The organism is Halomonas sabkhae (assembly GCF_030409265.1).
In the GTDB taxonomy this organism is placed as follows: Bacteria; Pseudomonadota; Gammaproteobacteria; order Pseudomonadales; family Halomonadaceae; genus Halomonas; species Halomonas halmophila.
In genome coordinates, this window is record NZ_JAUFPM010000017.1 from 398,757 (window position 1) to 493,971 (window position 95,215).

Sequence of the window (95,215 nt, forward strand, 5' to 3'; positions counted from 1 at the left end):
GCCAGTGCCCGGGAAAACCTGCAGGCCAACGGCATCGACAACGTCACGGTAGGGCGCATGTCAGCCGAGGAGTTCTCCCAGGCCCTGAAGGGCGAGAAGGGCGGCCGGCGCGTCGAGTCCTGGGCCCTGCATGAATACGACTTCTCGACGGTCCTGGTGGACCCGCCCCGGGCCGGGTTGGATGCACAGAGCTGTTATCAACTCAGCGAGTACGAGCGTATCGTCTATATTTCATGCAACCCGGATACGTTGGCGCAGAACCTGCAGATACTGGTACAGACGCATGACCTGAGCCGCGTCGCCCTGTTCGACCAGTTTCCCTGGACCGACCATTGCGAATGCGGGGTACTGCTGGAACGGCGGGCTTGACGCCGTTGGTGGTCCGGATCGCGCCGGGCGGCTGACATTGCTGCTCGGACCGACAAGGGCGAGTGCTTGTCAAGCGGGATGCGCAACCGACATGCATCATGAGCAAGCAGGCATGCGACTGGGGAGAATGCGACGTTTGGCGTAATCTCGGGGGTCCGTGGAGCGCGCTGCTCCCAGCGACTAATGTTTTTTCGGCCGCCGACGGTGGCCTCTGGCAGTCGAGGTGATTGATGCAACACGTCACACAGGAGGAGACCCGGCAGGATCTTCTCAAGCAGCTCAAGGAACGCTTGGAAGCCCGCCTGGACAAGGACAAGGCCGATGCGGTCGATGACTTTGCTCACCTCTTCTATGCGGCGGTGCCCCTGGAGGACCTGGCCGACCGGCGCATGGACGATCTCTATGGCGCGACGCTCTCGGTCTGGCACTTCATCCAGCAGTTCGATCATGATGCGCCCAAGGTCAAGGTGCTCAACCCGGACTTCGAGGAGCATGGCTGGCAGTCGACGCATACCTTCATCGCCGTGCTGCATGAAGACATGCCGTTTCTCGTCGACTCGGTGCGGGTCGAGCTGAATCGGCGTGGCATGACGATTCACGCCATCCACAATGCGGTCATGGCCGCCGGGCGGGATGACGAGCATCGCCTGACGCGGGTCGTCAACCCGGAGCAAGCCGGCGCGTCAGACAGCCGCGAATCGCTGATTGCCATCGAGGTCGATCGCCACTCGAATCCGGCCGACCTCGAGGCCATCGAGCACAGCCTGCAGGAAGTCCTGCGCGAAGTGCGCACCGCCGTCGGCGACTTCGACTCCATGCGCGATCAGGTGCGGGCAGCCATCGCCGAGCTGGAAGCGACGCGCCCGTCGCGGATCGATCCGCAGGATCATCGCGAGGCGATCGAGTTCCTCAACTGGGTGCTGGAAGACAATTTCACCTTCCTAGGCTATGACGAATACGAAGTCATCGAAGACCAGGGGCGGCAGCGTCTCGACAAGGTCGAGAACAGCGAGCTCGGGGTGTTCCGCCTCGACAATCCCCGCTATCAGGAGCGGATTCGTACCGACCTGGGGGTCGAGGACGACCAGTATGTGCCGGTACCGCAACTCATGTCCTTCGCCAAGAGTGCGCATCATTCGCGGATTCACCGGCCGACCTACCCGGATTACATCTCCATCGATCGTTACGACGAGCAGGGCCGGGTAATCGGCGAGCGACGCCTGCTGGGCATGTTCACCGCCACCGTCTACAACGAATCGCCGCGCAATGTGCCGATCCTGCGCCGCAAGCTGCAGGCGGTGATGGACATCGCCGGCTTCAGCTCCAAGGGCCACAACGGCAAGCAGCTACTGCAGATTCTGGAGGTTTATCCGCGCGACGACCTCTTCCAGATCGATACCGACGAGCTGGCCCAGACGGCCCTGGGTATTCTCGACATTCGCGAGCGTCGCCGCGTGCGGCTGTTCATCCGCGAGGACACCTTCGGCAAGTTCTATTCATGCCTGGTGTTCGTGCCGCGGGATGTTTTCTCCACCGAGTTGCGCGTGCGTCTCCAGGCGCTGCTGTGCGAAGAGCTGGATGCCAGCTTCGGCGACTTCAATACCTATCTGTCCGAGTCGGTGCTGGCACGCATCCAGTTCATCCTGCGCTTCAACGGCGACACGCCGAGCGATTACGACATCAAGCGCATCGAGGAGAAGCTGGTCAAGCTGGCGCGCAACTGGCGCGATGATCTCCACAACGCGGCCATCGAAGGCTTCGGCGAGGAAAACGCCAACCAGCTGATGGGCCGCTTCCGCGATGCCTTCCCGGCGAGTTATCGCGAGGATTTCTCGGCGCGCACCGCTGTCTATGACCTGCAGCACATCGGTGAGCTCGATGACGGCGCGCCCCTGGCCCTGTCGCTCTACCGGCTGATCGAGGAAGAGGGCAGTGGCGTCAACCTCAAGCTGTTTCATCGTGATGCAGCCATTCCGCTGTCCGATGTCCTGCCGATGATGGAGAACCTGGGGCTGCGGGTCCTCGGCGAGCGCCCCTATGAAGTCCAGGCCACCGATGGTGACTACTGGATTCATGACTTCACCCTGGAGCATCACACCAGCGTCGAGATGAACCTGCAGGAAATGCGGGCGCCCTTCATCGAGGCCTTCCAGCGTATCTGGGCCGGTGCCGCAGACAACGATCCCTTCAACCGGCTGATCATCGGGGCCAACCTCGACTGGCGCGAAGTCGCCATGCTGCGGGCCTATGCGCGCTACCTGAAGCAGATTCGCTTCGGCATGTCCCAGGCCTACATTGCCACCACCCTGGGCAACTACCCGGAAATCACCCGCGAGCTGGTCAGCCTGTTCGAACTGCGCTTCGACCCCTTCGAACGCCCCGACCAGGGTGACACGGACGACTGTGAAGCCCGTATCCAGGCGCTGCTCGATGAGGTGCCGAGCCTCAATGATGATCAACTGCTGCGTCGGTACATGGAACTGATCAAGGCCACGCTGCGCACCAACTACTATCAGCGCGATAGCGCCGGCGATTTCAAGGACTACCTGGCCTTCAAGCTGGAACCATCGCGTGTCTCGGGCATGCCCAAGCCGCGTCCGGCCTATGAGATCTTCGTCGGCTCGCCGCGGGTCGAGGGCGTTCATCTGCGTGGTGGCAAGGTCTCGCGGGGCGGCCTGCGCTGGTCGGATCGCCAGGAAGACTTCCGCACCGAAGTGCTGGGACTGGTCAAGGCTCAGCAGGTCAAGAACGCGGTCATCGTGCCAATGGGCGCCAAGGGCGGCTTCGTCTGCAAACGCATGCCGGAGGGCGCCGACCGCGAGACCACTCAGCAGGAAGGGATCGCCTGTTATCAGATCTTCATCCGCGCCCTGCTGGATGTCACCGACAACCTGGTGGACGGCGAAGTCGTGCCGCCGCGCGATGTGGTGCGCCATGATGACAACGACCCCTATCTGGTCGTGGCCGCAGACAAAGGCACCGCGACCTTCTCGGATATCGCCAACGAGATTTCCATCGAGTACGGCCATTGGCTGAGCGATGCCTTCGCCTCCGGTGGCGCCAACGGCTATGACCACAAGGGCATGGCGATCACCGCCAAGGGCGCCTGGGAGTCGGTTAAGCGCCACTTCCGTGGCCTGGGGATCAACACCCAGGAAGATGAATTCACCGTGGTGGGCGTCGGTGACATGGCCGGCGATGTCTTCGGCAACGGTATGCTGCTGTCCGACAAGATCCGTCTGCTGGGGGCCTTCAACCACCTGCACATCTTCGTCGACCCGACCCCGGATGCCGCGGCGAGCTTTGCCGAGCGCCAGCGTCTCTTCAATCAGCCGCGCTCCAGCTGGGAAGACTACAATGCCGAGCTGATCTCCGAGGGTGGCGGCATCTTCTCGCGCAGCGCCAAGTCGATCACCATCACGCCGCAGATGAAGAAGGCCTTCGGCATCTCGGCCGACAAGCTGTCGCCCAATGACCTGATCCACGCCATGCTCGTCGCCAGGGTCGACCTGTTCTGGAACGGCGGTATCGGCACCTATGTCAAGGGCTCCGAGGAGAGCGACGCCGATGTCGGCGACAAGGCCAATGATGCCCTGCGCATCAATGGCAGCGAGCTCAACTGCCGCGTCGTCGGCGAGGGCGGCAACCTCGGCCTGACGCAGCTCGGTCGCATGGAAGCCGCCGCCCGCGGCGTGCGCGTCAATACCGACTTCATCGACAATGCCGGCGGCGTGAACTGCTCGGACCATGAGGTCAACATCAAGATCCTCATCGACGAGGTGGTGACGCGGGGCGACATGACCGGCAAGCAGCGCAACCAGTTGCTGGCCGAGATGACCGATGAGGTCGGTGAGCTGGTGCTGCACAGCAACTATCGCCAGACCCAGGCGCTGGATCTGGCCGAGATTCTCTCGCGCCAGGGGCTGGGGCCTTTCCGTCGCTTCATCAGCGAGCTGGAAGCGGCCGGGCAGATCGACCGCGAGCTGGAGTTCCTGCCCTCGGACGAGGCCCTCCAGGAACGGGCCCAGAACAACCAGGGCATGACGCTGCCCGAGTTGTCGGTACTGATCTCCTATGCCAAGAGCGTGCTCAAGGGCGACCTGATCGCCTCGGATGTGCCGGATGACCCGACCATCATCCGCTTCGTCGAGCGTGCCTTTCCGAATGTGCTCAACGAGCGCTATCACGACGAGATGTACGAGCATCGCCTGAAGCGCGAGATCGTCGCCACCCAGGTGGCCAACGACCTGGTGGACTACATGGGCATCGTCTTCGTGCGTCGCCTGATGGACTCCACCGGGGCCAGCCGTGCGGACATCGCCCGGGCCTACGTCATTGCCCGTGACAGCTTCCAGCTGTCGCGTCTCTGGGAGCAGATCGAGGCGCTCGACAACCAGGTCTCGACCCAGGTGCAGTACTCGATGATGCTCGACCTGATGCGCCTGATCCGGCGTTCCACGCGCTGGTTCCTGCGGCAGCGCATGGGCATGAACACCCGCGACACCATCGACTACTTCGCACCGCGCCTGACGCAGCTGCAGGACAACATCGGCAAGCGCCTGCGCGGCGAGGAACAGGAGCACTGGTCGGCCCGCCGCAAGGAGCTGACCCAGGCCGGTGTGCCGGAGGCCCTGGCCTCCAGCGTCGCCGCCTCGGCCAGCCTGTACAGTGCCCTCGGCATCATCCTGACGGCCCGCCAGACCGACGAGAAGCCACAGCGCGTGGCCGAGGTCTTCTACGAGGTCGGTGCTCGTCTCCAGCTGCCCTGGATCATTCAGCAGGTGACGCAGCTCGAGGTGCGCGACAGCTGGCAGGCCAAGGCCCGGGATACCTTCCGCGACGACATCGATCGTCAGCAGCTGGCACTGACCGCCAGCGTGCTGGGCATGCAGGGCGGACCGCGCGACAGTGCCGAACGCGTCAGTCTGTGGCTGGGCCAGCATGAGGCCATGCATGATCGCTGGCGGCATCTGCTCGATGAGGTCGGCGGTGGCAGCCAGGGCGGCTTCCCGCTGTTTGCCGTGGCCGTCCGCGAGCTGGTGGATCTGGCCGATAGCAACAGCGAAGACTAGGCCTGGCATATATCGGCTGAAAACGACAGCAGGGGCGCCGCAATGGCGCCCCTGCTGTGTGTCGGTCGGGTTGGTGGGTCGCTAGGGTAGCGTGTCCCTGCCTTACAGCAGGAACAGCGTTGCCAGCCCCAGAAAGGACATGAAGCCCACCACGTCGGTCACCGTGGTCAGCACCACCGAGCCGGAAAGCGCCGGGTCGATCCCCATGCGCTTGAGGACCAGCGGGATGACGATGCCCGCGACCCCCGCCGCCAGCATGTTGATGACCAGGGCGGCGGCGATGATCGCGCCGATGGCCAGGTTGCCGAACCACAGCACGGCCAGCAGGGCCACCACCATGGCCCACAACACGCCGTTGAGGGCGGAGATGCCGACCTCCTTGCGCAGCAGCCAGTTACTGTTGGTACGGCTGATCTGACCCAGGGCCAGGCCGCGGATCGCCAGGGTCAGCGTCTGGCTGCCGGCGATGCCCCCCATGCTGGCGACGATCGGCATCAGCACGGCCAGGGCGACCACCTTGTCCAGCGCATCCTCGAACAGCCCGATGACCCAGGCAGCCAGGAAGGCAGTCAGCAGGTTGATGCCGAGCCACACGGCACGCCGTTTGGCACTGGGCAGCACCGGGGCGAAGAGATCCTCTTCCTCGTCGAGGCCGGCCATGTTCATCAGGGCCTGCTCGGAGTCCTCGCGGATGACGTCGACGATGTCATCGATGACGATACGGCCCAGCAGGATGCCCCGCTGGTTGACCACGGGCGCCGAGACCAGGTCGTGAGTCTGGAAGAGGGTGGCCACGTCGCGCGATTTCATGCTGCCCTGAATGCTGTCCACATCCGGGTCCATGAGGTCGGCCACGGCCATCTCCGGGTCATTGGCGACCAGGCGGGCAAGCGACAGCACCCCGACGAAGTGACCGTTACGGTCGACGACCATCAGGGCATCGGTGTTGTCGGGGATGTCTTCCTTCCAGCGCAGGAAGCGCTGCACGGTCTCCAGGCTGACGTCGGCACGCACGGCAATGGTGTCGGTACGCATCAGGCGGCCGACGCTGTCCTCCTCGAAGGCCAGGGTCTCCTTGAGTCGCGCGCGCTGCAGTTCGTCCATGGAGCGCAGCATGTCCTCGGCGACCTGACGCGGCAGGTCCTCGAAGAGTTCGGCCAGGTCGCTGGTATCCAGTCCGGCGGTGGCCGCCACGATTTCCTCGTGGTCCATGTCCTCGAGCAGGGTGGTGCGCACCTCATCATGGACATGCAGCAGCACTTCGCCGTCCACGGCCTGGGGGACGCGCTCCCAGAGGCGAATGCGCTCATTGGGCGGCAGGGACTCGAGCAGCAGGGCGACCTCGGCCGGTTCCAGGTCGGCGATGACGTCATCGACCCATTCCAGTCGTTCCTGCTCCAGCGCCAGGTGGATGCGCGACAGGCGGCTTTCCAGTGTCTCGGTCGTATCGGTCATGTCCATCTCCCTGGAGGCGCATCATCTAGAGGGCGAGTCCGGCCCGCCCGATCCTCCCAGTAGACCATAAAAGGGCGATGACGTGGCAGTCTCATGGCGTGGCTGGCCCGGCGGGTTCGTTCCGGCGGGGTGGCTGCGCTATACTGCGCGCCCGTCTCGTTCGCCCCTTGTCAGGAGTTGTCATGTACTCGCTTGCTCGCTCGTTGCTGTTCCGTCTCGAGGCGGAAAAAGCCCACGGACTGGCACTTTCCTCTTTGGACATGGCCCATCGAGCCGGGCTGGCGCGGCACCTGGGGGGCACGCCGGTGTCGGATCCCGTGGCCCTGATGGGCCTGGAATTTCCCAATCGGGTCGGGCTGGCCGCCGGGCTCGACAAGAACGCCGATCACCTGGAGGCCCTGGGGGCGCTGGGCTTCGGTTGCGTCGAGGTGGGCACGGTGACGCCCAGGGCCCAGAGCGGCAATCCGCAGCCGCGCCTGTTCCGCCTGCCGCAGCAGGGCGCCATCATCAATCGCATGGGCTTCAACAATGCCGGGGTGGACCACCTGGTGGAACGCGTCCGACGCGCGCGCTTTGCCGGTGTGCTGGGTATCAACATCGGCAAGAACCTGACCACCCCGGTCGAGCAGGCCGTGGACGACTACCTGCATTGTCTGCGCCGGGTGCATGGCCATGCCGACTACATTACGGTCAACGTGTCCTCGCCCAATACGCCGGGACTGCGCGACCTCCAGTTCGGCGAGCAGCTGGATCGCCTGCTCGGGGCCCTGCGTGATGAGGTCGTGGCACTGGATCGCGCCGCCGGCAGGCGGGTGCCCCTGGCGGTGAAGATTGCCCCCGACATGAGTGAGGCCGAGGTCGACACCCTGGCGCATTGCCTCCAGGCCAATGACATCGATGCCGTCATTGCCACCAACACCACACTGTCGAGAGAGGCCGTGGCCGGCCTGCCCGCTGCCGACGAGGCCGGTGGGCTGTCCGGACGGCCGGTATTCGAGCCCTCGAACGCCATCATCCGGGCCTTGCGTCATCGCTTGCCGGAGATGCCGATCATCGGCGTGGGGGGCATCGACTCTGGTGAGGCGGCTGTGGCCAAGCGCCGGGCGGGCGCGGATCTGGTCCAGCTTTACTCGGGTTTCATCTATCGGGGGCCGGGCCTGGTCGGCGAGTGTGCGCGGGCCCTGCAGGCAGCAAAAAGCCCATGACATTGTCATGGGCTCGACGGGTCGTCATCATGTCTGACGAGGCGATGGTCCGGTTCAGACCACCATGGGGTTCTTGTGGATGCCGGACACTCCCGTCAGGCCGGACCACTGGTCCCCGCGACCCTCACGCCAACCGCTCATCCAGTATTCGCGCAGATCGATGTCCTGGCTCGGGCAGTCATCGCGGGACCGTCCCGAGACTCCCGCCTTGTAGCCATGCACGTAAGCCCGCTGGAAGCGATCACGTTTTTGTCGTTTCATAGGTCTACCTCATGGTGAAGGTGCCGTTTGGGTGCGGTGGCTGTCCTCCGCGGGAGCGTCACCGTACCCGTGTAAAGAGCCTGAATTCGCGCCCGTGATGGATGTCGATGGGTGCGTGGCTCGGGAACAAGAACGTCAAGGTTGAAAAATCGAGCAGTTCCAATGGGGAGCTACTCATTTATTGATAGACCAAAGAGGCCGAATCTGTCGACCGAAATTTGTCATCAAGCCTACATTATCCTGACATGAACCGGCCGGATGTTCGGCCACGTCGATGGACGACCCATGACTGAAAGACAATCTGCCAAGGCCGCTTCCTTTCTGGCCACCTGTCCCAAGGGGCTCGAAGGCCTGCTGAGTGATGAACTGAGCGCTCTGGGGGCGACGCCCGTCAAGACCACGGTGGCCGGGGTGCATTTCGAGGGCGAACTGGTCGCCGCCTATCGCGCCTGCCTGTGGTCACGGCTGGCCAATCGCGTGGTGTTCTGCCTGTTGCGCGAGGAAGGGGTCGAGACCCCGGAGCAACTGCGTGACGTCAGCGCCTCGATCGACTGGGCGTCCCAGCTGAGGCCCGGTGCGACCCTGGCGGTGGACTTCCACGGCCGCAGCGATGCCATCCGGCATACCCGCTTCGGCGCCCAGACCGTCAAGGACGGCGTCGTCCAGCGCTTCGCGGCAGAAGGGCGGCCACGTCCCGTGGTCGACCCCGAAGCCCCGGACCTGCGTATCTACTCCCTGCTGCATCGCGGCCGCTTGACCATCGGTATCGACCTCTCCGGCGAGAGCCTGCATCGACGCGGCTATCGTCGCGGGGCGGGCCATGCTCCCTTGAAGGAGAACCTGGCCGCGGCGCTGTTGATACGCGCCGGCTGGCCGGACATGGCGCGTCAGGGAGCCGCGCTGGTCGATCCCTTGTGTGGTGCCGGGACCCTGCTCATCGAGGCGGCCCTGATGGCCGCCGACATGGCGCCCAACCTGCACCGGGAGCGCTTCGGCTTCGAGGGCTGGGTCGGTCACGACGCGGCCTGCTGGCGCGAGCTCAAGCGCGAGGCCGAGGCGCGTGCCAGCATCGGGCGCAAGCGCTGCCGCAATCAGCTGTTCGGCGCCGATCGCAGTCCGCCCGCGCTGGAGGCCGCCAAGGCCAACGCCATGCGCGCCGGCATCCCGGCCCTGATCGAGCTGAAAGGCGCAGCCCTCGGCGAACTGGAGCGGCCCGCCGAGCTGCCGGAAGGGCAGCATGGCCTGCTCATGACCAATCCGCCCTATGGCGAGCGGCTGGGCGAGCTGCCGGAGCTGGTCGAACTCTACGGCCAGCTCGGAGAGCGGGCGCGCCACGCATTTCCCGGCTGGCGTCTGGCCCTGTTCACGGCCAATCCGGATCTGGGGCACCGTACCGGGTTGCGGGCCCACAAGCAGTACTCGCTGAAGAACGGCCCCCTGGATGCGCGGCTGCTGCTCATGCAGGTGCCGGATGCTGCCGAGTCGTCTCCGGCCTCCGGCAAGGATGCGGCCCCTGACAAGTCCGCGGCACCGGCCCGGCCGGCGCGCAGCGAAGGGGCGCAGATGTTTGCCAATCGGCTGCACAAGAACCGCAAGCGCCTCAAGAAATGGCTGAAGCGTTCCGGCGAGAGCTGCTATCGGCTCTATGATGCCGATATGCCCGAGTATGCCCTGGCCATCGATATCTATGCCGATCGCGTGCACGTACAGGAATACGCCCCGCCGCGTTCGGTGAATGCCGACCAGGCCCAGAAGCGTCTGCACGAGGCGCTGGGGGTGATGCCCGAGGTGCTGGGGGTCGATCCCGGCCGGATCGTCATCAAGCGTCGCCAGCGCCAGTCCGGCCGGGCGCAGTACGAGAAGCAGGCGGCTAGCGGCGAACGCTTCGAGGTCCAGGAAGGCCGGGCACGCCTGTGGGTGAACCTGCGCGATTACCTGGATACCGGCCTGTTTCTCGATCATCGTCCGGTACGCCGCATGCTGGCCGAGATGGCCGAAGGCAAGCGTTTCCTCAACCTCTTCTGCTATACCGCGGCGGCCTCGGTACAGGCGGCCCTCGGCAAGGAGCAGGGACGCGGGGCCAGTGACAGTGTCAGCGTCGACCTGTCCAACACCTATCTCGACTGGGCGCGGGACAACTTCAGCCTGAACCGGCTGGATCCCGCCCGTCACCGCGTGGTGCGCGATGACTGCCTGCACTGGCTGGAAACCGCCGGTGGCATGTTCGACGTCATCTTCCTGGATCCGCCCACGTTCTCCAATTCCAAGAAGATGGCCGAGAGCCTGGACATCCAGCGCGATCACGGGCGCCTGGTCAGGCTGGCCATGGCCAGGCTGGCGTCGGGCGGAACCCTGGTCTTTTCCAACAACCAGCGGCGCTTCAAGCTGGATGCCGATCTGGCGGCGAGCTTCGATGTTCAGGATATCTCGGCGCAGACCTTTGACCCTGATTTTCAGCGCCGTCCGGACCTGCACCACTGCTTCTTGATCCGGCATCTTGAGGTGTGAGATGTGAGTGGTGAGGGGGAAGATGTGAGTGGTGAGGCGTGAGGCGGATGATCGAGCTGACCCTGTACACGACAACCGGCTGTCACCTGTGCGAGGCGCTGGAGGCCTGGCTGGCCCGACTGGCCAATGCCGAGGTACGGCTCGAACGGGTGGAGGTCGCCGACGATGACGCCCTGATGGCGTCATACGGGACGCGTCTGCCGGTGCTGGTGGATGCGTCGGGGGGTGAACTGGAGGGCGGACACGAGCCCGCGCGTCTGGCTGCCTGGCTGGCCGATCGCGGCTGGCTGGACGTCGCCGCATGGCACGAGCTCACGCTGTCCGAAGACAGCGATACAACGCCGGGGCGTGGGGCGGTCATGCGCGGCGGGCGCCGTTACCTCGGCGACAGAGAGACCGCACATGGCATGAAAAACATGGCATGAAAAAGGGCCCCGCTCGTGCGGGACCCTCGGCATGGGCCTTCAACTGCAGGTGGCGGGCATCCTACATGTTCGGATAGTTGGGGCCGCCGCCGCCCTCGGGGGCTACCCAGGTAATGTTCTGGGCGGGATCCTTGATGTCGCAGGTCTTGCAGTGAACGCAGTTCTGGAAGTTGATACGGAACTGCGGCTGGCCATCATCCCCCTCGACGACCTCGTAGACGCCGGCCGGGCAGTAGCGCTGGGCCGGCTCGTCATACTCGGGCAGGTTGTCGCGGATCGGCAACTCGGGGTCGGTCAACTTGAGATGAGTGGGCTGGTCTTCCTCATGGTTGGTGTTGGACATGAACACCGACGACGCCTTGTCGAAGGAAATCTTGCCGTCGGGCCTGGGATACTCGATCTTCTCGCACTCGGCGGCCGGCTTGAGTCGAGCATGGTCCGGCGTGGTGTCATGCACCCGGGGCAGCTTGCCGCCGGTCAACTGGTCCAGGAAGTTGAAGGCGCCACCGCCGACGGTGCCGTACTTGTGAATCGCCGGGCCGAAGCTGGCGCTCGCCTCGAGCTCCTTGTAGGCCCAGCTGGCCTGCCAGCGCTGCTCGAAGGCGGTCAGTTCGGCGCCGCCCGTGTCGTCTTCGTCCGCCGCCGCGATGGCCTCGAAGACGCTCTCGGCGGCGACCATGCCGGATTTCATGGCCGTGTGCAGCCCCTTGATCTTGGCGAAGTTCAGGGTGCCGGCATCGCAGCCGATCAGCAGGCCGCCGGGAAAGGTCATCTTGGGCAGGCAGTTGAGGCCGCCCTTGGCAATGGCTCGGGCGCCGTAGGCCACGCGCGATCCGCCTTCGAGATACGGCTTGAGCACCGGGTGATGCTTCATGCGCTGGAATTCATCGAAAGGCGAGATCCAGGGGTTCTGGTAGGCCAGGTCCATGATCAGTCCGACCACCACCTGCTGGTTCTCGGCGTGATAGAGGAACCAGCCGCCATGGGTGTGCTTGTCCAGCGGCCAGCCGGAACCGTGGAGGACCAGGCCCGGTTCGTGCTGTTCGGCCGGCACGTCCCAGAGTTCCTTGAGGCCGATGCCGTAGTGCTGTGGGTCCTTGCCGGCATCGAGCTGGTAGCGCTCGATCAGCTGCTTGCCGATATGGCCGCGCGCGCCCTCGGCGAACAGGGTATAGCGGGCGCGCAGCTCCATGCCCGGCATGTACCCGTCCTTCGGCTGGCCGTCGGCCCCGACGCCCATGTCGCCGACGACGATGCCCTTGACCACCTCGTCCTCGACGATCGCCTCCTGGGCCGCGAAACCGGGGAATATCTCGACCCCCAGCTCCTCGGCCTGCTCGGCCAGCCAGCGGCACAGATTGCCGGCGCTGATCACATAGCGCGTGGTGCCATCGCCCGTGTTGTGCATGGTCTTGGGCACCAGGGCATTGGGCAGCTTCTGGGCCTTGTCGGCATCCTTGAGCAGATAGAGTTCGTCGCGTACGGCGGGTGTGGTCAGCGGGGCGCCGCGTTCCGCCCAGTCCGGGAAGAGCTCATCCAGCGCCCGGGGCTCGAAGACCGCACCGGAGAGGATGTGTGCGCCGACTTCCGACCCCTTCTCGACCACACACACGGTCAGTTCCTGTTCGGCTTCATTGGCCTGCTGCATCAAGCGGCAGGCGGCGGCCAGGCCCGACGGCCCTGCGCCGACGATGACCACGTCGACCTCCATGCTGTCGCGCTCAAGCTGTTCTGTCATTATCCGGTCTCCTCCTGACTGATGCCCTGTACGGGGTCACCTGCAGTGGGCAACCCTGGGCGCCATGCCAATTTAAACGGTCGTTTGCTTTCGGGGTGCTCCATGCTGGGCATGATAGCGCCAAAGGGGCCTTTCTTGCGATGGTCGACGCCATTGGCTAATTGCTCGAGCTGTCGGGATTGTGGCGGTCATCCCGGCTGTGGCACATTATTCGGGTGCTGGTGGCCAGGCCTGATAAACGCTTGCCTGAAACATATAAGAGTATGTCGATCGGTTCCAGGGACCACGATACGTGACGTTCCTGGCGGGCGAGGTCCGCCTCGCCATTACCCGGTTCCGAGACTGAACCAAGCGAGGACAACATGAAAGTACTCGTCGCGGTCAAACGCGTCATCGATTATAACGTCAAGATCCGCGTCAAGCCGGATCATTCCGACGTCGATCTCTCCAACGTCAAGATGGCCATGAATCCCTTCTGCGAGATCGCCGTGGAAGAGGCGGTGCGTCTCAAGGAGGCCGGCACGGCCAGCGAGGTGGTGGCCGTCAGTGTCGGTCCCAAGGCGGCCCAGGAGCAGCTGCGCAGTGCCCTGGCGCTGGGCGCCGATCGCGCCATTCATGTCCAGACCGACGAGCGGGTCGAGTCGCTGGGGGCGGCCAGGGCGCTGGCCAAGGTAGTCGAGGAAGAGCAGCCGGACCTGATGATCCTCGGCAAGCAGGCCATCGACAGCGACAACAACCAGACCGGGCAGATGCTGGCGGCACTGACCGGGCGTCCGCAGGGCACCTTCGCCTCCGCGATCAAGGTCGAGGGCGACAGCCTGGAAGTCATCCGCGAGATCGACGGCGGCCTGCAGACCGTCTCGCTCAAGCTGCCGGCCATCGTCACCACCGATCTGCGCCTCAATGAGCCGCGCTATGCCAAGCTGCCGGACATCATGAAGGCCAAGAAGAAGCCGCTGGATACCCGCACGCCGGAAGAGCTGGGCGTCGAGGTGGCCAGCAAGCTCAAGCTGGTGAGTGTCGAGCCGCCGGCCGAGCGTCAGGGTGGCGTGACGGTCGGCTCCGTGGACGAACTGGTCGATAAACTCAAGAACGAAGCCAAGGTGATCTCATGAGCATTCTGGTACTCGCTGAACATCATGACGGCCATCTGGCCGAAGGCACGGCGCATGTGGTCGCCGCGGCCCGCCAGATCGCCGAGCACAGCGGCGCCGATATCGATGTTCTGGTGGCCGGCGAGGGCGTGGCTGCCATCGCCGAGGCGGCGGCCCGCCTGGAGGGCGTGGCCCGGGTACGCGTCGCCGACCATGCCGTCTACGCCCATCAACTGGCCGAGCCCCTGGGCGACCTGCTGGTCTCGCTGGCCGATGACTACAGCCATGTGCTGGCCGCCGGCTCGACGACCGGCAAGAACGCCCTGCCGCGCCTGGCGGCGCTGAAGGATACCCAGCAGGTCTCCGAAATCATCGCCGTGGTCAGCGCCGACACCTTCAAGCGTCCGGTCTACGCCGGCAACGCCATCGCCACCGTGCAGAGCGAGGATGCGCTGAAGGTCATCACGGTGCGTCCCACGGCCTTCGACGCCGTGGCCGAGGGCGGCAGCGCCAGTGTCGAGGCGCTGGATACCGTGGTCGACAACGCGCTGTCGTCCTTCGTCGGCGAACAGCTGGCCCAGAGCGACCGGCCGGAACTGGGCTCCGCCAAGGTGGTCGTATCCGGCGGCCGGGGCATGGGCAATGGCGAGAACTTCAAGCTGCTGGACGGCATCGCCGACAAGCTGGGCGCCGCCATCGGGGCCTCGCGTGCCGCCGTGGACGCCGGCTTCGTGCACAACGACATGCAGGTCGGCCAGACCGGCAAGATCGTCGCGCCGGATCTGTATATCGCCGTGGGCATCAGTGGCGCCATCCAGCACCTGGCGGGCATGAAGGACTCGCGCATCATCGTCGCCATCAACAAGGACGAGGAGGCGCCGATCTTCCAGGTCGCAGACTATGGTCTGGTCGGTGATCTGTTCGAGGTCGTGCCGGAGCTGGAACAGAAGCTGTAGGACGATCGGGATCTTCCAGGTGGCGCTCTCGATGATCACTGGCCTGGTCGGTGATCTGTTCGAGGTTGTCCCGGAACTGGAACAGAAGCTGTAACGACTCGGTCAAGCGCCCTTGAGGCGCGTCGACGACCCTCAAGGCCGGCCCTTCCCCCAGTGGAGGGGCCGGCCTTTTTGTGGGCCGTAATCGTTAAGGAAACACTGCTTAAATGCCTGCGCATGCAAATCGATGCGCTATAGCCGCCATCCTTGGCGGCTACCCTGCGGGCCCGTCTAAAGACGGTTCAAATTCGCTCCTGGCGAATTTGTGCGCGGTACTCGAAAGCTCGCCTAACTATTTGTTATGTCTCGCTTTCTGTGCTCCGTGCGCCTTGCGCTTCACTATGCTCGGCGATTTATTCAGCGTTTCGTTAACAGAGTATTGATAATTATTCTTGTTTGTTTTAGCGTATCGGTCGTTCAGCGCACCTTTCGGGAGACGAGCGTGCAGACCATACCACCATGGATTCGCTGGGGAGCTGCCGGGCTTGCCATGAGCCTGGCGGCCTCGGCATCAGCCCAGTCATCACTGCAGGATGAGGCGCTCGAGGCACAGCGCACCCAGGCCGAACTGCAGCAGAAGATCGATAATGCCGATGAGGCCGTTCGCGAGCAATTGCGCGAACTGCGTCAGGCGCGCCAGGAAACCCGGCGACTGCAGACCTACAACGAGGAACTGGCGCCGGTCGTGGAGCGCCTGGCGGCCAGCCTGGAAGAACGCCGCTCCGGCTTCGAGACCCTGGCCGAGACCCGTGAGGCCCTGCCCGGGGTGATGCGCGACATGGTCGAACGCTTGCGCCGCTGGGTGGAAGAGGACATGCCCTTCCTGCGCGACGAGCGACTGGCCCGAGTGGCTTCCCTCGAGTCCAGCCTGTCGGCTGCCGATGCCAGCAGTGCCGAAAAGCTGCAGCGCGTCCTCGCTGCCTGGCGCGCCGAGCTCGATTATGGTCGTGAACTGGACGCCTGGCGCGGCGTGTTGCCGGGAGACAGCCAGCGTGAAGTCGACTTTCTGCGCCTGGGCCGTGTCGGCTGGTACTACCTGACGCCGGACGGTCAGCAGGGCGGTGTCTGGAAGGCGCAACAGGGCGAGTGGCGGAGCCTTGACGAGCCGGCCCTGGCGGAAGTCCGCAAGGGGCTGCGCATCGTGCGTGAGCAGCGTGCCCCGGCGATGCTGGATCTGCCTGTGTCGCAACCGCTGGAGGATGCCTCATGAGCCGCGTCAATTTCCTCTTTGGTGTCCTGGGCCTGGCGGCCCTGAGCGTCTTGCCGACGAGTCACGTCATGGCACAGTCGAGCGAGGAGCCACTGCAGACCTTCCAGGCCGAGCGTGAGGCGGCCGAGGCCCGCGATCGTCAACGCCTCGGCGAGCTGGTGAATGACCGCGCCGCTCTCGAGGAAGCGCTGACCCAGGCCCGCGCCGAGCTTGAAGCCGCCCGTGAGCGCCGCAAGACACTCGAATCCCGGCAGCAGTCCCGCCAGAGTGAACTGCAGCAGCTCAATGAGCGTATCGAGGAGCAGGGCGGCGACCTTGGCCCGGTCTTCGATGAAGTGGCCGGTGTCAGTGGCGAGCTGCGCGATGCGCTGGGGCAGAGCTGGCTGACCGTGGGAGCCCGGGCATCCCTGCCGCCGCGCCTCGAGGACGATGGCGTGCTGCGCGCGCGTCAGGTCGAGACACTGGCCGACAGCCTGATGGGTCTGACCCGTGAGACGGCCCGCATCACGCGGCTCGAGGCGCCGGTGGCCGGGCAGGATGGTCAGCGCCAGGAGCAGCCGGTGATTCGTGCCGGCGATCTGCTGGCGTTCAGTAATGGCCAGTTGCTTGAGCGAAGCGGCGACGACGGGGCGCTGTCGGTCATCGAGCATACGCCGGAGGCGATCGGTGAACGGCTCAATGCCTTCCAGTCGGGGCAGGGCAACAGCCTCTCGGTGGATCCCGGGGATGGCCAGGTGCTCGAGGCCCTGGCGCAACAGCCGACCCTGGTCGAGCGTTTTCAGCAGGGCGGCGCCGTGGGTTATGTGGTCGTGGCCCTGGGCGGCATCGGCCTGCTGGTGGCGGTGCTGCAGTATCTGTATCTGCTGCGTGTCACGCTGACACTCAAGCGTCAGCTGAGTGACCTGCAGTCGCTGCGCGATGACAACCCGCTGGGACGAGTGCTGTCGCGTTTTCATGCGCTCGGCGCGGGACATGCCCCGGAGGCGCTGGAAGCCCGACTCGATGAGGCCATGCTCGCCGAGCAGCCGCGCATCGAGCGCGGTCAGTCACTGGTCAAGATGCTGGCGGCGGTGGCGCCGCTGCTCGGCTTGCTGGGCACGGTCACCGGCATGATCGTGACCTTCCAGTCGATCACGGTCTTCGGTACCGGTGATCCCCAGCTGATGGCGGGCGGTATCAGCCAGGCCCTGGTGACCACCGTGCTGGGCCTGATCACGGCCGTTCCGCTGCTCTTCGCGCATACCGCACTGTCGAGTCGCAGTCGCTCGCTGATCAACCTCATGGAAGGCCGTGCCAGTGCCGTGCTGGCCGACCGTCTCGAGGCCGACCAGGCCGCTCAGGCCGGTTCCGCGGGCACATCGGGTGTCAAGCGTCATGCCGATGCCCTGGCTTGAGCCCCTGTTCCGGCTGGTCGAGGCCGGTGGCCCGGTGCTGGTGGTCATCGCCGGGGTGGCGATGCTGGTGTTCTCGGTGGCGCTCGAGCGCTGGTGGTTCTTTCGCTTTCACTACCGGCCGGCGCGCCAGGTGCTGGTGCGCCACTGGGTCGAGCGCGACGATCGTGCCAGCTGGAGCGCCCTGACCCTGCGCGAGGTCTGGGTCAGGGAGCTGATCGCCTCGCTGCGCGGCCCCTTGCCGTGGCTCAAGCTGCTGGTCGTGATCTGCCCGCTGCTCGGTTTGCTGGGCACGGTCACCGGCATGATCACGGTGTTCGACTCGCTCTCGGTGAGCGACGTCAATCAGGCCCGGGCGATGGCCGATGGCGTGGCCAGGGCGACATTGCCGACCCTGAGCGGCATGGCCGTCTCGGTGGTGGGCTTGCTCATCATCACTCGTCTGGAACATATCATCCGGCGTGAGGATCAGCGGTTGCATGACCGTCTTGCCCGGGCCGCGGAGGATGCCAATGCGTAGACGTCGATTCGCCAGCATGGAGGAATCCAGCGAGGTCAACCTGACCCCCATGCTGGACGTGGTCTTCATCATGCTGATCTTTTTCATCGTCACCACCAGCTTCATCAAGGAAAGCGGGGTCGAGATCGAGCGTCCCGAATCCAGCGCAGCGTCCCCGCGGCCCGATGTCCAGGTGCTGGTGGCGATCACCCCGGAAGGGGCGGTGTGGGTCGATGGCGAGCCGGTGGACATACATCGCGTCGGGCCGACGGTGGCCGACATGGTCAGTGACGAGGGCTCGGTGGTCATTCAGGCGGATCGCAACGCCACCACCGGGGTCTTGATCGAGGTCATGGATCGCCTGCGCGAGGCGGATGTGGATCAGGTGGCCGTGGCCGCGCAACGGAGTGGTGACTGATGCTGCGTCGCCCGCTTGCTCTGGTCGTCGGCTCGGCGCTGGCACTGGGGCTCTTCATGCTGCTGGCGCTGCTGGTGGTGCCCCCCGAAGCGGAACCCGAACGCCGCCTGGACGCCATGACCCTGAGCATGGCCGAGGCCCCGGTGGAAGAGCAATCCCGGCAGGCGGCGGCCGCCAGTGCACCGCCGCCGCCCAGTGCCGCGGCGACACCGCCGCCGCAACCGGCGCCGGCGCCCAGCGTCAGCAACGAGATCGCGCTTCCCGAGCCCGAGCTGGAGCCCATGGAAGCGCCGGATGTGCCCCTGGATGAATCCCTGCCCGAGCTGCAGGAAACGCCGCCGGAACCCGAGCCACAGCCTGAACCTGAACCGGAGCCCGAGCCCGAGCCGCAGCCGGACCCCGAGCCGACTTCACAACCGTCGCCCGAGGCCACACCGGAATCCTCGGCTCAGGCCGCTTCCGGCTCGGCCGAAGCCAGTGACGCGGCCAGTGCCGCTGCCTCGTCAGCCAGCTCCAGCGAGCCGGTTGACGTCGGCAGCTCGGCGAAGGTCACCCGGCGCGGCAAGCCGACCTACCCCTCGCGCGCCCAGCGGCGTGGCATCGAGGGGCATGTGGTGGTGCAGTTCATCATCCGCCCGGATGGCAGCGTCAATCCCGGCAGTGTCGAGGTCATCGAGGCCGACCCGCCGCGCATCTTCGATCGGGCGGCGCGTCGTTCGATCACCGATTGGCAATTCGAAGCCAGCGGCCAGACGCGCCGTGCCCGACAGCGCTTCGATTTTCAGTTGAGGTAGCCGCATGCGTCATGCCGTCAATCTGACCCTGGTGCTGGGCCTGTTGGCCGGGCTGTCGGCCCCCGCCGCCGTGGCAGCACCGACACTCCCCGGGGGCATCATCAGCGACCTCGAAGCCCTCGAGTCGAGCCTGGCCGATGGCGAGCTCGCCGCTGTCGAGCGCCAGGCAAGGCGTCAGGCTGAGCGGCTGGCCGGCGGCAATGCCGCGGACCGCTGGGCGCGCGCCCTCTACCTGCAACTGGCAGCCAATGCCGAAGCCCGCCAGGGCGATGAAGGCGCGGCCGCCGACCTGCTGGCCACGGCGCGTGCCATCCGCGGTGTCGAGCCGGATCAGGCCGATCGCTGGTTGCGTCAGGAGGCCGGGCTGCGAGCACGGCTGGGCGAGCATGAGCGCGCTGCTGACCTGCTGGCCGATTGGTTGCAGCGTCATGCCGCCGATGCCGAGGCCCAGTGGCTGATGGCCCAGCTCGAGGCCGAGGGCGAAGACTGGAATAATGCCGCCGACTGGGCGCAGCGTGCCCTGGATAATAGCCGCGAGCCTTCCCGACAGCAGCTGGCGCTGGCGGCCACGGCGCTGCAGAAGGCCGACCGGCAGGCGGCCGCCCTCAAGGTGATCGAGCGTCAGCTGGCAGGCGCGCAACAGGATCCGGATGCCTGGCGGCGCGCGGCGGGCCTGGCCCAGCGCATGGGCGACCCGGGACGCGCGGCGGCGTTGTGGGAGACGGCGTGGCGCAAGGGGGTACTCAGCGGCGCCGATGATCTGCTGCAACGCATCAAGTTGCATCTGGCCGCCGGCACGCCGGCGCGTGCCGCGGAAATCCTCGAGGAGGCGCTGTCCGGGGGGACCTTGCCGGATAGCCTCGAACATCGCCGCATGCTGGCTCGGGCCTGGCATGCGGCGCGCGATCGGCAGCAGGCGCTGGCCGCCTGGCGTAGGGTCGCCGAACGCAGCGGGGCGGCACAGGACTGGCTGCGGCTGGGCCAGATCGCCACCCAGTGGGGCCATCTGGAGGTGGCCCGCGACGCACTGGGACGTGCCCGGCAGGGCGGTGCCAGTGAAGCCGCGGAGTGGCTCGCCAGCCTGCCCGAAAAGCATGACGCGGGCCGCCCATCCCGCGCCGGCTCCACTGACGAGGCGTCACCGGATACCTGAGCGCGTCAGCTCAGGTTGAATTCGGTCCACACCGGCGCGTGGTCGGAGGGCTTTTGCATGCCGCGCAGCTCGTAGTCGATGCCGGCATCCGCGACCCTTTCAGCCAGGGAATCCGTGGTCAGGATGTAATCGATGCGCAAGCCGCGCTTGGGGTCGCGGTCGAAGCCCTTGGAGCGATAATCGAACCAGCTGAAGCGGTCATCGACCTGCGGGTGGCAGCGGCGATAGCTGTCCTCCAGGCCCCAGGCTTTCAGGGTGCTCAACCACTCACGCTCTTCCGGCTGGAAGCTGGTCTTGCCTTCACGCAGCCAGCGCTTGCGATTGGACTCGCCGATGCCGATGTCGATGTCCGCCGGCGAAATATTGAAATCGCCCATGATGGCGAGCCGCTCGTCGGCGCTGTGGTGGCTGGCCAGCAGTGAATTCAGCTGTTCGTAGAAGCGCCGCTTGTGGGGAAACTTGACCGGGTGATCGATGCTCTCGCCCTGCGGGAAATAGCCGTTCCAGACGCTCAGGGCCTCGCCGTCGGCGGTGCGTAGCCGCACCCCGATCATGCGCCGCTGGGCATCCGCTTCGTCATCGGGGAAGCCGTGCATCACCGCCTCGGGCTCGGTCGGCAACTGCTCGCGGCAGCACATCAGGGCCACCCCGTAGTGCCCCTTCTGGCCGTGATAGAAGACCCGATAGCCCAGGGCCTCGACGTCCTCGACGGGAAACTCGCTGTCCTGAACCTTGGTTTCCTGAAGGCCGATCACCGCCGGGCGGTGGCTTTCGACCAGTGCCTCCAGCTGGTGAAGGCGGGCGCGGATTCCGTTGATATTGAAAGACACCAGGCGCATGGTCAGTCGTCCTCGTTCGAGCGGTCAGGCGTGCGGCGTTCGGGATGAATGGCAATCTGCTGGCCGGATTCCTGGCGTGCCTGCTTGCGCGCCGCCTGGGCCTTGCGCTGCTGACGCTTCTTGCTCACGAAGCGGCGCGACGAGCCCACTTCATCCGGGTTCTCGTGACGCCATTGCTTGTAGTCCTTGCGTCGACCGGTGCGGATCGTCACCTTGTCGGACAGTGAGCGTGTCTTCTTTCGTCGTGTCATGACGCATGACTCCTCGGTTGAAGGGCATATTCTATCAGGCCCCGGGGAAGCGTCGACAGCCAGGGACGCGCCCTACAAGCGCGAGAACTGATACAATGGTCCTTTGTGTCACGCATCCATCCACAACACGGACGAGACAGCACAGCCTATGAGCGAGTCGGAACAGACCACAGCACCGGCCCAGAACCGCAAGCCCAAGCGTCGCCGTCGCAAGCCGCGCCGCCGTCAGTCGAACTGGGACCTCCGCCAGTTCCAGGTGCCCGCGGTGGCGGGCAAGTGGCGATTTCATGACTTCGATCTGCCGCTGCCGCTGATGCGCGCCATTCACGCCCAGGGATTCGAGTACTGTACTCCGATCCAGGCCGAGGCGCTGAGCAACACCCTGCTGGGCGGCGACATGGTCGGCAAGGCGCAGACTGGCACCGGCAAGACCGCGGCCTTCCTGATTTCCATTCTGACCTACTTCCTCGAGGAGCAGGCGCCGGATGGTCAGAAAACCGGGGCACCGCGCTCACTGATCATTGCCCCGACCCGTGAACTGGCGCTGCAGATCGAGAAGGATGCCAAGGCCCTGGCGCGCTTCACCAAGCTGAATATCGCCAGCGTCGTCGGCGGCATGGACTACCAGAAGCAACGCGATGCCCTCGACAAGAAGCTGGACCTGCTGGTGGCCACGCCCGGCCGGCTGCTGGACTTCCACGAGAAGCGTGATGTCGACCTGTCACAGGTCGAGGTACTGGTGCTCGACGAAGCCGATCGCATGCTGTCCATGGGCTTCATCCCCGACGTCAAGCGCATCATTCGTCACACGCCGAAGACACCGGAGCGTCAGACCTTCCTGTTCTCGGCGACCTTCACCGACGACATCCTCAACCTGGCCGAGCAGTGGACCGAGAAGCCGGCCCACGTGGACATCGAGGTGACCGTCGACAACGCGGCCGACATCGACCAGCGCGTCTACATGGTCGGTGACGACGACAAGCAACGCCTGCTGGTCAAGCTGCTGCAGCAGGAAAGCTTCGATCGCGTCATGGTATTCGGCAACCGTCGCGACCTGGTGCGCAAGCTGAACGACCTGCTGCGCAAGGCCGACATCAGTGTGGCCATGCTCTCCGGCGACGTGCCGCAGAAGCAGCGCATCACCACCCTGGAGCAGTTCCGCGAAGGCGAGGTGCAGGTACTGGTGGCCACGGATGTGGCAGGGCGCGGCATTCACATCGAGGATGTCAGCCACGTCATCAACTACACCCTGCCCGAAGACCCCGAGGACTATGTCCACCGCATTGGTCGCACCGGCCGCGCCGGCGCCAAGGGCGTGTCGATCAGCTTCGTGGGTGAGGAAGACGCCTTCTCGCTGCCCGAGATCGAGCGTTACATCAACGACAAGCTGCCCTGCGAGCATCCGCCGGAAGGGCTTTTGTGAGCTATAAGCTGTAAGCCGGGAAGAAGGAAGACAGCGGCTACGCCGCTTGAAGAATGATGATTGGGGCTGAATGAGCCACTGGTAAGCGGCGACGGGGACAGGCCAGAGCGGAGGTCCGATTCCAGGGATGGAATCGGTAGCGCCCAGGGATGGGTTCACAGCGCCTCTGCGTCGGCCTGTCGCCGTGCAAGCCGCCCTTGTGTATGGGTGAATATGCTTGACGAGGTCCTGAAGGACGAGATCCAGACCGCTTACCGCCGTGTTCTCGAGGGCCTCGAGTTGACGCCGCGTTACGGCCAGCGGCTGATGATTGCCGAGATTGCCCGCACCCTGGCCGGTATCGAGTCCGATGGCGAGGGGCGGCGCACCAGCGACGAGCATGTCTGCGTGCTGGAAGCCGGTACCGGCACGGGCAAGACCCTGGCCTATCTGCTGGCCGCACTGCCGGTGGCCAAGGCACGCGGCAAGCGCCTGGTCATCGCCACCGCCACGGTCGCGCTGCAGGAACAGGTGCTGCACCAGGACCTGCCGGCCCTCAAGGCGCACAGCGGCCTGTCCTTCGACTATGCCCTGGCCAAGGGGCGCGGCCGCTATGTCTGTGTCTCGCGTCTCGATTCGGCCATGGAAGGGGGCGAGGACAATCCCACCCTGTCGATGTTCGAGCAGTCACTCGACAGCGGCGGCGATGACTTCCAGAAACTCGTGAAGTCCCTCGGCGAAGCCTACGGCAACGGCCGCTGGGAAGGCGATCGCGACAGCTGGCCGGAAGCCATCGACGATAGCCATTGGCGCAAGCTCACCGTGGACCACCGCCAGTGCACCAATCGCCGCTGTGGCCACTTCGGCGCCTGCGCCTTCTTCCGGGCGCGCCGGCATCTGGACAATGCCGATATCATCGTCGCCAATCACGACCTGGTACTGGCCGATCTGGCACTGGGCGGCGGGGTCGTGCTGCCGGACCCGGGCGACTGCCTGTATGTCTTCGATGAAGGGCACCACCTTCCCGACAAGGCCATCAACCACTTCACCCACCGCTTCGCCGTGGGCGGAGGCCTGCGCTGGCTCAGCACGCTTAAGAAATCCCTCTCCGAACTCAACCAGCAGCTCGGCCAGCAACAGACGCTGGCGCGCCTGCTGGCCACGCTGCCCCAGGCCATCGAGGCACTGGAGCCGCGTCTGGGCGAGGTCTTCTCGCTGGGGCATCAGCTCGCCGGACGGCCGGAAGGCCTCAATGACAGCGAAGACGGCGCCCAGCATCGCTTCGAGATGGGGCGTGTGCCCGAGGCCATGCGCGAGGCCGCCGAGGCACTGGTGACCATCTTCGGCGAACTCTCGCGCAACCTGGAATCGATGAGCGACATCCTGCGCGAAAGCCTCGATCCCGAGAAATCCACCGGATTGCCCCGCGAGCAGGCCGAGGCCTGGCTGCCACTGATGGCCCTGTTGCACGGCCGGGCACTGGAAGCCCATGCCCTGTGGCAAGCCTTTGCCGAGCCGGACCCCGCCGATGAACCCCCCAGGGCGCGCTGGCTGCTGCTCGAGCGCTTCGGCGGCGAGCCCGAACTGACCTTCTCGGCGAGCCCGGTGTCGGCGGCCCACACCCTGGCCAGGTCGCTCTGGGGGCGCTGCCACGGCGCCGTGGTGACCTCGGCGACGCTGACCGCGCTGGGGCGTTTCGAACGCCTCCAGGAGCGCGCCGGCCTGGCCAATCGCTATCGCTATCAGCGCCTGCCGAGCCCCTTCGACTATTCACGGGCGGTGCTCAGCGTGCCGCCCGAAGCCGTCGATCCGGCGGACCGCGACGGCCACGAGCGCGCCATCGTCGACTTCGTCGAGGCGCTCGGCGAGACCGAAGCCGTGCTCATGCTGTTCTCCTCGCGGGCCCAGCTGCGCGGTGTCGAGAAGGCCCTTAGTCGAGAGCGGCGCGAGCGCGTGCTGGCCCAGGATCGCCTGCCCAAGCGCGAGCTGGTGGAACGCCATCGCGAACGGGTGGACAAGGGGGAGGGGAGCATTCTCTTCGGCCTGGCAAGCTTTGCCGAAGGCATCGACCTGCCCGGCGAGTACTTGACCCATGTGGTCATCACCCGCCTGCCGTTTGCCGTGCCGGATGACCCGGTAGGGGCGACCCTGGCCGAATGGATCGAGAGCCAGGGCGGCAACCCCTTCATGCGCATCAGCGTACCGGACGCCTCGATCAAGCTGGTTCAGGCCTGCGGCCGCCTGATTCGCAAGGAAGCCGACGAGGGGCGCATCACGCTGCTCGACCGTCGCGTCCTGACCCGGCGTTATGGCCGTGCGCTGCTCGACGCCCTGCCACCCTTCACGCGGGAAATCGACGGCGTGCGCCAGTCGTCCTGACCTCGGCCCCACAACGACACTCGCCCCGGAAGGTCGGGGCGAGATCGCAATGCCATGCCGCGGAGAGTCGCTGGCGGGTCAGTCGTTGTGGCGACGTGCCGCCAGGGTCTCGGCCAGCTTGTCGTTCATGGTCTTGAAGGCGTCCACGGTGGCCTCCCAGTCGATGCAGGCATCGGTGATGGAGACCCCGTAGGTCAGCTGGCTGATGTCTGCCGGGATCTTCTGCTTGCCCCAGCCCAGGTTGGACTCGACCATCAGCCCGATGATCGAGCGATTGCCCTCGAGCAGCTGGTTGGTGACGTTCTCCAGTACCAGTGGCTGCAGGCCCGGGTCCTTGTTGGAGTTGGCGTGGGAGCAATCGATCATGATGTTGGGTTCGACCCCGGCGGCCTGCAGTTCCTGCTCGGCGAGTGCCACGCTGACGCTGTCGTAGTTGGGCTTGCCGTTGCCGCCGCGCAGCACCACATGGCCGTGGCGATTGCCCCGGGTACGGATGATGGCCACCTGGCCGCTCTGGTCGATGCCCAGGAAGTTGTGCGGGCTGGCCACCGACTGCAGGGCGTTGACGGCGACATCCAGGCTGCCGTCGGTGCCGTTCTTGAAACCGACCGGAGACGACAGGCCGGAGGCCATTTCCCGGTGGGTCTGGGATTCGGTGGTGCGCGCACCGATGGCCGACCAGCTGATGCAGTCCTGCAGGTACTGAGGGGAAATCGGGTCGAGCGCCTCGGTGGCCAGCGGCAGGCCCAGCTCGGCGAGGTCGACCAGCAGCTGGCGCGCCTTGTGCAGGCCTTCCTCGATCTCGAAGGAGCCGTTCAGATGAGGGTCGTTGATCAGGCCCTTCCAGCCCACGGTGGTGCGCGGCTTCTCGAAATAGACCCGCATGACGATATACAAGCTGTCCTTGACCTCATCGGCCAGCTGGCGCAGGCGCCGCGCATAGTCCATCGCGGCATCCACGTCATGAATCGAGCAGGGGCCGACGACCATCAGCAGCCGGGGATCACGGCCCTCGAGGATGTTCTGGATGGTCTCGCGTCCCTCGATCACCGTGCGTTCGGCTTCGCCACCCAGCGGAATGGCCTGCTTGAGTTCCGACGGGGTGATGAGGACATCCTCGGAGAGGACGTTGAGGTTGTTGACCTGTTGTTCGGACATGTTGCTACCTGTAGGTGTCAGCGCTGTTGGTGAACCGGGCTCGGTATTCGGAATGGTACCTACTATCGCCCGCGAGCCGTGTAAATTCAATCGTCTGGAACCCTTGAAGCGAAGGGTTGTCTGAGCGGCGCAAGGGCGGTTCGGGGCCACCGGCTTGATGAAAGCCCCTGAAACAGGAACACTTGTGTCCTTTTTGACAGGCTTCCTGTTCTGACAGCCCCCCGACATCGGAAAACCGGCGTTTCTGCAGGCTTTCCGATGGCGGGGGGCACATGATGATATGGTACCCAGCGGCCAGGGCTTCAGGTTGACAACTATGCACGCAACACCCATTTCAGCACTTTGCCAGCTTCTGGCGCTTCGACATTCTTCCAGCCCGGGGAGGCCTTGAATGGGCACGACTCGGGAGACCGATCAGCAGCTGGTCGAACGGGCCCAGAAAGGGGATACCCGGGCCTTCGACCTGCTGGTCAAGAAATACCAGCACAAGATCATCGGCCTGATCGGACGCTATGTCCACGATCATGCCGAGGTACAGGATGTGGCCCAGGAGGCCTTCATCAAGGCGTATCGGGCACTCGGCAAGTTTCGCGCCGATAGCGCCTTCTATACCTGGATGTATCGCATCGCCATCAATACGGCCAAGAACCATCTGGTGTCCAAGGGGCGAAGGCCGCCGGGCAGCGACATGGATATCGCCGATGCCGAGGTGGTGGATCACAGCGGCCGGCTGGCCGATATCGAGACCCCCGAGGCGTCCATCGCCAGGGACCAGCTGCAGGCCGCGGTCTTCGAGGCCATCGAAGGTCTGCCGGAAGACCTGCGCACGGCGATCACCCTGCGTGAGTTCGATGGCCTTTCCTATGAAGATATCGCCAACATCATGGAGTGCCCGGTAGGGACGGTGCGTTCGCGCATCTTTCGGGCCCGTGAGGCGGTGGATCAGCATATCCAGCCGCTGGTCACCACGGCTCGCAACCAGGAGTCCGTTACCTGATGAGGGCAAATTGCATGGTTTTTGTCGATTCACTGAACTGTCGCGGCTTTGTGACGTCATATGCGGTGACCGGCCTGTTTGCGATGGAGCAGAGGCTTCCCGGAAGTGCCGGCCCTGGCGGGCCGGAAGCCGGACGAGCGGGCTTCCAATGGATGCAAGGCAGGCCAGCCTTGAAGAGTGTGAGGGTGTGAAGAGATGAGTCAGAACGCACGGGAATCGCTTTCCGCACTGATGGACAACGAGGGTGATGAGCTCGAGTTGCGTCGTGTACTGAAATCCCTGGACGACGAACCCGATGCTGCGGATGCCTGGCGTCGCTACCATCTGATGCGCAGCATGCTGCGTCATGAGTCGGACGTCGATACCAGCACCGATCTCTCCGCGGGTGTCATGGCGCGCCTGGAGGAGGAACCGCTGCCGGCTTCCGAGCCGACCCCGGCATCGCGACGTTCCCTGCCGCTGGCACGGAGTGCCGGTGTGGCCGCGGCGGTTTCGCTGATGGTCATTACCGGTGTGCAGTTCTACAACGGTGCTTCGCCGCTGGGCGGTGAGGAAGCGGCTCCCCTGGCGAGCGGCGACAACGGCTCCTCGGCCGGCAGCACCACAGCGGCCGGGACGGCGACTCTGGCCAGCCAGGGTGGCGCATCCGGTGGCGCCTCCGTGGCCAGCCTGTCGGCGCCCTCCGCCAACAGTGGTGCGGTTCCGGCCAATCAGGGCCCCTCGCTGTCCGACCTGCCCATGTTCCAGTCCTCGTCGGCCACCAACAGCGGAATGATGACGGTCGGTGCCGAGGCATATCCGACGATGATGCCGTCGAGCCAGCGTCAGTCGCTGCGCATGGATCAGCAGCAGGCGCGCTTGCTGCAGTCCTACCTGGACCGTCATGCCGAGGGCACGGCGAGTAGTGGCGTGGACGCCTGGATGCCGATGCTGCGCTCCACCGGAAGCGAGTCTCTGGGGCAGCGCTGATGTGGCAGTGGGGCACTCGGTCACGCCGCTGGCGCCTGGTCGGCGCCATCCTGGCAGGTGTCATGGCCTGGCCGGCCATGGCGCAACAGGCGACGGACGACCCGGCATCCGCCCTGCAGTGCGCCGGCCTGGACGAGCGTGAGGCACCGGCCTCGGCCCGGGAGTGGTTCACGCGCAGTCGGCTGGCCAGCCATTGCTATATCTATCAGGCACGGGCGGTGCGCATTGGGTCTTCCGGGGTCAGAACCCTGGCGATTTCCCATGATGTTCAGCAGGGAGTGGAGCAGGAGGTGGCCCGCTTCCTGGATGGCCCGCCGGTGGTCCACGAGCGCCGGGGAGGCATTGTCCACCCGGGTGACGACACCAGCGCGGCGACCGCCCTGGCCAGTGCCGAGTCAGTGAATGCCCTCTACCGGCTGCGCATGGCCGGGGACGCCAGGATTGCCGGTCGCTCCGCGCGCATCCTCGAGATCGAGCCGCTGGATGATCAGCGCTATGGACGACGCCTGTGGCTGGATGCCGACACCATGCTGCCCCTCAAGCAGATGCTGCTGGACGAGCGGGGGCGCGCCATCGAAACCTTTCAGATGACCGAGCTGCGAGACCCCAGGCTGTATCGTGGCGATATCGAGGCCTCCTCTCCGCAAACGCCCTCGCGTGACGCCGCCTGGCAGCCGGGTTGGCTGCCCGAAGGCTTCGAGCCGCGTGCCGTCTCCGAGAAGGCGCTCGGCGTCGGGTCCGGCGATCAGCAGCTGTATGGCGATGGCCTCGCCACCCTGAGCCTGTTCGTCGAGACGGTAGCGGGGCAGCAATTGCTCAAGCCGGGACTGCATCGTCTCGGCGTATCTCATGCGGCCGTGCGTCATCGCGAAATGGGCGGCGAACCCCGCCAGGTCGTCGTGCTGGGTGAAATGCCGCCTGGCGTGCTGCAACGCGTTGCGGAATCCATCGAGTGGCAGGGCGGGCAGAGCACGGCTGCGGTCAGTCAGGACAGTCGCGCTTCGCCCTGACTGTCGCTCGTGACTTTTGTAAACACCCTCTCAGGCCGCCTGCCATCCCGCAGCGCGGAACCTTTGCCGATCACTGTTGTTCATACAGGGTGGCTCGGTGATACAGCGGGCCATTTCCCCAAGCCTTGTCATTCAATCCTGTCACAGGAGCCTTTCATGATACGCATGTCGCGCTACCTTGCCCTGTGTATGCTGCTCGGCCTGACGCTGGTGGTCAGTCAGTCGGCCATGGCCCAGAAGCTGCCGGATTTCACGCAACTGGTGGAGGATGCAGCACCGGCGGTCGTCAATATCTCGACTTCGCGGGAAATCCAGAGTCGCAGCAATCCGTTCAACCAGTTCGGTGGCCAGGAGCTGCCGGACTTTTTCGAGCACTTCCTGCGCAAGCGCTTTGGCGATCAGATGCCCATGCCACCCGGCAGTCAGGGGGGCAATCAGGGGCCCCGTGAAGAGCGCCATTCCCTCGGCTCGGGCTTCATCATCAGCCAGGACGGCTATGTGATGACCAATGCCCATGTGGTCAAGGAAGCCGACGAGATCCTCGTGCGTCTCAATGACGGGCGTGAGCTCAAGGCCGAGCTGGTCGGCGCCGATGCCAAGACCGATGTCGCCGTGCTCAAGGTCGATGCCGAAGACTTGCCCACGCTCGAGCTGGGCAATTCGGAACACCTCAAGGTGGGGCAGTGGGTGGCTGCCATCGGCTCGCCCTTCGGCCTGGACCACTCGGTGACGTCCGGCATCATCAGTGCCATGGACCGGACCCTGCCGCAGGATGTCTATGTGCCCTTCATCCAGACCGATGTGGCCATCAACCCGGGCAACTCCGGGGGGCCGCTGTTCAACCTGGACGGCGAGGTGATCGGCATCAATTCGCAGATCTTCACCCGCAGTGGTGGCTACATGGGGCTGTCGTTCGCGATTCCCATCGACGTGGCCATGGACGTGGCGGACCAGCTGCGCAATGACGGCTCCGTCAGCCGCGGCTGGCTGGGCGTGATGATCCAGCCGGTATCCCGTGATCTGGCCGACTCCTTCGGCATGGATTCGCCCAAGGGTGCCCTGGTGGCCGACCTGGACCCCGAGGGCCCGGCCACTCGTGATGGTCTCAAGGCCGGCGATGTGATTCTCGAAGTGGACGGTCAGGCGGTCGACAAGTCCAGCACCTTGCCGCGTCTCATCGGCAGTGTCACGCCGGGTGACGATGTCGAACTGAGGGTGCTGCGCAATGGCGAGCGCCAGACGGTCACGGTCACCGTCAGCGACTGGCCCGAGAGTCAGCAGGCCGGCGCCGGGGGCGGCAATGACACGGCCCCGGAACGCCTGGGCATTGCGGTTCAGCCGTTGCAGGAGGGCCAGCATGATGAAGCCGTCGACAATGGCGTTCGCGTCGTCAATGTCGAGCCCGGTAGTATCGCGTCCGCAGCCGGAATCCGCGCTGGTGATATCCTGGTCAGCATCGGCGAGCACAGCGTGGAGAGCCCTCAGCAGCTGGGCGAACTGATCGGCGAGTTGCCCGAGGATCGCTCGGTGCCGGTGCGCCTGTATCGCAATGGCCATTCCTACTATGTGGCCCTGCGCCTGACACAGGAGTGACGAGGGCCCTGATGCCGGCTCTCGCATCCTGATGTGACTCGCGACCCAACGGGTTTGTCCGTTGCAACCCAACGGTTTGTCCGTTGGGTTGCTGTATCTGTGGGGCTCATCCCGCTACAATGCCGCCATCTCACACGACGCGTCGGCCCGAGATAGTCATTCACCGGCTGTACACCGACGCGTTCATGAAACGGATAACCCTGAATGGCAGACATCGATAACCGTAAAGTAATCAACGGGATACGGAATTTCTCGATAATCGCGCACATTGACCATGGCAAGTCGACCCTGGCGGATCGCCTGATCCAGGTCTGTGGTGGTCTGACCGATCGCGAGCTCAAGGAGCAGGTGCTCGACTCGATGGATCTCGAGCGTGAGCGTGGCATCACCATCAAGGCCCAGTCGGTGACGCTGGATTATCACGCCCAGGATGGCAACGTTTATCAGCTCAACTTCATCGACACGCCCGGCCACGTCGACTTCTCCTACGAGGTGTCGCGCTCGCTGTATGCCTGTGAAGGCGCCCTGCTGGTGGTCGATGCCGCCCAGGGCGTGGAAGCCCAGTCCGTCGCCAACTGCTATACCGCCATCGAGCAGGGGCTCGAGGTACTGCCGGTACTCAACAAGATCGACCTTCCCCAGGCGGATACCGCCAAGGTGAGCGAAGAGATCGAGGAGATCATCGGCCTGGACGCCACGGATGCCTGCCAGGTATCGGCCAAGAGCGGCCTCGGCGTCGATGAACTGCTGGAACGCCTGGTGCGTGACATTCCGCCCCCCAAGGGGGATCCCGACGCGCCGCTCCAGGCCCTGATCATCGATTCCTGGTTCGATAACTACCTGGGCGTGGTTTCGCTGGTGCGCCTCTTCGACGGCACCCTGAACAAGCACGACAAGATTCGCATCACCTCGACCGGGCGCGACTGGGTAACCACCGAGGTGGGGATCTTCACCCCGCAGCGTCGCCAGACCGATGTGCTGCGGGCCGGCGAGGTCGGCTTCATCGTGGCCGGCATCAAGGACATCCAGGGTGCCCCCGTGGGTGACACCATCATCCATTCCAAAACACCGGACGTACCGCGCCTGCCGGGCTTCCAGAAGGTCAAGCCGCAGGTCTACGCCGGCATGTTCCCGGTCAGCTCCGATGACTACGAGGAGTTTCGCGACGCCCTGGAAAAGCTGGCGCTCAATGATGCCTCCCTGGACTACGAGCCCGAGAACTCCGACGCCATGGGCTTCGGCTTCCGGGTCGGCTTCCTCGGCACCCTGCACATGGAGATCATCCAGGAGCGGCTCGAGCGCGAATACAACCTTGACCTGCTGACCACGGCCCCCACCGTGGTCTATGAGCTGTCCATGAAGAGCGGCGAGCTCGAGTATGTCTCCAACCCCTCCAAGCTGCCCGACATGGCCGATGTCGAGGAAATGCGCGAGCCGGTGGTGCGGGCCAGCATCCTGGTGCCGCAGGAGTTCGTCGGCAGCGTGATCGCCGAGTGCGAACAGCGTCGCGGCACCCAGCTCGACATGCTGTTCCTGGGCAATCAGATCCAGCTGACCTATGAGCTGCCGATGTCCGAGGTGGTGATGGACTTCTTCGATCGGCTGAAGTCGCTGTCCAAGGGCTACGCCTCACTCGAGTACAACTTCGAGCGCTTCGAACCGGCCAACCTGGCGCGGCTCGATATCCTCATCAATGGCGACCGGGTCGATGCGCTGGCGGTGATCATACACCGTGACCATTCCCATCCACGGGGACGGGCGCTGGTCGAGAAGATGAAAGAGCTGATCCCGCGCCAGATGTTCGACGTGGCCATCCAGGCCGCCATCGGCGGACACGTCGTGGCGCGTTCCACCGTCAAGGCACTGCGCAAGAATGTCACGGCCAAGTGTTACGGCGGTGACACGACCCGCAAGAAGAAGCTTCTCGAGAAGCAGAAGGCAGGCAAGAAGCGCATGAAACAGGTCGGCCGAGTGGAGATTCCCCAGGACGCCTTCCTTGCTGTACTCAAGGTGAACGACGACTAAGGAAGGACGCGGACAATGGATTTTGCTCTTCTGCTGGTCATTGCGGTGGCCGTGAGCGGTGTGATCTGGCTTCTGGATGTGCTCTTCTGGCGTCCGGCACGGCGTCAGCGCCTGGCCGACAGCGCCGAGTCGGGCGAACTCGAGGAGATGTCGCACAAGGCACGTGAGAAGGCGCTCAAGGACCCCTGGCCGGTGGATTACGCGCGTTCGTTCTTCCCGGTACTGCTGGTGGTGCTGCTGCTGCGCAGCTTTCTGGTCGAGCCCTTCCAGATTCCTTCCGGCTCCATGCGGCCCACCCTGACCGTGGGCGATTTCATCCTCGTCAACAAGTTCACCTATGGTCTGCGGCTGCCGGTGGTGAATACCAAGGTCGTCGAGCTGGGCGAACCCGAGCGCGGTGATGTCATGGTGTTCCGCTTTCCCAAGGACCCCGGGGTTAATTTCATCAAGCGCGTCGTGGGACTGCCGGGTGACGAGATTCGTTACCAGGACAAGCAGCTCTACGTGAACGGCGAGGCCGTGCCCAAGGAGTTGCTGGAAACCGGTCCGCAACGTGCCCCGGAGGAACTGCTGCTGAAAGAGCAACTGGGCGAGTTGACCCATGAAATCTACAATAATCCCCGTGACCCGGGGCCGCAGATGCGCAGCGTCGAGGTGCCCGAGGATCACTATTTCGTGATGGGAGACAACCGCGACCACTCCAATGACAGTCGTTACTGGGGCTTTGTCCCCGAGGAGAACGTCGTGGGCAAGGCCTTTGCCGTGTGGATGCACTGGGATGGCGGTCTACCGAGTTTCACCGAAGTGCGGGGTATCCATTGAGATACCGACAACAGCACCGCTGTCAGAATAAAGCAGGAGTTCCGTGAGTAATTCCCTCGATATCTTCAGTCGACGCATCGGGCATCAATTTGCCCAGCGCGAACTGCTGGAACTGGCCATGACACACCGCAGTTACGGTGGCCGCAACAACGAACGCCTGGAGTTCCTGGGCGACTCCATCGTCAATTTCGTCATCGCCGAGGATCTTTTCCAGCGTTTTCCGAAAGCCCGGGAAGGCCAGCTGTCGCGCCTGCGCGCGCGCCTGGTCAAGGGGCAGACGCTGGCCGAGCTGGCCCGCGAGATGGAGTTCGGCGAGTGTCTGCGGCTGGGCTCCGGCGAGATGAAGAGTGGTGGCCATCGCCGCGACTCGATACTCGCCGATGCCGTGGAAGCCGTGATCGGTGCCATCTATCTCGATGCCGGCATGGAAACGGCCCGCACCCGGGTCCTGTCCTGGTTTGCCGAACGCCTGGAAATGATCAACCTCCAGGACACCCAGAAGGACCCCAAGACCCGACTCCAGGAATTCCTGCAGTCCCGCCAGGTCGCCTTGCCGCGTTACGATGTGATCTCCGTGGAAGGTGAAGCGCATGCACAGACCTTCACGGTGGAGTGTCATGTCGAGGTGCTCGACGAGCATACTCAGGGCATCGGCTCCAGCCGTCGCCATGCCGAACAGCAAGCCGCCGAACAAGCCTTGACGCAGCTCGAGAAGAGAGGAACCTGAGCATGTCCCAGACCTGTGGCTTCGTCGCCATCATGGGCCGCCCCAACGTCGGCAAGTCGACGTTGATGAACCATATACTCGGCCAGAAGATCTCGATCACCTCGCGCCGTCCACAGACCACGCGCCATCAGGTCATGGGGATCAAGACAGAGGGTGACGCCCAGTTCATCTATGTCGACACGCCCGGCATTCATACCCTCGAGAAGGACCGCGACAAGGCCATCAACCGCTTCATGAACCAGGCGGCCACCCAGGCCCTGCGCGATGTCGACTGCGTCGTCTTCATCATCGATCGCACCCGCTGGACGCCGGAAGACCAGGTCGTCCTGGAGCGTCTGGCGACCGTCAAGGCGCCGGTGATCCTGGCCGTCAACAAGGTCGATCGGATCAACGACAAGTCGACCCTGCTGCCCTGGCTCGAAGAGGTCAGCGGGCGCCGCGAATTCGCCGCCATCGTGCCGGTCGCCGCCAAGCACGGCACCAATGTCGCCGAGCTGGAAGCCGAAGTGGCCAAGCACCTCCCCGAGAGCGTGCATTTCTTCCCGGACGACCAGATCACCGACCGCAGCCTGCGCTTCATGGCCGCCGAGCTGGTCCGCGAGAAGATCATGCGCCAACTCGGCGATGAACTGCCGTACCAGATGACGGTGGAGATCGAGGAGTTCCGCGAGGAAAGCGAGATCACGCATATCAGCGCGCTGATCATGGTCGAACGGCAGGGCCAGAAGAAGATCCTGATCGGGGATCGCGGCGAGCGCATCAAGAACATCGGTCGCGACGCGCGGTTGGAGATGGAGCGCGTGGTCGGCACCAAGGTCATGCTCAACCTCTGGGTGAAGGTGAAGCGGGGCTGGTCCGATGACGACCGGGCCCTGAAGAGCCTCGGCTATGATTTAGACTGACACCGAGCTTCGAGCTGCGGGTTCCGAGCCTCGAGAATCGAGCAGGGCGTCGCAGGCTTGAAACTGCAAAGCCTGGGGCGGTGTCGGGGTTCGCATCTCGCCGCTCGTCTGCTTCGGGGGTGGGGGTCGCATCTCGCCGCTCGCCTGCTTCGGGGGTGGGGTTCGCATCTCGTATCCCGCCGCTCGTCTGTTCCGGGGCTCGCAGCGCGCATTTCCGGCTCGGCCCGAGCGATACTTCTTCTGAACGGCGTCCCATGACACCAGAACCGGCGTATCTGCTGCACAAGCGTGCTTACCGCGAAACCAGCGCCCTGATCGAGCTGCTGACCTTTCGCCATGGACGCGTGCGTGCCGTGGCGCGAGGCGTCCAGCGTCCGGGCAGTCGCTTGCGCGGCGTCCTGCAGCCGTTCGCGCCCCTGCACGTGACCTGGAGCGGCAGTGGCGATCTCAAGCGCATGAGCCTGATGGAAAGCCGTGGCTCGGCCGCCATGTTGGTGGGCGAGGGCCTGCTCTGCGGCCTCTACGCCAACGAGCTGCTGGCGCGCTTGTTGCCGGTTGAACTGCCGGTGGACGATGTCTTCGCCTTCTATGGCGCGACTCTGGAGGCCCTGCCCAAGCCGGATGCCCGGGCGAGTGCCCTGCGCCAACTGGAACGGTCCCTGCTCGAAGCGCTGGACGCCGAACCGCGTTTCTGCGGGCCCGAGGGCGAGGCACTGGACCCCCAGAGCCGCTACGTCTTCGACCCCAGCTCGCGCGGCTTCGTCCCCGGCCAGCCCGGCATCGACGGCCGCACCCTGAAACTGCTGGCCAGCGGTGACTGGCGCTCCCCCGGACTCGCCGGCCCCGCCAAGGGCGTGATGCGCGCCGCCCTGGCACCGTTGCTCGGCACCCGACCCCTGCGCTCGCGGGAACTGATGCGGCAACTCGCCGAACGGAGGAGGGCTGAGTAGCTAGAAGCCGGAAGCCGGAAGCTTGAAGCTGGAAGTAACATCTTGACCCCGGTAGGGGAGCAGTTACGCTTGGCTTCGAGCTTCGAGCTTCGAGCTTCGAGCTTCGAGCTTCGAGCTTCGAGCTTCGAGCTTCGAGCTTCCAGCCGTGCCGCTCGTGTCTCGCCGCTCGCTGCTCGCTGCTCGCCTCCCGCAGCTCGAAACGAACTTTAGGAGATTCTATGCATCCCCCCCGTATTCTGCTTGGTGTGAACATCGATCATGTCGCGACGCTGCGTCAGGCGCGTGGTACCCGTTATCCCGATCCGGTGCAGGCGGCGTTGCTGGCCGAGGAGGCCGGGGCGGATGGCATCACCGTGCATCCGCGCGAGGATGGTCGCCATATTCAGGTGCGTGATGTGCGCCTGCTGGCCGAGGTCCTCAACACGCGCATGAATCTGGAGATGGCGGCCACCGAGGCGATGATCGCGCTGGCCGAGGAGGTGCGGCCGGCGCATGTCTGCCTGGTACCGGAGAAGCGCGACGAGTTGACCACCGAGGGCGGCCTGGATGTGGCGGGCAGCCTGGAATCGGTCAGCCAGGCCTGTCAGCGCCTGGCGGCCGCGGGCTGCGATGTCTCGCTGTTCATCGACCCCTGCGTGGAGCAGGTCGAGGCCGCGGCTCGGGCCGGCGCGCCGACCATCGAGCTGCATACCGGAGCCTATGCCGAGGCTCGGGGGCAGGCTGCGCGCGATGAACATGCCCGCCTGGTGGCGGCGGCCGAGATGGCCGTCGAACTGGGGCTGGTGGTCAACGCCGGGCACGGCCTGAATTATCACAACGTCGAGGCCGTGGCGGCGATTTCCGGCCTTCACGAGCTCAATATCGGCCATGCGATCATCGGCCGGGCGCTGTTCGTCGGACTCAAGGAAGCCGTGGCCGAGATGAAGCGTCTGGCGATTGCCGGTCAGGAAGCCGGCCTGCTGGCCGCGGTGGAAGACCATGAGCACGATCATGACCATGAAGCGGACGGGAGCTGCTGCAGCGCATGATCATCGGCATCGGCACCGATATCGCCCGGGTGGCGCGTTTCGAGCGCGCCCTGGAGCGTCACGGCGATCGGTTCATCGAGCGGCTGCTGGGCGAGGCCGAGCGCGCCGGCTTTGAGGCCCGAGGCCGCTCGGTCAACTATCTGGCGAAACGCTTCGCCGCCAAGGAGGCCTTCGTCAAGGCGCTGGGCACCGGGCTGCGGCATGGCATGAGCTGGACCGACATCCAGGTGGTCAATGATTCACTCGGCCGCCCGCTGCTGCAACTGAGCGGCCGGGCCCAAGCGCTGGCGACGGCCGCCGGCGTGCAGCGCCATCATCTTTCGCTGTCCGACGAGGCCGAGTTGGCCGTGGCCTTCGTGGTGCTCGAAGCCTGAGACCGCTGCCAGTGGCGCAGGCCCTGCATGGCCGTATACAGATCCGGCAGCAAGGGCTGGATGGCGTCTCGGCCGCGCGAACGCAGCCGGGTCTCGAGTGTCTCCACCAGCAGCGCCAGGCGCGGCACACCGCAATAGCGGCAGGCGCCGTTGAGGGCGTGCACGGCATCCAGCAGGGTCTCGTCATCGCCCTCGGCGTTGGCGCGCCGAATGTCGGCTTCGCTCTCGTCCAGCGAGTCGATGAGATGATCCAGCAGTTGACGCGCCAGGCCTTCGCGTCCCCCGGCGAGACTGGCACCCAGCGCCAGGTCGACTTCGGGCAGCTCGTCGTCGGCGTCGCGCTCGGGGGCGGCCTGGGGCGCCGGGGCGCTGGCCGCTGTCTCGATACTTGTCCCCAGATGGTGACGAAAGAGCTGATCGAGCTTGTGGGTGTCGATGGGTTTTTCCAGCATGTCGTCGAGACCGTTGTCCAGCAGATGCTGGCGCTGATTGTCCTGCACATGGGCGGTCACGGCGATGATCGGCAGCTTCTGCCAGCGGCCTCCCATACGGCGCAGAGCACGCGTCGCCTCCACGCCGTCCATGCCTTCCATGCGAATGTCCATCAGGACCATGTCGAAGCGTTGCTGCTCGGCCATCGCCAGCGCCTCTTCGCCACTGGTCGCCGTCGTCACCTCGCTGCCTGCATCCTCAATCAGCTCGCTCAGCAGTACCCGGTTGGATTCGGTGTCATCGACGCACAGGATATGCCGGGCCCTGGCCGGCTCCGGGGCCGGCAGTGACGGCGCCGCTTCGCCCGCGGGCAGGCTGGTGCCGCCGCGCGCCTGGCGATGAACCTCCTGGATGGCTTCGGCCATCGCATGCCGTGATACCGGCTTGCTGATTACCTTGCCGCCATGCGGGAAAGTGACGCCTTCGGGCAGTTCCGGTGGGGTGGCATTGACCATCAGGATGACCGGGCAGCCCAGCGTCGGCAGCCGTTCACGCCAGCCATTCAGGTTGGGCTGTGCGGCTTCTTCGGCCGTCAGGCCGATGAGCGCCACCTGAACCTCCTCGGACAGGGCCTCGTCCAGGGTGTAGGGCCGGGCGCCCCAGCGTCTGATGAGGTGGCGCAGGGCGCGCCGGGTCGTCTGGTGCGCCTCGCTGATGACGACCCGCAGGCCGTTGAGCTCCACCTCGGGAGGGCGTTCGCTGGTGTCGCTGCCGTTCAGCGGCAGGGTGAAGGCGAACTCCGAGCCCTGTTCGGGGGCACTTTCGACACTGATTTCGCCGCCCATCTGCTCCACCAGCTGGCGACAGATGGCGAGACCCAGGCCGGTGCCGCCGAAGCGCCGTTGATGGCTGCTTTCGCCCTGACTGAAGGCCTCGAAGAGCTGCTGCTGGAAGGCGCCCGAGAGTCCGATACCGGTATCGCTGACCGAGATGCGCAGTGTCGTCTGGTGCTGGGCCTGCTCCTGCACGGCGACCCGCACGACGACCTCGCCCTGCTGGGTGAACTTGACGGCATTGTGCACCAGGTTGGTCAGTACCTGCTGGATGCGCAGCGGGTCACCGGTCAGTTCGAGGGGCACATCGTCATAGACCAGGCCCAGCAGTTGCAGATCCTTCTGCTGGGCCTGGGGCGCCTGCAGCGCGAGGACCTCGTTGACCAGCACCACCATGTCCAGCGGTCGGTGCTCGAGTTCGAGGCGGCCGGCCTCGATCTTGGAGAAATCGAGGACGTCGTTGACCAGCATCAGGAGGTTGTCGCAGGCACGCTGCACGTGCTCCAGCCACTCGCGCTGGCGGGCCGTCAGTTCGGAGCGCTGCAGCAACCGGCAAAAGCCGATGATGCCGTTGAGCGGGGTGCGAATCTCGTGGCTCATGTTGGCCAGGAATTCCGACTTGGCCCGGTTGGCCTCCAGGGCACGCCGATGCGCCAGGTCGAGCTCGACATTCTGCACCTCGATGGTTTCCATGGACTCCTGCAGCTCCTTGGTGGCCTGTTCCACCCGGGTCTGCATGTCGGAGTGCGTGACCGCCAGCTGGTCGCGCAGCATGTTCAGGCCCCGGGTGAGCCGAGCCAGTTCGGCGGCGGCGGGCAGGTCCAGCGGGGCGGGCGACATGCCTGCGGTCAGGCGCGACAGGCTTTCACTGGCCTCCTCCAGCGGATGACTGATGCGACGCAGGGTCGAATAGGCGACGATGAACAGCAGCAGGCCACAGACGAGCAGCATCAGGCCGCCGCTGGCCAGCTTGCGGTAATGGTTCAGGGCCAGCGCCGAGGCATCGATGTCGATCAACAGACGCGCATCCGCCGACGACAATGGCCAGCGCAGCCGCCATTTGGCATCGTGCTCGACCAGCCTGTCGGGCCGCTCGAGCGTTGCCTCGGGCAGGCTGCGCAGGCGCCCCTGCTCGACCAGCGCCCGGCCGGACGGGGCCTCGATGGTCAGGGCGCGAACCTCATCGAGGTCCATCAAGCGAGCGGCGATGGCCTCGAGACGCTGCGGGTCCCCGGCGCTCAGGGCCTGTTCCAGGCTCGGCACCAGCATCCGGGTGGTCTGCTCCATGCGCTCGGCGAGTTGCCGATGATTCTCTCTGTATTCCATCTGGCTGACGGCAAAGACCAGCAGGGCCAGCAGCGTCAGGGGCAGTACGAGAATGCACAGCATCAGGCGTGTCTTCAGGGACATGGGCGCGCCTCGCAGGAAAATGTCGTGGTGCAGTATGCCATAGCCGCGGTCGATGCCTGTCCAGCTCGGGCGGGCGAAGATATAATGTTTTACAGACTTTTCCATAAGGAAGGCTGAATGCAATTCCCCACCCTGGAAGACACCATCGGCCACACGCCGCTGGTACGCCTCAAGCGCATTACCGCCGGCCGCAACAATACTCTGCTGGCGAAACTCGAGGGCAACAACCCGGCGGGTTCGGTCAAGGACCGTCCGGCGCTGTCGATGCTCGAGCAGGCCGAGAAACGCGGCCACATTGCCCCGGGTGACACCCTGATCGAGGCCACCTCCGGCAATACCGGCATTGCACTGGCCATGGCCGCGGCCATCAAGGGCTACGAGATGGTACTGATCATGCCCGAGAATGCGTCCAGCGAGCGCAAGCAGGCCATGGCGGCGTTCGGGGCGCGTCTCATCCAGGTCAGCCAGGAAGGGGGCATGGAAGAGGCCCGCGATCTGTCCGAGGCGATGATCGCGCGCGGCGAGGGCAAGCCCCTCGATCAGTTCGCCAATCCGGACAACCCGCTGGCGCATTACGAGACCACGGCACCGGAGCTCTGGGAACAGACCGCTGGCAGCCTGACGCATTTCATCAGTTCCATGGGCACCACCGGTACCATCATGGGCGCGTCCCGGCGCCTCAAGGAATACAACCCCGACATCCAGATCATCGGCCTGCAGCCCGAGGATGGCGCCAGCATTGCCGGTATCCGCCGCTGGCCGGCAGCCTACCTGCCCGGCATCTTCGATGCCTCGCGGGTGGACCAGGTGCTGGATATCGGCCAGCGTGAGGCGGAAGACGGCATGCGGCGACTGGCACGCGAGGAAGGCATTCTGGCCGGTGTCTCTTCCGGCGGGGCCCTGGCCGGTGCACTGCGCCTGGCGGAAAACCTGGAGAACGCGGTGATCGTCTTCATCGTCTGCGATCGGGGCGATCGCTACCTGTCCACCGGTCTCTTCGCCGCGGAGAGCTGAGGTGGCGGGTCTCGGCAAGCGGCGGCCGGCCCGCGCACGCTCGGGTGTTTCGGGCCTCGACCAGCCACGCCACGCATCGCATGCTACCTCCGGGGCGGACTCGAGTCAGGGCACCAGCGAGCTGACGATCCACGGGCTGGCCCATGACGGCCGTGGTGTCGGTCGCCATGCGGATGGCAAGACCGTCTTCGTCGACGGCGCGCTGGATGGCGAGCGGGTGCGCGCCAGCGTGCATGTCTCGCGCAAGCGCTTCGATGAAGCCCATGTCAGCGAGGTGGTGGAGGCTTCCCCGGCGCGGGCGACGCCGCCCTGTCCCCACTATGGACGCTGTGGCGGCTGTGATCTGCAGCACCTGGCGGTGGCGTCGCAGCGCGAGCACAAGGTCGGGGTGCTGCGCGAGCTGATGGCCCGCCAGGGCGTCGAGCTGCCCGGAGAGATCCAGGTGCTGGCGGGGGACGCCGAAGGCTATCGACGTCGCGCCAGGCTCGGCGTGCGTGTCGACAGCAACGGCCGGGTCCGGATGGGCTTTCGCGCCCGTCACAGCCATCGCCTGATCGATCTCGAGACCTGCTCGGTGATGCGTCCGGAACTCGCCGAGCTGCTCGCCCCCCTGCGCCAACACCTGGAATCCCTCGAGGCCCCGCGCCACGTCGGTCATCTGGAACTGCTGGCCACGGATAACGCCGTGACCCTGGTACTGCGCCAGTTGCGCCAGCATGACAGCGACCTGGAGCGCTGGCGTGTCTTCGCCGGCCAGCATGGGCTCAACATCGGCGTCTGGCTGGGGCGCGACAACCCGCGTTTCGAGTGGCTGAGTGTGCCCGGGCGGCTGAGCTGCCGGCTCAGGGTCGATCGGCAGGTCCTGCACCTGGCGCTCGAGCCCGGCGATTTTCTCCAGGCCAACGAGGCCGTCAACCAGAGTATGGTGGATAGCGTCGTCGAGTGGCTGGCCGCGCTGCCCGCGGATACCCCGGTGCTGGACCTGTTCGCCGGCATCGGCAACTTCAGCCTGCCGCTGGCATCCCGCGGCGCCCGGGTCATGGCGGCCGAGGGCAATGCCGCCATGGTCGAGCGCCTGGCCGCCAATGCCGCGCTCAATGAGCTGACGGTCGAGGCCCGTCAGGCGGATCTCGGCGATGCCACGGCCGTCGAGCGACTGCTGAGCGAGCTGGCGCCGGAGGTGCTGGTGCTCGATCCGCCGCGCAGCGGCGCCGATACCCTGTGTCGGCAGCTGGCATTTCGGCCGGTTCCCCGGGTGCTGTACATTTCCTGTGATCCGGCCACCCTGGCCAGGGATGTGGCCCGCCTGGTGGAAGCCGGCTATGTGATCCGGCGCAGCGCGGTGGCCGACATGTTCAGTCACACGTCACATCTCGAATCCATGCTGCTGCTCGAGCATCCTGACTCGATGCGGCAGCGGCAAGGAGCATCAGCCCATGGTTAAAGTGCGTGAAAACCAGCCGCTGGACCCGGAGGGTAGGGTCGATATCGGGCGCTGGGTCGAACGCCTCGAGGACGATGTCAGGTTGCGCTCGGCCGAAGAGATGCGCGCGGCCTGCGAGCTGGCCCAGCAGCTCGAGCTGGCCTCGGAACGCCCGCACAAGGCCTGGTTGAAGGATGGCTCGAGCTTTCGCATGGGGCTCGAGATGGCCGATATCCTGGGCGAGCTGCGTCTCGACCAGTCGGCCCTGGAGGCCGCCGTTCTGTATCGCGCCGTGCGCGAGCAGTTGATCAGCCTGCAGGACGTCGAGAAGCGCTTCGGTGACGAGGTGGCCGGCCTGATCAATGGCGTACTGCAGATGGCCGCCATCAGTTCGGCGCAGACGCCGACCCAGGACTTCGAACAGCATGATCAGCAGGACAACCTGCGCAAGATGCTGGTCAACATGATCGACGATGTGCGCGTCGCCCTGATCAAGATCAGTGAGCGTACCTGCGCCCTGCGCCAGGTCCGCGATGCCCCGCGCGACAAGCGCCTCCAGGTGGCCCGCGAGGTTTTCGATATCTATGCCCCCCTGGCGCATCGCCTGGGCATCGGCCACCTCAAGTGGGAACTCGAGGACCTGTCGTTCCGCTATCTGCACGAGAATGACTACAAGGCCATCGCCACCCAGCTCGCCGAAAAGCGCCTGGACCGCAATCGCTACATCAGCGATGTCGTCGACACCCTCAAGTCGCTGATGGATGCCCAGGGCATCGAACACCAGATCGATGGCCGCGCCAAGCACATCTATTCGATCTGGCGCAAGATGCAGCGCAAGCGCATCGACTTCTCCCAGGTGCATGACATCCGCGCGGTGCGCATCCTGGTGCCCCGCATCAGCGACTGCTATGCCGTGCTGGGCATCGTGCACTCGCGCTGGCATCACGTGCCCAACGAGTTCGATGACTACATCGCCAATCCCAAGCAGAACGGCTACCAGTCGCTGCATACCGCGGTCTTCGGCCCGGAGAACAAGATTCTGGAAATCCAGATTCGCACCTTCGCCATGCACGAAGAGGCCGAGCTCGGCGTCTGTGCGCACTGGCGCTACAAGGGCCACGACACCAATGCCCGCAGCGCCAGTTACGAAGAGAAGATCGCCTGGTTGCGCCAGGTGCTGGAATGGCAGGAGGAGGTCGGCGACTTCGGCGACCTGCGCGAAGGCCTCTCCAGTGACGTGGCCCCGGACCGCATCTACGTCTTCACCCCGGATGGCCACGTGATCGACCTGCCCAGGCTGGCCACGCCCATCGATTTCGCCTACCGCGTGCATACCGAGGTGGGCCATCGCTGCCGGGGCGCCAAGGTCAACGGCCGCATCGTGCCCCTGACCTACAAGCTCAACACCGGCCAGCAGGTGGAGATCCTCACCGCCAGCAAGGGCGGGCCGAGCCGCGACTGGCTCAACCCCAGCCTGGGCTATGTGTGCACCTCGCGGGCCCGCGCCAAGATTCAGTCCTGGTTCAAGCACCAGGCGCGCGACCAGAACCTGGAAGAAGGGCGGGCACTCTTCGAGCGTGAAATGAAGCGCCTCGACGTGGAAGGCATGGACCTGACCCGGCTGGCCAACCGCGTCAACTATCTCGGCCCCGATGACATGTACGCCGCCCTGGGCGCCGGGGATCTGCGCATCGGCCAGGTGCTCAACCAGGCACAGCAACTGTTCGGCGAGAACGACGAACACCAGGAGCTCGACAAGCTGCTGGCCAAGCCCCGGCGCGCCTCCGGCAAGGGCGATGACGACGACATCACCGTGCTCGGCGTGGGCAACCTCAAGACCAACATGGCCAACTGCTGCCATCCGGTTCCCGGGGAGGCCATCGTCGGCTTCATCACCCAGGGGCGTGGCGTCACCGTGCATCGCCAGGACTGCCCGAACATCCTGCAGCTGCGGCTGGACGAACCCCAGCGGATCATCGAAGTGGAGTGGGGCGAGCGGGCCAACACCCAGTATCCGGTCGATATCGAGGTCCAGGCCTGGGACCGCTCCGGCCTGCTGCGCGACGTGACGGCGGTGCTGAGCAACGACAAGGTCAATGTGCTCTCGGTGAACACCCTCACCGACACCGATGACGGCATCGCGCGGATGATGATCACCGTCGAGGTGGACGGACTGGAAACCCTGGGCCGGCTGTTTTCGCGCATTCAGCAGCTGTCCAACGTCATCGAGGTGCACCGTCTGCGCTCGGGTGGCAAGCAGGCCGACCCGGAACCGGCCGCCGGCAAGCACCAGGGCGGCGCCGGGGCGGACAAGAAGGCAGCGCAGAACAAGAGTGCGCAGAAGCCCCGCTCGGACAAGGCCAGGGGCAGCGGCAAACGGGGGAACAAGCGCTGATGAGCCAGCCACGCCATGACATCGAGGACCTGCTGACGCTGATGGCCGTGTTGCGGGATACGCAGCAGGGCTGTCCCTGGGACGTCAAGCAGGACTGGGACAGCATCGTGCCGCATACCCTCGAGGAAGCCTACGAAGTGGCCGATGCTATCGAGCGTCGCGCCTTCGATGAACTTCCCGGCGAGCTCGGTGATCTGCTCTTCCAGGTCATCTACTACAGCCAGTTCGCCGCCGAGGAGCAGCGCTTCGACTTCCATGAGGTCGTGGATGTGCTGACCCGCAAGATGCTGGCGCGTCACCCCCATGTCTTTCCGGACGGCACCCTGGCCTCGCGTCGTCAGGGCGTGCCCGCCGCCGAGGTACAGACGAAGGACGTCAAGTCGCGTTGGGAGTCGCTCAAGGCCGACGAGCGCGAGGCGCGTCAAGCGCACTCGGTGCTCGACGATGTGCCGCGCACGCTGCCGGCGCTGTCGCGGGCGGCCAAGCTCTCCAAGCGTGCCGCCGGCGTCGGTTTCGACTGGCCCGACCGCCGCGGGGTGATCGACAAGCTGCGCGAGGAGCTCGACGAGGTGGCCGAGGCCCTGGAGGCCGAGGATCACGAGCATGCCGCCCAGGAGGTCGGCGACCTGCTGTTCGCCACCGTCAATCTGGCGCGCACCCTGGGGGCCGACCCGGAACGCTGCCTGCGCGATACCAATGCCCGGTTCGAGCGACGCTTCCGGTATGTGGAGGATGCCCTGGCCGCACAACAGGTGCCGCTCAGCGAGGCTGGGCTGGCGCGCATGGAGGAGTGCTGGCAGGAAGCCAAGCAACGAGAAACCAACCCCCTGTCATCGTCGGAAGGAGAAACTCGATCATGAGTCATGACCTGCACGAATCGCTACGCGACAATGTCCGGATACTGGGCGACAGCCTGGGGCGCACCATCGCCGATGATCTGGGGGAAGGTTTCGTTGATCGCATCGAGACGATTCGCAGCCTCGCCAAGCGTGGCCGACAGGGCGAAGCCGATGACCAGCGTGAACTGATCGAGTACCTGCGCCAGTTGCCGGAAAGCGAGCTGCTGCCGGTGACCCGGGCCTTCAACCAGTTCCTGAATCTGGCGAACATCGCCGAGCAGCATTACCGGGCGCGTTTCCGCCGCGTCGAGGACTACAAGCCCGGCAGTCAGCCGGTGCTCGGCGAGTTGCTCGACCGGGCACGCCGCGAGGGGCATTCAGCGCGCAAGCTGGTCGAAAGCCTGGCCGACATGCGCGTCGAGCTGGTGCTGACCGCGCATCCCACCGAGGTCATCCGCCGCACCCTGATCCAGAAATACGACGCCATCGATGACTGCCTGACCGCCATCGAGTCCTCCGCCGACTATCCCGAGCGCGGCGCCCGCGCCAAGGGTCGTCTCGAGGAACTGATCGGCCAGGCCTGGCACACCGACGAGATCCGTCACGAACGGCCCACCCCGGTGGACGAAGCCAAGTGGGGCTTCGCGGTCATCGAGAACTCGCTGTGGCAGGCCGTGCCCGACTTTCATCGCGACCTCGACAACCTGCTGCTGGACACCGCCGGCGAGCGCCTGCCGCTGGATGCGGCGCCGATTCGCTTCGCTTCCTGGATGGGCGGCGACCGGGACGGCAACCCGAACGTGACCTCGAAGGTCACCCGCGAGGTACTGCTGCTGGGCCGCTGGATGGCCGCCGACCTCTATCTGCGCGACCTCGAGCAGCTCAAGACCGAGCTCTCCATGTGGAAGGCCAACAGCGCGCTCAAGGCCGAAGTCGGTGACGTCGCCGAACCCTATCGCGAGCTGCTCAAGCGGCTGCTGGCGCGGGTCGAGGCCACGCGCGACTGGGCCAAGGCCGAGCTGGAAGGGCGCCCCCATGAAGGGGGGCCGATCATCGAGACCCGTGACCAGCTGTTCGCTCCGCTGCTGACCTGCTACCGCTCGCTGTGCGACGTGGGGCTGGATACCATCGCCAACGGCGTACTGCTCGACACTCTGCGCCGCGTGGCGGTGTTCGGCGTGACCCTGACCAAGCTCGACCTGCGCCAGGAAGCGAGCCGTCACGAACAGGTCATGGAAGAACTCACCGACTCGTTGGGGCTCGGCCACTACAGCGACTGGGACGAAGCCCAGCGCCAGGATTTCCTGCTGACCGAGCTTGGCTCGCGGCGTCCGCTGATCCCGCGTCACTGGGACTGCTCGGAAGAGACCCGCGAGGTGCTCGATACCTTCCGGGTGGCGGCCGGCGAGCATGCCGAGGCGCTGGGCACCTACATCATTTCCATGGCCGGGCAGCCCTCCGACGTGCTGGCCGTGGCGCTGCTCATGAAGGAAGTCGGCGGCGATGCCAAGCTGCCCATCTCGCCGCTGTTCGAGACCCTGGATGACCTGAATCGGGCCGGGGATGTCATCGACCGCCTGCTGGCCCTGCCCGGATACCGCGAGCTCGTCGGTGACCGCCAGGAAGTCATGATCGGCTACTCGGATTCGGCCAAGGACGCCGGTCAGCTGGCCGCCGCCTGGGCCCAGTACCGCGCCCAGGAGACCCTGGTCGAGGTGTGTCGTCGTCACGGCGTCGACCTGACCCTGTTCCATGGTCGTGGCGGCACCGTGGGGCGTGGTGGTGGCCCGGCCCATGCCGCGATCCTGTCGCAGCCCCCGGGTTCGGTGAACGGCAGTCTGCGGGTGACCGAGCAGGGCGAGATGATTCGCTTCAAGTTCGGTCAGCCGGAGATCGCCCTGCGCTCCATGGAAATCTATACCTGCGCGGTGCTCGAAGCCTCGCTGCTGCCGCCGCCGACCCCCGAGCCGGCCTGGCGCGAGGAGATGGACAAGCTGGCGGAAGTGGCCCACAGCGCCTATGTCGGGGTCGTGCGCGAGGATCCTGACTTCGTGCCGTACTTCCGCTCGGTGACCCCGGAGAGTGCCCTGGGCCGCCTGCCGCTCGGCTCGCGTCCCGCCAAGCGGCGCCAGGACGGCGGCGTGGAGACGCTGCGCGCCATTCCCTGGATCTTCGCCTGGACCCAGACACGCCTGATGCTGCCGGCCTGGCTGGGCAGTGGCGAAGCCTTCGCCAAGCGCCTGGAAGACGAAGGCGGCCTGGAAGTGCTGCGCGACATGCGCGACCGCTGGCCGTTCTTCGCCACCTACCTGGAAATGCTGGAGATGCTGCTGGCCAAGGCGGACGTCAGCATCGCCGCCTACTATGAGCACCGGCTGGTCGATGAACCGCCGCTGAAAGCCCTGGGGCAACGGCTGCGCGACCGCTTCGGCAACCTGCATCAGGTAGTGCTGGAAATCCTCGACCAGCAGGAACTGCTGGAAAACACCCCCTTGATCCGCCAGGCCGTCGAGGTGCGCAACCCCTACATCGACCCGCTGCACGGCCTGCAGGCCGAACTGCTGCAGCGTAACCGCGACGCCGACGGCGCCATCAGCGCCGACCTCTCCCGCGCCCTGATGGTCACCATGGCCGGCATCGCCGCCGGGTTGAGGAATACGGGGTAGGCCCGGCGCAGCCGGGCCCCGGCTGCGCCGGAAGCCGGAAGATCGTCCGCTTCGCGGCCGTAAGCTTGAAGCTCGAAGTAACCCCTTGACTCAGGATCTGCGGGGTTCATGCTGTCTTCCAGCTTCCAGCTTCCAGCTTCCAGCTTCCAGCTTCCAGCTTCCAGCTTCCAGCTTCCAGCTTCCAGCTTCCAGCTTCCAGCTTCCAGCTTCCAGCTTCCAGCTTCCAGCTTCCAGCTTCCAGCTTTCTAGAACGGCACCCTCACCGTGGCGTTGATGCGGTTGAGGTGGGAGAGCGTCGTGTCGTCGAAGTGTTCGTATTCGAGCTGGCTGATGACGCCGTTGTTATGCCAGCGGGCGCCGAAGCCTTCGACGCGGGCGGTGCCGTTTTCCTCGAGCCCGGTACTGCCCGTGGCGCCGTCGGTGTCCCAGTTGGCCAGGCCCGACTTGGCGTAGAGGCCGAAGCCGTCTTGCAGGCGGATGCCGGCGATCAGGCTGCCGCCGAGGCTGGTGGTGTCGACCAGGCGTTGACCCGACACGGGGACGGCGTCGCTGTCGCGGTAGCTGAACTCGGCGCCCAGATCCAGTGCCGGCATGGTGGTGGGATTGATGCCGGCCGTCAGGCTGAAGCCGGACGTGAAACGGTCGCCCGACTCGACATCCTGGCCCTCGATGATCAGGCCGTTGTCGAGCTGGGTGATGCGCGTGGACTGCTGTGAAAAGACCGGCTCGTCGTCGGCAACCGCCACGCACGCAGAAAACCCGGTGACCACCATCACCAGGCCGGTTGCGATCCACTTGTCTGCTCGAGAATTCATGTCCCCTGACCTCAATGTGGCGCAGGGCAGGCCGCTTGCCACTTCATTATCATGCAGTTCATGAAAGCTAGCACTCGACTTTCGACTTATCCAGTCGCCGAGCGTTGGCTGAAATAACGGTGAAAGGCCGCGAGGCAGGGTGTCGCTCGGTGGTGCTCCCGCGCCAGGCGCAACAGGGGCAGCAGGATGGCGTCATGTTCGGTGGGGCGGCCGGCCAGTACGTCCTGCAACATGGAGGCGCGGTTGTGAGCCGTGTCCTCGATCACCTGCCAGACCAGCCCGCTCAGCCCCCGGGCCGGCAACGCAATCCCGGCGCTGTGCATGATGTCCGCCACTTCGGCGATGATGGCGTTGGTAATGGGCGCGAAGCGCGGTTCTGCAAGCCGTCCGTTACGTATGCGGTAGCGGGCGACCACCGGGTTGATGGCGGCATTGACGGCCAGCTTGTGCCACAGACGCTGGTGGATGTCGTCCACCGCCTGGCTGGCCAGGCCCGCCCGGGTCAGGGTGTCGGCCAGCTCGGCAGCCAGGATCGCATGCTCGCCTTCCAGGTGACCGATCCAGGTGTGGCCTTGCCCGGCGTGCACGATGTGCGTATCGCTCTGGCGGTAAGCGCCTTCGGTGGTGCTGGCGCACAGGGTGGGGCCCGGCCAGTCGCGGGTCAGCCGGGGCTGAACTTCGAGCCCGTTCTGCCACAGTACCAGTGGCGTTGCCGCCGGCAGGCGCGTGGCCACCTCGGCCAGGGCAGACTCGGCGGCATAGGCCTTGGTCAGCAGGTGCACGGTGGAGACGGTCGAGAGGTCGCGCTCGGTCAATGCCGCTGCAAGCCGGCCGTCCACGGCATGTTGAGTTGTGCTGCCTTGTGGGCTGGTCAGTGACTGTGGCGACGGCAGTGGCCGCCTGCCGGCGAGCATCACCGCCTGCTGCGAGGCCAGTTTGATGCCGAGCAGGCCGCCCATGGCGCCGGGGCCGATGATCAGCTGGGTCATGACGACTTGCCACCACTGCCGCGCCGCGAGCTGCCTGAGGACTTGCCGCGGCTTGATGTGCTGCGGGTCGTGCCCTTCTGGTTGGAAGTCTTCCCGCCTGACGCGCTGCCCTGAGTGCGCTTGCCCCGCGACTGGGTGCGACGGCCGCCTTTTTTGCCGCCGGCCTTGCCGCCGCTCCGGGGCTCGGGCCCCTGGGCCTGCTGGAGGGCATTGCGGACACGGCCGGCATCGGCGTGTTGCAACAGTTGACGCAGATCCGCCACCAGCCCGTCCAGAAAGGGCGCCGCTGGATCATCGTTTTCGGCAATATTGGCCAAACGCTGCTCCCATTGTGCCGTGCGTTCCGGTCGCCCGACGGCTTCCGGCAGCGAGGCGATCAGGGCGCTGCCCAGCCGACTGGCCCTGAGGCTCTTGCCTTCGCGCACCAGGTAGCCGCGCTCCAGCAGCGTCTCGATGATGCCGGCCCGCGTCGCTTCGGTGCCCAGCCCGTCGGAGTCGCGCAGGGTGCGCCGAATCGAGGCGTCGTCGACATAGCGGGCGATGTTCATCATCGCCTTGATCAGGCTGGCATCGGTGAAGTGTTCGGGAGGGCGGGTCTCGCGATCCTCCACGCCGGCGTCATCGACGCGACACGCCTCGCCCTCGCTGAGCGGTGGCAGCGGCGGCGCCTCGTCACGGGTGGTGAACAAGGGCTTCCAGCCCGGCTCGAGGACCTCCTGGCCGCGGGCGCGGAAGCGTTCCTCGAGGATGGTGAACTCGGCCTTCACCTCGCGGGTCTGCAGGGCGGGATAGAACTGGGCCAGCACATTGCGGGTGATCAGGCGAAAGATGTCGGCTTCCTGGCGCGACAGCTTTTCCAGGTCGGCCGGCTTGCCGGTGGGCGAGAGGGCGTGGTGGGCGCCCACCTGCTTGTCGTTCCAGGCCTTGGAGCGTCGCGAAAAATCGGCGCCGGCCAGCCAGCGGCCCAGCGTCTCGTCATGCCGGCAGGCCCCCTGCAGGGTGCGCTGCGCGCCCTGGAAGTGCTCCTCGGGCAGGTAGCGGCAGTCCGAACGCGGATAGGTGATCAACTGGTGGCGCTCGTAGAGGCGCTGGCAGATGTCGAGCACCGCCTTGGCCGAGAGGCCGTGACGACGCGCGGCATCGACCTGCAGCGCCGAGAGCGAGTAGGGCAGCGGGGCGGCCTGGCGCTTGTCGCGGCTCTCCAGGCTGGTCAGCCGGCCCTCGGCCCCCGGCAGGCGCGGTGCCAGGGCATCGGCGGCCCGGCGATCGAGCAGCCGGCCCTGGTCATCCAGCCGGTGTGATTCGCCGGGCACCCACCAGGCGCGCAGTGTGCCGCGGGCCACCGCCAGGTCGGCCCACAGCACGAAGAAGGGCACCGGCGTGAAGTCGCGGATCTCGGCATCACGGCGCACCACCAGGCCGAGCACCGGGGTCTGCACCCGACCCACCGAGAGCACCCCGTCATGCCCGGCCTGGCGGCCCACCAGGGTCCAGGCACGGGTCAGGTTGATGCCGTACAGCCAATCGGCCCGGGCGCGCGCCTGGGCGGCCTGATACAGGGATGCGTAGCGGCGATTGTCCTCCAGTCGCGCCAGGGCACGCTTGACCGCCGGCGGGTTGAGGTCGCTGACCAGCAGGCGGGCCACGTCGCGCTTCCAGCCCAGGTACTCGATGACCTCCTGGACCAGCAACTGGCCCTCGCGGTCCGGGTCGCCGGCATGCACCACCTGGGTGGCGCTCTTCAGCAGGCGGCGAATCACGCCAAGCTGCCCCTTGGCCTTGGGGCGCGGCATCAGTCGCCACTCGTCCGGCAGGATGGGCAGGCTGTCGAGTCGCCAGGTCTTCAGGGCCGGGTCATAGGCATCGGGTGGCGCCTGTTCCAGCAGGTGGCCCAGACACCAGGTCACGGTGGTGTCGCCCGCCACCAGGGCGCCATCCTCCTGACGCGGCGAGTTCGGCAGGGCATTGGCGATGGCTCGGGCCAGGCTGGGTTTCTCGGCAATGATCAGACGCATGGCATCTCGCGGGGCAATGAGCGAACATGGGGATTCTTACAGTATTTACTGGTATCCGCCAGAGGGCCCGGCCGCACACCGACCGGTAACCCGTGCGCTGAGCGGACGGGAGGCAGCAGTGAGAGAACAGGGTCGACGACGGCGTCTTTTCGGCCTGGGGTCGCGAGCCGGCGGCGCCGTGCTCAAGCAGCGCCTGGGCGGGCAGGCCGATTGGCAGGGCCTCGGGCAGGCGCTGTTCGACGGGCTCTCCGAGCTCAAGGGCCCGGCCATGAAACTGGCCCAGATCGTGTCCCAGTGGGATGACGTCCTGCCACCCGAGCTGGCCGATGAGCTGGCGCGCCTGCAGCGCCAGGCCGAGCCCATGCCCTGGGAGGACATTCGGCGCACCCTGGTCGCCTGCTACGGCGACCTCGAAACCCCCTTCGCGTCCATCGAGACTCGGCCCTTTGCCAGTGCCTCCATGGGGCAGGTGCATCGGGCCGTTACGCATGACGGCGAGAGCGTGGTGCTCAAGGTGCAGTATCCCGGGCTGGCTCAGGTGCTGGAGGATGACCTGCGCCAGGTGCGTCGCCTGATGCGTCTCGGCCGCTGGCTGCGCATGCCCCAGGCGCGGCTGGATGCCATGTTCGAGGAGCTGGCCGCCAGCCTGCGTGGCGAGCTGGACTACCGGGCCGAGGCCGATGCCCTGTCGCGCTATCGCCAACGCTACGCCGAGCGCGATGAACTGGTGATCCCCGAACCGCTGCCGGACCTCTGCGGGGAGGGCGTGCTGGCCATGCGTTATGTCGAGGGGACGCCGTTGCGCGAGCTGGAGTCCGCCGAGGACGGATTGCGTCAGCGCCTCAGCGCGACCCTGGCCGACTGGCTGACGGAAGAACTCTTTACCCATGGCGAGCTGCATGCCGATCCCCACGCCGGCAACTTCGCCGCCGATGCCGAGGGGCGGCTGGTGATCTATGACCTGGGCGCCGTCATCGAGGTTCCGGCGGCACGGCTGCGCACGCTGATGCACCTGCTGGATGCCACCCTCGAGAAGGACCCCATGGCCATGGATGAGGCCGTCATGGCACTCGGCGGCCGCCAGGGGCAGGGCGCGCCGCTGGCCCTGTATCGCGAGACCGCCGATGCCATCGAGCCGCTGTTCGCGCCGGGTCCCCAGGATTTCGGTGACATCCGCGTGCATCAGCGCGTGCGCGAGCTCAGCCCGAAGATCTGGGCGGCGCTGGACCGGCTGCAGCCGCCGGCCGATACCCTCTTGCTGTCGCGCACCCTCAATGGCCACTACTGGAACCTGGTGCGGCTGCAGGCCCGCCTCGACATGGCCGCACGTACTGCCCCGCTGCGGCAGTGGGCCTCGGAGTGAGCGGCTGCCAGGCCGGCACGCAGCTGTTAGACTGTGGCGTTTTCCGAACGTGTTGGAGACAGCGATGCTGGCGGTATGGGTAGAGCAGTTGCTGGGGTTCGCGTCCGGAGCATTGGGAGCCATACGCGAAGATGAGCGCTATCCCACCCTGATGGCCTGGGCACGGGAAGAGGGCCCAGCGCACTTCGAGGGCGATCTGGCCACGGCCCAGGCCCTGGCACCGGAACTCTGGTCCCAGGCGCCGCTGGAGCGGCTGGACTTCGAGTGCGAGCCGCTGGCCCGGCCGGGCGACAACGAGCCCTGCTGGTGCGACTCCGGACTCAGGATGCGACAGTGCTGCGGCGCCGTGTCGCTGCCCGGGCATGTGCCCGGCCACCTGATGTGGATGCTGTCTCTGCGCGAATGGAAAGGCCCGACGCTCAAGGCGGCGCTGGCCAGCGGGCTGGCGCCATCACAGGCGCTGCTCGAGGCCGGCCTGATTGCCGGCGAATCCGGCCAGCGCGGGCGTGCCCAGCAGATCCTCGAGTCGGTCTTCGACAACCCCGACTGGGACAACCTGCCCGACCAGGCCGAGCCCGCCTTCGAGATCCTCGTCGACCTCTACCAGGAGCGCGGCTTCAACCGCAAGCGCCAGGCCCTGCTGGATGCCGTCTTCGAGCATGGCCCCCTGTCCCTGCGCGGCGTTGCCCTGGAACGGCTGTGCCTGCTGCATCTCGACAACGACGATCTGGACAGTGCCCGGGCGGCCTTCGTGCGCGCCCAGCAGGCACTGCCCGACTCGCCGACGCTTGCCTACATCGAAGCCATGCTGCTGCTGCACGAGGGCAACGAGGAGGAAGCCGCCGAGCGTTCACGCTTCTGGTATCGGCGTCTGGCCCGGCAGGGCGACCTGGAGCCCGAGCAGCTGGAGTTTCTGGCCGAGTTGGCGGCGAATCCGGGGGCCACCCTGGCCGAACAGTTGCTCAACGCCGAAGCCGACCTGGCCGAGCCCCTGGTATCCCTGCAGTCCCTGATGCAGGAACTGCCCGAGGCACCCACGCTCGAATTCCAGCGCGGCGAAGACGGCCTGACCTATCACGCCAGTGCCCGGGACATGACGCATTACGCGGCCTTCCAGGCGGTGTTCGTCGCCCAGGTGGACCCGGAAGCCCTGCTGGGCTTCGACAGCGACCCCTGGCTGCAGGCCGAGGAATGGCTGCCGGCCCTGTGTGCCAATCCGGAATGGCTGGACTCGCCCGCCGTGGTGGAATCCCTGGCGCTGGCCCTGACCAGTCGCTTCGGCAGCCTGCCGTGGATGGCGCCCAGCCTCTTCGAGCCCCTGGCACGGCGACTGCAGGGCTGGCTGGCCCAAGCCCACGCGCTGCAGGGCCCGGCCCTGGTATGGGAAAACGCCGACAACGCCGTACTCCTGCGCACCGGTCTGGCGCTGGTGGTCGGCATGGAGCGTGGTGCGCGACAACATTCCCGCCAGCTCGCCGAGCGACTGCTGGCGCTGGATGATCAGGACAGCCTGGGGCTGCGCGAGCTGGTGCTCGACCAGCTGCTGCGCGAAGGGCGCAACGACGAGGCCCTGACCCTCAGTGGCGAGGCCATGGCCGATGATCAGGTGGAGCCTGGTGCCATGCTGGGCATGATGATGGGCCGCCTGCTGGCACTCTATCGGCTGGGGCGCTATGACGAGGCCAACGAGCAGTTGCAGCGAGTCTACCAGCATAATCGCCATGCCCTGGTACTGCTCTACAGCGACTCGCCCCGCGAGCCATCGGGCAGCAGCACCGAGGCCGCGCCCGGTTCACCCGCCGAGGCCTGGCAGTATCGCACCCTGATGCGTGATCAATGGCGCAGTACCCCGGGGGCCCTGGAATGGCTGAGCACCCAGGACCCGGGCTGATCCTCGCCACGGCAGGCCCGGTGCAGGGCACCGGGAGCTTCAGGATTTACTGGGCGACGGCGCCCTTGAGCAGGGTGCCACGGCGAATCCAGATGGCCAGCAGAATGGCCGGCACACCCAGTGCCGAGGCCAGCAGGAAAAAGCTGGCGTAGCCCTGAAAATCGACCACCAGACCGCCGAAGCCGCTCAGGAACTTGCCCGGCAACGTCATCAGCGAGGAAAAGAGCGCGTACTGGGTCGCCGTATAGGCCCGCGAGGTCAGACTCGACAGGAAGGCGATGAAGACCGCACTGGCCAGGCCGTTGGACAGGTTGTCGCCGATGATGGTGACGACCAGCATCACCAGGTTGTCGCCGGTGGAGGCCAGCAGCACGAACAGCAGGTTGGTTAGCGCCGTGGCCGTGGCCCCGAAGACCAGCATGGTGCCGATGCCGTAGCGTGCCACCAGAACCCCGCCGAGCAGACCGCCGAGGATGCTCATGACGATGCCGAAGATGTTGGTCACGCTGGCGATGGTGTCCAGCGAGAAGCCCAGATCGATATACAGCGGATGCGCCATGGAGGCCATGGCCAGGTCGCTGATGCGGAACACCGCCACGAACACCAGCAGCCACAGCGCCTGACGCCGATAGCGCACGAAAAAGTCGGTGAACGGGCAGACGATGGCCCCGATGACCCAGGCACCCAGGCGTCTCATCCAGGCCGGCTTGCCGCGGCTGGCGCGCAGGAAGGCGCGTACCCGGGGCTCGTGAATCAGCTGCGTGGTCAGCGAGAGCCGCGCCGGCTCCGGGCGGATCAGCACGGTGAGGGTGCCGACCAGCACCAGTGCCGCCATGCACAGATAGGCCGCCTCCCAGGACACCGCCGAGGCCACGTAGAGGGCGCCGGCCCCGGCGGCAATCAAGCCGCCGCGATAGCCGACGATATAGGTCGAGGCCATGGCCGCCTGCATGTCATCAGGCGCCGACTCGATGCGAAAGGCATCGATGGCAATGTCCTGGGTCGCCGAGCCGAAGGCCACCAGCAGCGAGAAGATCGCCACCTGGGTGAGATGCCCCACCGGATCGGTGAACGCCAGACCCATCAGGCCCAGGGCGATCATCGATTGAGCCAGCAGCATCCAGCCACGCCGCTGGCCGAACCAGCGGGTCAGGCCGGGCAGGGCCAGCCGGTCGACCACCGGCGCCCAGAAGAACTTGATCGAATACAGCATGCCGATCCAGGCGAAGAAGCCGATGGCGGCGACCTCGACGCCATCACTGCGTAGCCAGGCGGTGAGGGTGGAAAACACCAGCAGAAAGGGCAGTCCGGCCGAAAAACCCAGGAACAGCATGGTCAGCACGGGCGCCCTGAGATAGATCGCCAGGGCATCGGACCAGCTGCGGTGGACGGAAGGTGTCGGCATGGCGCGGGCTCTCCTTGCGGCGTGCCTGAGCGACCCTCGCGGGGCCGATCAACAATGTTAGAATAGGCACCTATCCCGGGGGCAGGAAGGATCCCCCACCAGGTGCGTGCCCGATTGTTGCAGAGCACCGCAGGTGATACCAGCCGCGACGACCAGGAGCGACATGACAGACCACAGCCCATGCTCGAGCGAGGAAGACGATGCCGTGCCGCGCTGGTATGTGATTCAGTGCAAGGGCGGTGAATCCTTTCGTGCCGTGGAACACCTCGACAACCAGGGCTACGAGCTGTTCCACCCGGTGCTGGAAGTCCAGAAAAAGCGCCGCGGCAAACTCACCTGGGTCGTCGAGCCGCTGTTCCCCAATTACCTCTTCATCCGGCTGGACAAGCTGGCCAGCAACTGGCGACCCATCCGCTCCACCCGGGGCGTGCTGAAGATCGTCACCTTCGGCCTGCAATCACCGGTTCCGGTACACGACGACCTGGTGGAAGCCCTGCGCGCCAACGCCGGCCCCCAGGACGACAGCTCCGCCAACGTCTACTTCCGGGCCGGCGAAGCCGTCGAGATCACCTCCGGCCCCTTCAAGGACCTCCAGGCCGTGTTCGAGACCCACAAGGGCGAAGACCGCGCCATCGTGCTGCTCGGCATGCTGCACAAGCAGCAGCATCTGGAAATGCCCGTCAGCCAGCTACGTCGATGCGACTGACCGATACCCAACCAGGAGAAAACCATGCTTGTCGCGCCGCAACGAGTCGTCACCTTTCACTATGTACTCAGTGACGCCCAAGGCCAGACGCTGGATGACTCCCGGGCCCGCGACAAACCGCTGGAATACCTGCACGGCCACGGCAACATCATGGCCGGGCTCGAGGAAGCCATGCTCGACAAGGCGCAGGGCGAGGAGCTCAGCGTGACCCTGGCCCCCGAGCAGGCCTACGGCGTACGTGACGAAAGCCTGGTGCGCGAGGTCGGCCGTGACGCCTTCCCCAACAACGACCTCCAGGCCGGCATGCGCTTCCAGACACCCGGCGACGACGGCCCGGAAATCGTCACCGTGCTCGAAGCCCGCCCCGACAGCGTGCTCATCGACACCAACCACCCCTTGGCCGGCCACTCGCTCACCTACCGGGTCACGCTCCTCGACATCCGCGACGCCACCCGCGCCGAACTCGCCAAGGGCCACCCGCTGCCCCCCGGCACCACACCGGAAGAAGTCGAAGACAAGAAAATGGTCTGACACTCGGCGGCCAACTCCAGCTCATTAAAATGGCGGCATGCACCAACGCATGCCGCCATTTTTTGTTACGACGCTTTACAGTCAAAAGCCGGGATGATTAGTCTTGAAATCGAAGGCACCGAAGAGTGCCGGATAAATGACAACACCATGACGCAAGGGACTACCGCACAGAAAGCAGGGCGCTTTCCCCACATGCAGGTAGATGGCGGTAGCGTGCCTGAAACCTCGAGTGACCCAGCCCAGAAGACTGCGAACACTCCCGAACTCGCTGCCCAATTTATAGTGATAAAGAAAGGCCAAGGCATTCAGTGCCTGGTTCCGAGTGGCCGCAGCTACCTTTCGCTGAATCGCCAGATGCTCCAGAAAAGCGTGGATCTCTGTGGTTCCCATGCCAACAGGGTGACGCACACCGTGGAAGCGTATGAAGAAACGTATCCAATAGCAGTACGTCTTCACAGTGCGAGGACTGTATCGCCTCACTTGCATGGTCGCCTTTACCCGGTCCATCAGCTTTGGTGGCTTGCCGTGCGTAGCCATACTTATACGGTTATGGATGTATATACAGTTTATTGTGAAAAGCAAAACGCGCAAGCACGCGAATCCGGCTTAGGCTGCCCGAATGAAACCGTTGTTTTTTTAAAATCAGCTAGTTAATTAATTCAGATAAGAATATTGAACGTGCGTGATCGTTAAAGTGAATAAACGAGCGCGCTATCTAATACCTGTTAGATTCACAGGAGGAAAAGATGGTCCTGGACGAACCCGACAACATTAAAGTATTCAAGAGCTGCGCCGCCGTAATCCTCGACATACTTTATCAGTCCTTTCCGAACCCGGTGGACTTGGACATCCTGTACCTCGAGCCGGAGCGCCGGACGCGCCAGCTCAAGAATTTTGATGATGAGATGAAGTCGTGGGATGCAGGGCACACTGTAGATGAAAACCCCGTTAAGCCGCACCTGGAGATTTACCGCAACAGTATCTACTACATGATTGCGGAAGAAATCATTACGTGCAACGAGACGAAACATGGTGAATCTCAACGAACCTTCTATGCGTGCAGGCTAACCTCGAAGGGGCTTCGCGTGCTGGGGAGATCCTATCTGAAGGAAAAAGAAAGCATTGGCACAAAGCTCCACGCCGCGTTGAAGGATGGAAAATATAAGGTGGTACAAGATCTGGTTAAGCAGCTCATATTCTGATCAGAAAATCTAACAATGAGTTGGAGTCCGACCGTTTGGAAGCCGCGTCGCGGCTCCCAAACGGCGGCTCAACTCAAGCGTTATGTTTTCGGGAGATATCATGCGTAAGGAAGACATTAACAACGAGTTGAAGGATCTCACATTCGACTTCTTTTACTGGTTTTCGCGGTTTGAGTTTGCCCTGAAAGAGAACAAATTCCTAAAGCGGGATGGTGTCGGAGATAACGCTGAGCCAGGGTGGTGTACGTTTGTTTATCATAACAAGCAGGCCTTTCAGCATACGGATGAGACGAGAAATCTGCTGGCGCTTAACCCAAATAGGCAAAAAGTGGGTAAAGGCGCAGATCTTGAATGGAAAGACGTCGGTTTAGATGATTGTGATTCCGAATTGTGTAAAGTTTTTCGCCTGCTAAAAATTACTCGAAATAACCTATTCCATGGTGGGAAGCACGGTGCTGAAGGCTGGGATGACCCTGAAAGAACTAGAGAGTTATTAGTGGTTGGGAAAACTATATTGGATCAACTAGCCGGGCTCGCAGGTTTTGAAGAAGATTATACGCAGTACTACTAAAAACATAACAATGCCATACACGCGACAAGCGCGTGATGGCGGGCGTTAGGAGTCAGTTTGAATGCGAGCCACTGCAATTTTCTTATTAGCAATTTTGCTTGACAGTCCTGTGTTTGCATGGGATGCGCACTGTTCAATTTCAGGGAAACATATTGAGGTCGAATGGCCGCAAGTGCCTCATCTAGTTACCAAAAACAGTAATCACGAAATTCAGTACCGATTTAAGGGCGAGAACAAGCTTAGGTTGGGAGAAGTAACGGGTTGGCTATCTAAGTGTCACGGTAGGTATTGCCCATCCGGTAGAACAAAAACATTCGAGCTAAACACATTTTCTGATCATGGATTGCTGTACTGCTTTCCTCTCGAACGGTAGGCGAGAATGGCTCCTAACAAAAACATTAACTTCATGCCTTCGGCTTCGTACGCTCGTATCTCGCGCCGGTTATGTTGGCGTTAAGCCGGTTGAGGGGTTACGCAATGGTTGAATACAACTCGCTTACTGTATCAGCAGTAGCTCTAGGGATATCAGTAATTTCTCTGGGTCTTGCAGGTTGGAGTGCCTATAGCTCACACCGCTCCCGTAAAGCTGCAGAACGATCATCCGAAATTGTTCGCCAAAGGCGAGAGGAGGAGGTCGCGCCCAAGTTTGATGCGTGGTTAGAGTTTAGGAACGGAGAACACCACATGCATCTCAAGAACGTCGGAATTGTCACATATAGATCCGTGATTTTTAATTTTATACCCGCTGATGGCCTTGCTGGGCTGCCCATTACGGGCCTTCTAATGGGTGGATGGGGAGGGGTCCGTGAAACTGGAGATTTCGGACTTTTTGAGGCTGGCAGTACAAAGATTCTCATCGCTAATCTACAACAGGACCATCCAGGCTCGAACTTCCGTATGCAGCTAACCTGTAAAGACGAAAATGGTCAGGCATCGAATACCACAGTAACGGGCGAGCTAGTGGCCGGAAAGAGAGATTGATGTGCCTAACAAGGCAAACCACCGGACGCATTAAGGTTGTCGCAGTTTTTGCGAAAACAACAAGCCAGCAAAAACAGCGCCAACCTATGCGCCAGCGTTTGCGGCGTTAGCGAGTTAATTAATGGGTTTCTGCATGGTGGAAGCGGTCTCAATTGCCAAGGAGGTGCTGGTGTCGATTGCGGCAGCAACAACTGCGATCGTAGCAGTCCTTGGGCTCAGAAGCTGGAGTAGAGAACTCCGCGGTAGGACTCAGTTCGAGGTTGCGAGGCAACTCATCCGGGCAACCTACCGTGTGCGGGACGAGCTCCGATACTGCAGGGCTCCGTTCATCCAAGGTGCCGAGTTTCCCGGGGATTATCCCGGCGTCGAAAGTGCAACATCCGAGCAGGAGGCGAAAGCATGGGCGCATGTCTACCAGAATCGCTGGGAGCCAGTACGTGATGCTCTTCGGGAGCTGGATGCGCAGCTGTTGGAAGTGGAAGCCCTATGGGGGAGTGATATTCGTAAGGCGGGCGACGCGCTACTGCAATGCGCGCGTGAGCTTCAGGTAGCGATGGAAGCGGTTATTGATGACAAGGCGGTTGGCGGTAAGAACTTTCAGAGTGACCGGGACTTCACCAAGCAAATGCGCAGCACCGCGCACGCCTCAGCGACGAGCCAAGACAATGAACTCACTAAAAGATTCAAGAGGCGGTCTCCTCTATTGAGAAGCACGTCAGACCGCATCTCCATCCCCGCTAACAATCCGCTCAACCGGACGCTCGTACCTCGCGTCGGTTAGCGGTCCGTTATGCGCTTGGTCACCGTCAAGCCCAGGCCGCAGATATGGAAGTAAAGAAGAAGGATCATTAGATGATTACCGCTATATACGCAGCTCCTCTGGCGTTGTTGGTTGTCTGGTTGTCCCTGCGGGTCGTCAAGCTGCGCCGGGCAAAGAAAGTGCGCCTAGGAGATGCAGGGGATAGCGAGCTCCAGGGAGCGATTCGGGCCCAGGCCAACGCAATAGAGTACATCCCCCTGTCCCTGATTCTGTTGGCCTTGCTGGAGATGAGCGGTGGGCATCCTGTGCTGTTGCACGCTGGAGGCGTCGCAGTTGTAGCCGGCCGCACTTTGCACGCGAGGGGTCTGCTGACTGACGCTCTCGGTGCCCGAGTGCTGGGTATGCAGCTCACGCTGTTCGCAATCATTGGGCTTGCACTCGCCTGCCTCGCTTACGCCGGGTACAGTTTCCTTGAGCAAGGGTAGGTGCGCGCAGGGTGCTTCTTATCGAGCAAGGCGGGCGCGCATAACAAGTCACTGGAGCCAACACATCTAAAGCCGCGCGGCTCAGCTTCGGCGTTATGTCCCGTAAGGAGTCATATAGATGGGAAGTACTAAAGACTACTGGTTTGATCGAATTGAAGAACAAAAGAAAATTCGTTTGGCTAATCTTCTTGAGATTACCGAAGATGAGTTAGAGAAGATCGCTTACGACATTGAAGCTGATTACAGCAAAGATGGATTGCTTTATGGCTATGTTGTTCGGTTCGGCGATGATAACGATCCGTCTATCATGGCAAAAATAGATGGCCTTACTTCAGGCTCGTATGTGAGCTTATCTCAGTGGGATTTGGAAGACCCTGAAGAAGATGAGCTTCAGTGGGAACTGGTTAATTCAGAGCAACTGGAAATGTTTAATAAGCAGTTGGCTGAAATCCCTGCAATGCTTCAAGTAGAAACAAATCAAAGCGCTCGATTTAGTTTATTGGTAATGCTGCATGCTCATGTTGTTTCTACGCTGGAGCACTTCCTGTCTGCTACATTTATTCATTGCGTCACTAGTTCCGACAAATTAACGAGAAAACTGATCGAAACTGATCCTGAATTTGGGAAGCGCAAGTTTACAGTAAACGAGGTTTACGCTCAGCACAGCAATATCAAATCAACTGTTGCTGCATATTTAAAAGGTATTATCTTTCATGATATGCGCAAGGTAAAACCAATGTATGCTGAAGTGCTTGGGTGTGATTTTGGGGATGTATCATGGCTATTTAGAGCCGTTAGAGTGAGGCACGATTGTGTGCATCGCGCTGGCTATGATAAGGAAGGAAAGTCTGTTGCCGTGTCGGTAGAAAGTATTGTAGAGTTGGTAAAAAATTGCCGTGAGTTTGCTGAAAGAATAGATGCTCATGTACAGAAATTAGAAAGTGAATGACACAACAAGCGCATGTTGTCGGACTGGTTTTTCCGCTACGCTCCAAGCCAGCCACAAATGCGGGCGTTATGTGCGAGGTAGAACGGACTAAGGTAAAAAGCTGGAAGTTATCGCAGTCATCATATCCACTTTCACGATGATCATCACTGCAGTTGCCTTGGGGTTCACCGTCACGAGCTTTAAAAAACAGCTGCAATTGAACTTTTTCGCTGACTACACAAAGCGTTGTCAAGAGGTCATCTTGAATTTTCCTGAATCTGTTAATGATCAAAATTTTGACTTAGAGAAGTTGTCTGAAGATCAGAGGGATCGAGCGCTGAGGAATACGCGTGCATATTTTGATTTGTGTAGCGAAGAGTGCTTCCTTTGGCGAGAAGGCAATATAGACGATAAAACGTGGGCCGAATGGGAATCGGGAATCAAATTTGCGTTTTCCAAGCCCGCATTCTAGCAGGCATGGCAGAGGTTACGGCTCGACACAATCTACAATGGTAAGTTTGCGGAGCTTGTTAACAATACCATCTACCAATAAAGCACATAACCAGGGGTTCAAGCCGACCGTTACTACGCTGCGCTCCGTATCGGCGGCTTAGCCCAGGCGTTAGCTTTATCACCAAAGTGGGAAAGAGAATGACTCGATATCAACGCTCCAGCCAAATATGGACCTTGCTGATTTGCGCGGCAAGAGAGCGAAAGTCCTTTACATATGGCGACCTCGCCGCGATCCTTGGGTTTGGCGGGGCGGGCACAATGGCTCAATTTCTTGGGCCAATCATGTGGCTTTGTCAAGATTACGAATGGCCTCCGCTGACAGTTCTAGTGGTGAATTCAGAGTCGGGTCTGCCGGGCGAGGGACTGTCAACGGTCGAAGAGGTGAACGAAGACAGAGAAGCAGTGCTCAATTTTGACTGGTTTAGTATCGAGCCGCCACAGATTAGCGACTTTTCCGAGGCAGATCGAAGCTAACAAATCGCTCAGCTTCGGCGTTAGCGCTACGAGGAGTTTAGAGAAATATGGCAGAAACGAAAGAAAATCCAGATGAAACCAAAGATCAGACGCGCAGCGGGCCTAAGAAGGGTTCACAGCGAATATCAACAAGCAAGCTACCGCGCCGTACTTTGGAAGACTGCCTAGCTGTGCCAAAGGTAATCCACGAGGTTTATGCGGGCGGGCCCGCAAGCTGGGACGAGATAGCCGGAGGGATGGGTGCTGGAACCAAGTCAGGTAATACGAAGTATTTAATTTGGGGCGCAATAGCATATGAACTAATCCTACAAGAAGGAGATAAATATTCCCTTTCTGAAACTGCTAGGAAAATCCTTGCACCAAATTACCCAGAGGAAAAAGATGAAGGGAAGCTAAAGGCCATTAGGATACCGACTATTTTGAGTCGGTTCTATTCTGACTATGATGGCCAAATGATCCCCGATGATGAGTTTCTGGCCAACGTGCTGGAAAGCCGATATGAGATCCCGCGGGGCAGAGTGGATGAAGCTAAGAATATCATTTTAGAGAATGCAGCCTTTTCCGGAATACTTCTAGAGCACTCTAACCAAAAACGTACAATTCGCCTTGACCGACTTCCAGCTGATGGGTCTGAGACATCGAAAGCTGCGGAGACTGAACTGGAAGAGCAAGAGGTCTCCACTGTTGATAAAACGGATATAAATGAAGAGTTAACAGAAGTAACGCCGAGCGATTCAGTATGTTTTTACATCACTCCGATCGGCGACGAGGGATCAGATATTAGAAAACACTCTGACATGATGCTCAGACATCTTATAGAGCCAGCTTTTAGGGAGTTCGGTGTCACCGTAGTTAGAGCCGATAAGATTGGGAAGTCCGGGCTTATTTCTCAACAAATATTCGAGCAAGTAGTATCAAGTAAGTTCTGCGTAGCGGATATGTCATTCGGTAACCCAAATGCGTTTTATGAACTCGGTGTCCGACATATGACAAAGCTGCCAACTATTCAAATTATCCGGAAAGGTGACAAAATTCCTTTCGATGTAGCTCAAGGTCGAACGATTGTGGTAGACCTATCAGACATATACACGATCATGGATAAGATTGCATCCGCGCGGAACGAGTTGATTGAACATATAAGGAACTACCTTGATCCGCAGGAGAGAGGGTCAGCAGAAGACAACCCGGTATCGATCTATCTTCCCGGGCTAAAAGTCCAGCTACCTGACTTTGATAAACAAAAGCGCTAACAATCACATGCAGCTGACGCGCTACGCGCGCAGCTGATGTGGGACGTTAAAGCGACAACAGTTCCCTGAGAATATGGTAGATACAGATATACCATACGAAGCCATACAGGCACAGTCAGTAGTGGAAGGTCTGCTAGGTGATTCCATCATCGGCATTTTTCTCTTCGGCTCTGCCGTCGTTGGTGGTTTAAAGCGGGACAGCGACGTAGATATCCTGGTTGCCGTCTCTGTCTCACCTACCTTTTCGCAAAGGAAGGCGCTGGTTGCCCAGTTAATGAGCGTATCCGGCGCGATGGGGACACCAAAAGCTATCAGGCCGGTCGAGCTGACGGTGGTGACCGTTTCTGACGTTGTACCTTGGCAATTCCCGCCTCGGGCTGAGTTTGTATACGGTGAGTGGTTGCGAGAGGAGTTTGAGGCCGGAATCGTCCCGGAGCCGGTCCGCGATCCTGATCTGGCAATAGTTCTGAAGGAGGTGGTCGATAACAACCTGCCACTGTACGGCATCAATGCTGCTAAGCTTTTCGAACCGGTGCCAATGGCTGATATCCGACGGGCCATCCGTGACTCTTTGTCCAGCCTTCTGGCAGAGGTGTCGGGAGATGAGCGCAATGTCGTTTTGACCTTGTCACGTATGTGGCTGACCGCGGCTACCGGCGATGTTGCTCCAAAAGATGTGGCGGCGGAATGGGCGGAAAAGAACGCACCGGCTGACCACGCAATGCTATTGAGGTATGCGCGGGATGGCTACCTGGGCATGATCGAGGACCGCTGGCGAGAGCAGGAGGGGTTTGAAGCCCTCGTTTCCTATATGAAAGGTGCCATTGAAGAGTGCCTTGACGCCCCGTAAGGAGACTAGCCGTGATCATCACCGCTACAGGGGTAAATCTTCCGCCGAGCCAGGAACTCTCCGCGTCGGGGGTATCGCGGACCGGAGGTAAGCTATGCCAGTCCTCACGAAAGGCCGCTTGAAGGTCGATTACACGGACGAGGGGCAGGGTCCGGTTGTCGTCTTGATACATAGCTCCGTCAGCGCCAATCAGCAATGGCGGGCGCTCGCTGAGGCGTTGAAGGATCGCTATCGGGTCCTGGCGATCAATCTATTCGGCTACGGAGACACGACCCCCTGGCCGGGAACCTCCCCGCAGTCCCTGTATGCGCAGGCTCAACTGGTTCTTGCCTTGAGCGAGGACGTAACTGGTCCTGTCCATTTGGTCGGGCATTCCTTCGGCGGTACGGTCGCATTGAAGGCTGCAATGCTACTGGGGTCACGGGTTGGCAGCCTGGTTCTGCTGGAACCGAATCCATTTTATTTGCTCAAGCAAAACGGTCGCACGCGAGCATTTCTGGAAGTATGCGGCCTGCGAGATCATGTGAAATGCTTTGGCGCATTGGGAGACTGGTCAAGAGTGGCGGAACGTTTTGCCGACTACTGGCTAGGCGACGGGGCGTGGAGTGCCATGCCCGAAAAGCGGCGGGCCGCCTTTACCAAAGCGTTGCCACCCAACTTCCACGAATGGGATGCCGTGATGGACGAGGAGACCACCATTGAGGAATGTAAGGCCCTAACGGCGAGAACATTGGTGGTCAGCGATCAGGCGACCCGACTTCCCATACGCGAGATCGTCGATATCCTTGCCGAGGCCTGTCCTCACTGGTCTTTCCATTCCGTGGCCAAGGGTGGTCATATGGCGCCACTCACTCACCCGGAACTGGTCAATCCGGTCATTCGTGACTTCCTTGACGCCGATCCTGCCTGATCCAGATTTGAAACACGCTCCAGCCTGCGGTCTCCACTGCGCGGCCTGACCGTATCCCAACCTGCTGTTACCGCCTTGCCGGCAATGCCGGGCCACGCAAAAAGAACCCGCCGGTCTCGAGTGAAATGCTCGAGGTCGGCGGGTTCTTTACGTCTGACGCGGTGAAGCGTCGCTATCGGATCAACTGGCGATCTTGTCTTTCAGCACGCTGACGATGTCGTCGATTGGGATCATGGTGGCTTCGCTGTCGCGGCGGCCCTTGTATTCCAGCTCGCCGTTGTCGAGGCTGCGGTCGCCGATGACGATGCGGTGGGGGATACCCATCAGTTCCTGGTCGGCGAAGCGCACGCCGGGGCGCAGGTCGCGGTCGTCGAGCAGCACGTCGATACCGGCGTCGCTGAAGGCCTGGTAGAGGCGTTCGCTCTCGTCGCGCACGCGCTGCGACTTGTGGGCGTTCATCGGCACCAGGGCGACGTTGTAGGGGGCGATGGCGTCGGGCCAGATGATGCCGGCGTCGTCGTGGTTCTGCTCGATGGCGGCGGCGACCACGCGGGTCACGCCGATGCCGTAGCAGCCCATCAGCAGCGGCACGGCCTTGCCGTTTTCGTCCAGCACGGTGGCGTTCATCGCCGTGGAGTACTTGGTGCCCAGCTGGAAGACGTGGCCGACCTCGATGCCGCGGGCGATGGCCAGGGTGCCCTTGCCGTCCGGCGAGGGGTCGCCTTCGACGACGTTGCGCAGGTCGGCGACCTTGGGCAGGGCGACGTCACGCTCCCAGTTGATGCCGAAGTAGTGCTTGTCCTCGATGTTGGCGCCGGCGCCGAAGTCGCTCATCAGCGCCACGCTGCGGTCGATGACCAGCGGCATGTCGAGGTTGACCGGGCCCAGCGAGCCGGGGCCGGCGCCCACGGCGGCGCGGATTTCTTCCTCGGTGCCCATGGTCAGCGGTGTGGCCACCTCGGGCAGGTTCTCGGCCTTGACCTCGTTGAGCTCGTGGTCGCCGCGCACCAGCAGGGCGATGAGGCCGCCTTCGCTGCCCTTGACCATCAGCGTCTTGATGGTCTTCTCGATGGGCAGGTTGTGCTTCTCGACCAGTGCCGCGATGGTCTTCACGTTGGGCGTGTCGACCAGCTCCAGGCTTTCCTGCGGGGCAGGGCGCTGGGGCGTCTCGCCCAGGGGCGCCGGCAGGGCTTCGGCCTTCTCGATATTGGCGGCGTAGTCGGACTCGGTGGAGAAGATGACGGCGTCTTCGCCGGACTCGGCCAGCACCTGGAATTCGTGGGAGCCGGTGCCGCCGATGTCGCCGTTGTCGGCTTCCACGGCACGGAAGTCCAGCCCCAGTCGCGTGAAGATGCGCACATAGGCGTCGTACATGGCGTCGTAGGAACGCTGCAGGCCGGCCTGGTCGACATCGAAGGAGTAAGCGTCCTTCATGATGAACTCGCGGGCGCGCATCACGCCGAAGCGCGGGCGCGTCTCGTCGCGGAACTTGGTTTGGATCTGGTAGAAGTTCGAGGGCACCTGCTTGTAGGAGCGGATCTCGTTGCGCACCAGATCGGTGATGACTTCCTCGTGGGTCGGGCCATAGCAGAAGTCGCGGTCATGCCGGTCGCGGATGCGCAGCAGCAGGTTGCCGTACTGATCCCAGCGGCCGGATTCCTGCCACAGGTCGGCCGGTTGAATGGCCGGCATCAGCACTTCCTGGGCATGGGCGCGATCCATCTCCTCGCGGACGATGTTCTCGACCTTGCGCAGAGTACGCAGCCCCAGCGGCAGCCAGGTATAGAGGCCGGCGTTGAGGCGACGAATCATTCCCGCGCGCAGCATCAACTGATGACTGACGATATCGGCGTCGGCGGGCGTTTCCTTCAGAGTGGCGATCAACAGTTGACTGGCGCGCATGAGGGGTCCGTGAGAGCTTGTTGGTTTGTGGCTATTAAAGCGGCATTGTACGACCTGGCGAGGATGGCGGCAAAAGGAGCCGGGATGCCTAGACCAGCTGGCGTACCTCGATACCATCGGCAAGCCGCTGGGCCTGACGCAGCCAGTCGGCGTGGTTGTCGACCTGGCCGGTGTCGCGCAGTGCGGCGATGGTGGCCAGGTCGAGGGTGGCGAACTGCCAGCCCGGCGTGGCGTCGGCGCTCTGCACCAGGATGCCGTCCGGCGGGAAGCCGTGATCGCAGGGCGTGTAGACGGCGGCATGGCCGATGTTGATGTCCACCGCCGGCGACCACATAGCTTCGCCGATGGTCGGGGAATGCACCACCGCCACTTGCTGCTCGATGGCGCGGGCCTGGGAGCTCAGGCGCACGCGCTGGTAGCCGGCCTGGGTGTCGGTGCAGCTGGGTACCATCAGCAGTTCGGCACCGGCGTCGATCAGCGCCCGGGCCAGCAGCGGAAACTCGCTGTCGTAGCAGATCAGTACGCCCAGTTTACCGGCCGGGGTGTCGAAGACGCGCAGGCCGTCACCCGGCGAGATGCCCCAGTCGCCACGTTCGAAGCGCGTCATCAGCTGCTTGTCCTGATGGTCGAAGCGGCCATCCGGGGTGAACAGCCAGGCGCGATTGACGAAGTGATCGTCGTCGATGGCCCAGGGCAGCGAGGGCGCCAGCAGGGTCACGCCATGCGCCATGGCCAGCTCCCGCCAGGTCTCGTGGAAGACCTCCCGCCAGGCCTGCAGGCCGTGCCGCTGAGCCCGGATATCGTCGCGTTCGGCCTCGGGCAGCAGCGAGGTCAGTTCCATGCCGCCGTACTCCGGAAAGACCAGTAGTTCGGCGCCTCGGCTGGCGGCATCACGCACCCAGCGTGCGGCCTTGTGACGAAAGGACTCGATGTCGTCGAAGGCCTCGATGGGGTACTGGGCGGTGGCGACCCGCAGCGAGTGACGCGTCATGCCGACGCCTCCCGAATGTTGTCGATGCGATTGAGCCAGAACACCATGGGCTTGTCGGTCTCCTCGGTGTGTCCGACGTCCTTCCAGGCAAAGCTGGTGGCCAGTTCGGGGTGTCGCTGGTAGCCGCGCCCTTGCCAGAAGTCATGCAGTGGGCGGTAGTCTGCCGGCTTGAGGGGATGATCCGCCGGGCGCTCCACGGCACAGAAGGCCACCCAGGCATAGCCGGCGGCCGCGGCGTGCTGCTCGCGGGCATCCATGAAGGCATGCCCGAGGCCGTGTCCGCGATACTCGGGCAGCAGCACCGATTCGCCGTAATAGAAGACATCGGCGACCCGGTAGCCCTGGGCCTCGAAGGGTGCGCGGAATTCCTCGACCTCATCGCTCAGCGGCTGGGCCGTGGAGGCGCCGACCAGCCGCTCGCCATCCAGCGCCAGCACGAAGAGGCTGCGCGGGTTCTCGGCATAGCGCTTGAGATATTCGGCCTCATAGGCCGGATCGCCGTCGTAGAGATAGGGGAAGTCGCGGAACACGCGAATGCGCAGGTCGGCGAGCCCTTCCAGGTAGGGGGTGATCTCGGCGCCCTGGCAGGTCGTCAGTCGGGGTTGCGGCATGGCTTGTCTCCTCGGCATCGCGGCGGGATGTCGGGCCCCGGGCCTGGCCCGGGGCTGGCCATGAGCCTATCAGGCTGTGGCGTGGCTGCCCATCCGCCGAGCGCGCTGCGATCACTCAGTGACGCTGTCGCAACACCCAGAGGCTAACCAGCCCGCCGACGAGTCCCCAGAAGGCGGCCCCGATGCCGCCCGGGCTGATGCCGGAGGCGGTGATCAGGAAGGTGACCAGAGCGGCGTCGCGATGCTCGCTGCTGCCCAGCGCATCCGCCAGGCCGGCGCCCAGGGTCGGCAGCAGCGCGAGCCCGGCCACGGCCATCACCAGTTCGGCGGGGAAGGCGGCGAACAGCGAGGTCACGGTGGCGCCGAACAGTCCCAGAATCAGGTAGAAGACGCCTGCGGCGATGCCCGCGGCATAGCGACGCTGTGGCTCGGCATGCGCCTCCGGGCCCTGGCAGACGGCGGCGCTGATGGCCGCCAGGTTGAGTGCAAAGCCGCCGAAGGGTGCCAGCAGCAGGGTCGTCAGGCCAGTGCCACTGATCAGCGGCGAGATGGGGGGCGCATAGCCGGCGGCGCGGATGGCGGCGATACCCGGCAGGTTCTGGGAGGCCATGGTGACCACGAACAACGGCACGCCGACGCCGATCAGCGCCTGCCAGGACAGGCTCGGCAGGATGGCGTCCGGACGCGCCAGCGCGGGGGTGACGTCGCCCAGGTGCAGGCTGCCCATGAACATCGCCATCACCACGCCGACCAGCAGCACGCCCGGGATGGCGTAGCGCGGCCAGAAGCGCTTGCCCGCCAGATAGGCGCCGCACATGGCCAGCGGCAGGCTCAGTTGCTGCTCCATGGCGAGGAACAGGTCCAGCCCGAAGCGCAGCAGCACTCCCGCCAGCAGGGCCGAGGCCAGGGCGCGCGGCAGGCGGTGCATGACGCGCTCGAAGAGTCCGGTGACGCCGCACAGCGTGATCAGCAGTGCCGAGAACATGAAGGCGCCGATGGCCTCGCTCATGGGCACGCCGGGCAGGCTGGTGGCCAGCAGGGCGGCGCCCGGTGTCGACCAGGCGGTCAACAGCGGCATGCGATAACGCCAGGAAAAGGCGATGGTGGTCAGCCCGGAGCCGATGCCCAGCGCCCACATCCAGGAGCCGATCTGCGCCTGGGTGGCGCCCGCCGCCTCGGCCGCCTGGAAGATGATCACCGCCGAGCTGGTATAGCCGATCAACACCGCAATGAAGCCCGCCGTGATGGTGGACAGCGTGGTATCGCCGAGCAGGTGGCGTGCACGGGATGGAGTCTGGCTGGACATGTGACGGGCTCCCGGGGATCATGGACGTTATAGCGCACAAGTGGCGCAGGCGGGCAAGATAGCATCGTGCGTTATGGCGCACAAACCGAGCTACGAGCTACGAGCTACGAGCTACGAGCCGAAAAAGGCGAGAGGGAATCAATGGAGGATATTGGTCGGCATATTGCGGCGACGTTGCGGTTGTTGCGTCAGCAGCAGGGTTGGAGCCTGGATCGTACCTCGCGGGAGACCGGGGTCAGCAAGGCGATGCTGGGGCAGATCGAGCGGGGTGAGTCGAGCCCGACGGTGGCGACGCTGTGGAAGCTGGCGAGTGGCTTTCGGGTGTCGTTGTCGCGTCTGCTGGGCGCCGAGGCGGGGCTGGCCGAGCCGGTGATGGGCGAGACGCTGGCGGCGGGCAGTGAGGCGGTGCGCATGACGGATGAGGCCGGCATGCAGGTGGCGCCGCTGTTTGCCTTCGATCCCGAGCATCATTTCGAGTGGCTGGTGGTCAGCCTGGCGCCGGGGGCGGTCAGCGAGTCGGATCCTCACGCCCCCGGAGTGGTCGAGCACCTGGTGGTCATCGAGGGGCAGCTGGAGCTCAGGCTGGGGGACCACTGGCAGCGTCTGGAGGCCGGGGAAGGGCGTCGCTTTGCGGCGGATCAGCCGCATGCCTATCGCAATGCCGGGGAGGCGCCGGCCCGTTTTCATGACGTGATTCACTACCCGCGGGCTTGAGGCGTCAGTTCGTCTCCTGGCCTGCCGCACTCGGCTGTGGCAAGGCCTCCAGCGCTTCGGGCCGATAGCCTTCGAGCAGGGCCCAGAGCCGGGCGGCCGTGTCGACGTCCGGATAGCCGCGATAGTCGGCGGGGCGAAAATGCATCTGGAAGGCCCGCAGCACGGCTCGGGTGCGTTCATCGAGCTGGCCGCTCGGCGTCACCGCATATCCCCATGCGGCCAGTGCCGATTGCAGGGTCGCCAGATCCGGCGGCGACTGCCTGAAGCGTCGGGTGTAACGCGCCACGGCCTCGTCATCCGGCCAGGCGCCGATGCCGGCGTCGTGCAGTTGCTGCCAGGGAAAGGCCGGGCCGGGGTCGATCTTGCGCTCGGGCGCCACATCGGAGTGGGCCAGCACATTGACGGGCTCGATGTCGTGGCGTTTGATCAAATCGTGCAGCAGCGCGATCAGCGTCTCGACCTGGGCCGCGGAATACGGCGCCCAGCGCAGGTCCGGCGGGGTCGGGGCGTCCAGCCGCTTCAGCAGCTCGGGGGCGGTCAGTGCCGGGCCCTGGTTGACGATCTCGATGCCCAGCGAGGTGTCATTCAGGTGACGCCGCTCGCCCCAGGCGCTGACGCCGGCATGCCAGGCGCGGCGTGACTCCTCGACCAGCTGGAAGACGTGCCGCTCTTCGGGCTCGGCCGGCAGCAGATAATGGCTGCTGACGTGAGGGCCGGAAAGCACCTCGAGGGAGCGGGCCTGATCCTCGTCGGTGTAATGCAGGATCAGGTAGTGCACCCGGCTGTTGTGGGCGCTGGACGCATGGCGATGATCGACCCGGTAGCCGTCGCGGGCTTGCTGATGTGCGGGCAGCTCGCCCTGGCAGCCGGCCAGCCCGGCCGTCAGTGCCAGCAGCAGCGTTAACCGCGCGGGTGCCGAATCCATCAGCCAGGTGCGCCGCATGTGTCAGCCGCCCCAGATCAGCGAGCGCGCCAGCAGGCCGATCACCAGTGTCAGGGAGACGCTCAGCAGCGTGCCCAGCAGCACGTACTCGGTGAGCTTGCGCTCCTTGCGTTCGCGTAGGTCGCCGTAGCGCAGCACCGACTTGGCGGTCAGTAGGAAGCCCACGGCGATCAGCTCGTGCTGTAGCACCAGGGTTAGCACCAGCAGCCGCTCGAGCATGCCGATGCGCGCCCCGGCCGCCACCAGGGTGCCCTGGTCACTGACATCCTGACTCCAGGGCCGCAGGGCCAGCGCGATGGCCAGCGACAGCGGCCGCGTGACGATCAGGTAGGTCAGCAGCAGGCCCAGGGTCTCGGGGCGGGTGAGCCAGGCCGCGGCCGCCTGCAGCGGGGCGCTGTCGTCCAGCCAGACGGCCCAGACGGCCACCAGCACCAGCACGTGCAGGGCCTGGTCGAGCAGGAACCAGCGCAGCTTGTCCGCCGCCAGTTGTGCCTTGCCCAGGTCGATCAGCCAATGCGTTACAGCCACCACCAGCGCCGCCAGGATGGCGAAGCCCACGCCGGCCCCCGCCAGGCCCAGCACCGGCAGCACCAGCAGACCGTGCAGGCCAGCATGCAGGTAGAGGGCCGTGGAGCGGATGCCGTCCTGCTGGCGGGATTTGACCCAGTGTTTCGGCTGCAGCAGGAAGTCGCCCAGCAGATGCGCCAGCAGCAAGCCGAGCAGGGGTGCGGTGGTCATCGGGTCGAGCCCTCCATGGCCAGTCGTTCGCGGAAGTAGGCCAGTGTATCGCCGAGCAGCGCCCAGCGCGCGGTACGCAGCCGCTTGTGCACGCTGGGCTGGCGAATGCCCAGGCGTCTGGCCAGGGCCTGCTGGGATTCATCGTGCCACAGCCGCAGGTGGGAAATCTCGGCGGCGTGCGTCGTCCAGCCCTCGATCAGCTCATCGACATAGCGCAACAGCAGTTCGAGGCCGGGGTCCGGCTCGGCATCCGGGCGCGTCAGGCTGAGGTGGGTGTCCTCCGCCATATTGTCGAGCCCCTGTCCCGATGCCACGAAGACGGGCCCATCGGCAGCCGCCAGGGGCGCCTCGGGCTGCCAGTCATCCTCGCCCACGGCGATGGCGATGCGCGCATCCCAGCGCTGGTCTTGACCCTGGCGGATCAGCCCGGCACGCAGCATCACGGCGGCTTCCAGGGCCGCGGCGGGCTCGGGCAGGGCCAGTTGAAAGCCGTCGCCGCGGAAACGCTCGAAGCGGCCGTCATGGGCCCGGGCCAGGCGCTCGAGGGTCTCGTCCAGCACCGCGAACAGGGCCTGGCTGTCATCCAGGCCGCGAGAGTCGATGATATCGCCGGTCAGCACCGCAACGGCTTGCGTCATGATCAGGCATCCACGGGAATGTGGCTCACATTATAGCCCAAATAAGCTATACCATCGAATTATAGCCATTAAAGGCTATTATTTAGCGATATAGCCCAAGAAGGCTATCGAGCGGCGTGCCGACCGGGCCGGGAAGCGCTGATTCATCTTGCGAGCTCCGTCATGGCGTCCTCGAGCCCCGCCAGCGTCATCGGATACATGCGGTCCTCGATCAACTCGCGGATCAACTGGGTGGAGTGCGTGTACTCCCAGTGACGACGCGGCATGGGGTTCAGCCACACCAGCTTGGGGAAGGCGTGGGTCAGGCGCTGCAGCCAGACGGCGCCGGGCTCGTCGTTCATGTGTTCGACGCTGCCCCAGGGATGAGTGATCTCGAAGGGTGACATGGCGGCATCGCCGACCACGATCACCTGATAGTCGGCGCCATAGGTGTTGAGCAGCTCCCGGGTGGGCAGGCGTGCCTGGTGATGGCGCGACTGCCAGGCGTCATTGGAGCGCCATACGCCTTCATACAGGCAGTTGTGGAAATAGAAGTGCTCGAGGTGCTTGAACTCGGCGCGGGCGGCGGAGAACAGCGCCTCGCAGTCACGAATATGGTCATCCATGGAGCCGCCCACATCGAGGAACAGCAGCACTTTCACGGCATTGCGGCGCTCGGGGCGCATGCGCACGCTGAGCAGCCCGCCGTTGCGCGCGGTATCGCGAATCGTGGTGTCGACATCGAACTCTTCCGCCGCTCCCTGGCGGGCAAAGCGCCGCAGCCGCCGCAGCGCCATCTTGATGTTGCGGGTGCCGAGCTCGCGGTCGGCGTCATAGTCGCGGTAGCGGCGCTCGTCCCAGACCTTGGCGGCGCGGCGATGGCGGGAGCCGTCCTGGCCGATGCGGATCCCCTCGGGATGGTAGCCATGGGCACCGAAGGGGCTGGTGCCGCCGGTGCCGATCCACTTGTTGCCGCCGGCGTGGCGTTCCTTCTGCTCCTGGAGGCGTTGCTTGAAGGTCTCGAGCAGGGCATCCAGGCCGCCCAGCGACTCGACCTGTGCCTTTTCTGCCTCGCTGAGCCGTTTCTCGAACTCGCGGCGCAGCCAGTCATCCGGGATCAGGGCGTCGATGGAGGCGTCCTGCGCCTGCACGCCTTCCAGCCAGGCGGCGAAGGCGCGATCGAAGCGGTCGAAATGCCGCTCGTCCTTGATCATCACGGTGCGCGCGAGATGATAGAAGGCATCGAGGTCGGCGAACACGACGTCATGCTCGAGCGCCGCATTGAGGTCGAGCAGTTCGCGCAGCGATACCGGCACCTCGAAGTGCCGCAGGGATTCGAACAGGCCGATGAACATGGCGCTCAGCGCCTCTGCCGACGCATCATGAAGGCCAGGCGTTCGAGCAGCTGGGTGTCCTGCTCGTTCTTGACCAGGGCCCCGGCCATGGGCGGCAGGGCACTGGCGGGGTCGCGCTGGTGCAGAGTCTCCTGGGCCAGCTCATCGGCCATCAGCAGCTTCAGCCAGTCGACCAGCTCCGAGGTCGAGGGCTTCTTCTTGAGTCCCGGCGCCTCGCGCAGCTCGAAGAAGACTTCCAGGGCGCGGCTGACCAGCTGGGGGGCGATGTCCGGGAAGTGCACATCGACGATGGACTGCATGGTCGCCCTGTCGGGAAAGTCGATGTAGTGGAAGAAACAGCGGCGCAGGAAGGCGTCGGGCAGTTCCTTCTCGTTGTTGGAGGTGATCACCACCACCGGGCGGTGCCGGGCCCGGATGGTCTCGCCGGTCTCGTAGACGTGGAACTCCATGCGGTCGAGTTCCTGCAGCAGGTCGTTGGGGAACTCGATATCCGCCTTGTCGATCTCGTCGATCAGCAGCACCACGCGCCGGTCGCTGGTGAAGGCCTCCCACAGCTTGCCGGGATGCAGGTAGTTGGCCACGTTCTCGACGCCCTCGATGCCCAGCTGCGAGTCGCGCAGCCGGCTGACGGCATCGTATTCGTAGAGGCCCTGGGCGGCCTTGGTGGTCGACTTGATGTGCCAGGTGATCAGCTGGGTGTCCAGGGAAGCCGCCAGCTCCTCGGCCAGCAATGTCTTGCCGGTGCCGGGCTCGCCCTTGATCAGTAGCGGGCGCTGCAGGGTGACCGCGGCGTTGACCGCCTGTTTCAGGGACTCGGTGGCGACATAGGTCGCGCTGCTGTCGAACGCCATGAATTGCCTCTCAGGAAGAAGGAGCGAAATTCAAACGAGTGTACGGAAGGTGGCGAGCGGCGACAATCTTCTCCGGATGAGGCCATGCGGGGCGATCCATCCTGATCCCGGGCGGAGTGGAAAGGCAGGGATGGGCGGCAGGATGAAAATTGCCACCAAGGTCGGATTGTTGGTGTCGCCGATATGGCGTTTCATGAGCACCAACAATGACAGCTAATCCGGTCGCCGGTTTTCCGGCCGCCCATAAAAAATGTCCCCCGAAGGGGACAAGAGGAGCACGCCAGCTCACACCTTTTACTATCCGAAAAGCATGCCAGGATAGAAATGAATCAACAAAAACAATAAGTTGGAAAATTCCGAAGCGGCGATTCAGTAACTGGATCGCCGCTTTTTCATGTTGTACTGCACCATGCGGAGGCGTCAACAGGCCCGGATGCGTCCTTGTGGGGCGGATTTCTGGCCTTCGCGAGTGCAACACCACTTGCCCGGACCTGGCCGGGCAGGCAAGCTCGAGGTACGTGCAGCTTGTCTGATCACCACCGGAGCCCGAGCGCCATGCTGACCTATTCACTCGCCCACTGGATGGTCTTTCTCTCGACCGCGGTCCTGCTGAACCTGTCGCCGGGGCCGGACATGGCCTTCATTCTCGGCCAGACGGCGCGGCATGGGCGACGTGGTGGCGTGGCGGCCATGTTCGGCGTGTGGAGCGGGGCGGCATTGCATGTGGCCATGGCGGCGCTGGGCCTGTCGGCGATACTCGCCACCTCGGCGCTGGCCTTCTCGCTGGTCAAGTGGGTGGGGGCCGCCTACCTGATCTGGCTGGGTCTGCAGATCCTGTTGAGCCGCGACAGCGGCGATGCGCCCGACGTCAGCGTGGCCAGCACACCGAAAACCGGCGCCATCTACCGCCAGGGCATCCTGGTCTCGGCGCTCAATCCCAAGGTGGCCATCTTCTTCCTGGCCTTCCTACCCCAGTTCGTGGTGCCGGGAGCCGGCCCGGCCGCGCTGCAGCTCGCCTTCCACGGCGCCCTGATCATCGCCGTCGCCGCCGCCATCGAACCGCCGCTGGTGCTGCTCGGCGCCCGCATCGCCCGCGCCATGCAGGGCCAGAAGCGCCTCGGCCGCTGGCTGGAAAAAGGCCTGGGCGGGGTGTTTGTGGGGTTGGGGGTGAAGCTGGCGCTCAGTCAGCGTTAGGCTACGAGCTACGAGCTATGAGCTGCGAGCTATGAGCCACGAGATTCGAGCCACGAGCTGCTCGCCGTTCTCCGCGCTTCCAGCCACTCGCTTCTCGCGACTCGCTACTCGCCGTTCTCCGCGCTTCCAGCCGCCCGTTTCTCGTAACTCGCCGCTCGCCGTTCCTCGCGCTGCCAGCCGCTCGTTTCTCGCGACTCGCTACTCACTGTTCTCCGCGCTTCCAGCCGCTCGTTTCTCGTAACTCGCCGCTCGCCACTCACTCCTTCTTCAACTGCTTGCGCAGGCCCTGGGGTACCTGCTTGATGATCAGTCGGTCGTTTTCCTCGTCGTACTCCACGGCGGCGCCGAGCAGGTGGGAGTCGAAGCTGATGGAGACGCCGGCGGCGCGGCCGGTGAAGCGTTTGAAGGCCTTGAGGGTGCGCTTGTCCGGGGGGATTTCCGGTGACAGGCCGTAGTCGCTGTTACGGATGTGGTCGTAGAAGGCCTTGGGTTGCTGTTCGTCGACGACTTCCGAGAGTTCGTCCAGGGTCATGGGTTCGCCGCGGCTGGCCTGTTCGCTGGCGTAGCCGATCAGGGCGTCGGTCTTCTCGCGGCTGGTTTCCTCGGCCATGTCGGTGCTTTCCACGTAATCGCTGAAGGCCTTGAGCAGGGTGCGGGTTTCCTGGGGCGTGTCCACTGGCTGGCTGGCGCCGAGCACCTCGGCGAAGGCATCGGCGAGCTTGCGGCCGCCGCGATCCCGGGTGTAGGAGAGATACGGGTGCGAGGCGTTGCCCTGACGCCACTGGGTGATGTCGATCCTGGCGCCCAGCGTCATCTGCGCCAGGTTGAGCTGCGGGCTGGGCACGATGTCGAGATGATCGCCGATGCCGAAGCCGTCGCGCTGGTGGAGCAGGGCCATGAGCAGGTAGCGGGACTCGCCCTTGTGATGATCGATGATCAGCAGATGGCCGCCTAGCGGCAGGTGGGCATCGATCAGCGGGGCGATGGCGCTGGCCAGTTCGCGAGTCAGGGTGGTGAAGTCCAGCTCACCGTCGAGGAAGCTGGCCAGGGCGCCGGGCAGGCGGGCTGAGGTGTCGTCGCTGAACTGTCCCCAGTCCTTGGCCTTGGCGTGATAGGCGGTGTTGAGTTCGGCGAGCAGGTCATCGAGGGTCGCGGAGGCCGCAAGCTCGCCTTCCGCCGGCACGACGCGCGCGCCCTGTTCGCCGGATGTGTCGATGCGGTGAATGATGCTGTGCAGGATGGGCATGAGGACCTCGCGGCTCGCGGATGACGGCCGGCGATGATACCGCATCATCCCCGGCCGGGGCTGCCCCGAATGATGCAGACAGGCCCGGCCGCGTCATCGTGGGGCGCTTACGGCTTGAGGCCGTAGCCGCTACGAAAGATCCAGTTGACCACGGCCAGCGAGAGGGCCAGGAAGAGGGCGATCATGCCCAGGCTGGCCCAGATGCTGACATCGCCCATGCCGTAGAAGCTCCAGCGAAAGCCGCTGACCAGATAGACCACCGGGTTGGCCAGGGTCACGATCTGCCAGGCGGGCGGCAGCATGTCGATGGAGTAGAAGGTGCCGCCGAGGAAGGTCAGCGGGGTGATGATCAGCAGCGGTACCAGCTGGAGCTTTTCGAAGCCGTCGGCCCAGATGCCGATGATGAAGCCCAGCAGGCTGAAGGTCAGCGAGGTCAGCACCAGGAACAGCAGAATCATGAAGGGATGCGCGATCTCGAAGGGCACGAAGAGGCGGGCGGTGATCAGCACGATCAGCCCCAGCACGATCGACTTGGTGGCCGCCGCGCCGACATAGCCGAGCACCACCTCGAAGTAGGAGACCGGCGCCGAGAGGATCTCGTAGATGGTACCGGTGAAGCGCGGGAAGAAAATGCCGAAGGAGGCATTGGACACGCTCTGGGTCAGCAGCATCAGCATGATCAGCCCGGGCACGATGAAGGCCCCGTAGCTGACGCCGTCCACCTCGCTGATGCGGGTGCCGATGGCCGCGCCGAAGACCACGAAATACAGTGAGGTGGAGATGACCGGCGAGACGATGCTCTGCAGCACCGTGCGCAGGCTGCGGGCCATCTCGGCGGCGTAGATGGTCTTCACGGATCGGAAGTTCATGCGCTCTCCTGCACCAGGCTGACGAAGATTTCCTCCAGGGAGCTCTGCCGGGTGTGCAGGTCCTTGAAGTGGATGCCGGCGGCCTGCAGGTCCGCCAGCAGCTCGGCAATGGCCGCCGGGTCGCTCTCCGGGTCACCCTGACGCGAGGCATCGTAGGTATACACCAGGGCATGGCCGTCTTCGGCAAGCGTCAGGTCATGGTCGGCCAGGGCCTCGGGGATGCGTGACAGCGGCTCGCAGAGATGCAGGGTCAGAGCCTTGCTGCCCAGCTTGCGCATCAGCTCGCGCTTTTCCTCCACCAGCACCAGCTCACCGGCGCGTATCACGCCGATGCGGTCGGCCATTTCCTCGGCCTCCTCGATGTAGTGGGTGGTGAGGATGATGGTCACGCCATTCTCGCGGAGCTGGCGCACCACCTCCCACATGTCGCGGCGCAGCTCGACGTCGACGCCGGCGGTGGGCTCGTCGAGGAAGAGGATCTGCGGCTCGTGGGCCAGCGCCTTGGCGATCAGCACCCGGCGTTTCATGCCGCCGGACAGCGTGATCAGCTTGTTGCGGCGTTTTTCCCAGAGGCTCAGCGAGCGCAGCGTCTTCTCGATGTGCAGCGGCGAGGCGGGCTTGCCGAACAGGCCGCGACTGAAGCTGACCGTGTCCCAGACCGTGGAGAAGGCCTCGCCGGTCAGCTCCTGGGGTACCAGGCCGATGCGCGAGCGGGCCTCGCGATAGTCGGTCACGTTGTCGTGGCCGTCCACCAGCACCCGGCCACCGCTGGCATTGACCAGGCCGCAGATCACGCTGATCAGGGTGGTCTTGCCGGCCCCGTTGGGGCCCAGCAGGGCGAAGATCTCGCCGCGCTGAATGTCCAGGTCGATGCCTTTCAGGGCCTGGAAGCCGCTGTCATAGACCTTGGACAGATCCTCGACTCGAATGACCGTCACGGCCTGTCTCCTGTCGCGGGGTTGTCATGCCTCATGCCGCGCCGCTCAGGATGTCAGGGCGGGGGCATCGAACTCGGCGGGCTCATCGCTGTAGACGCAGACATTGGCGTCCTCGATCACGCCATCCGGCGACTCCACCTGCTGCGCGAAGAACGCCTGGATCTCGCTACGCTGGCAGTGGGCCTCGAAGGCCTCGCGGTTGGCCCAGGTCTCGTGGAAGACGATGGGGTAGCTGTCGCCCTGGGCGAAGGGGCTCTCGATGCGCCGGGTCACGGTGTAGCGCAGGCAGCCGTCCTCGCGATGGGTGTTCGGTTCCAGCGCCTGCAGGGCGGCGAAGGCGGCGGCTTCCTGGCCGGGTTTCGGCTTGAAGCTGGCGATGCAGTAGATCTTGCTCGACATGGGGTCTCCATCGGGACGAGTGGACTGACAAGGCAGCTTATGACCTTAACATGCGGCTGATATGACGGGGGAGTATGACATCCCCCTGGCACTTTCCTTAGCCTATCGTCGTCTGGCGAAGCAACCCGTCACATTCGACATTGAGGGCATCGATTCAGACAACAGCAGTGGTGCCCCGATGCGTTACCCAGAGACCTACTCAGCGTCCATCGAACAGCCGGAGGCCTTCTGGCGGGACAAGGCGTCCTGGATTGACTGGTTCGAGGCTCCCGAGACCATTGTGTCGCGGCGTGCGGATGGCCACCATGACTGGTTTCCCGACGGCAGGCTCAATACCGCCGATCTGGCGCTCGATGCGCAGATCCGGGCCGGCCGGGGCGAGCAACTGGCGCTCATCCATGATTCCCCCGTCACGGGCACGATCCAGCGCTTCACCTATGCCGAGCTGACCGCACGGGTCGCACGTTTTGCCGGGGCGCTGCGTGACAAGGGAGTGGGGCCGGGTGACAGGGTGATCCTGTACATGCCGATGATCCCGGAGGCGGTGATCGGCATGCTGGCCTGTGCCCGGCTGGGGGCCATCCATTCGGTGGTGTTTGGTGGTTTCGCGGCGCACGAACTGGCGGTGCGCATCGACGATGCCAGGTCCAGGGTCGTGCTGACGGCTTCCTGCGGGATCGAGGTGGATCGCGTCATCGCCTACAAGCCGCTGGTGGATGCGGCCCTGGAAGAGTCCGTGCACCAGCCGGAGGCGTGCATCGTCTGCGCGCGGCCACAGGCCAGTGCCGAGCTGCAGGCCGGTCGGGACTTCGACTGGGCCGAGCTCGAGGCCGCCGGCCAGGCCGTCGAGCCGGTGCCGGTGAGCGCGACGGATCCGCTGTACATACTGTATACGTCCGGCACCACCGGCAAGCCGAAGGGGGTGGTGCGCGACAATGGCGGCCATGCCGTGGCCATGCGCTACAGCATGGCGGTGGTCTATGACGCCAGCCCCGGTGATGTGTTCTGGGCCGCCTCGGATGTGGGCTGGGTGGTGGGCCACAGCTATATCGTCTATGGCCCGTTGATCACCGGATGCACCACCATCCTCTACGAGGGCAAGCCGGTGAAGACCCCGGATGCCGGGGCCTTCTGGCGCGTCTGTGCCGAACATGGCGTCAATGTGCTGTTCACCGCCCCGACGGCGTTTCGCGCCGTGCGCAAGGAGGACCCCGAGGCAGGGGAGCTGTCCCGGTATGACATCCGCTGCCTGAAACGCATCCTGCTGGCCGGCGAACGCCTGGATCCCACCACCCATGCATGGCTGAGCGACAAGACCGGCCTGCCGATACTGGACCACTGGTGGCAGACCGAGACCGGCTGGGCCATCTGCTGCAATCCGGTGGGGATCGAGAAGCTGCCGACGCAGCCCGGCTCGGCCGGTATGCCCACGCCGGGGTTCGATGTGGCCATTCTGGATGCCAGCGGCCAGCCGGCAGGCCCCGGCGAGCAGGGGCAGGTGGCGGTTCGTTTGCCGTTGCCGCCGGGATGTCTGACCACCATCTGGGGCGATGATGCGCGTTTTCGCCACGCCTATCTGGATCCCGTGCCCGGCTACTATTACTCGGGGGATGGCGGTTACCGCGATGCACAGGGCAACGTCTTCATCATGGGGCGCATGGATGACGTGATCAATGTGGCGGGCCATCGCCTGTCCACCGGCGAGATGGAGGAGGTGGTGGCGGCGCATCCGGCCGTGGCCGAGTGCTGCGTGATCGGCGTGCGTGATGAGTTGCGCGGCCAGGTCCCCGTTGGGCTGGTGTTGCTCAAGGATGGCGCGAGCATCGCGGCCGATGACCTGGAAGACGCGCTGGTCGAGATGGTGCGTCAGCGAATCGGCGCGGTGGCCTGCTTTCAGCGTGCCGAGATCGTCGAGCGCCTGCCCAAGACACGTTCCGGCAAGATCCTGCGGCGGGTGCTGCGCGACATCGCCGATGGCGAGGATTACGCCGTCCCCTCGACCATCGATGATCCCGGCATTCTGGAGGACATCGAGAAGCGGCTGCATTCCTGAATGCGTCGCGCCCCAGGCACGGCTTGACCCATGACCCGCGCCGCAGGGCCCACCGCCCGGCAGACCGAGCGGCGGGCCCTGCCCGGCACATCAGTGGAAGATCGCGAAACTCTCGGCGTTGATCAGCATGTGCGCCACCACACTGGCCGCATAGCCCAGGGCGATGACCGGTGCCCAGCGCATGTGGCCGGCAAAGGTGTAGATGCCGCGTGCCTGACCCATCAAGGCCACGCCAGCGGCGGAGCCCACCGACAGCAGGCTGCCGCCGACGCCGGCGGTCAGGGTGATCAGCAACCAGTTGCCCAGGGACATGTCGGGCTCCATGGAGATCACCGCGAACATCACCGGGATGTTGTCGACCACTGCCGAGATCATGCCCAGCACGATATTGGCCCAGACCGGGTCCCAGCCCGTGTAGAGCGTCTCGGACAACAGGCTCAGGTAGCCCATGAAGCCGAGGCCGCCCACCGACATCACCACGCCGTAGAAGAACAGCAGGGTGTCCCACTCGGAACGCGCCACACGGGTGAAGACATCGAAGGGCACCACGCTGCCCAGCGCCTCGAGCTTGCGCCAGTCACCGCGCTGGCTGTAGCGCGTGCGCTTGCGCTCCAGAGAGCGGGGTAGACTCTGGCGCAGGTAGTAGCCGAAGAACTGCAGGAAGCCAAGGCCGGTCATCATGCCCAGTGCCGGCGGCAGGTTGAGCATGGTGTGGCAGAGCACCGAAATGACAATGGTCACCAGAAACAGGCCGACGATGCGCCGCGCGCCACGCTTGAGCCAGATGTCCTCTTCCAGGGCCGCCGGCTTGCGGTTCTTGATGAACAGGCTCATGACGACGGCCGGCACCAGGTAGTTGACCAGCGAGGGTCCCAGCAGCTTGAAGAACTGCTGGAACTCGACCAGCTTGGCCTGCCAGACCATCAGGGTGGTGATGTCACCGAAGGGACTGAAGGCGCCACCGGCATTGGCAGCCACCACGATGTTCACACAGCAGATGTTGATGAAGCGCTTGTCGCCCTCGGCCACCTTGAGTACCACGGCGCACATCAGCATGGCGGTGGTCAGGTTGTTGGCGATGGTCGAGATCCAGAAGGCCAGGATGCCGGTGATCCAGAACAGCGAGCGATAGCTGAAGCCCGTCTCGACCAGCCAGGCGCGTAACTTGTCGAAGACGCGGCGCTCCTCCATGGCGTTGATGTAGGTCATGGCCACCAGCAGGAAGAGCAGCAGTTCACTGTATTCCAGCAGGGTGTCGCTGAAGGCCTCTTCCGCGGCATTGGGCAGGCCCGAGCGCATGTAGGTCCAGCCGATGAGCGCCCAGATCAGACCGGCGGCGACGAGCACCGGCTTGGACTTGCGCATGTGCAGTTTTTCCTCGGCCATGACCAGGGCATAGGCAGCGAGGAAGAGGGTGACGGCAATAAAGCCGGGGATGGTATAGGTCAGGTCCAGCTCGCCGGCGGAAGCCGCCTGGGCGAGCGGGCTGAACAGCAAGATGCAGAAAGCGAGCACGCAAGAACCTGGCCACCGGGCGCTGTGCCGGGGCCAGTAGGGATCACGATGGTGAGTCAGCATGACAGAGGCATCCTGAGGTCTGGAGGGGAAATGAGGCGAAATCGCGACGTATTCTACACTAATCAAACACTGTTCGCCATTCGTTAGGTGGCTAACATGAGCTTCGGAAAGGGCGCTCTGCTCGCTTCTTGCGGGTGTCGGCCGGTGGCTACGGCAATCGCGCAAGCCCGTGTCTGACGTTATCCTGTGGTGAGGAGAAGCCGAAACTGACAGGAGTGCGACATGCAGCAAGCCGCATCTGATACCGCCATCCCGGTGGGCATCAGTGCCTGCCTGACCGGCGCAGAGGTGCGTTACAACGGCGGTCACAAGCGGTCGCGCTACTGCCTGGAGGTGCTCGGAGAACGGCTGCGCTTCGAGACCTTCTGCCCCGAACTGGAAGCCGGACTCGGTGTTCCCCGGGAGCCCGTGCGGTTGGTCGGCCGCGCTGGTGAAACGCCTCGTGTGCGTGGCACCCGGAACACCGAGCGGGATGTCACGGCGAGTATCGAGCAGGTCGGCATCGACTTCGTCGAGGCGCATCGTCACCTGCGTGGCTTCATTCTCATGAAGGGCTCGCCGAGTTGCGGCCTGGAAAGGGTCAAGGTCTACCACGAAAACGGCATGCCGAGTCACACGGATTCCGGCGCCTTCGTGCGCGTCATGCGCGAGCATTTTCCCGAGCTGCCCCTGGAAGAAGAGGCCAGGCTCAATGACCCGGGGCTGCGCGAGAACTTCATCTCGCGCATCTACGCCCTGGATGACTGGAAGCGCAACGTCGAGCCGGATCCCAGTCATCACGCCATGCTGCAGTTCCACAGTCGCCAGAAGTTTCTGCTGATGGCCCACCGGGTGTCGGCCTATCGCGAGCTGGGGCGCTATCTGGCGGAAGCGCATCAGCGGGCACTGGCCGAGACCCAGAAATATTATCTGCAAGGTTTCATGCAGGCACTGGCCCGGCCGGCCACGCGCAAGTCGCATACCAACGCCCTGATGCATATTCTGGGCTACCTGAAGCATGCCCTGGATGGCCAGACCCGGCGCGATCTGCTGGAGTCGATCGAGGAATACCGCCTCGAGCAGGTGCCGCTGGTGGTGCCCATGCGCCTGCTCAACCACTACCTGAAACGCCATGGTTCCGACTATATCTGCCGACAATCCTACCTGGATCCGCACCCCTATGAACTGGGACTGCGCAATGCGATATGACGCCGTGCCATGCGGCCTGTCGGGCCTCCGAGGTCACGGTGGCCGCTGACGGCGGGGCGCTAGACCACGCCACACGCTTGCGCCGTCTGGGCGAGGTGCTGGGGGCATGGCGCAGTGTCTGGCAGCCCCTGCCGTTCCAGCATCCCGTTTTGCCCTGGGAGGCGCAGCACGGCGAGTTGGCCGCGGTCCTGCGCGGCTTGTCCGATGCCGAGGCCGAGCGCCTGCAGGATGCGCCGCTCTCGGCCAGCGCGCTGGCGCACTGGTTACCCGTCGAGGAACTGGCCGCTCTGGTCGATCTGCCGGATTTCGCTGCAGACGGCGAGCCGACACTGCCCGATAGCTGGGGCGTCTTCGTCGGCGGGCGCAAGTGGCAGCAGATTCAGGCCTTCGCGCCCCTGGTCAGGGCGGATCGTCCCTTGCTGGAGTGGTGTGCCGGCAAGGGCCATCTGTCGCGCGGCCTGGCGCGCTGGCATGACAGACCGGTCGACGCCCTGGAGTGGCAGCCTGCGCTCTGCGAGGCGGGCGGGGCGCTGGCGCATCGCCAGTCGGCAGCGGTAAGGCTGCATCAGCAGGATGTCATGGCCGCGGATGCCGAGCGCTGGCTGAACGACGAGCGGCGTGTCATGGCGCTGCACGCCTGCGGGGATCTGCATGTGAGGCTGCTGCAACTGGCCGCCCGCCGGCGCAGTGCCGTGACCCTGGCTCCCTGCTGTTACCAGCGCACCGCCGACGCCTGGTACCAGCCGATGTCGCGTCAGGCCCGCCGCGAGATGAACTGGTCGATGTCGCGGGACGACCTGGCCATGGCGGTGCAGGAGACCGTCACGGCCCCCGGCAAGGTGCGCCGCGAGCGACGCCTGGCCAATGCCTGGCGCCTGGGCTTCGATGCCCTGCAGCGTTCGCTCACGGGGCGCGACCGCTACCTGCCGGTGCCCAGCCTGGCCTATGGGCGGCTGCCGGACCGCTTTGCCGACTTCTGTCGCTGGGCCGCCGAACGCAAGGGCGTGGTGTTACCGCCCGGTGCCGACTGGGCGACTCACGAAGCCGAGGGCTGGCGGCGACTGGCCGAGGTGACGCGTCTCGAGCTGGTCCGCCATGTGTTTCGCCGCCCCCTCGAGGTCTGGCTGGTGCTGGATCGGGCCAGGTTGATGGAGGAAGCGGGCTTTCGGGTGCGCCTCGGCACCTTCTGCGACCGGCAGCTGACGCCCCGCAATCTGGTGATTCAGGCCGAGCCGTGAAGCCGGGCAGGCCGCGCCTGCCGCTTTCATGGCAGGGCAAAGCCGGCTAGCATGGCATCCACGTTGCGATATTCAGTGAACAAGACTCCTGCTGGGGAAATAGGGAATGAAGATCACGATTTTCGGCACGGGGTATGTGGGCCTCGTGACGGGTGCCTGCCTGGCGGATGTGGGGCACGATGTGTTGTGCATGGACGTCGACGCCGACAAGGTCGCGCGCCTCGAGGCCGGTGACATCCCGATCTACGAGCCGGGCCTGGAAGAGCTGGTGACGCACAATACGGCGGCCGGACGGCTTTCCTTCACCACCGATGCGGCCAGGGCGGTCGAGTTCGGCACCCTGCAGTTCATTGCCGTGGGCACGCCGCCCGACGAGGATGGCAGTGCCGATCTGCAGTACGTGCTGTCGGTGGCCCGGACCATCGGTCAGCACATGAATGACTTCAAGGTCGTCATCGACAAGTCCACCGTCCCGGTAGGCACCGCCGATCGCGTGCGCCACACGATCGATGAGGTACTCGAGCAGCGCGGCACGAGCCTCGAGTTCGAGGTCTGCTCGAACCCGGAATTCCTCAAGGAAGGGGCGGCCATCGAGGACTTCTCCCACGGCGCGCGCATCGTCGTGGGTACCGACTCCGAGCGGGTTCGCGAGCTGATGCGGGACTGCTATGGCCCCTATATTCGCCTCCAGGAAAAGCTGATGTTCATGGATGTGCGCGCCGCCGAGCTGACCAAGTACGCGGCCAATGCCATGCTCGCCACCAAGATCAGCTTCATGAACGAGATCGCCAACCTGGCCGAACGCCTGGGGGCCGATGTGGAGCAGGTGCGGCGCGGTATCGGCTCGGATCCGCGCATCGGCTATCACTTCATCTACCCTGGCTGTGGCTACGGTGGCTCCTGTTTTCCCAAGGATGTGCGTGCCCTGACGCGCACGGCCGGTGATGTCGACTATCAGGCGGAACTGCTAAGCGCGGTGGAAGGCGTCAACCAGCGCCAGAAGCAGACGCTGTTCGATAAGCTCGAGCGGGCCTTCGACGGTGATCTGGCCGGACGCACCATTGCCGTCTGGGGCCTGTCCTTCAAGCCCAATACCGATGACATGCGGGACGCCCCGAGTCGCCTCCTGATGGAATCGCTGTGGCGGGTCGGGGCGCGGGTGCGCGCCTTCGACCCGGAGGCCATGGACGAGTGCCGGCGAATCTACGGCCAGCGTGATGACCTGACTCTCGCCGAGACACGCGAGGCCGCCGTCGAAGGGGCCGAGGCGCTGGTCATCTGCACCGAGTGGAAGGTCTTCCGCATGGTCGACTTTGACTGGCTGAAGACCCGGCTCGGCATGCCGGTGGTCGTCGACGGCCGCAACCTCTACAACCCCGAGACCGTTCGCCGGGCGGGCCTGATGTATTACGCGGTGGGGCGTGGTGATTCGCTGCACCAACCCGTCTGAGGAAACACTGCTTAAATGCCTGCGCATGCAAATCGCTGCGCTATAGCCGCCATCCCTGGCGGCTACCCTCCGGGCCCGTCTGCGGACGGTTCAAATTCGCTCCCGGCGAATTTGTACGCGGTGCGCGAAAGCTCGCCTAACTATTTGTTATGTCTCGCTTTCTGTGCTCCGTGCGCCTTGCGCTTCACTATGCTCAGCTATTTATTCAGCGTTTCCCTGAGCGCCGAGTCATCCGTCCTGCAGGGCGCGCTCCAGTGTCGTCAGGCGGCCGGGCGTCAGCGCATCGGCTACCGCCGAGATGCGCAGCACATGGCCCAGATCGGGATGTGCCGGTCGGGCGATCAGCTTGCCCTCGTCCAGCAGGGCTGCGTGGACCTGCCCGGCCAGTTCGGCGCTGGGCAGGCGGATGCCGATGAAATTGGTGGCACTCGGCAGTACCTCGGCGCCCAGTGCGCGAAAGTGATCGGCCAGTGCCTCGCGGCGGGCGATGACATCGGCAATGTGCTGCCGGGTCTCGGCGGGGTGATCCAGCACCACCTCGGCGGCGGCCAGGGTCAGGGTCGAGACGGCATAGTGAATGCGCACCTTCATCAGCATGGCCAGGGTATCTGCTTCGGCAATCGCGTAACCGATGCGCATGCCGGCCATGCCGTGCGCCTTGGACAGAGTGCGGCAGCGAATCACACCGGGTAGCACCTCGCGCCCGAAGGGCGTATCGGCATCCGAACGGAAGTCGTGATAGGCCTCGTCGAGCAGCAACCAGCAATCCTCCGGCAGCGCTTCGCGCAGCTTTTTCACCGCCTCGTCGTCATGCAGGTGGCCGCTGGGGTTGTCCGGATTGGCCAGGTACACCAGTCGGGCGTGCTGCGTGTGGGCCGCCTCGGCGAGTGCCTGCAGGTCAGGGGCCAGGCGGTCCTGGTCCTCGGCGTAGGGCACTTCGACCACCCGGCAGCCCTGGCCACGGGCGAAATACCCGAAGGTGGGGTAGGTGCCGGCCGAGCTGATCACCGTCTCGTCGGGCATCGCCACCGCACGCAGCGCCAGGGCCAGCAGGCTGTCGGCGCCGGCATCCACCAGCAACGCCTCCAGCGGAATGCCCTGCTGCCGTGACAGGCGCTCACGCACGCCGAGCGCCTCGGAATCCCCGTAACAATAGGCATGCTCGACCATGGCATCGCCGAAGTGGCGGCGCAGCGCCGCATGCGGCATGTCCAGGCCCTCGTTGGAGCCCAGCCGGTGGGGAATGGTGCGCCCCAGGCGGCGTTGCAGCACCCAGATGCCGGGAAAGGGGTTATCGGGGCCGGGATGATACAGGTGGTCGGCAAAACGTGGCATGTCATCTCTCGCGGGGCAATGAATGGAGAGGCATCGAGCCCGGCAGGCTTCGGCGCCTGTGCCGGCTCGAGCCGGGCGTCGTCGCGTGCGTTGTCTGGAGCGCGCGGCGCCGGGCACGGACGGGGAACCCGATGGCGATTCCGCGGTCGATCCGTGCATGAAGCGTCTGCCTCGTCGGGCTGCAACGCTTGCCCATTATGAGCAACAGGAGTCTTGTCATGCTGGCCTCATTGCAACGCTGGATCAACGACATGACGGCGCAGTCGTCCTCCGCGGAGCCGCCGAGCCTGGCGCTGGCCACCGCGGCCCTGTTATGCGAGGTGATGCGCGCCGACTACCGCCTCGAGCCCTCCGAGCTCGAGGCCTTGCGCGAGGAGCTGCGTCAACGTTTCGGGCTCGAGGAGGAGGCGCTGAGCGAGCTGATGGAGCTGGCCCAGCAGGAAACCGAAGCCTCGGTGGACCATCACCGTTTCGTGCGCCTGATCCGTGACGAGTGCGACGCAGAGTCACGCATCGAACTGGTGCGCGCGATGTGGGCCCTGGCCTACGCCGATGGACACAAGGACGCCCTGGAAGAGCATCGCATCCGCCGCCTGGCCGAACTGCTCCATGTGAGCCATGCCGATTTCGTGCGCACGCGCCACGAGGAACAGCAGCGCGCCGCTGGGGATTCATCCTGAGGTTTCCGGATCGGACAGGACGGACTGCACCGGGCGGAAAGTGTTGGTATGCCAGGCGTCTCGGCCTGATAGAATGGCAGCCGCGACCCTGCCGTGTGCATGAGGCAGCGGTCGGGATTTCGACAGGCGTTGGCAAGCGAGGAGAGACGGATGGCGCGGCAAGTGACGGTGCTGGGGGCGGGCATGATCGGCGTGTCGGTGGCATGGTATCTGGTTCGGCGGGGCTTCGACGTGACCCTGATCGACCGCCAGGCGCCGGGGCAGGAGACGTCCTTCGGCAATGCCGGCCTGATTCAGCGCGAAGCGGTGCGGCCTTATCCGTTTCCGCGCGATCTGGCCACCCTGATCCGCGTCCTGCCCAACCGTCAGGTCGATATTCGCTATCGCCCGGGTGGCATGTGGCGCGCGGCCTTGCCGCTGTTTCAGTACTGGCGAAATTCCGGCGGCAGTCGCTACGCGCGTCTGGTGCCGGAATATGCTGCCCTCATTCAGCGTTGCCTGGACGCGCATGGCGAGATGATCGAGGCTGCCGGGGCGGAGTCGCTGGTCGGCCGGGATGGCTGGCTGGAGGTCTATCGCAGCGCCGACAAGCTCGCCGAGCGCCTTGAAGGGGCCCGGCAGATGGGGGCGGAGTATGGCGTCCACTTCCGTCATCTGGATGCCGGAGAGCTGGCGGAACTGGAGCCGGATCTGACCGATCGCTGCGCGGGGGCGATTCACTGGCTGGACTCGTGGACGGTCGCCGATCCCGGTGCCCTCGTTCAGGCCTATGCCCGGGCCTTCGAGGCCGAGGGCGGGCGCCTGCTGCTCGGCGAGGTTCAGGATGTTCGGCAGGATGCCGACGGCTGGCAGGTGGATGTCGACGCGCAAACCCATCATGCCGAAGACCTGGTGCTGGCGCTGGGACCCTGGTCGCGAACCTGGCTGGAGCACCTGGGGCTGTCGGCCCCCATGTTCGTCAAGCGCGGTTATCACATGCACTATGCCGGGGCCGAGGGGGCAACCCTCAGGCATTGGGTCATGGATGCCGAGGTCGGCTATGTGATGGCGCCCATGAAGGCCGGCATTCGGCTGACCACCGGGGCCGAGCTGGAGCGACTCGAGGCGCCGCCGCACCATGCACAGCTGGCCGCCGCGGAAGGGCGAGCCAATGAGCTGCTGACCCTGGGCGAACGACTCGATGCGGTGCCCTGGAAGGGGGCGCGTCCCTGCATGCCGGACATGAAGCCGGTGGTCGGGCCGGCGCCGGGCAAGCGCGGCTTGTGGTGCTCCTTCGGCCATGGCCACCACGGCTTCACCCTGGGGCCGGCCACCGGGCAGTTGCTGGCACAGATGATCGCCGGTGAGACGCCGGATATCGAGATGGCGCCGTATCGCCTGGACCGCTTCTAGCCGGAAGCCGGGCGCGGATGCTCGGCCGCCGTGGCGGTAGGTGGCGGCCGGCGAGGCGTTACAAGTGGCCGGTGTTATCCGGCTTTGGCACGCTGCCTGGCCTTCCGGCGCTCCAGGAAGGTATGGATCAGCAACTTGATGGCCAGGGTGAAGATGAACACCAGCCAGCCCGCTGTCGCCAGGACGTTGAACAACAAAAGCTTCTGCTCGCCGTTCAGCAGCGTGATCCAGTAATCGATGCCGATCGCCATCAGAAAGGCGAGTGCCAGTGGCAACACCAGGATATGCATCCACATCTCGGTGCGGCGCTTGCGCACATGATAGCGGCTCAGCATCACGCGCGAAGGGCGGTGCACGAAGCTGATCATGATGAGACTGCCGGCCATCAGCATGGCAGCAAGGGTCGGTTCGATATTGCCGATGTGCACCGTGTAACTGATCGACCAATAGACCATCAGCCACATCAGGCCGGCCAGGATGGCGACGAGATCGGCGTAATAGCGTACCTTCGGCATGGTGTCCTCGTGGCGTTGCTCAGGCCGGGGATGATACGTCAAATCATCACGGCGTGAAGCATTTTCTGAGCGTGATTCCCTCGGTCTTTTGCTTGCCGCAGTGCCGCGACGGCCACCGCAGCCGACCCCGCAAGGGAAGTATTTTCCCTGCTCGGGCGGCTCCGGAGGCAGGCGACATTGCGGTATACTCGTCGCCATGAATCCACGTCGATAACAGGATATGCCGTGAACTCGATCACCCTGACACGCCCGGACGACTGGCACCTTCACCTCCGGGACGGCCAGGTGCTGCCTGCCGTGGTGCCGGCCAGTGCCCGCCAGATGGGCCGTGCCATCATCATGCCCAATCTCAAGCCACCGGTCACCACCACACAGCAGGCGCTCGACTATCGTCAGCGTATTCTGGCGGCCGTGCCCGACGGCGAGGCGTTCGAGCCGCTGATGACGCTCTACCTCACCGATAACACCAGTGCCGAGGAAATCGAGCGGGCCCATGCCAGTGGCCAGGTGCAGGCGGTCAAGCTGTATCCCGCCGGCGCCACCACCAACTCGGCAGCCGGCGTCACCGACCTGGCCCATTGCGATGCGGCCATCGGCGCCATGGCCCGGCTGGGCATGCCGTTGCTGGTGCATGGCGAGGTCACCGATGCCGACATCGATATCTTCGATCGTGAAGCCGTCTTTATCGAGCGGGTCATGAAGCCGCTGCTGGATCGTCATCCGACGCTCAAGGTGGTGTTCGAGCACATTACCACCGCCGATGCCGCGGCCTTCGTCACGGCGGCGCCGGGCAATGTGGCCGCCACCATCACCGCGCACCACCTGCTGTTCAATCGCAATCACATGCTCGTGGGCGGCATCCGGCCGCATTACTACTGCCTGCCGATCCTCAAGCGCGAGCGGCATCGCCAGGCCCTGATCGAGGCCGCGACCGGAGGCAGTGGCAAGTTCTTCCTGGGCACCGACAGCGCTCCGCATGCCAAGGGCGACAAGGAAAGTGCCTGTGGCTGTGCCGGTGCCTACACCGCGCCGGTGGCCCTGGAGCTTTATGCCACGGCCTTCGAGCAGGCCGGCGCGCTGGGCCAGCTGGAAACCTTCACCAGCCACGCCGGGCCGGACTTCTATGGCCTGCCGCGCAATGCCGAGAGCGTGACCCTAGAACGCGAGACCTGGACGGTCCCCGAGTCGTTGCCGTATGTCCCGGATCAGGACATCGTGCCCATGCGGGCCGGGGAGAGCCTGGGTTGGAAGTTGAAGGTGTGAGGGGGAAAGAGGGAAGACAGAAGAGGGAAGAGGGAAGAGGGAAGAGGGAAGAGGGAAGAGCTGGTGTGACCCCGAAAAAGTAGACACCTTGTCTCAAGCCGCTAACTCATAGGCTCTGGGCGCCACTCCGCCCAGAGTCTCGTGAGCACGGATTCCATCATAATACTCACAGATGTAATAGCGCA

Annotated in this window: 82 protein-coding genes (1 of these 82 running past the window's edge); 54 read left to right on the forward strand and 28 right to left on the reverse strand. The window is 64.3% G+C overall.

Annotated features, from left to right (window positions below; genetic code table 11):
- On the forward strand, positions 1-369 hold the 3' portion of the coding sequence (gene trmA / locus QWY79_RS12605; protein WP_290273231.1) for a tRNA (uridine(54)-C5)-methyltransferase TrmA. 738 nt of this gene lie to the left of the window's left edge; the window shows 369 of its 1,107 coding nt (coding positions 739-1,107); the start codon falls outside the window, past its left edge; the stop codon is at positions 367-369.
- Between the two features lie 230 nt (positions 370-599).
- Entirely contained in the window at positions 600-5,441 is a 4,842-nt protein-coding gene (locus QWY79_RS12610) for an NAD-glutamate dehydrogenase (protein ID WP_290273233.1), read from the forward strand.
- 102 nt (positions 5,442-5,543) lie between these two features.
- Here the strand turns inward: QWY79_RS12610 and mgtE are convergent, their stop codons facing one another.
- Complete coding sequence (gene mgtE, locus QWY79_RS12615) at positions 5,544-6,896, reverse strand: magnesium transporter (protein ID WP_290273235.1); 1,353 nt, start codon at positions 6,894-6,896, stop codon at positions 5,544-5,546.
- Between the two features lie 182 nt (positions 6,897-7,078).
- Between mgtE and QWY79_RS12620 the strand changes: the two genes are divergently transcribed.
- The gene (locus QWY79_RS12620; protein ID WP_290273237.1) at positions 7,079-8,101 is read left to right on the forward strand and encodes a quinone-dependent dihydroorotate dehydrogenase; all 1,023 of its coding nucleotides are present in this window, start codon (positions 7,079-7,081) and stop codon (positions 8,099-8,101) included.
- A 54-nt stretch (positions 8,102-8,155) separates the two neighbouring features.
- On the opposite strand, the gene rmf is transcribed toward QWY79_RS12620, so the two are convergent.
- Positions 8,156-8,362: a ribosome modulation factor gene (gene rmf, locus QWY79_RS12625; RefSeq protein WP_290273239.1), complete on the reverse strand. Its 207-nt coding sequence runs from the start codon at positions 8,360-8,362 to the stop codon at positions 8,156-8,158.
- A gap of 285 nt (positions 8,363-8,647) precedes the next feature.
- On the opposite strand from rmf, the gene rlmKL reads away from it, so the two are divergent.
- Entirely contained in the window at positions 8,648-10,870 is a 2,223-nt protein-coding gene (gene rlmKL / locus QWY79_RS12630; protein WP_290273240.1) for a bifunctional 23S rRNA (guanine(2069)-N(7))-methyltransferase RlmK/23S rRNA (guanine(2445)-N(2))-methyltransferase RlmL, read from the forward strand.
- A 47-nt stretch (positions 10,871-10,917) separates the two neighbouring features.
- Positions 10,918-11,295, forward strand: coding sequence for a glutaredoxin family protein (locus QWY79_RS12635; protein WP_290273242.1), 378 nt, complete (start codon positions 10,918-10,920; stop codon positions 11,293-11,295).
- 61 nt (positions 11,296-11,356) lie between these two features.
- Here QWY79_RS12635 and QWY79_RS12640 read toward each other — a convergent pair whose 3' ends face one another.
- Entirely contained in the window at positions 11,357-13,033 is a 1,677-nt protein-coding gene (locus QWY79_RS12640; protein WP_290273245.1) for an electron transfer flavoprotein-ubiquinone oxidoreductase, read from the reverse strand.
- 362 nt (positions 13,034-13,395) lie between these two features.
- On the opposite strand from QWY79_RS12640, the gene QWY79_RS12645 reads away from it, so the two are divergent.
- From QWY79_RS12645 to QWY79_RS12680, 8 genes are all read left to right on the forward strand, one after another.
- A complete protein-coding gene (locus QWY79_RS12645) occupies positions 13,396-14,148 on the forward strand; it encodes an electron transfer flavoprotein subunit beta/FixA family protein (RefSeq protein WP_290273247.1) in 753 nt (250 codons plus the stop codon).
- Positions 14,145-15,083, forward strand: coding sequence for an electron transfer flavoprotein subunit alpha/FixB family protein (locus tag QWY79_RS12650; protein WP_290273249.1), 939 nt, complete (start codon positions 14,145-14,147; stop codon positions 15,081-15,083). The genes QWY79_RS12645 and QWY79_RS12650 overlap by 4 nt, the downstream gene beginning before the upstream one ends.
- Before the next feature lie 481 nt (positions 15,084-15,564).
- Entirely contained in the window at positions 15,565-16,332 is a 768-nt protein-coding gene (locus QWY79_RS12655) for a DUF3450 domain-containing protein (RefSeq protein WP_353960373.1), read from the forward strand.
- A complete protein-coding gene (locus tag QWY79_RS12660; protein WP_290273250.1) occupies positions 16,329-17,726 on the forward strand; it encodes a MotA/TolQ/ExbB proton channel family protein in 1,398 nt (465 codons plus the stop codon). The genes QWY79_RS12655 and QWY79_RS12660 overlap by 4 nt, the downstream gene beginning before the upstream one ends.
- Complete coding sequence (locus QWY79_RS12665; RefSeq protein ID WP_290273251.1) at positions 17,707-18,243, forward strand: MotA/TolQ/ExbB proton channel family protein; 537 nt, start codon at positions 17,707-17,709, stop codon at positions 18,241-18,243. The genes QWY79_RS12660 and QWY79_RS12665 overlap by 20 nt, the downstream gene beginning before the upstream one ends.
- Positions 18,236-18,640 (forward strand): ExbD/TolR family protein, encoded by a 405-nt coding sequence (locus QWY79_RS12670; protein ID WP_290273253.1) that lies wholly within the window; start codon positions 18,236-18,238, stop codon positions 18,638-18,640. The genes QWY79_RS12665 and QWY79_RS12670 overlap by 8 nt, the downstream gene beginning before the upstream one ends.
- Positions 18,640-19,434: an energy transducer TonB gene (locus QWY79_RS12675; RefSeq protein ID WP_290273255.1), complete on the forward strand. Its 795-nt coding sequence runs from the start codon at positions 18,640-18,642 to the stop codon at positions 19,432-19,434. The genes QWY79_RS12670 and QWY79_RS12675 overlap by 1 nt, the downstream gene beginning before the upstream one ends.
- Positions 19,435-19,438: 4 nt before the next feature.
- On the forward strand, positions 19,439-20,587 hold the full coding sequence (locus QWY79_RS12680; protein WP_290273257.1) for a tetratricopeptide repeat protein: 1,149 nt from the start codon (positions 19,439-19,441) through the stop codon (positions 20,585-20,587).
- 5 nt (positions 20,588-20,592) lie between these two features.
- Here the strand turns inward: QWY79_RS12680 and xthA are convergent, their stop codons facing one another.
- Both xthA and QWY79_RS12690 read right to left on the reverse strand, forming a co-directional pair.
- Positions 20,593-21,426: an exodeoxyribonuclease III gene (gene xthA / locus QWY79_RS12685; protein ID WP_290273259.1), complete on the reverse strand. Its 834-nt coding sequence runs from the start codon at positions 21,424-21,426 to the stop codon at positions 20,593-20,595.
- A gap of 2 nt (positions 21,427-21,428) precedes the next feature.
- Positions 21,429-21,677 (reverse strand): hypothetical protein, encoded by a 249-nt coding sequence (locus QWY79_RS12690; RefSeq protein ID WP_290273261.1) that lies wholly within the window; start codon positions 21,675-21,677, stop codon positions 21,429-21,431.
- Between the two features lie 148 nt (positions 21,678-21,825).
- On the opposite strand from QWY79_RS12690, the gene QWY79_RS12695 reads away from it, so the two are divergent.
- Both QWY79_RS12695 and dinG read left to right on the forward strand, forming a co-directional pair.
- A complete protein-coding gene (locus QWY79_RS12695) occupies positions 21,826-23,100 on the forward strand; it encodes a DEAD/DEAH box helicase (protein ID WP_290273263.1) in 1,275 nt (424 codons plus the stop codon).
- 213 nt (positions 23,101-23,313) lie between these two features.
- Positions 23,314-25,458, forward strand: a complete 2,145-nt coding sequence (dinG, locus tag QWY79_RS12700; RefSeq protein ID WP_290273265.1) for an ATP-dependent DNA helicase DinG — start codon at positions 23,314-23,316, stop codon at positions 25,456-25,458.
- A gap of 78 nt (positions 25,459-25,536) precedes the next feature.
- Here dinG and QWY79_RS12705 read toward each other — a convergent pair whose 3' ends face one another.
- Positions 25,537-26,616 carry a 3-deoxy-7-phosphoheptulonate synthase gene (locus QWY79_RS12705; protein WP_290273267.1) on the reverse strand — a complete coding sequence of 360 codons (1,080 nt, stop codon included), beginning with the start codon at positions 26,614-26,616 and terminating at the stop codon, positions 25,537-25,539.
- Between the two features lie 391 nt (positions 26,617-27,007).
- Between QWY79_RS12705 and rpoE the strand changes: the two genes are divergently transcribed.
- From rpoE to QWY79_RS12760, 11 genes are all read left to right on the forward strand, one after another.
- Positions 27,008-27,613: an RNA polymerase sigma factor RpoE gene (gene rpoE / locus QWY79_RS12710; protein WP_290273269.1), complete on the forward strand. Its 606-nt coding sequence runs from the start codon at positions 27,008-27,010 to the stop codon at positions 27,611-27,613.
- 195 nt (positions 27,614-27,808) lie between these two features.
- Positions 27,809-28,582, forward strand: coding sequence for a sigma-E factor negative regulatory protein (locus QWY79_RS12715; protein WP_290273271.1), 774 nt, complete (start codon positions 27,809-27,811; stop codon positions 28,580-28,582).
- Positions 28,582-29,592 (forward strand): MucB/RseB C-terminal domain-containing protein, encoded by a 1,011-nt coding sequence (locus QWY79_RS12720; protein WP_290273273.1) that lies wholly within the window; start codon positions 28,582-28,584, stop codon positions 29,590-29,592. Before QWY79_RS12715 ends, QWY79_RS12720 begins: the two co-directional genes overlap by 1 nt.
- 156 nt (positions 29,593-29,748) lie before the next feature.
- Positions 29,749-31,185, forward strand: coding sequence for a DegQ family serine endoprotease (locus QWY79_RS12725; RefSeq protein WP_290273274.1), 1,437 nt, complete (start codon positions 29,749-29,751; stop codon positions 31,183-31,185).
- A gap of 204 nt (positions 31,186-31,389) precedes the next feature.
- On the forward strand, positions 31,390-33,210 hold the full coding sequence (lepA, locus tag QWY79_RS12730) for a translation elongation factor 4 (protein ID WP_290273276.1): 1,821 nt from the start codon (positions 31,390-31,392) through the stop codon (positions 33,208-33,210).
- A gap of 15 nt (positions 33,211-33,225) precedes the next feature.
- Positions 33,226-34,032 carry a signal peptidase I gene (gene lepB / locus QWY79_RS12735; protein WP_290273278.1) on the forward strand — a complete coding sequence of 269 codons (807 nt, stop codon included), beginning with the start codon at positions 33,226-33,228 and terminating at the stop codon, positions 34,030-34,032.
- A 43-nt stretch (positions 34,033-34,075) separates the two neighbouring features.
- A complete protein-coding gene (gene rnc, locus QWY79_RS12740; RefSeq protein WP_141320240.1) occupies positions 34,076-34,759 on the forward strand; it encodes a ribonuclease III in 684 nt (227 codons plus the stop codon).
- Positions 34,760-34,761: 2 nt separating this feature from the next.
- Entirely contained in the window at positions 34,762-35,661 is a 900-nt protein-coding gene (gene era / locus QWY79_RS12745; protein ID WP_290273280.1) for a GTPase Era, read from the forward strand.
- 254 nt (positions 35,662-35,915) lie between these two features.
- Entirely contained in the window at positions 35,916-36,611 is a 696-nt protein-coding gene (gene recO, locus QWY79_RS12750) for a DNA repair protein RecO (protein ID WP_290273282.1), read from the forward strand.
- 218 nt (positions 36,612-36,829) lie between these two features.
- Positions 36,830-37,639, forward strand: coding sequence for a pyridoxine 5'-phosphate synthase (gene pdxJ, locus QWY79_RS12755; RefSeq protein WP_290273284.1), 810 nt, complete (start codon positions 36,830-36,832; stop codon positions 37,637-37,639).
- A complete protein-coding gene (locus QWY79_RS12760; RefSeq protein WP_290273286.1) occupies positions 37,636-38,013 on the forward strand; it encodes a holo-ACP synthase in 378 nt (125 codons plus the stop codon). The genes pdxJ and QWY79_RS12760 overlap by 4 nt, the downstream gene beginning before the upstream one ends.
- On the opposite strand, the gene QWY79_RS12765 is transcribed toward QWY79_RS12760, so the two are convergent.
- Positions 37,953-40,688 carry an ATP-binding protein gene (locus QWY79_RS12765; RefSeq protein WP_290273289.1) on the reverse strand — a complete coding sequence of 912 codons (2,736 nt, stop codon included), beginning with the start codon at positions 40,686-40,688 and terminating at the stop codon, positions 37,953-37,955. The genes QWY79_RS12760 and QWY79_RS12765 overlap by 61 nt on opposite strands.
- Positions 40,689-40,805: 117 nt before the next feature.
- Between QWY79_RS12765 and cysM the strand changes: the two genes are divergently transcribed.
- The 5 genes from cysM to ppc are packed head-to-tail and all read left to right on the forward strand — an operon-like array spanning position 40,806 to position 49,025.
- Positions 40,806-41,702, forward strand: a complete 897-nt coding sequence (gene cysM / locus QWY79_RS12770) for a cysteine synthase CysM (RefSeq protein WP_290273291.1) — start codon at positions 40,806-40,808, stop codon at positions 41,700-41,702.
- Between the two features lies 1 nt (position 41,703).
- Positions 41,704-43,146, forward strand: coding sequence for a TRAM domain-containing protein (locus QWY79_RS12775; RefSeq protein ID WP_290273292.1), 1,443 nt, complete (start codon positions 41,704-41,706; stop codon positions 43,144-43,146).
- Positions 43,139-45,520 carry a GTP diphosphokinase gene (gene relA / locus QWY79_RS12780; protein ID WP_290273295.1) on the forward strand — a complete coding sequence of 794 codons (2,382 nt, stop codon included), beginning with the start codon at positions 43,139-43,141 and terminating at the stop codon, positions 45,518-45,520. Before QWY79_RS12775 ends, relA begins: the two co-directional genes overlap by 8 nt.
- On the forward strand, positions 45,520-46,380 hold the full coding sequence (mazG, locus tag QWY79_RS12785) for a nucleoside triphosphate pyrophosphohydrolase (protein WP_290273297.1): 861 nt from the start codon (positions 45,520-45,522) through the stop codon (positions 46,378-46,380). The genes relA and mazG overlap by 1 nt, the downstream gene beginning before the upstream one ends.
- Positions 46,377-49,025, forward strand: a complete 2,649-nt coding sequence (ppc, locus tag QWY79_RS12790) for a phosphoenolpyruvate carboxylase (RefSeq protein WP_290273299.1) — start codon at positions 46,377-46,379, stop codon at positions 49,023-49,025. The genes mazG and ppc overlap by 4 nt, the downstream gene beginning before the upstream one ends.
- 245 nt (positions 49,026-49,270) lie before the next feature.
- On the opposite strand, the gene QWY79_RS12795 is transcribed toward ppc, so the two are convergent.
- The 3 genes from QWY79_RS12795 to QWY79_RS12805 form a co-directional block, all read right to left on the reverse strand.
- Positions 49,271-49,840, reverse strand: a complete 570-nt coding sequence (locus tag QWY79_RS12795; RefSeq protein ID WP_290273302.1) for a porin family protein — start codon at positions 49,838-49,840, stop codon at positions 49,271-49,273.
- 86 nt (positions 49,841-49,926) lie between these two features.
- Complete coding sequence (locus QWY79_RS12800; RefSeq protein WP_290273304.1) at positions 49,927-50,829, reverse strand: ketopantoate reductase family protein; 903 nt, start codon at positions 50,827-50,829, stop codon at positions 49,927-49,929.
- Positions 50,826-52,844, reverse strand: coding sequence for a DNA topoisomerase III (locus QWY79_RS12805; RefSeq protein WP_290273306.1), 2,019 nt, complete (start codon positions 52,842-52,844; stop codon positions 50,826-50,828). Before QWY79_RS12805 ends, QWY79_RS12800 begins: the two co-directional genes overlap by 4 nt.
- Positions 52,845-52,962: 118 nt before the next feature.
- Here QWY79_RS12805 and QWY79_RS12810 point away from each other — a divergent pair, with 118 nt between their 5' ends.
- Together QWY79_RS12810 and QWY79_RS12815 are read left to right on the forward strand one after the other, a co-directional pair.
- Complete coding sequence (locus QWY79_RS12810) at positions 52,963-54,207, forward strand: ABC1 kinase family protein (RefSeq protein WP_290273309.1); 1,245 nt, start codon at positions 52,963-52,965, stop codon at positions 54,205-54,207.
- Positions 54,208-54,271: 64 nt separating this feature from the next.
- Positions 54,272-56,098: an SEC-C domain-containing protein gene (locus QWY79_RS12815; RefSeq protein ID WP_290273312.1), complete on the forward strand. Its 1,827-nt coding sequence runs from the start codon at positions 54,272-54,274 to the stop codon at positions 56,096-56,098.
- Positions 56,099-56,144: 46 nt separating this feature from the next.
- On the opposite strand, the gene QWY79_RS12820 is transcribed toward QWY79_RS12815, so the two are convergent.
- A complete protein-coding gene (locus tag QWY79_RS12820) occupies positions 56,145-57,503 on the reverse strand; it encodes an AmpG family muropeptide MFS transporter (protein ID WP_290273315.1) in 1,359 nt (452 codons plus the stop codon).
- A 163-nt stretch (positions 57,504-57,666) separates the two neighbouring features.
- Between QWY79_RS12820 and rfaH the strand changes: the two genes are divergently transcribed.
- Positions 57,667-58,209, forward strand: coding sequence for a transcription/translation regulatory transformer protein RfaH (rfaH, locus tag QWY79_RS12825; protein WP_141320203.1), 543 nt, complete (start codon positions 57,667-57,669; stop codon positions 58,207-58,209).
- A gap of 24 nt (positions 58,210-58,233) precedes the next feature.
- Entirely contained in the window at positions 58,234-58,740 is a 507-nt protein-coding gene (locus QWY79_RS12830) for an FKBP-type peptidyl-prolyl cis-trans isomerase (RefSeq protein ID WP_290273321.1), read from the forward strand.
- A gap of 81 nt (positions 58,741-58,821) precedes the next feature.
- Here the strand turns inward: QWY79_RS12830 and QWY79_RS12835 are convergent, their stop codons facing one another.
- Complete coding sequence (locus tag QWY79_RS12835; RefSeq protein WP_353960374.1) at positions 58,822-59,277, reverse strand: site-specific integrase; 456 nt, start codon at positions 59,275-59,277, stop codon at positions 58,822-58,824.
- A gap of 209 nt (positions 59,278-59,486) precedes the next feature.
- On the opposite strand from QWY79_RS12835, the gene QWY79_RS12840 reads away from it, so the two are divergent.
- The 10 genes from QWY79_RS12840 to QWY79_RS12885 all read left to right on the forward strand — a co-directional run bounded on the left by QWY79_RS12840 (position 59,487) and on the right by QWY79_RS12885 (position 67,664).
- A complete protein-coding gene (locus QWY79_RS12840; RefSeq protein WP_290273324.1) occupies positions 59,487-59,942 on the forward strand; it encodes a hypothetical protein in 456 nt (151 codons plus the stop codon).
- Between the two features lie 100 nt (positions 59,943-60,042).
- A complete protein-coding gene (locus tag QWY79_RS12845) occupies positions 60,043-60,513 on the forward strand; it encodes a hypothetical protein (RefSeq protein ID WP_290273326.1) in 471 nt (156 codons plus the stop codon).
- Positions 60,514-61,197: 684 nt separating this feature from the next.
- Complete coding sequence (locus tag QWY79_RS12850; RefSeq protein ID WP_290273329.1) at positions 61,198-61,494, forward strand: hypothetical protein; 297 nt, start codon at positions 61,198-61,200, stop codon at positions 61,492-61,494.
- A gap of 121 nt (positions 61,495-61,615) precedes the next feature.
- The gene (locus QWY79_RS12855) at positions 61,616-62,275 is read left to right on the forward strand and encodes a hypothetical protein (protein ID WP_290273333.1); all 660 of its coding nucleotides are present in this window, start codon (positions 61,616-61,618) and stop codon (positions 62,273-62,275) included.
- A gap of 71 nt (positions 62,276-62,346) precedes the next feature.
- The gene (locus QWY79_RS12860) at positions 62,347-62,739 is read left to right on the forward strand and encodes an MAPEG family protein (protein WP_290273336.1); all 393 of its coding nucleotides are present in this window, start codon (positions 62,347-62,349) and stop codon (positions 62,737-62,739) included.
- A gap of 118 nt (positions 62,740-62,857) precedes the next feature.
- A complete protein-coding gene (locus QWY79_RS12865) occupies positions 62,858-63,688 on the forward strand; it encodes a hypothetical protein (RefSeq protein WP_290273337.1) in 831 nt (276 codons plus the stop codon).
- Between the two features lie 630 nt (positions 63,689-64,318).
- Complete coding sequence (locus QWY79_RS12870) at positions 64,319-64,654, forward strand: hypothetical protein (RefSeq protein ID WP_290273339.1); 336 nt, start codon at positions 64,319-64,321, stop codon at positions 64,652-64,654.
- Positions 64,655-64,701: 47 nt separating this feature from the next.
- Positions 64,702-65,904: a hypothetical protein gene (locus tag QWY79_RS12875; RefSeq protein WP_290273342.1), complete on the forward strand. Its 1,203-nt coding sequence runs from the start codon at positions 64,702-64,704 to the stop codon at positions 65,902-65,904.
- Between the two features lie 73 nt (positions 65,905-65,977).
- Positions 65,978-66,754 (forward strand): aminoglycoside adenylyltransferase family protein, encoded by a 777-nt coding sequence (locus QWY79_RS12880; protein ID WP_290273345.1) that lies wholly within the window; start codon positions 65,978-65,980, stop codon positions 66,752-66,754.
- Between the two features lie 118 nt (positions 66,755-66,872).
- Positions 66,873-67,664 carry an alpha/beta fold hydrolase gene (locus QWY79_RS12885; protein WP_290273349.1) on the forward strand — a complete coding sequence of 264 codons (792 nt, stop codon included), beginning with the start codon at positions 66,873-66,875 and terminating at the stop codon, positions 67,662-67,664.
- Between the two features lie 180 nt (positions 67,665-67,844).
- On the opposite strand, the gene QWY79_RS12890 is transcribed toward QWY79_RS12885, so the two are convergent.
- The 4 genes from QWY79_RS12890 to QWY79_RS12905 all read right to left on the reverse strand — a co-directional run bounded on the left by QWY79_RS12890 (position 67,845) and on the right by QWY79_RS12905 (position 72,474).
- Positions 67,845-69,566: a proline--tRNA ligase gene (locus QWY79_RS12890; protein ID WP_290273351.1), complete on the reverse strand. Its 1,722-nt coding sequence runs from the start codon at positions 69,564-69,566 to the stop codon at positions 67,845-67,847.
- Positions 69,567-69,654: 88 nt separating this feature from the next.
- Positions 69,655-70,557 (reverse strand): carbon-nitrogen hydrolase family protein, encoded by a 903-nt coding sequence (locus QWY79_RS12895; protein ID WP_290273354.1) that lies wholly within the window; start codon positions 70,555-70,557, stop codon positions 69,655-69,657.
- Positions 70,554-71,168: a GNAT family N-acetyltransferase gene (locus tag QWY79_RS12900; protein WP_290273357.1), complete on the reverse strand. Its 615-nt coding sequence runs from the start codon at positions 71,166-71,168 to the stop codon at positions 70,554-70,556. The genes QWY79_RS12895 and QWY79_RS12900 overlap by 4 nt, the downstream gene beginning before the upstream one ends.
- 115 nt (positions 71,169-71,283) lie before the next feature.
- Positions 71,284-72,474 (reverse strand): benzoate/H(+) symporter BenE family transporter, encoded by a 1,191-nt coding sequence (locus tag QWY79_RS12905; RefSeq protein ID WP_290273359.1) that lies wholly within the window; start codon positions 72,472-72,474, stop codon positions 71,284-71,286.
- Positions 72,475-72,615: 141 nt separating this feature from the next.
- Between QWY79_RS12905 and QWY79_RS12910 the strand changes: the two genes are divergently transcribed.
- Positions 72,616-73,188, forward strand: a complete 573-nt coding sequence (locus tag QWY79_RS12910; protein ID WP_290273360.1) for a helix-turn-helix domain-containing protein — start codon at positions 72,616-72,618, stop codon at positions 73,186-73,188.
- A gap of 4 nt (positions 73,189-73,192) precedes the next feature.
- Here the strand turns inward: QWY79_RS12910 and QWY79_RS12915 are convergent, their stop codons facing one another.
- The 5 genes from QWY79_RS12915 to QWY79_RS12935 form a co-directional block, all read right to left on the reverse strand.
- Entirely contained in the window at positions 73,193-74,131 is a 939-nt protein-coding gene (locus QWY79_RS12915; RefSeq protein ID WP_290273363.1) for an N-acetylmuramoyl-L-alanine amidase, read from the reverse strand.
- A 3-nt stretch (positions 74,132-74,134) separates the two neighbouring features.
- Positions 74,135-74,869: a DUF3307 domain-containing protein gene (locus QWY79_RS12920; protein ID WP_290273364.1), complete on the reverse strand. Its 735-nt coding sequence runs from the start codon at positions 74,867-74,869 to the stop codon at positions 74,135-74,137.
- Complete coding sequence (locus QWY79_RS12925; protein ID WP_290273366.1) at positions 74,866-75,507, reverse strand: hypothetical protein; 642 nt, start codon at positions 75,505-75,507, stop codon at positions 74,866-74,868. The genes QWY79_RS12920 and QWY79_RS12925 overlap by 4 nt, the downstream gene beginning before the upstream one ends.
- A gap of 143 nt (positions 75,508-75,650) precedes the next feature.
- On the reverse strand, positions 75,651-76,841 hold the full coding sequence (locus QWY79_RS12930) for a vWA domain-containing protein (RefSeq protein ID WP_290273368.1): 1,191 nt from the start codon (positions 76,839-76,841) through the stop codon (positions 75,651-75,653).
- Between the two features lie 5 nt (positions 76,842-76,846).
- Positions 76,847-77,692 (reverse strand): AAA family ATPase, encoded by an 846-nt coding sequence (locus QWY79_RS12935; RefSeq protein ID WP_290273371.1) that lies wholly within the window; start codon positions 77,690-77,692, stop codon positions 76,847-76,849.
- A gap of 555 nt (positions 77,693-78,247) precedes the next feature.
- On the opposite strand from QWY79_RS12935, the gene QWY79_RS12940 reads away from it, so the two are divergent.
- Complete coding sequence (locus QWY79_RS12940) at positions 78,248-78,886, forward strand: LysE family translocator (protein WP_290273374.1); 639 nt, start codon at positions 78,248-78,250, stop codon at positions 78,884-78,886.
- A 256-nt stretch (positions 78,887-79,142) separates the two neighbouring features.
- On the opposite strand, the gene QWY79_RS12945 is transcribed toward QWY79_RS12940, so the two are convergent.
- The 4 genes from QWY79_RS12945 to QWY79_RS12960 form a co-directional block, all read right to left on the reverse strand.
- Positions 79,143-80,132, reverse strand: a complete 990-nt coding sequence (locus QWY79_RS12945) for a nucleoid-associated protein (protein WP_290273377.1) — start codon at positions 80,130-80,132, stop codon at positions 79,143-79,145.
- 107 nt (positions 80,133-80,239) lie between these two features.
- Positions 80,240-81,001: an ABC transporter permease gene (locus QWY79_RS12950; protein WP_290273380.1), complete on the reverse strand. Its 762-nt coding sequence runs from the start codon at positions 80,999-81,001 to the stop codon at positions 80,240-80,242.
- On the reverse strand, positions 80,998-81,939 hold the full coding sequence (locus tag QWY79_RS12955; protein WP_290273382.1) for an ABC transporter ATP-binding protein: 942 nt from the start codon (positions 81,937-81,939) through the stop codon (positions 80,998-81,000). The genes QWY79_RS12950 and QWY79_RS12955 overlap by 4 nt, the downstream gene beginning before the upstream one ends.
- 45 nt (positions 81,940-81,984) lie before the next feature.
- Complete coding sequence (locus tag QWY79_RS12960; RefSeq protein ID WP_290273386.1) at positions 81,985-82,338, reverse strand: putative quinol monooxygenase; 354 nt, start codon at positions 82,336-82,338, stop codon at positions 81,985-81,987.
- A 178-nt stretch (positions 82,339-82,516) separates the two neighbouring features.
- Here QWY79_RS12960 and QWY79_RS12965 point away from each other — a divergent pair, with 178 nt between their 5' ends.
- A complete protein-coding gene (locus QWY79_RS12965) occupies positions 82,517-84,391 on the forward strand; it encodes an AMP-binding protein (RefSeq protein ID WP_290273389.1) in 1,875 nt (624 codons plus the stop codon).
- Positions 84,392-84,481: 90 nt separating this feature from the next.
- Here the strand turns inward: QWY79_RS12965 and nhaD are convergent, their stop codons facing one another.
- Positions 84,482-85,969, reverse strand: coding sequence for a sodium:proton antiporter NhaD (gene nhaD, locus QWY79_RS12970; protein ID WP_290273391.1), 1,488 nt, complete (start codon positions 85,967-85,969; stop codon positions 84,482-84,484).
- Between the two features lie 222 nt (positions 85,970-86,191).
- Between nhaD and QWY79_RS12975 the strand changes: the two genes are divergently transcribed.
- From QWY79_RS12975 to QWY79_RS12985, 3 genes are all read left to right on the forward strand, one after another.
- A complete protein-coding gene (locus QWY79_RS12975; protein WP_290273392.1) occupies positions 86,192-87,157 on the forward strand; it encodes a YbgA family protein in 966 nt (321 codons plus the stop codon).
- The gene (locus QWY79_RS12980; RefSeq protein ID WP_290273394.1) at positions 87,154-88,395 is read left to right on the forward strand and encodes a methyltransferase; all 1,242 of its coding nucleotides are present in this window, start codon (positions 87,154-87,156) and stop codon (positions 88,393-88,395) included. The genes QWY79_RS12975 and QWY79_RS12980 overlap by 4 nt, the downstream gene beginning before the upstream one ends.
- Before the next feature lie 106 nt (positions 88,396-88,501).
- Entirely contained in the window at positions 88,502-89,845 is a 1,344-nt protein-coding gene (locus QWY79_RS12985) for a UDP-glucose dehydrogenase family protein (RefSeq protein ID WP_290273397.1), read from the forward strand.
- A 228-nt stretch (positions 89,846-90,073) separates the two neighbouring features.
- Here the strand turns inward: QWY79_RS12985 and QWY79_RS12990 are convergent, their stop codons facing one another.
- Positions 90,074-91,180, reverse strand: coding sequence for a pyridoxal phosphate-dependent aminotransferase (locus QWY79_RS12990; protein WP_290273400.1), 1,107 nt, complete (start codon positions 91,178-91,180; stop codon positions 90,074-90,076).
- Between the two features lie 218 nt (positions 91,181-91,398).
- On the opposite strand from QWY79_RS12990, the gene QWY79_RS12995 reads away from it, so the two are divergent.
- Together QWY79_RS12995 and QWY79_RS13000 are read left to right on the forward strand one after the other, a co-directional pair.
- The gene (locus QWY79_RS12995; RefSeq protein ID WP_290273403.1) at positions 91,399-91,860 is read left to right on the forward strand and encodes a tellurite resistance TerB family protein; all 462 of its coding nucleotides are present in this window, start codon (positions 91,399-91,401) and stop codon (positions 91,858-91,860) included.
- Positions 91,861-92,010: 150 nt separating this feature from the next.
- A complete protein-coding gene (locus QWY79_RS13000; RefSeq protein WP_290273406.1) occupies positions 92,011-93,252 on the forward strand; it encodes an NAD(P)/FAD-dependent oxidoreductase in 1,242 nt (413 codons plus the stop codon).
- 74 nt (positions 93,253-93,326) lie between these two features.
- On the opposite strand, the gene QWY79_RS13005 is transcribed toward QWY79_RS13000, so the two are convergent.
- The gene (locus QWY79_RS13005; RefSeq protein WP_290273409.1) at positions 93,327-93,767 is read right to left on the reverse strand and encodes a hypothetical protein; all 441 of its coding nucleotides are present in this window, start codon (positions 93,765-93,767) and stop codon (positions 93,327-93,329) included.
- 225 nt (positions 93,768-93,992) lie between these two features.
- Between QWY79_RS13005 and pyrC the strand changes: the two genes are divergently transcribed.
- Complete coding sequence (gene pyrC, locus QWY79_RS13010) at positions 93,993-95,030, forward strand: dihydroorotase (RefSeq protein ID WP_290273412.1); 1,038 nt, start codon at positions 93,993-93,995, stop codon at positions 95,028-95,030.
- The last annotated feature ends 185 nt before the right edge of the window (positions 95,031-95,215 follow it).

Excerpts from the sequence above, each read along its gene's own strand:
- QWY79_RS12610 (WP_290273233.1), top strand. The coding sequence starts at position 600 with ATGCAACACGTCACACAGGAGGAGACCCGGCAGGATCTTCTCAAGCAG.
- mgtE (WP_290273235.1), bottom strand. The coding sequence starts at position 6,896 with ATGACCGATACGACCGAGACACTGGAAAGCCGCCTGTCGCGCATCCAC.
- QWY79_RS12620 (WP_290273237.1), top strand. The coding sequence starts at position 7,079 with ATGTACTCGCTTGCTCGCTCGTTGCTGTTCCGTCTCGAGGCGGAAAAA.
- rmf (WP_290273239.1), bottom strand. The coding sequence starts at position 8,362 with ATGAAACGACAAAAACGTGATCGCTTCCAGCGGGCTTACGTGCATGGC.
- rlmKL (WP_290273240.1), top strand. The coding sequence starts at position 8,648 with ATGACTGAAAGACAATCTGCCAAGGCCGCTTCCTTTCTGGCCACCTGT.
- QWY79_RS12635 (WP_290273242.1), top strand. The coding sequence starts at position 10,918 with ATGATCGAGCTGACCCTGTACACGACAACCGGCTGTCACCTGTGCGAG.
- QWY79_RS12640 (WP_290273245.1), bottom strand. The coding sequence starts at position 13,033 with ATGACAGAACAGCTTGAGCGCGACAGCATGGAGGTCGACGTGGTCATC.
- QWY79_RS12645 (WP_290273247.1), top strand. The coding sequence starts at position 13,396 with ATGAAAGTACTCGTCGCGGTCAAACGCGTCATCGATTATAACGTCAAG.
- QWY79_RS12650 (WP_290273249.1), top strand. The coding sequence starts at position 14,145 with ATGAGCATTCTGGTACTCGCTGAACATCATGACGGCCATCTGGCCGAA.
- QWY79_RS12660 (WP_290273250.1), top strand. The coding sequence starts at position 16,329 with ATGAGCCGCGTCAATTTCCTCTTTGGTGTCCTGGGCCTGGCGGCCCTG.
- QWY79_RS12665 (WP_290273251.1), top strand. The coding sequence starts at position 17,707 with ATGCCGATGCCCTGGCTTGAGCCCCTGTTCCGGCTGGTCGAGGCCGGT.
- QWY79_RS12670 (WP_290273253.1), top strand. The coding sequence starts at position 18,236 with ATGCGTAGACGTCGATTCGCCAGCATGGAGGAATCCAGCGAGGTCAAC.
- QWY79_RS12675 (WP_290273255.1), top strand. The coding sequence starts at position 18,640 with ATGCTGCGTCGCCCGCTTGCTCTGGTCGTCGGCTCGGCGCTGGCACTG.
- QWY79_RS12680 (WP_290273257.1), top strand. The coding sequence starts at position 19,439 with ATGCGTCATGCCGTCAATCTGACCCTGGTGCTGGGCCTGTTGGCCGGG.
- xthA (WP_290273259.1), bottom strand. The coding sequence starts at position 21,426 with ATGCGCCTGGTGTCTTTCAATATCAACGGAATCCGCGCCCGCCTTCAC.
- QWY79_RS12690 (WP_290273261.1), bottom strand. The coding sequence starts at position 21,677 with ATGACACGACGAAAGAAGACACGCTCACTGTCCGACAAGGTGACGATC.
- QWY79_RS12695 (WP_290273263.1), top strand. The coding sequence starts at position 21,826 with ATGAGCGAGTCGGAACAGACCACAGCACCGGCCCAGAACCGCAAGCCC.
- dinG (WP_290273265.1), top strand. The coding sequence starts at position 23,314 with ATGCTTGACGAGGTCCTGAAGGACGAGATCCAGACCGCTTACCGCCGT.
- QWY79_RS12705 (WP_290273267.1), bottom strand. The coding sequence starts at position 26,616 with ATGTCCGAACAACAGGTCAACAACCTCAACGTCCTCTCCGAGGATGTC.
- rpoE (WP_290273269.1), top strand. The coding sequence starts at position 27,008 with ATGGGCACGACTCGGGAGACCGATCAGCAGCTGGTCGAACGGGCCCAG.
- QWY79_RS12715 (WP_290273271.1), top strand. The coding sequence starts at position 27,809 with ATGAGTCAGAACGCACGGGAATCGCTTTCCGCACTGATGGACAACGAG.
- QWY79_RS12720 (WP_290273273.1), top strand. The coding sequence starts at position 28,582 with ATGTGGCAGTGGGGCACTCGGTCACGCCGCTGGCGCCTGGTCGGCGCC.
- QWY79_RS12725 (WP_290273274.1), top strand. The coding sequence starts at position 29,749 with ATGATACGCATGTCGCGCTACCTTGCCCTGTGTATGCTGCTCGGCCTG.
- lepA (WP_290273276.1), top strand. The coding sequence starts at position 31,390 with ATGGCAGACATCGATAACCGTAAAGTAATCAACGGGATACGGAATTTC.
- lepB (WP_290273278.1), top strand. The coding sequence starts at position 33,226 with ATGGATTTTGCTCTTCTGCTGGTCATTGCGGTGGCCGTGAGCGGTGTG.
- era (WP_290273280.1), top strand. The coding sequence starts at position 34,762 with ATGTCCCAGACCTGTGGCTTCGTCGCCATCATGGGCCGCCCCAACGTC.
- recO (WP_290273282.1), top strand. The coding sequence starts at position 35,916 with ATGACACCAGAACCGGCGTATCTGCTGCACAAGCGTGCTTACCGCGAA.
- pdxJ (WP_290273284.1), top strand. The coding sequence starts at position 36,830 with ATGCATCCCCCCCGTATTCTGCTTGGTGTGAACATCGATCATGTCGCG.
- QWY79_RS12760 (WP_290273286.1), top strand. The coding sequence starts at position 37,636 with ATGATCATCGGCATCGGCACCGATATCGCCCGGGTGGCGCGTTTCGAG.
- QWY79_RS12765 (WP_290273289.1), bottom strand. The coding sequence starts at position 40,688 with ATGTCCCTGAAGACACGCCTGATGCTGTGCATTCTCGTACTGCCCCTG.
- cysM (WP_290273291.1), top strand. The coding sequence starts at position 40,806 with ATGCAATTCCCCACCCTGGAAGACACCATCGGCCACACGCCGCTGGTA.
- relA (WP_290273295.1), top strand. The coding sequence starts at position 43,139 with ATGGTTAAAGTGCGTGAAAACCAGCCGCTGGACCCGGAGGGTAGGGTC.
- mazG (WP_290273297.1), top strand. The coding sequence starts at position 45,520 with ATGAGCCAGCCACGCCATGACATCGAGGACCTGCTGACGCTGATGGCC.
- ppc (WP_290273299.1), top strand. The coding sequence starts at position 46,377 with ATGAGTCATGACCTGCACGAATCGCTACGCGACAATGTCCGGATACTG.
- QWY79_RS12795 (WP_290273302.1), bottom strand. The coding sequence starts at position 49,840 with ATGAATTCTCGAGCAGACAAGTGGATCGCAACCGGCCTGGTGATGGTG.
- QWY79_RS12800 (WP_290273304.1), bottom strand. The coding sequence starts at position 50,829 with ATGACCCAGCTGATCATCGGCCCCGGCGCCATGGGCGGCCTGCTCGGC.
- QWY79_RS12805 (WP_290273306.1), bottom strand. The coding sequence starts at position 52,844 with ATGCGTCTGATCATTGCCGAGAAACCCAGCCTGGCCCGAGCCATCGCC.
- QWY79_RS12815 (WP_290273312.1), top strand. The coding sequence starts at position 54,272 with ATGCTGGCGGTATGGGTAGAGCAGTTGCTGGGGTTCGCGTCCGGAGCA.
- QWY79_RS12820 (WP_290273315.1), bottom strand. The coding sequence starts at position 57,503 with ATGCCGACACCTTCCGTCCACCGCAGCTGGTCCGATGCCCTGGCGATC.
- rfaH (WP_141320203.1), top strand. The coding sequence starts at position 57,667 with ATGACAGACCACAGCCCATGCTCGAGCGAGGAAGACGATGCCGTGCCG.
- QWY79_RS12830 (WP_290273321.1), top strand. The coding sequence starts at position 58,234 with ATGCTTGTCGCGCCGCAACGAGTCGTCACCTTTCACTATGTACTCAGT.
- QWY79_RS12835 (WP_353960374.1), bottom strand. The coding sequence starts at position 59,277 with ATGGCTACGCACGGCAAGCCACCAAAGCTGATGGACCGGGTAAAGGCG.
- QWY79_RS12840 (WP_290273324.1), top strand. The coding sequence starts at position 59,487 with ATGGTCCTGGACGAACCCGACAACATTAAAGTATTCAAGAGCTGCGCC.
- QWY79_RS12845 (WP_290273326.1), top strand. The coding sequence starts at position 60,043 with ATGCGTAAGGAAGACATTAACAACGAGTTGAAGGATCTCACATTCGAC.
- QWY79_RS12850 (WP_290273329.1), top strand. The coding sequence starts at position 61,198 with ATGCATCTCAAGAACGTCGGAATTGTCACATATAGATCCGTGATTTTT.
- QWY79_RS12855 (WP_290273333.1), top strand. The coding sequence starts at position 61,616 with ATGGGTTTCTGCATGGTGGAAGCGGTCTCAATTGCCAAGGAGGTGCTG.
- QWY79_RS12860 (WP_290273336.1), top strand. The coding sequence starts at position 62,347 with ATGATTACCGCTATATACGCAGCTCCTCTGGCGTTGTTGGTTGTCTGG.
- QWY79_RS12865 (WP_290273337.1), top strand. The coding sequence starts at position 62,858 with ATGGGAAGTACTAAAGACTACTGGTTTGATCGAATTGAAGAACAAAAG.
- QWY79_RS12870 (WP_290273339.1), top strand. The coding sequence starts at position 64,319 with ATGACTCGATATCAACGCTCCAGCCAAATATGGACCTTGCTGATTTGC.
- QWY79_RS12875 (WP_290273342.1), top strand. The coding sequence starts at position 64,702 with ATGGCAGAAACGAAAGAAAATCCAGATGAAACCAAAGATCAGACGCGC.
- QWY79_RS12880 (WP_290273345.1), top strand. The coding sequence starts at position 65,978 with ATGGTAGATACAGATATACCATACGAAGCCATACAGGCACAGTCAGTA.
- QWY79_RS12890 (WP_290273351.1), bottom strand. The coding sequence starts at position 69,566 with ATGCGCGCCAGTCAACTGTTGATCGCCACTCTGAAGGAAACGCCCGCC.
- QWY79_RS12895 (WP_290273354.1), bottom strand. The coding sequence starts at position 70,557 with ATGACGCGTCACTCGCTGCGGGTCGCCACCGCCCAGTACCCCATCGAG.
- QWY79_RS12900 (WP_290273357.1), bottom strand. The coding sequence starts at position 71,168 with ATGCCGCAACCCCGACTGACGACCTGCCAGGGCGCCGAGATCACCCCC.
- QWY79_RS12905 (WP_290273359.1), bottom strand. The coding sequence starts at position 72,474 with ATGTCCAGCCAGACTCCATCCCGTGCACGCCACCTGCTCGGCGATACC.
- QWY79_RS12910 (WP_290273360.1), top strand. The coding sequence starts at position 72,616 with ATGGAGGATATTGGTCGGCATATTGCGGCGACGTTGCGGTTGTTGCGT.
- QWY79_RS12915 (WP_290273363.1), bottom strand. The coding sequence starts at position 74,131 with ATGCGGCGCACCTGGCTGATGGATTCGGCACCCGCGCGGTTAACGCTG.
- QWY79_RS12920 (WP_290273364.1), bottom strand. The coding sequence starts at position 74,869 with ATGACCACCGCACCCCTGCTCGGCTTGCTGCTGGCGCATCTGCTGGGC.
- QWY79_RS12925 (WP_290273366.1), bottom strand. The coding sequence starts at position 75,507 with ATGACGCAAGCCGTTGCGGTGCTGACCGGCGATATCATCGACTCTCGC.
- QWY79_RS12930 (WP_290273368.1), bottom strand. The coding sequence starts at position 76,841 with ATGTTCATCGGCCTGTTCGAATCCCTGCGGCACTTCGAGGTGCCGGTA.
- QWY79_RS12935 (WP_290273371.1), bottom strand. The coding sequence starts at position 77,692 with ATGGCGTTCGACAGCAGCGCGACCTATGTCGCCACCGAGTCCCTGAAA.
- QWY79_RS12940 (WP_290273374.1), top strand. The coding sequence starts at position 78,248 with ATGCTGACCTATTCACTCGCCCACTGGATGGTCTTTCTCTCGACCGCG.
- QWY79_RS12945 (WP_290273377.1), bottom strand. The coding sequence starts at position 80,132 with ATGCCCATCCTGCACAGCATCATTCACCGCATCGACACATCCGGCGAA.
- QWY79_RS12950 (WP_290273380.1), bottom strand. The coding sequence starts at position 81,001 with ATGAACTTCCGATCCGTGAAGACCATCTACGCCGCCGAGATGGCCCGC.
- QWY79_RS12960 (WP_290273386.1), bottom strand. The coding sequence starts at position 82,338 with ATGTCGAGCAAGATCTACTGCATCGCCAGCTTCAAGCCGAAACCCGGC.
- QWY79_RS12965 (WP_290273389.1), top strand. The coding sequence starts at position 82,517 with ATGCGTTACCCAGAGACCTACTCAGCGTCCATCGAACAGCCGGAGGCC.
- nhaD (WP_290273391.1), bottom strand. The coding sequence starts at position 85,969 with ATGCTGACTCACCATCGTGATCCCTACTGGCCCCGGCACAGCGCCCGG.
- QWY79_RS12975 (WP_290273392.1), top strand. The coding sequence starts at position 86,192 with ATGCAGCAAGCCGCATCTGATACCGCCATCCCGGTGGGCATCAGTGCC.
- QWY79_RS12980 (WP_290273394.1), top strand. The coding sequence starts at position 87,154 with ATGACGCCGTGCCATGCGGCCTGTCGGGCCTCCGAGGTCACGGTGGCC.
- QWY79_RS12985 (WP_290273397.1), top strand. The coding sequence starts at position 88,502 with ATGAAGATCACGATTTTCGGCACGGGGTATGTGGGCCTCGTGACGGGT.
- QWY79_RS12990 (WP_290273400.1), bottom strand. The coding sequence starts at position 91,180 with ATGCCACGTTTTGCCGACCACCTGTATCATCCCGGCCCCGATAACCCC.
- QWY79_RS12995 (WP_290273403.1), top strand. The coding sequence starts at position 91,399 with ATGCTGGCCTCATTGCAACGCTGGATCAACGACATGACGGCGCAGTCG.
- QWY79_RS13000 (WP_290273406.1), top strand. The coding sequence starts at position 92,011 with ATGGCGCGGCAAGTGACGGTGCTGGGGGCGGGCATGATCGGCGTGTCG.
- QWY79_RS13005 (WP_290273409.1), bottom strand. The coding sequence starts at position 93,767 with ATGCCGAAGGTACGCTATTACGCCGATCTCGTCGCCATCCTGGCCGGC.